General features: G+C 53.3%; 99 protein-coding genes and 1 riboswitch (1 of these 100 running past the window's edge). Of the genes, 51 read left to right on the top strand and 48 right to left on the bottom strand.

The window, feature by feature from the left end; translation table 11 throughout:
- Positions 1–286: 286 nt before the first annotated feature.
- The 7 genes from dapB (at position 287) to folA (ending at position 9,413) form a co-directional block, all read left to right on the top strand.
- A complete protein-coding gene (dapB, locus tag HED65_RS14275; protein WP_114979060.1) occupies positions 287–1,108 on the top strand; it encodes a 4-hydroxy-tetrahydrodipicolinate reductase in 822 nt (273 codons plus the stop codon).
- A gap of 454 nt (positions 1,109–1,562) precedes the next feature.
- Positions 1,563–2,711 (top strand): glutamine-hydrolyzing carbamoyl-phosphate synthase small subunit, encoded by a 1,149-nt coding sequence (gene carA, locus HED65_RS14280; RefSeq protein WP_114979061.1) that lies wholly within the window; start codon positions 1,563–1,565, stop codon positions 2,709–2,711.
- A gap of 18 nt (positions 2,712–2,729) precedes the next feature.
- Positions 2,730–5,954, top strand: coding sequence for a carbamoyl-phosphate synthase large subunit (gene carB / locus HED65_RS14285; protein ID WP_028016645.1), 3,225 nt, complete (start codon positions 2,730–2,732; stop codon positions 5,952–5,954).
- Positions 5,955–6,093: 139 nt separating this feature from the next.
- Positions 6,094–6,327, top strand: a complete 234-nt coding sequence (locus HED65_RS14290) for a YgdI/YgdR family lipoprotein (RefSeq protein WP_114979062.1) — start codon at positions 6,094–6,096, stop codon at positions 6,325–6,327.
- Between the two features lie 103 nt (positions 6,328–6,430).
- Positions 6,431–6,961, top strand: a complete 531-nt coding sequence (gene kefF / locus HED65_RS14295; protein WP_114979063.1) for a glutathione-regulated potassium-efflux system oxidoreductase KefF — start codon at positions 6,431–6,433, stop codon at positions 6,959–6,961.
- A complete protein-coding gene (kefC, locus tag HED65_RS14300) occupies positions 6,954–8,819 on the top strand; it encodes a glutathione-regulated potassium-efflux system protein KefC (RefSeq protein ID WP_114979064.1) in 1,866 nt (621 codons plus the stop codon). The genes kefF and kefC overlap by 8 nt, the downstream gene beginning before the upstream one ends.
- 114 nt (positions 8,820–8,933) lie before the next feature.
- Positions 8,934–9,413, top strand: a complete 480-nt coding sequence (gene folA, locus HED65_RS14305) for a type 3 dihydrofolate reductase (protein ID WP_008502023.1) — start codon at positions 8,934–8,936, stop codon at positions 9,411–9,413.
- A 38-nt stretch (positions 9,414–9,451) separates the two neighbouring features.
- On the opposite strand, the gene apaH is transcribed toward folA, so the two are convergent.
- The 6 genes from apaH to lptD are packed head-to-tail and all read right to left on the bottom strand — an operon-like array spanning position 9,452 to position 16,181.
- Positions 9,452–10,300: a bis(5'-nucleosyl)-tetraphosphatase (symmetrical) ApaH gene (apaH, locus tag HED65_RS14310; protein ID WP_114979066.1), complete on the bottom strand. Its 849-nt coding sequence runs from the start codon at positions 10,298–10,300 to the stop codon at positions 9,452–9,454.
- Positions 10,301–10,304: 4 nt separating this feature from the next.
- Positions 10,305–10,682: a Co2+/Mg2+ efflux facilitator ApaG/CorD gene (apaG, locus tag HED65_RS14315; RefSeq protein ID WP_028016649.1), complete on the bottom strand. Its 378-nt coding sequence runs from the start codon at positions 10,680–10,682 to the stop codon at positions 10,305–10,307.
- A gap of 3 nt (positions 10,683–10,685) precedes the next feature.
- The gene (rsmA, locus tag HED65_RS14320; protein WP_013095540.1) at positions 10,686–11,507 is read right to left on the bottom strand and encodes a 16S rRNA (adenine(1518)-N(6)/adenine(1519)-N(6))-dimethyltransferase RsmA; all 822 of its coding nucleotides are present in this window, start codon (positions 11,505–11,507) and stop codon (positions 10,686–10,688) included.
- A complete protein-coding gene (gene pdxA, locus HED65_RS14325) occupies positions 11,504–12,490 on the bottom strand; it encodes a 4-hydroxythreonine-4-phosphate dehydrogenase PdxA (protein ID WP_028016650.1) in 987 nt (328 codons plus the stop codon). The genes rsmA and pdxA overlap by 4 nt, the downstream gene beginning before the upstream one ends.
- A complete protein-coding gene (gene surA / locus HED65_RS14330; RefSeq protein WP_114979067.1) occupies positions 12,490–13,776 on the bottom strand; it encodes a peptidylprolyl isomerase SurA in 1,287 nt (428 codons plus the stop codon). Before surA ends, pdxA begins: the two co-directional genes overlap by 1 nt.
- Positions 13,777–13,829: 53 nt before the next feature.
- On the bottom strand, positions 13,830–16,181 hold the full coding sequence (gene lptD, locus HED65_RS14335) for an LPS assembly protein LptD (RefSeq protein ID WP_114979068.1): 2,352 nt from the start codon (positions 16,179–16,181) through the stop codon (positions 13,830–13,832).
- 238 nt (positions 16,182–16,419) lie between these two features.
- Here lptD and djlA point away from each other — a divergent pair, with 238 nt between their 5' ends.
- Positions 16,420–17,235: a co-chaperone DjlA gene (djlA, locus tag HED65_RS14340; protein WP_114979069.1), complete on the top strand. Its 816-nt coding sequence runs from the start codon at positions 16,420–16,422 to the stop codon at positions 17,233–17,235.
- A 30-nt stretch (positions 17,236–17,265) separates the two neighbouring features.
- On the opposite strand, the gene rluA is transcribed toward djlA, so the two are convergent.
- The 6 genes from rluA to araB form a co-directional block, all read right to left on the bottom strand.
- The gene (rluA, locus tag HED65_RS14345; protein ID WP_114979070.1) at positions 17,266–17,925 is read right to left on the bottom strand and encodes a bifunctional tRNA pseudouridine(32) synthase/23S rRNA pseudouridine(746) synthase RluA; all 660 of its coding nucleotides are present in this window, start codon (positions 17,923–17,925) and stop codon (positions 17,266–17,268) included.
- A gap of 12 nt (positions 17,926–17,937) precedes the next feature.
- Complete coding sequence (rapA, locus tag HED65_RS14350; RefSeq protein ID WP_114979071.1) at positions 17,938–20,844, bottom strand: RNA polymerase-associated protein RapA; 2,907 nt, start codon at positions 20,842–20,844, stop codon at positions 17,938–17,940.
- Positions 20,845–20,971: 127 nt separating this feature from the next.
- On the bottom strand, positions 20,972–23,359 hold the full coding sequence (polB, locus tag HED65_RS14355) for a DNA polymerase II (RefSeq protein WP_114979072.1): 2,388 nt from the start codon (positions 23,357–23,359) through the stop codon (positions 20,972–20,974).
- 44 nt (positions 23,360–23,403) lie between these two features.
- On the bottom strand, positions 23,404–24,099 hold the full coding sequence (araD, locus tag HED65_RS14360) for an L-ribulose-5-phosphate 4-epimerase (protein ID WP_114979073.1): 696 nt from the start codon (positions 24,097–24,099) through the stop codon (positions 23,404–23,406).
- A 52-nt stretch (positions 24,100–24,151) separates the two neighbouring features.
- The gene (araA, locus tag HED65_RS14365; protein ID WP_114979074.1) at positions 24,152–25,654 is read right to left on the bottom strand and encodes an L-arabinose isomerase; all 1,503 of its coding nucleotides are present in this window, start codon (positions 25,652–25,654) and stop codon (positions 24,152–24,154) included.
- 10 nt (positions 25,655–25,664) lie between these two features.
- Entirely contained in the window at positions 25,665–27,374 is a 1,710-nt protein-coding gene (gene araB, locus HED65_RS14370; protein WP_114979075.1) for a ribulokinase, read from the bottom strand.
- A gap of 337 nt (positions 27,375–27,711) precedes the next feature.
- Between araB and araC the strand changes: the two genes are divergently transcribed.
- Both araC and HED65_RS14380 read left to right on the top strand, forming a co-directional pair.
- The gene (gene araC, locus HED65_RS14375; protein WP_108089555.1) at positions 27,712–28,557 is read left to right on the top strand and encodes an arabinose operon transcriptional regulator AraC; all 846 of its coding nucleotides are present in this window, start codon (positions 27,712–27,714) and stop codon (positions 28,555–28,557) included.
- A 128-nt stretch (positions 28,558–28,685) separates the two neighbouring features.
- Complete coding sequence (locus HED65_RS14380) at positions 28,686–29,453, top strand: DedA family protein (protein ID WP_028016661.1); 768 nt, start codon at positions 28,686–28,688, stop codon at positions 29,451–29,453.
- Here HED65_RS14380 and thiQ read toward each other — a convergent pair.
- The 4 genes from thiQ to sgrR form a co-directional block, all read right to left on the bottom strand.
- Positions 29,450–30,145 carry a thiamine ABC transporter ATP-binding protein ThiQ gene (thiQ, locus tag HED65_RS14385; protein WP_114979076.1) on the bottom strand — a complete coding sequence of 232 codons (696 nt, stop codon included), beginning with the start codon at positions 30,143–30,145 and terminating at the stop codon, positions 29,450–29,452. The genes HED65_RS14380 and thiQ overlap by 4 nt on opposite strands.
- Positions 30,129–31,739, bottom strand: a complete 1,611-nt coding sequence (gene thiP / locus HED65_RS14390) for a thiamine/thiamine pyrophosphate ABC transporter permease ThiP (protein WP_114979077.1) — start codon at positions 31,737–31,739, stop codon at positions 30,129–30,131. Before thiP ends, thiQ begins: the two co-directional genes overlap by 17 nt.
- Complete coding sequence (thiB, locus tag HED65_RS14395) at positions 31,715–32,698, bottom strand: thiamine ABC transporter substrate binding subunit (protein ID WP_114979078.1); 984 nt, start codon at positions 32,696–32,698, stop codon at positions 31,715–31,717. The genes thiP and thiB overlap by 25 nt, the downstream gene beginning before the upstream one ends.
- Positions 32,699–32,729: 31 nt before the next feature.
- A riboswitch (TPP riboswitch) is annotated at positions 32,730–32,830 on the bottom strand.
- A 36-nt stretch (positions 32,831–32,866) separates the two neighbouring features.
- The gene (gene sgrR, locus HED65_RS14400; RefSeq protein ID WP_114979079.1) at positions 32,867–34,522 is read right to left on the bottom strand and encodes an HTH-type transcriptional regulator SgrR; all 1,656 of its coding nucleotides are present in this window, start codon (positions 34,520–34,522) and stop codon (positions 32,867–32,869) included.
- 88 nt (positions 34,523–34,610) lie between these two features.
- Here sgrR and sgrT point away from each other — a divergent pair, with 88 nt between their 5' ends.
- Both sgrT and HED65_RS14410 read left to right on the top strand, forming a co-directional pair.
- Positions 34,611–34,763, top strand: a complete 153-nt coding sequence (sgrT, locus tag HED65_RS14405; RefSeq protein WP_114979080.1) for a glucose uptake inhibitor SgrT — start codon at positions 34,611–34,613, stop codon at positions 34,761–34,763.
- A gap of 120 nt (positions 34,764–34,883) precedes the next feature.
- Complete coding sequence (locus HED65_RS14410) at positions 34,884–36,062, top strand: sugar efflux transporter (RefSeq protein ID WP_114979081.1); 1,179 nt, start codon at positions 34,884–34,886, stop codon at positions 36,060–36,062.
- Positions 36,063–36,108: 46 nt separating this feature from the next.
- Here HED65_RS14410 and HED65_RS14415 read toward each other — a convergent pair whose 3' ends face one another.
- The 7 genes from HED65_RS14415 to leuL form a co-directional block, all read right to left on the bottom strand.
- On the bottom strand, positions 36,109–36,690 hold the full coding sequence (locus tag HED65_RS14415; RefSeq protein WP_114979082.1) for a cytochrome b/b6 domain-containing protein: 582 nt from the start codon (positions 36,688–36,690) through the stop codon (positions 36,109–36,111).
- A gap of 111 nt (positions 36,691–36,801) precedes the next feature.
- Positions 36,802–37,692, bottom strand: a complete 891-nt coding sequence (locus tag HED65_RS14420) for a cation diffusion facilitator family transporter (RefSeq protein ID WP_114979083.1) — start codon at positions 37,690–37,692, stop codon at positions 36,802–36,804.
- Positions 37,693–37,856: 164 nt separating this feature from the next.
- Positions 37,857–38,462 carry a 3-isopropylmalate dehydratase small subunit gene (leuD, locus tag HED65_RS14425; protein ID WP_114979084.1) on the bottom strand — a complete coding sequence of 202 codons (606 nt, stop codon included), beginning with the start codon at positions 38,460–38,462 and terminating at the stop codon, positions 37,857–37,859.
- A gap of 10 nt (positions 38,463–38,472) precedes the next feature.
- Positions 38,473–39,873 (bottom strand): 3-isopropylmalate dehydratase large subunit, encoded by a 1,401-nt coding sequence (gene leuC / locus HED65_RS14430; RefSeq protein WP_114979085.1) that lies wholly within the window; start codon positions 39,871–39,873, stop codon positions 38,473–38,475.
- Between the two features lie 2 nt (positions 39,874–39,875).
- Complete coding sequence (gene leuB / locus HED65_RS14435; protein ID WP_028016671.1) at positions 39,876–40,967, bottom strand: 3-isopropylmalate dehydrogenase; 1,092 nt, start codon at positions 40,965–40,967, stop codon at positions 39,876–39,878.
- Positions 40,967–42,538 (bottom strand): 2-isopropylmalate synthase, encoded by a 1,572-nt coding sequence (gene leuA / locus HED65_RS14440; RefSeq protein WP_028016672.1) that lies wholly within the window; start codon positions 42,536–42,538, stop codon positions 40,967–40,969. Before leuA ends, leuB begins: the two co-directional genes overlap by 1 nt.
- Positions 42,539–42,629: 91 nt before the next feature.
- Positions 42,630–42,716, bottom strand: a complete 87-nt coding sequence (gene leuL / locus HED65_RS22930; protein ID WP_071530973.1) for a leu operon leader peptide — start codon at positions 42,714–42,716, stop codon at positions 42,630–42,632.
- A 593-nt stretch (positions 42,717–43,309) separates the two neighbouring features.
- Here leuL and leuO point away from each other — a divergent pair.
- From leuO to mutT, 23 genes are all read left to right on the top strand, one after another.
- Complete coding sequence (gene leuO / locus HED65_RS14450; protein ID WP_277986945.1) at positions 43,310–44,272, top strand: transcriptional regulator LeuO; 963 nt, start codon at positions 43,310–43,312, stop codon at positions 44,270–44,272.
- A gap of 380 nt (positions 44,273–44,652) precedes the next feature.
- On the top strand, positions 44,653–46,377 hold the full coding sequence (gene ilvI, locus HED65_RS14455) for an acetolactate synthase 3 large subunit (protein ID WP_114979086.1): 1,725 nt from the start codon (positions 44,653–44,655) through the stop codon (positions 46,375–46,377).
- A 1-nt stretch (position 46,378) separates the two neighbouring features.
- Positions 46,379–46,870, top strand: coding sequence for an acetolactate synthase small subunit (gene ilvN / locus HED65_RS14460; RefSeq protein WP_014882536.1), 492 nt, complete (start codon positions 46,379–46,381; stop codon positions 46,868–46,870).
- A 179-nt stretch (positions 46,871–47,049) separates the two neighbouring features.
- Positions 47,050–48,057 carry a catabolite repressor/activator gene (gene cra, locus HED65_RS14465; protein WP_114979087.1) on the top strand — a complete coding sequence of 336 codons (1,008 nt, stop codon included), beginning with the start codon at positions 47,050–47,052 and terminating at the stop codon, positions 48,055–48,057.
- A 599-nt stretch (positions 48,058–48,656) separates the two neighbouring features.
- Entirely contained in the window at positions 48,657–49,115 is a 459-nt protein-coding gene (gene mraZ, locus HED65_RS14470) for a division/cell wall cluster transcriptional repressor MraZ (RefSeq protein WP_021240528.1), read from the top strand.
- A gap of 2 nt (positions 49,116–49,117) precedes the next feature.
- Positions 49,118–50,059, top strand: coding sequence for a 16S rRNA (cytosine(1402)-N(4))-methyltransferase RsmH (rsmH, locus tag HED65_RS14475; protein ID WP_049005267.1), 942 nt, complete (start codon positions 49,118–49,120; stop codon positions 50,057–50,059).
- A complete protein-coding gene (gene ftsL, locus HED65_RS14480) occupies positions 50,056–50,421 on the top strand; it encodes a cell division protein FtsL (protein WP_014830643.1) in 366 nt (121 codons plus the stop codon). Before rsmH ends, ftsL begins: the two co-directional genes overlap by 4 nt.
- A 15-nt stretch (positions 50,422–50,436) precedes the next feature.
- Entirely contained in the window at positions 50,437–52,203 is a 1,767-nt protein-coding gene (gene ftsI, locus HED65_RS14485) for a peptidoglycan DD-transpeptidase PBP3 (protein ID WP_028016678.1), read from the top strand.
- Positions 52,190–53,677: a UDP-N-acetylmuramoyl-L-alanyl-D-glutamate--2,6-diaminopimelate ligase gene (gene murE, locus HED65_RS14490; protein ID WP_114979088.1), complete on the top strand. Its 1,488-nt coding sequence runs from the start codon at positions 52,190–52,192 to the stop codon at positions 53,675–53,677. Before ftsI ends, murE begins: the two co-directional genes overlap by 14 nt.
- Positions 53,674–55,032 (top strand): UDP-N-acetylmuramoyl-tripeptide--D-alanyl-D-alanine ligase, encoded by a 1,359-nt coding sequence (gene murF / locus HED65_RS14495; protein ID WP_114979089.1) that lies wholly within the window; start codon positions 53,674–53,676, stop codon positions 55,030–55,032. The genes murE and murF overlap by 4 nt, the downstream gene beginning before the upstream one ends.
- The gene (mraY, locus tag HED65_RS14500) at positions 55,026–56,108 is read left to right on the top strand and encodes a phospho-N-acetylmuramoyl-pentapeptide-transferase (protein WP_028016681.1); all 1,083 of its coding nucleotides are present in this window, start codon (positions 55,026–55,028) and stop codon (positions 56,106–56,108) included. The genes murF and mraY overlap by 7 nt, the downstream gene beginning before the upstream one ends.
- 2 nt (positions 56,109–56,110) lie before the next feature.
- Positions 56,111–57,427, top strand: a complete 1,317-nt coding sequence (murD, locus tag HED65_RS14505; RefSeq protein ID WP_114979090.1) for a UDP-N-acetylmuramoyl-L-alanine--D-glutamate ligase — start codon at positions 56,111–56,113, stop codon at positions 57,425–57,427.
- Positions 57,427–58,671, top strand: coding sequence for a cell division protein FtsW (gene ftsW / locus HED65_RS14510; protein WP_028016683.1), 1,245 nt, complete (start codon positions 57,427–57,429; stop codon positions 58,669–58,671). Before murD ends, ftsW begins: the two co-directional genes overlap by 1 nt.
- Positions 58,668–59,732, top strand: coding sequence for an undecaprenyldiphospho-muramoylpentapeptide beta-N-acetylglucosaminyltransferase (gene murG / locus HED65_RS14515; protein ID WP_114979091.1), 1,065 nt, complete (start codon positions 58,668–58,670; stop codon positions 59,730–59,732). Before ftsW ends, murG begins: the two co-directional genes overlap by 4 nt.
- A 56-nt stretch (positions 59,733–59,788) precedes the next feature.
- Entirely contained in the window at positions 59,789–61,264 is a 1,476-nt protein-coding gene (murC, locus tag HED65_RS14520) for a UDP-N-acetylmuramate--L-alanine ligase (protein ID WP_114979092.1), read from the top strand.
- Positions 61,257–62,177 carry a D-alanine--D-alanine ligase gene (locus HED65_RS14525; RefSeq protein WP_114979093.1) on the top strand — a complete coding sequence of 307 codons (921 nt, stop codon included), beginning with the start codon at positions 61,257–61,259 and terminating at the stop codon, positions 62,175–62,177. Before murC ends, HED65_RS14525 begins: the two co-directional genes overlap by 8 nt.
- A gap of 1 nt (position 62,178) precedes the next feature.
- Positions 62,179–63,021, top strand: a complete 843-nt coding sequence (gene ftsQ / locus HED65_RS14530; protein WP_008501979.1) for a cell division protein FtsQ — start codon at positions 62,179–62,181, stop codon at positions 63,019–63,021.
- Complete coding sequence (gene ftsA / locus HED65_RS14535) at positions 63,018–64,274, top strand: cell division protein FtsA (RefSeq protein WP_006173845.1); 1,257 nt, start codon at positions 63,018–63,020, stop codon at positions 64,272–64,274. Before ftsQ ends, ftsA begins: the two co-directional genes overlap by 4 nt.
- 63 nt (positions 64,275–64,337) lie before the next feature.
- On the top strand, positions 64,338–65,489 hold the full coding sequence (ftsZ, locus tag HED65_RS14540) for a cell division protein FtsZ (RefSeq protein ID WP_008501978.1): 1,152 nt from the start codon (positions 64,338–64,340) through the stop codon (positions 65,487–65,489).
- A gap of 101 nt (positions 65,490–65,590) precedes the next feature.
- Positions 65,591–66,508 (top strand): UDP-3-O-acyl-N-acetylglucosamine deacetylase, encoded by a 918-nt coding sequence (gene lpxC / locus HED65_RS14545; protein WP_008501977.1) that lies wholly within the window; start codon positions 65,591–65,593, stop codon positions 66,506–66,508.
- Between the two features lie 279 nt (positions 66,509–66,787).
- On the top strand, positions 66,788–67,291 hold the full coding sequence (gene secM / locus HED65_RS14550; protein WP_165383608.1) for a secA translation cis-regulator SecM: 504 nt from the start codon (positions 66,788–66,790) through the stop codon (positions 67,289–67,291).
- Positions 67,292–67,349: 58 nt separating this feature from the next.
- Positions 67,350–70,055 (top strand): preprotein translocase subunit SecA, encoded by a 2,706-nt coding sequence (gene secA / locus HED65_RS14555; protein WP_114979095.1) that lies wholly within the window; start codon positions 67,350–67,352, stop codon positions 70,053–70,055.
- Between the two features lie 57 nt (positions 70,056–70,112).
- Positions 70,113–70,505, top strand: coding sequence for an 8-oxo-dGTP diphosphatase MutT (mutT, locus tag HED65_RS14560; protein ID WP_114979096.1), 393 nt, complete (start codon positions 70,113–70,115; stop codon positions 70,503–70,505).
- Positions 70,506–70,539: 34 nt separating this feature from the next.
- Here the strand turns inward: mutT and yacG are convergent, their stop codons facing one another.
- The 3 genes from yacG to coaE are packed head-to-tail and all read right to left on the bottom strand — an operon-like array spanning position 70,540 to position 72,107.
- Entirely contained in the window at positions 70,540–70,734 is a 195-nt protein-coding gene (gene yacG, locus HED65_RS14565; protein ID WP_003856332.1) for a DNA gyrase inhibitor YacG, read from the bottom strand.
- 9 nt (positions 70,735–70,743) lie between these two features.
- Positions 70,744–71,487 (bottom strand): cell division protein ZapD, encoded by a 744-nt coding sequence (gene zapD / locus HED65_RS14570; RefSeq protein WP_114979097.1) that lies wholly within the window; start codon positions 71,485–71,487, stop codon positions 70,744–70,746.
- Positions 71,487–72,107, bottom strand: coding sequence for a dephospho-CoA kinase (coaE, locus tag HED65_RS14575; protein WP_114979098.1), 621 nt, complete (start codon positions 72,105–72,107; stop codon positions 71,487–71,489). The genes zapD and coaE overlap by 1 nt, the downstream gene beginning before the upstream one ends.
- 228 nt (positions 72,108–72,335) lie before the next feature.
- On the opposite strand from coaE, the gene HED65_RS14580 reads away from it, so the two are divergent.
- A complete protein-coding gene (locus HED65_RS14580; protein ID WP_114979099.1) occupies positions 72,336–73,379 on the top strand; it encodes a GMP reductase in 1,044 nt (347 codons plus the stop codon).
- Between the two features lie 33 nt (positions 73,380–73,412).
- Here the strand turns inward: HED65_RS14580 and hofC are convergent, their stop codons facing one another.
- From hofC to nadC, 4 genes are all read right to left on the bottom strand, one after another.
- The gene (gene hofC / locus HED65_RS14585; RefSeq protein ID WP_114979100.1) at positions 73,413–74,597 is read right to left on the bottom strand and encodes a protein transport protein HofC; all 1,185 of its coding nucleotides are present in this window, start codon (positions 74,595–74,597) and stop codon (positions 73,413–73,415) included.
- Positions 74,587–75,969 (bottom strand): type II secretion system protein GspE, encoded by a 1,383-nt coding sequence (gene gspE / locus HED65_RS14590; RefSeq protein ID WP_114979101.1) that lies wholly within the window; start codon positions 75,967–75,969, stop codon positions 74,587–74,589. Before gspE ends, hofC begins: the two co-directional genes overlap by 11 nt.
- Before the next feature lie 10 nt (positions 75,970–75,979).
- Complete coding sequence (ppdD, locus tag HED65_RS14595) at positions 75,980–76,417, bottom strand: prepilin peptidase-dependent pilin (RefSeq protein WP_114979102.1); 438 nt, start codon at positions 76,415–76,417, stop codon at positions 75,980–75,982.
- 174 nt (positions 76,418–76,591) lie between these two features.
- On the bottom strand, positions 76,592–77,485 hold the full coding sequence (gene nadC, locus HED65_RS14600) for a carboxylating nicotinate-nucleotide diphosphorylase (protein ID WP_114979103.1): 894 nt from the start codon (positions 77,483–77,485) through the stop codon (positions 76,592–76,594).
- 87 nt (positions 77,486–77,572) lie between these two features.
- Here nadC and ampD point away from each other — a divergent pair, with 87 nt between their 5' ends.
- Together ampD and ampE are read left to right on the top strand one after the other, a co-directional pair.
- Positions 77,573–78,124 carry a 1,6-anhydro-N-acetylmuramyl-L-alanine amidase AmpD gene (ampD, locus tag HED65_RS14605; RefSeq protein WP_028016699.1) on the top strand — a complete coding sequence of 184 codons (552 nt, stop codon included), beginning with the start codon at positions 77,573–77,575 and terminating at the stop codon, positions 78,122–78,124.
- Positions 78,125–78,133: 9 nt separating this feature from the next.
- Complete coding sequence (gene ampE, locus HED65_RS14610; protein WP_114979104.1) at positions 78,134–78,988, top strand: beta-lactamase regulator AmpE; 855 nt, start codon at positions 78,134–78,136, stop codon at positions 78,986–78,988.
- 18 nt (positions 78,989–79,006) lie between these two features.
- Here ampE and HED65_RS14615 read toward each other — a convergent pair whose 3' ends face one another.
- The 4 genes from HED65_RS14615 to HED65_RS22535 all read right to left on the bottom strand — a co-directional run bounded on the left by HED65_RS14615 (position 79,007) and on the right by HED65_RS22535 (position 83,176).
- Positions 79,007–79,957: a glycoside hydrolase family 43 protein gene (locus tag HED65_RS14615; protein ID WP_114979105.1), complete on the bottom strand. Its 951-nt coding sequence runs from the start codon at positions 79,955–79,957 to the stop codon at positions 79,007–79,009.
- Between the two features lie 10 nt (positions 79,958–79,967).
- Entirely contained in the window at positions 79,968–81,365 is a 1,398-nt protein-coding gene (locus HED65_RS14620; RefSeq protein ID WP_114979106.1) for a glycoside-pentoside-hexuronide (GPH):cation symporter, read from the bottom strand.
- 166 nt (positions 81,366–81,531) lie between these two features.
- Positions 81,532–82,902: an aromatic amino acid transporter AroP gene (aroP, locus tag HED65_RS14625; RefSeq protein WP_114979107.1), complete on the bottom strand. Its 1,371-nt coding sequence runs from the start codon at positions 82,900–82,902 to the stop codon at positions 81,532–81,534.
- 46 nt (positions 82,903–82,948) lie between these two features.
- Positions 82,949–83,176: a hypothetical protein gene (locus HED65_RS22535; RefSeq protein WP_129323925.1), complete on the bottom strand. Its 228-nt coding sequence runs from the start codon at positions 83,174–83,176 to the stop codon at positions 82,949–82,951.
- 263 nt (positions 83,177–83,439) lie between these two features.
- On the opposite strand from HED65_RS22535, the gene pdhR reads away from it, so the two are divergent.
- The 5 genes from pdhR (at position 83,440) to traT (ending at position 91,429) form a co-directional block, all read left to right on the top strand.
- Positions 83,440–84,204, top strand: coding sequence for a pyruvate dehydrogenase complex transcriptional repressor PdhR (pdhR, locus tag HED65_RS14630; protein WP_008501960.1), 765 nt, complete (start codon positions 83,440–83,442; stop codon positions 84,202–84,204).
- A gap of 123 nt (positions 84,205–84,327) precedes the next feature.
- Positions 84,328–86,991, top strand: coding sequence for a pyruvate dehydrogenase (acetyl-transferring), homodimeric type (aceE, locus tag HED65_RS14635; RefSeq protein WP_114979108.1), 2,664 nt, complete (start codon positions 84,328–84,330; stop codon positions 86,989–86,991).
- 14 nt (positions 86,992–87,005) lie between these two features.
- On the top strand, positions 87,006–88,901 hold the full coding sequence (gene aceF, locus HED65_RS14640; protein ID WP_114979109.1) for a pyruvate dehydrogenase complex dihydrolipoyllysine-residue acetyltransferase: 1,896 nt from the start codon (positions 87,006–87,008) through the stop codon (positions 88,899–88,901).
- Positions 88,902–89,076: 175 nt separating this feature from the next.
- Positions 89,077–90,501: a dihydrolipoyl dehydrogenase gene (gene lpdA, locus HED65_RS14645; protein WP_023332094.1), complete on the top strand. Its 1,425-nt coding sequence runs from the start codon at positions 89,077–89,079 to the stop codon at positions 90,499–90,501.
- Positions 90,502–90,697: 196 nt separating this feature from the next.
- Positions 90,698–91,429 (top strand): conjugal transfer complement resistance protein TraT, encoded by a 732-nt coding sequence (gene traT / locus HED65_RS14650; RefSeq protein ID WP_114979110.1) that lies wholly within the window; start codon positions 90,698–90,700, stop codon positions 91,427–91,429.
- 87 nt (positions 91,430–91,516) lie between these two features.
- On the opposite strand, the gene HED65_RS14655 is transcribed toward traT, so the two are convergent.
- The 3 genes from HED65_RS14655 to HED65_RS14665 form a co-directional block, all read right to left on the bottom strand.
- A complete protein-coding gene (locus tag HED65_RS14655) occupies positions 91,517–92,308 on the bottom strand; it encodes a DUF2950 family protein (protein ID WP_114979111.1) in 792 nt (263 codons plus the stop codon).
- A gap of 10 nt (positions 92,309–92,318) precedes the next feature.
- Entirely contained in the window at positions 92,319–93,872 is a 1,554-nt protein-coding gene (locus HED65_RS14660) for a DUF3300 domain-containing protein (protein WP_114979112.1), read from the bottom strand.
- Between the two features lie 491 nt (positions 93,873–94,363).
- Entirely contained in the window at positions 94,364–94,564 is a 201-nt protein-coding gene (locus HED65_RS14665) for a hypothetical protein (protein WP_147279800.1), read from the bottom strand.
- Between the two features lie 202 nt (positions 94,565–94,766).
- On the opposite strand from HED65_RS14665, the gene acnB reads away from it, so the two are divergent.
- Complete coding sequence (acnB, locus tag HED65_RS14670; protein ID WP_114979113.1) at positions 94,767–97,364, top strand: bifunctional aconitate hydratase 2/2-methylisocitrate dehydratase; 2,598 nt, start codon at positions 94,767–94,769, stop codon at positions 97,362–97,364.
- Positions 97,365–97,524: 160 nt separating this feature from the next.
- Positions 97,525–97,887, top strand: coding sequence for a protein YacL (yacL, locus tag HED65_RS14675; protein WP_032649783.1), 363 nt, complete (start codon positions 97,525–97,527; stop codon positions 97,885–97,887).
- A 32-nt stretch (positions 97,888–97,919) separates the two neighbouring features.
- On the opposite strand, the gene speD is transcribed toward yacL, so the two are convergent.
- The 3 genes from speD to HED65_RS14690 all read right to left on the bottom strand — a co-directional run bounded on the left by speD (position 97,920) and on the right by HED65_RS14690 (position 100,047).
- Positions 97,920–98,714 (bottom strand): adenosylmethionine decarboxylase, encoded by a 795-nt coding sequence (speD, locus tag HED65_RS14680; protein WP_028016711.1) that lies wholly within the window; start codon positions 98,712–98,714, stop codon positions 97,920–97,922.
- Positions 98,715–99,584, bottom strand: a complete 870-nt coding sequence (gene speE / locus HED65_RS14685; RefSeq protein ID WP_114979114.1) for a polyamine aminopropyltransferase — start codon at positions 99,582–99,584, stop codon at positions 98,715–98,717.
- 115 nt (positions 99,585–99,699) lie between these two features.
- Complete coding sequence (locus HED65_RS14690) at positions 99,700–100,047, bottom strand: YacC family pilotin-like protein (RefSeq protein WP_114979156.1); 348 nt, start codon at positions 100,045–100,047, stop codon at positions 99,700–99,702.
- A gap of 145 nt (positions 100,048–100,192) precedes the next feature.
- Between HED65_RS14690 and cueO the strand changes: the two genes are divergently transcribed.
- Entirely contained in the window at positions 100,193–101,770 is a 1,578-nt protein-coding gene (cueO, locus tag HED65_RS14695) for a multicopper oxidase CueO (RefSeq protein ID WP_114979115.1), read from the top strand.
- Between the two features lie 80 nt (positions 101,771–101,850).
- On the opposite strand, the gene HED65_RS14700 is transcribed toward cueO, so the two are convergent.
- Positions 101,851–104,241: a glucose/quinate/shikimate family membrane-bound PQQ-dependent dehydrogenase gene (locus HED65_RS14700; protein WP_114979116.1), complete on the bottom strand. Its 2,391-nt coding sequence runs from the start codon at positions 104,239–104,241 to the stop codon at positions 101,851–101,853.
- 206 nt (positions 104,242–104,447) lie between these two features.
- Here HED65_RS14700 and hpt point away from each other — a divergent pair, with 206 nt between their 5' ends.
- Positions 104,448–104,984 carry a hypoxanthine phosphoribosyltransferase gene (gene hpt / locus HED65_RS14705; protein ID WP_008501948.1) on the top strand — a complete coding sequence of 179 codons (537 nt, stop codon included), beginning with the start codon at positions 104,448–104,450 and terminating at the stop codon, positions 104,982–104,984.
- Between the two features lie 61 nt (positions 104,985–105,045).
- Here the strand turns inward: hpt and can are convergent, their stop codons facing one another.
- Complete coding sequence (can, locus tag HED65_RS14710; protein WP_013095615.1) at positions 105,046–105,708, bottom strand: carbonate dehydratase; 663 nt, start codon at positions 105,706–105,708, stop codon at positions 105,046–105,048.
- A gap of 107 nt (positions 105,709–105,815) precedes the next feature.
- On the opposite strand from can, the gene HED65_RS14715 reads away from it, so the two are divergent.
- The 4 genes from HED65_RS14715 to HED65_RS14730 all read left to right on the top strand — a co-directional run bounded on the left by HED65_RS14715 (position 105,816) and on the right by HED65_RS14730 (position 109,365).
- On the top strand, positions 105,816–106,742 hold the full coding sequence (locus HED65_RS14715; protein WP_114979117.1) for an ABC transporter ATP-binding protein: 927 nt from the start codon (positions 105,816–105,818) through the stop codon (positions 106,740–106,742).
- Complete coding sequence (locus tag HED65_RS14720; protein ID WP_028016718.1) at positions 106,739–107,509, top strand: ABC transporter permease; 771 nt, start codon at positions 106,739–106,741, stop codon at positions 107,507–107,509. Before HED65_RS14715 ends, HED65_RS14720 begins: the two co-directional genes overlap by 4 nt.
- A gap of 105 nt (positions 107,510–107,614) precedes the next feature.
- Complete coding sequence (locus tag HED65_RS14725) at positions 107,615–108,055, top strand: PTS sugar transporter subunit IIA (protein WP_114979118.1); 441 nt, start codon at positions 107,615–107,617, stop codon at positions 108,053–108,055.
- A 62-nt stretch (positions 108,056–108,117) separates the two neighbouring features.
- Positions 108,118–109,365 carry a polysaccharide deacetylase family protein gene (locus tag HED65_RS14730; protein ID WP_114979119.1) on the top strand — a complete coding sequence of 416 codons (1,248 nt, stop codon included), beginning with the start codon at positions 108,118–108,120 and terminating at the stop codon, positions 109,363–109,365.
- Here HED65_RS14730 and HED65_RS14735 read toward each other — a convergent pair whose 3' ends face one another.
- The 6 genes from HED65_RS14735 to HED65_RS14760 all read right to left on the bottom strand — a co-directional run.
- Positions 109,366–110,439 (bottom strand): fimbrial protein, encoded by a 1,074-nt coding sequence (locus HED65_RS14735; protein WP_114979120.1) that lies wholly within the window; start codon positions 110,437–110,439, stop codon positions 109,366–109,368. It abuts the gene before it with no gap.
- A 65-nt stretch (positions 110,440–110,504) separates the two neighbouring features.
- Positions 110,505–111,122, bottom strand: coding sequence for a fimbrial-like protein (locus tag HED65_RS14740; RefSeq protein WP_223256824.1), 618 nt, complete (start codon positions 111,120–111,122; stop codon positions 110,505–110,507).
- A 28-nt stretch (positions 111,123–111,150) separates the two neighbouring features.
- Complete coding sequence (locus HED65_RS14745; protein ID WP_114979121.1) at positions 111,151–111,702, bottom strand: fimbrial protein; 552 nt, start codon at positions 111,700–111,702, stop codon at positions 111,151–111,153.
- 25 nt (positions 111,703–111,727) lie between these two features.
- Positions 111,728–112,309, bottom strand: coding sequence for a fimbrial protein (locus tag HED65_RS14750; protein WP_114979122.1), 582 nt, complete (start codon positions 112,307–112,309; stop codon positions 111,728–111,730).
- Between the two features lie 27 nt (positions 112,310–112,336).
- Positions 112,337–114,925: an outer membrane usher protein gene (locus tag HED65_RS14755; RefSeq protein WP_114979123.1), complete on the bottom strand. Its 2,589-nt coding sequence runs from the start codon at positions 114,923–114,925 to the stop codon at positions 112,337–112,339.
- 62 nt (positions 114,926–114,987) lie between these two features.
- Positions 114,988–115,343, bottom strand: the final stretch of a protein-coding gene (locus tag HED65_RS14760) for a fimbrial chaperone (protein ID WP_114979124.1). It continues 388 nt past the right edge of the window; only the last 356 of its 744 coding nucleotides appear in the window; the start codon falls outside the window, past its right edge — the gene reads right to left on this strand; its stop codon occupies positions 114,988–114,990.

Genomic DNA, 115,343 nt, shown 5'->3' on the forward strand with positions numbered 1-115,343 from the left:
GTTTACGGGCCGTAAGTAATCCATAGATGCAAATGTCAGATTGCGATGCGCCTGGTAGGGCGCGGCTGGTAACAAAGCCTTACAGGCGCATATGAAAAACCTCCGGCTATGCCGGAGGATATTTATTTTGCCCCGTACATTATCGTGACGACAAAATCATGTCTTTTACTGATATTTAAGTCGGTTTCACGTTAAATTCTAATTATTGGTGTTTTCAGTTGGCAGCACAGAGCAAGGCTGGTTAATCTGAAAACGGTTTACATCATTTTAACGTAAGAGAATAACTATGCATGATGCACAGATCCGTGTCGCGATTGCGGGCGCGGGTGGACGTATGGGCCGTCAGCTGATTCAGGCGGCGCTACAGATGGATGGTGTGGCGCTGGGTGCGGCCCTGGAGCGTGAAGGTTCCTCACTTCTTGGTGCCGACGCAGGTGAGCTGGCAGGTGCGGGAAAGACGGGCGTTACCGTCCAGAGCAGTCTTGACGCGGTTAAAGATGACTTCGATGTATTCATCGACTTTACCCGTCCGGAAGGGACGCTGACGCATCTGGCGTTTTGCCGCGAGCACGGCAAGGGAATGGTCATCGGTACTACCGGTTTTGACGACGCAGGTAAGCAGGCTATTCAGGACGCATCAAAAGAAATTGCGATTGTTTTTGCTGCGAACTTTAGTGTGGGCGTAAACGTCATGCTCAAGCTGCTGGAGAAAGCGGCGAAGGTGATGGGCAACTATACCGACATTGAGATTGTTGAAGCGCACCACCGTTACAAAGTTGATGCGCCATCAGGTACGGCGCTGGCAATGGGCGAAGCGATTGCTCATGCACTTGATAAAGATTTAAAAGATTGCGCGGTCTATACCCGCGAAGGTTACACCGGCGAACGCGTGCCGGGAACCATTGGCTTCGCAACCGTGCGAGCGGGTGACATCGTCGGCGAACATACCGCGATGTTCGCCGATATTGGCGAGCGTGTTGAAATTACGCATAAAGCCTCCAGCCGTATGACATTTGCAAATGGTGCCGTACGTTCTGCTTTGTGGTTAAAAGGCAAGGAAAATGGTCTTTTTGATATGCGAGATGTGCTGGATCTTAACAATTTGTAAGGTTTATTACCCATCGTGATGTGGTTATTGCAGTCGTAATTACTTGATTGCATAGGGCAATAATTTATTGCCCTTTTATTTTTCTTATTTCGCCATTTATTTCGCTTATTACTTTTAAAAGTAAGTCTATTGCTCTATTTTTTCGTTGCTAAAATGTAAATTTTGACCATCTGGTCTACTTTTTATTACTCCCTTGCCAGATTTATCATTAAACTTGTCGCGCAAGCGTTTTCCGTGGTGATTTACCTGATCTTTTTGTCGGTTAAGCTATCTTCTGCGCACCAGGCTTGCAAAAGAACAAACAAAATATCCGTTTTAAGTTGACTTTTACCCACCAAATCTCCAGAATGCCGCCGTTTGCCAAAAATCCGCTGGCAACACATTTGCATTGATCCATGACATGGTTATGCATTAATATGCAAATAAAGTGAGTGAATATTCTCTGGAGGGTGTTTTGATTAAGTCAGCGCTATTGGTTCTGGAAGACGGAACCCAGTTTATCGGTCGGGCCATAGGGGCAACAGGTTCGGCGGTTGGGGAAGTCGTTTTCAATACTTCAATGACCGGTTATCAAGAAATCCTCACTGATCCTTCCTATTCTCGCCAAATCGTTACTCTTACTTATCCTCATATTGGCAATGTCGGCACCAATGCGGCTGACGAAGAATCCTCTCAGGTACATGCGCAAGGTCTGGTCATTCGTGACCTGCCGCTGATTGCCAGCAACTTCCGCAATACCGAAGACCTCTCTTCTTACCTGAAGCGCCATAACATTGTGGCGATTGCCGATATTGATACCCGTAAGTTAACGCGTCTGCTGCGCGAGAAAGGTGCACAAAACGGCTGCATCATTGCAGGTGATAACCTGGATGCGGCCCTGGCGCTGGAAAAAGCGAAAGCCTTCCCGGGCCTGAACGGCATGGACCTGGCGAAAGAAGTGACTACCGCTGAAGCCTACAGCTGGACGCAGGGTAGCTGGACGCTGGAAGGCGACCTGCCGGAAGCGAAAAAAGAGAGCGAGCTGCCGTTCCACGTGGTGGCCTACGATTTCGGCGCCAAGCGCAATATCCTGCGCATGCTGGTTGACCGCGGTTGCCGTCTGACCGTCGTGCCTGCACAAACCTCTGCGGAAGAGGTTCTGAAGATGAACCCGGACGGTATCTTCCTCTCGAACGGCCCGGGTGACCCGGCTCCGTGCGATTACGCTATCAACGCCATTAAATCTTTCCTGGAAACCGATATCCCGGTCTTCGGTATCTGCCTCGGACATCAGCTGTTGGCGCTGGCGAGCGGTGCGAACACCGTTAAGATGAAATTCGGTCACCACGGTGGTAACCACCCGGTGAAAGATATCGACAACAACACGGTGATGATCACCGCGCAGAACCACGGTTTTGCTGTCGATGAAGCGTCAATGCCGTCTAACCTGCGAGTGACGCATAAATCACTGTTCGATGGCACCCTGCAGGGTATCCACCGTACCGATAAGCCTGCATTCAGCTTCCAGGGCCACCCGGAAGCCAGCCCGGGCCCGCACGATGCCGCGCCGCTGTTCGATCACTTCATCGAACTTATCGAGCAATACCGTAAGACCGCTAAATAATCAGGAGCTGAGAAGACAATGCCAAAACGTACAGACATAAAAAGCATCCTGATCCTTGGTGCTGGCCCGATCGTGATCGGCCAGGCCTGCGAATTTGACTACTCCGGTGCGCAGGCGTGTAAAGCCCTGCGTGAAGAGGGCTACCGCGTCATTCTGGTGAACTCTAACCCGGCAACCATCATGACCGACCCGGAAATGGCTGATGCAACTTACATCGAGCCGATTCACTGGGAAGTGGTGCGTAAAATCATCGAGAAAGAGCGTCCGGACGCGGTGCTGCCAACTATGGGCGGCCAGACGGCGCTGAACTGTGCGCTGGAGCTGGAGCGTCAGGGTGTGCTTGCCGAGTTCGGCGTAACCATGATTGGTGCGACCGCCGACGCGATTGATAAAGCAGAAGACCGTCGTCGCTTCGACGTGGCGATGAAAAAAATCGGCCTCGACACCGCGCGTTCCGGTATTGCACACAACATGGAAGAAGCGCTGGCCGTGGCGGCCGACGTGGGTTATCCGTGTATCATTCGTCCTTCCTTCACCATGGGCGGCACCGGCGGCGGTATCGCGTACAACCGTGAAGAGTTCGAAGAGATTTGCGAACGCGGTCTGGACCTTTCCCCAACCAAAGAGTTGCTGATTGATGAATCGCTGATTGGCTGGAAAGAGTACGAGATGGAAGTGGTGCGTGATAAAAACGACAACTGCATCATCGTCTGCTCCATCGAAAACTTCGATGCGATGGGTATCCACACCGGTGACTCCATCACCGTGGCGCCTGCCCAGACCCTGACCGACAAAGAGTATCAAATCATGCGTAACGCCTCGATGGCGGTACTGCGTGAAATCGGCGTGGAAACCGGTGGTTCTAACGTGCAGTTCTCGGTGAACCCGAAAACCGGCCGCCTGATTGTTATCGAAATGAACCCGCGTGTATCCCGTTCCTCGGCGTTGGCTTCTAAAGCCACCGGCTTCCCGATTGCGAAAGTAGCGGCGAAACTGGCGGTGGGTTACACCCTCGACGAGCTGATGAACGACATCACCGGCGGCCGCACCCCTGCGTCCTTCGAACCGTCTATCGACTACGTTGTGACGAAAATTCCTCGCTTCAACTTCGAGAAATTCGCCGGCGCGAACGACCGTCTGACCACTCAGATGAAATCAGTCGGTGAAGTGATGGCGATTGGCCGCACCCAGCAGGAATCCCTGCAGAAAGCACTGCGTGGCCTGGAAGTGGGCGCGACCGGCTTTGACCCGAAAGTGAGCCTGGACGACCCGGAAGCACTGACAAAAATTCGCCGCGAGCTGAAAGACGCGGGCGCAGAGCGTATCTGGTATATCGCCGATGCTTTCCGCGCAGGCCTGTCTGTGGACGGCGTCTTCAACCTGACCAACATCGACCGCTGGTTCCTGGTGCAGATTGAAGAGCTGGTGCGTCTGGAAGAGAAAGTGGCGGATCTGGGCATCAACGGTCTGGACGCTGACTTCCTGCGCGTGCTGAAGCGTAAAGGCTTCGCCGATGCGCGTCTGGCTAAGCTGGCGGGCGTGCGCGAAGCGGAAATCCGTAAGCTGCGTGACCAGTTCAACCTGCACCCGGTTTACAAGCGTGTCGACACCTGTGCGGCAGAATTCTCTACCGATACTGCGTACATGTACTCCACGTATGAAGATGAGTGCGAAGCGAACCCGTCAGTCGACCGCGACAAAATTATGGTACTGGGCGGTGGCCCAAACCGTATCGGCCAGGGCATCGAGTTCGATTACTGCTGCGTTCACGCTTCTCTGGCGCTGCGTGAAGACGGTTACGAAACCATTATGGTTAACTGTAACCCGGAAACCGTATCGACTGACTACGACACCTCTGACCGTCTGTACTTTGAGCCGGTAACACTGGAAGACGTGCTGGAAATCGTGCGTATCGAGAAGCCAAAAGGCGTTATCGTGCAGTACGGCGGCCAGACCCCGCTGAAGCTGGCGCGCGCGCTGGAAGCAGCAGGTGTACCGGTTATCGGTACCAGCCCGGATGCGATTGACCGTGCCGAAGACCGTGAGCGTTTCCAGCAGGCGGTTGACCGTCTGAAACTGAAACAGCCGGCAAACGCCACTGTAACTGCGATTGAACAGGCCGTTGAGAAGGCGAAAGAGATTGGCTACCCACTGGTGGTGCGTCCTTCCTACGTACTGGGCGGCCGCGCGATGGAAATCGTTTATGACGAAGCTGACCTGCGTCGCTACTTCCAGACTGCGGTAAGCGTCTCTAACGATGCGCCAGTGCTGCTCGACCGCTTCCTGGACGATGCTGTAGAAGTGGACGTTGACGCTATCTGCGACGGCGAAATGGTGCTGATTGGCGGCATCATGGAGCATATCGAGCAGGCTGGCGTTCACTCTGGTGACTCCGCCTGTTCTCTGCCAGCGTACACCCTGAGCCAGGAGATTCAGGATGTAATGCGCCAGCAGGTACAGAAGCTGGCCTTCGAGCTGCAGGTTCGTGGTCTGATGAACGTCCAGTTCGCCGTAAAAGACAACGAAGTGTACCTGATTGAAGTGAACCCGCGTGCGGCACGTACCGTACCGTTCGTCTCCAAAGCGACCGGTGTTCCACTGGCGAAAGTGGCGGCGCGTGTGATGGCAGGCCAGACGCTGGCTCAGCAGGGCGTAACCAAAGAGATCATCCCACCTTACTACTCGGTGAAAGAAGTGGTGCTGCCGTTCAACAAATTCCCGGGCGTTGACCCGCTGTTAGGGCCAGAAATGCGCTCCACCGGGGAAGTGATGGGCGTAGGCCGCACTTTCGCAGAAGCGTTTGCGAAGGCACAGCTGGGCAGCAGCTCCACCATGAGAAAATCAGGCCGTGCGCTGCTCTCTGTTCGCGAAGGCGATAAAGAGCGCGTGGTTGACCTGGCTGCCAAGCTGCTGAAACAGGGCTTCGAGCTGGATGCGACCCACGGTACAGCGATTGTGCTGGGTGAAGCCGGTATCAACCCGCGTCTGGTGAACAAGGTACATGAAGGCCGTCCGCACATTCAGGACCGTATCAAGAATGGCGAATACACCTACATCATCAACACCACGGCGGGCCGTCAGGCGATTGAAGACTCCAAGCTGATTCGCCGCAGCGCGCTGCAGTACAAAGTGCACTACGACACCACCCTGAACGGCGGTTTCGCAACAGCCATGGCGCTGAACGCGGATGCCACCGAGAAGGTGATTTCGGTGCAGGAAATGCACGCGCAGATTAACAAGTAAGTAAAAATGCCCGGCAGCACTCTGTTGCCGGGCATTATCCCCACCTTCAGAACCTTCTGGTTTTCCATCCACATTCAGTCAGTTAGCCTAAAATAGTTAGGTCGATAATGAAATCCAACTGAATGCAGGGGAAAACACCATGCAAAATAAATTACTTATCACTTCTGTCTTTGCTGCCGCAGCGCTGTTCACCATAGCGGGCTGTTCATCTAATCAGGCAGTAAAAACCACCGATGGTCGTACTATTGTGACGGATGGTAAACCGCAGGTGGATGACGATACGGGCCTCGTTTCCTACAAAAATGCTGAGACCGGTAAAACGGAGCAGATCAACCGTGACCAGGTGAAATCGATGGGCGAACTGGATAACTAATTCAGAATTCTGACGTTAGCCCGTCAATAATATTCACTATTAGCCTGCTGAATTACTGACTACACTCTTTTGTTAAAAGAAAGCAGTAACAACAGGCTAATCAATGATTCTGATAATTTATGCACATCCCTATCCGCAGCACTCGCATGCGAATAAGCGGATGCTTGAGCAGGTAAGGACGCTTGATAACGTAGAGATACGTTCCCTCTATCAACTTTATCCCGATTTTAATATCGACATCGCCGCTGAGCAGGAAGCGGTTTCGCGCGCTGATCTGATTATCTGGCAGCACCCTATGCAGTGGTACAGCACCCCTCCGCTCCTGAAACTGTGGATTGATAAAGTCTTCTCCCATGGCTGGGCATATGGTCATAACGGCCATGCACTAAAGGGCAAAAACCTGATGTGGGCGGTCACGACCGGCGGTGGGGAAAGCCACTTTGATATTGGTTCCTTCCCGGGTTTTGACGTACTGGCACAGCCGCTGCAGGCCACCGCGCTCTATTGCGGGATGAACTGGCTTCCGCCTTTTGCGATGCACTGTACATTTGTATGCGACGATGAAACGTTGCAGGCGCAGGCTCGTCATTATAAACAACGCTTACTTGAGTGGCAGGAGGCGCACCATGGATAGCCATACGCTGATACAGGCGCTGATTTACCTCGGCGCGGCGGCGCTGATTGTGCCCGTGGCAGTACGTCTGGGGCTGGGGTCTGTCCTCGGCTATCTGATTGCGGGTTGCGTCATTGGGCCGTGGGGCTTTCGTCTGGTCACGGATGCTGAGGCGATTCTCCATTTCGCTGAAATTGGCGTCGTGCTGATGTTGTTTGTGATTGGCCTGGAGCTCGACCCACAACGATTGTGGAAACTTCGTGCCTCGGTATTTGGTGGTGGCGCGCTACAAATGGTGGCCTGCGGCCTGCTGCTGGGTGGGTTCTGCATCCTGTTGGGAATGGACTGGAAAGTGGCTGAGCTTATCGGTATGACGCTGGCGCTCTCCTCGACGGCCATTGCTATGCAGGCCATGAACGAGCGAAATCTGACCGTCTCTCAGATGGGGCGCAGTGCGTTTTCGGTGCTGCTGTTCCAGGATATTGCTGCTATCCCGCTGGTGGCAATGATCCCGCTGCTGGCGGCAAGTGGTTCCTCTACGACGCTGGGCGCTTTCGCATTGTCGGCATTGAAGGTGGTAGGGGCGCTGGCGCTGGTGGTCCTGCTTGGCCGCTACGTGACCCGTCCGCTGTTGCGGTTTGTTGCCCGCTCAGGACTGCGTGAAGTCTTCAGTGCGGTGGCACTGTTCCTGGTGTTCGGTTTTGGCCTGCTGCTGGAAGAGGCCGGTCTGTCGATGGCGATGGGAGCGTTCCTCGCGGGCGTTCTGCTGGCGAGTTCTGAATATCGTCACGCGCTGGAAAGCGATATAGAGCCGTTTAAAGGGCTACTGCTGGGACTGTTTTTCATCGGTGTGGGGATGTCAGTCGACTTTGGCACGCTGATTACACATCCGCTGCGGATCATCATCCTGCTGGTCGGTTTCCTGGTCATTAAAATGGCGATGTTGTGGTTGATTGCCCGTCCGCTGAAGGTGCCAAACAAACAACGGCGCTGGTTTGCTGTGTTGCTGGGGCAGGGAAGCGAATTTGCGTTTGTGGTCTTTGGCGCGGCGCAGATGGCAAACGTACTCGAGCCTGAGTGGGCGAAAGCGCTGACACTTGCCGTGGCGCTGTCGATGGCAGCGACGCCTGTTCTGCTGGTGGTGCTGACGCGTCTGGAAAAATCGGGCAGTGAGCAGGAGCGTGAAGCTGATGAAATTGACGAAGAACAGCCGCGCGTGATCATCGCCGGATTCGGGCGCTATGGGCAGATCGTTGGTCGTTTACTGCTGTCGAGCGGGGTAAAAATGGTTATCCTCGATCACGATCCTGACCATGTCGATACCCTGCGTAAATTTGATATGAAAGTCTTTTACGGGGATGCGACCCGTGTTGATCTGCTGGAGTCTGCCGGGGCGGCAAAAGCCGAGGTATTGATTAACGCCATCGACGATCCTGAGACCAGCATGCAGATGGTGGAACTGGTAAAAGAACATTTCCCGGAGCTAACCATTATCTCCCGTGCACGCGATGTGGATCATTATATCCGCTTGCGACAGGCGGGCGTCGAAGCACCTGAGCGTGAGACGTTTGAAGGTGCACTAAAGTCTGGTCGTATGGCGCTGGAAAATCTGGGGCTTGGCGCGTATGAAGCGCGAGAGCGTGCAGACCTGTTCCGCCGCTTCAATACCGATATGGTAGAAGAGATGGCAGCGATGGCGGGTAGTACAGCCACTGAGCGTGCAGCAGTGTTTAAACGTACCAGTGCGATGCTGACAGAGATCATCAATGAAGATCGTAATCATCTGTCGCTGATCCAGCGTCATGGCTGGCAGGGCACGGAAGAGGGCAAGCACACAGGTAACCCGGAAGACGAACCAGAGAGTAAACCTTCTGTGTGAAGTGGTGTTGCCAGCAATAATAAAAAATTTCTGTTTCTTTACCCTGCCGCCAGTCGACGAAAGATTAAGCTTTCCGTATAGTGGCGGCAATTTTTTGCATCCGGGAAATTTTCAATGATCAGTCTGATTGCAGCGCTGGCGGTGGACCGTGTTATCGGTATGGAAAATGCCATGCCGTGGAACCTGCCTGCCGATCTCGCATGGTTTAAACGTACGACGTTAAACAAGCCGGTAGTGATGGGCCGCCTGACCTGGGAGTCGATTGGTCGTCCATTGCCAGGCCGTAAGAATATTGTTATCAGTAGCCAGCCTGGCACTGATGATCGCGTCGAATGGGTGAAATCCGTGGACGAGGCGATTGCCGCATGCGGTAACGCCGAAGAGATCATGGTGATTGGTGGCGGTCGTGTGTACGAGCAGTTCCTGCCAAAAGCGCAGAAGCTGTATCTGACGCACATTGATGCAGAAGTGGAAGGGGATACCCATTTCCCGGATTACGATCCTGATGAATGGGAATCTGTCTTCAGTGAGTTTCACGATGCGGATGCGCAGAACTCCCATAGCTACTGCTTCGAGATTCTGGAACGTCGTTAAGTGATTTTCCCTCTCCCGGCCGGGAGAGGGAATAAAACTCAGGAGGCAACGGCCTCGTCTTCACCTAAGTCCAGCTGTCGGTTGGATGGCTGAACAAAGTAAGCCTTGTCTTCCCAGCGCAAGCAGGTTAACTCTCCACCCCAGCAGCATCCGGTATCAAGACCGTAGATACCTTCCGGTGTGCCTTTACCTTCAAGCGCAGCCCAGTGACCGAACACCACGCTGTACTCGTTTGTCACAGGCCCCGGAATGGCAAACCACGGCTTGAGCGGGGCAGGTGCACTTTCCGGTGTCTCTTTTGAATACATGTCCAGCTGCCCGTTCGGGAAGCAAAAACGCATCCGGGTAAAAGCGTTGGTGATAAAGCGCAGGCGGGCCAGACCGCTGAGATCTTCGCTCCAGTGGTTCGGCATATCGCCGTACATGGCATCGAGAAAGAATGGATATGAGTCGCTTGCCAGAACCGCTTCAACATCACGCGCACAGGCTTTCGCCGTTTCAAGATCCCATTGCGGTGTGATCCCGGCATGTGCCATCACCAGCTTTTTCTCTTCGTCGATCTGCAGCAAGGGCTGACGGCGTAGCCAGTTGATCAGATCGTCCGCGTCAGGCGCATCCAGCAATGGCGTGAGCCGGTCTTTGGGTTTGTTGCGACTGATCCCAGCAAAGACAGCCAGTAAATGCAGATCGTGATTGCCCAACACCATGCGCACGCTGTCTCCCAGCGATTTGACGAAACGTAAAACGTCAAGAGAGCCAGGGCCACGCGCAACTAAATCGCCCGTCAGCCAGAGTGTGTCCTGTTCGGGTGTAAAGTCGACCTGTTTTAATAATGCGATCAGTTCATCGTAGCAACCGTGAACGTCGCCAATCAGATATGTAGACATTAGATTAATGAATGAGTGTTGTAACGGCGAGACGGAACACAGGAATAGCAACGCGGAACACATTGCCATCAACGTCGACCATTTCGTAATGGCCTTGCATGGTACCCAGCGGCGTTTCAATCACCGCGCCGCTGGTATACTGATACTCTTCGCCAGGGTCGATATGGGGCTGTTCACCGACCACACCTTCACCCTGAACTTCGATTTCACGGCCATTACCGTTGGTGATAAGCCAGTAGCGCCCGCGCAGTTGCACAGGCATCCGCCCCAGATTGCGAATGGTCACGGTGTAAGCGAAGACATAGCGTTCTTCATCCGGTGAGGATTGAGATTCAACATAAACGCTTTGTACATGGACACAGACGCGGGGCGAATCAATCATGGCTTAACTCTCCTTCGGAGGCGCATTTTCACTGATGTAATTAGCCAGCTTGCAGTACTGCTCTACGGAAATGTTCTCTGCACGCATTGCCGGGTCGATTCCCAACTCAGCCAGCACGTCAACCGTAAACAGATTACCCAGGCTGTTACGGATCGTTTTACGGCGCTGATTAAAGGCTTCCGTAGTGATACGGCTCAGTACGCGCAGATCTTTGACCGGGTACGGCATGGTTTTATGCGGCACCAGGCGCACAACCGCAGAGTCTACTTTCGGTGGCGGCGTAAAGGCAGATGGCGGAACTTCGAGGACCGGGATCACGTTGCAGAAATATTGCGCCATCACACTTAAACGACCATACGCTTTACTGTTCGGCCCTGCAACCAGACGGTTAACAACCTCTTTTTGCAACATGAAATGCATGTCAGCAATGGCATCAGTATAGCTAAAGAGATGGAACATTAGCGGCGTGGAGATGTTATACGGCAGGTTGCCGAATACGCGCAGTGGCTGCCCCATTTTTTCCGACAGTTCGCCAAAGTTCATGGTCATGGCATCCTGCTGATAGATGGTCAGCTTTGGCCCCAGGAACGGGTGCGTTTGCAGGCGTGCGGCCAGATCGCGGTCCAGTTCGATAACGGTCAGTTCGTCGAGGCGTTCGCCTACTGGCTCGGTCAGTGCGGCAAGACCCGGGCCGATTTCGACCATAGCCTGACCTTTCTGCGGATTAATGGCAGAGACGATGCTGTCGATCACGAACTGATCGTTGAGGAAGTTTTGCCCGAAGCGTTTTCGGGCTAAGTGGCCCTGATGGACTCGATTAGTCATTGAGTATTAACAATCATTTTGATGGCGAGATTAAGCGCCGTAATAAAACTGCCGACATCCGCTTTCCCCTGGCCTGCCAGATCCAGCGCAGTACCGTGGTCAACGGACGTTCGAATAAAAGGTAAACCGAGGGTGATATTCACCCCGCGGCCAAAGCCCTGGTATTTTAGCACGGGCAGGCCCTGATCGTGGTACATCGCAAGTACGGCGTCGGCATTATCCAGGTATTTTGGCTGGAAAAGGGTATCAGCAGGCAGTGGCCCGCTTAAATTCATCCCTTTTGCACGCATTTCTTCAAGTACCGGAATAATGGTGTCGATCTCTTCGGTACCCATGTGCCCGCCTTCACCGGCGTGCGGATTCAGGCCGCAGACCAGAACGTGTGGCTGTTTGATGCCGAATTTGGTTTGCAGGTCATGATGCAGGATCCCGATGATTTCCCGCAGCAATTCCGGAGTGATGGCATCAGGGATGGCCTTAATGGGCAGGTGGGTTGTCACCAGAGCAACGCGCATCTCTTCCGTCGCCAGCATCATCACCACTTTCGGACTGTGCGAGCGTTCTTCAAAGAACTCGGTATGTCCTGTAAACGGGATACCCGCTTCGTTGATGACGCCTTTGTGCACGGGGCCGGTGATAAGCGCGGCAAATTCGCCCTTCAGACAACCGTCGCAGGCGCGTGCAAGGGTTTCAACGACATAGTGGCCGTTTTCCGTGCTGAGCTGGCCTGGGACAACAGGCGTACGGAGGGGAACAGAAAGCAGCGTGAGCGTACCGGCTTGTTGCGGTGCTGGCTGTTGACCTTCAACGTAAGGGATAAGCGTTAAAGGCAGACCGAGCAGTGTTGCCCGGTCTTGTAACAGTGTTGCATCTGCGCAGACAACCAGTTCTACCGGCCAGCTGCGCTGGGCAAGCTGGACAACGAGGTCAGGCCCAATCCCGGCGGGTTCGCCGGGAGTGATAACAACACGATGCTGTTTCATTAGTTACTCAGAATTTTCACGTAAGCACTGGCGCGTTGTTCCTGCATCCAGGTTGCCGCTTCTTCAGAGAACTTACGGTTAAACAGCATACGGTAGGCTCTGTCTTTCTGTGCCGCGTCGGTTTTATCAACGTTACGGGTGTCCATCAGCTCAATCAGATGCCAGCCAAACGAAGAGTGAACCGGAGCACTGATCTGGCCTTTATTCAGCTTCATCAGTGCATCGCGGAACGCAGGATCATAAATATCCGCAGCTGCCCAGCCCAGATCGCCGCCCTGGTTAGCAGAGCCTGGATCCTGAGAGAACTCTTTCGCAGCATTTGCGAAGGATGTTTTACCGCTCTTAATATCAGCAGCAATTTGTTCCAGCTTCGCACGTGCCTGATCATCATTCATGATCGGAGATACTTTCAACAGGATATGACGAGCATGGACTTCCGTAACGGAAATATTCTGGCTCTGTCCACGGAGATCGTTCACTTTCAGAATGTGGAAACCCACACCTGAACGGATTGGTCCGACGATATCGCCTTTCTTCGCCGTGCTCAGAGCCTGGGCAAAGATGGATGGCAACTCCTGAATACGTCCCCAACCCATCTGGCCGCCTTTCAGCGCCTGTTGGTCTGCGGAGTAGGTGATCGCCAGCTTGCCAAAGTCACCGCCATTACGCGCTTGTTCGACAATAGAACGTGCCTGGCTTTCTGCTTCCGCAGCCTGATCGGAGGTTGGGTTCTCTGGCAGCGGGATCAGAATGTGGCTCAGATTCAGCTCTGTGCTGGCATCATTCTGGTTACCGACCTGTTTTGCCAGCGCGTCCACTTCCTGAGGCAGGATCGTGACACGGCGACGCACTTCATTGTTACGCACTTCCGAAATCAGCATCTCTTTACGGATCTGGTTGCGGTAGGTGGCGTAGCTGATACCGTCGTAGGCCAGACGGCTGCGCATCTGATCCAGGGACATGTTGTTCTGCTTCGCGATGTTAGCGATCGCCTGATCAAGTTGCTCGTCAGTGACCTTCACACCCATTTTTTGACCCATCTGCAGAACGATCTGATCCATGATCAGACGCTCCAGGATCTGGTGGCGCAACGTTGCATCATCCGGAAGTTGCTGGCCTGCTTCGCCGGAATTGAGCTTCACAGATTTCATCAGACCGTCAACGTCACTTTCAAGCACGACGCCGTTGTTAACCACAGCAGCGACCTTATCAACAACCTGGGGGGCCGCGAAGCTGGTATTCGCAACCATAGCGACACCGAGCAGCAGCGTTTTCCAGTTCTTCATACTTTTTCCATTTCAATTAACCGCAAAGCGGATTACGTTGCAAATCAAGCACATTACAAGGAACTGCGGTAAGGCAGAATGTTCGAGCGCAGCATCTGCTGCGTGCCCAGGCCATAGTTGGAGCTCAGGCCGCGCAGTTCGACATTGAAGCCAATCACGTTATCGTATTTGCTCTGATTGTTGTCAGTATTCCAGCCGTTAAGCTTACGTTCGTAACCGACGCGCAGCGCGTAACAGCAGGAGTTATATTGCACACCGACCATCTGGTCGGCAGGCTTACTGGTGTTGGTGTCAAAGTAGTAAGCGCCTACGATTGACCAACGGTCGGCGATAGGCCAGCTTGCTGCGCCACCCACCTGAGAAATACCTTCTTTATACTGTTCGCTGTTGGCATAGTTTGGCAAAGTTGCCTGAATATATTCCGGACTGGCGTAACGGTACGTCAGTTGCACCATACGGTCTTCATCACGACGGTACTCAATTGCCGCACTGCTGGTTGCAATGTTGTCGAGACGCGTATCGTACTGCAGCCCACCGCGTAAACCCCAGCGATCTGTCATGCGCCAGTAAGTATCGCCCGCCCATACCAGGGAACCGGTCTTGTTGTCTTTCTCCCAGTTAATGTTGTCATCACCGGTACGAGACTCGGTGAAATAGTAGATTTGACCAACAGAAACGTTAAAACGTTCAACGGCTGACTCATCATATACGCGCGTTGTGACACCGGTCGTTAACTGGTTAGCGGAAGCAATACGGTCAAGACCGCCGTAGGTACGGTCACGGAACAGGCCGCTATAGTCAGACTGCAGGAAGGACGAGTCGTAGTTCTGGATTTTGCTCTGGTCGCGATACGGAACGTAGAGATACTGCATTCGCGGTTCCAGCGTTTGCGTATAGCCATCAGCCAGTAACCCCATATCACGTTCAAAGATCAGCTTACCGTCCATTTTAAATTGCGGAAGGGTACGGTTAACCGATTCCTGGAGATCTGTGTTGTTAGTGGCGTTGTAATCATCCACATTTTTCTGCTGATAGTGTGTCGCCATCAGCTTGGCTTCAGTATTCAGGCTTGCCCAGTCGTTAGACCACGGCAGGTTGATGGTTGGCTCCAGGTGAATACGCGTGGCTTCCGGCATATCCGAGTTGGTATTAACAAAATGTACCGCCTGCGCGTAAACGCGGGTGTCAAATGGCCCAACATCGTTCTGATACCAGTTCACATCTAGCTGCGGCTCTGCGCCGTAAGTGCTTCGCGTCTGGTTACTAAAGACCTGGAACTGTTTAGTCGACACCGTGGCGTTGAAGTTCTGAATGGCATAGCCAACGCTGAATTTCTGCGTGGCGTAGCCATCGGTACTGGAACCGTACTTGGAATCGAAGTCGTTGAAATAGTGCGGATCGCTGACTTTGGTGTAGTCGACGTTAAAACGCCAGACCTGATCCATTACGCCAGCGTGACGCCAGTAGTACATCCAACGGTGTTTATCACCTTCTGTTGGATACTCATCCTGGAAGACTTTATCCGATGGCAAATAATCCAGTTCCATCAAACCGGTACCCGCCTGGGTCAGATAGCGGAACTCGTTTTCCCACATGATGTTGCCGCGCTTATGGATATAGTGCGGCGTGATCGTGGCGTCCATGTTGGGCGCAATGTTCCAGTAATACGGCAGGTAGAACTCAAAGTAGTTCGTGGTGCTGTATTTGGCATTTGGGATCAGGAAGCCTGAGCGACGTTTGTCACCCACAGGAAGTTGCAGGTAAGGGCTGTAGAACACAGGTACCGGACCCAGCTTGAAGCGCGCGTTCCAGATCTCGGCAACTTGCTCTTCACGGTCATGGATAACTTCGCTCCCGACCACGCTCCAGGTATTCGAACCTGGCAGACATGAGGTAAACGTACCATTTTCCAGAATGGTATAGCGGTTTTCACCTCGCTGTTTCATCAGGTCAGCGTCACCGCGCCCCTGGCGACCCACCATCTGGTAATCACCTTTCCAGACGTTAGTATCTTTAGTATTCAGGTTTGACCAGGCTTTCGGACCTTTCAGGATGACCTGATTGTCGTCATAGTGCACATTACCCAGCGCATCCACCGTTCGTACCGGCTCGGCCGCACCTTCCGGCTGCTTCTGGTGCAACTGCACTTCATCTGCCTGCAGACGGCTGTTACCCTGGTTAATATCCACATTGCCCGTAAACGTGGCGTTGTCTGGATAGGTACCTTTGGAACTGTCGGCAGTAATGGTTACCGGTAAGTTATTTGTATCGCCACTCACCAGTGGGCGATTATAACTTGGGACGCCAAGCATACATTGCGAGGCGAGATCGGCCGCCAGCCCCTGTTGACTGTACAGGGCTGTGCCAATCATTGTGGCCAGGAGGGTGGGGATACGTTTTTTCATACGTTGTATTTTATTGTTCCGTCATCAGTGGCTACGGCTTACAAACGCTCAGAGACTATCTTACTCATCAGCGCAGTACCAGCGTTAATCCTGCCGTTTGCGTGCCAGAGTGTTAGGCTCGCTATCGAATGACGAGTATGATAAAGCAAATTATAGGCGATGTCCTTCAATTGACCGTGGCTTGAACACTGTGATGATGGCGTTGCGTCGTCCAGGAATATGACTATCCGGGGAGTATATGCAGTATTGGGGTAAAATAATCGGCGTTGTGTTCGCCATCATCATGGGTGCCGGGTTCTGGGGAATTGTGCTTGGGCTTATTATCGGCCATATGTTTGACAAGGCGCGCAGCCGCAAAATGGCCTGGTTTGCCAACCAGCGCGAGCGCCAGTCCCTCTTTTTCTCAACCACCTTTGAGGTCATGGGGCACTTAACCAAATCCAAAGGACGTGTGACAGAAGCCGATATTCAGATTGCCAGCGTCTTTATGGATCGCATGAATCTGCATGGTGACTCCCGTCTGGAGGCGCAAAATGCGTTCCGCATCGGTAAATCGGATAACTATCCACTGCGCGACAAAATGCGTCAGTTCCGCAGCGTCTGCTTCGGACGTTTCGATTTAATTCGGATGTTTCTGGAGATTCAAATTCAGGCGGCATTCGCCGACGGCTCACTTCATCCTAATGAACGTGATGTTTTATACGTCATTGCGGAGGAACTGGGGATTTCCCGTATGCAGTTCGATCAGTTCCTGCGGATGATGCAGGGCGGTGCGCAATTTGGCGGCGGCTATCACCAGCAGTCATCTGGCGGTGCCTGGCAGCAGGCGCAGCGTGGCCCGACGCTGGAGGACGCCTGCAATGTGCTTGGTGTGAAGTCAACGGACGACGCGACAACCATTAAACGCGCTTATCGCAAGTTGATGAGTGAACATCACCCCGACAAGCTGGTGGCAAAAGGTTTACCGCCAGAGATGATGGAGATGGCGAAGCAAAAAGCGCAGGAAATTCAGAAGGCTTATGAGCTCATTAAAGAGCAGAAAGGCTTTAAATAAGAATGGGCCCGACAGTGTCGGGCCTTATTTTTAGAAGTCTACCGGTGCTTTAAATGTCATCGCATTACCGAAAGCCGGATGGGTAATGGTCAGCGTCTGGGCATGCAGTTGCAGGCGTGGCGCTAATGCCAGCGCTTCTGGTGGCGCGTAGAATCGGTCTCCCAGAATCGGATGCCCTATGGCGAGCATATGTACGCGTAGCTGGTGAGAGCGTCCGGTAATCGGCTTTAATAATACGCGCGCGGTGTTATCCGGCGCGTACTCCAGCACTTCATACTCGGTTTGCGCCGCCTTGCCGGTTTCATAACACACTTTCTGCTTTGGCCGGTTCGGCCAGTCGCAAATCAGCGGTAAATCCACCAGCCCTTCCTCCTGCGCCGGGTGACCCCATACGCGTGCCACGTATTGTTTTTTCGGCTCGCGCTCGCGGAACTGGCGTTTAAGCTCCCGCTCCGCCGCTTTATTCAGAGCCACCACAATCACGCCGCTGGTTGCCATGTCCAGACGATGGACGGACTCGGCCTGCGGATAATCGCGCTGAATGCGCGTCATCACGCTGTCTTTGTGCTCATCCAGACGTCCTGGCACGGACAACAAGCCGCTTGGCTTGTTGACGACCATAATGTGCTCATCCTGATAAAGAATGACCAGCCAGGGATCCGTCGGTGGATTGTAGGGCTCCATTACCATTTCGCGCTCCGTTTACTGATGCGTCACAACGATGAGACGCAGGGCATCCAGACGCCAGCTAGCCTGGTTCAGGCTTTCCAGCACCTGCTGGCGGTTGCTTTCAATCGCCGTCAGCTCGTCGTCACGGATGTTCGGGTTCACCGCTTTCAGCGCTTCCAGACGGGAAAGTTCAGCAGACAACTTCTCGTCTGCTTCACTGCGCGCAGCATCAATCAGCGCCCTGGCCGCTTTTTCAACCTGGGTTTCACCCAGTTGCAGAATGGCATGCACGTCCTGCTGAACCGCGTTGACCAGCTTGCTGCCCGTATGACGGTTTACCGCACTTAACTGACGGTTGAAGCTCTCGAACTCGACCTGTGCAGCCAGGTTGGTGCCGTTTTTGTCCAGCAGCAGACGCACTGGGGTTGGCGGCAGGAAGCGGGTGAGCTGCAGCTGTTTCGGCGCCTGTGCTTCCACAACGTAGATCAGCTCGACCAGCAGGGTCCCGACTGGCAGCGCCTTGTTTTTCAACAGGGAGATGGTGCTGCTGCCGGTGTCACCGGAGAGGATCAGATCCAGACCGTTACGGATCAGCGGGTGCTCCCAGGTAATGAACTGGGCATCTTCGCGAGAGAGGGCCACATCACGCTCGAAAGTGATGGTGCAGCCATCTTCCGGCAGGCCCGGGAAATCCGGCACCAGCATATGATCGGACGGGGTCAGAACGATCATATTCTCACCGCGATCATCCTGGTTGATCCCGACGATGTCGAACAAGTTCATGGAGAAGCTGATCAGGCTGGTGTCGTCATCCTGCTCTTCAATGCTTTCAGCCAGCGCTTGTGCCTTTTCGCCACCGTTGGAGTGGATCTCCAGCAGGCGGTCGCGCCCCTGTTCCAGCTGTGCTTTCAGCGCGTCATGCTTCTCACGGCAGGATTTGATCAGCTCATCAAAACCGTCGGTTGTTTCTGGCGCTGCCAGGTAACCGATCAAGTCGCTATGAACCTGATCATAAATGGTGCGGCCGGTTGGGCAGGTATGTTCAAACGCATCCAGACCTTCGTGGAACCAGCGCACCAGAACGGACTGAGCGGTTTTTTCCAGATATGGAACATGGATCTGAATATCGTGGGCCTGACCGATACGATCCAGACGACCGATACGCTGCTCCAGCAGGTCCGGGTTAAACGGCAGATCGAACATCACGAGATTGCTGGCGAACTGGAAGTTACGACCTTCAGAGCCGATCTCAGAACACAGCAGAACTTGTGCGCCACTGTCTTCTTCACCAAACCAGGCTGCCGCACGGTCACGTTCAACAATAGACATGCCTTCGTGGAACACGGCGGCACGAATACCTTCACGTTCACGCAGAACCTGCTCCAGCTGCAGTGCAGTGGCGGCTTTGGCGCAGATCACCAGCACTTTCTGAGAACGGTGTGCGGTCAGGTAGCCCATCAGCCACTCAACGCGTGGGTCAAAGTTCCACCAGGTGCCGGTATCACCTTCGAATTCCTGGTAAATTTGTTCCGGGTAGAGCATGTCACGCGCACGTTCCTCGGCAGTTTTACGCGCCCCCATAATTCCGGATACTTTAATCGCCGTCTGGTACTGCGTTGGCAGTGGCAGTTTGATGGTGTGCAGTTCGCGTTTCGGGAAACCTTTCACGCCGTTACGGGTGTTACGGAACAGGACACGGCTGGTTCCGTGACGGTCCATCAGCATATCGATCAGTTCTTTACGTGCTGATTCCGCGTTGTCACCTTCGCTGTTGGCTGCCTGCAGCAGCGGCTCAATATCCTGCTCGCCAATCAGATCGCTCAGGGTGTTGAGTTCGTCATTGGACAGACGTTTACCCGCCAGTAAAAGGGCGACAGCGTCGGCAACCGGGCGGTAGTTTTTCTGCTCTTCAACAAACTGCTCAAAATCATGGAAACGGTTTGGATCGAGCAGGCGCAAACGCGCAAAGTGGCTTTCCAGCCCCAGCTGTTCCGGCGTTGCGGTCAGCAGAAGGACGCCAGGTACACGTTCGGCAAGCTGTTCGATCGCCATATATTCGCGGCTCGGCGCATCTTCACTCCAGACCAGATGGTGCGCTTCATCGACGACCATCAGATCCCATTCGGCATCGCACAGATGCTCAAGACGCTGCTTGCTGCGGCGCACGAAGTCCAGCGAGCAAATGACCAGTTGTTCAGTTTCAAACGGGTTGTCAGCATCGTGCTGGGCTTCTGCGTAGCGTTCGTCGTCAAACAGCGAGAAGCGCAGGTTAAAGCGGCGCAGCATTTCGACCAGCCACTGATGCTGCAGGGTTTCAGGAACCACAATCAGCACGCGTTCGGCTGCGCCAGAAAGCAGCTGTTGATGCAGGATCATACCGGCTTCAATAGTCTTACCCAGACCCACTTCGTCTGCCAGCAGTACGCGAGGTGCATGACGACGGCCGACGTCATGGGCGATATTCAACTGGTGAGGGATAAGGCTGGTGCGTTGACCACGCAGGCCGCTCCACGGCATACGGTACTGTTCACTCTGGAACTTACGTGCGCGATAGCGCAGAGAGAAACGATCCATGCGGTCAATTTGCCCGGCAAACAGGCGGTCCTGCGGCTTACTGAAAACCAGTTTGCTGTCGAGCAGCACTTCACGCAGGATGACATTGCTCTCGTCAGTGTCCAGGCGAGTACCAATGTAGGCGAGCAGTCCATTCTCTTCTTTTACGTCTTCAACCTTGAGCTGCCAGCCGTCATGGCTGGTCACGGTGTCACCCGGATTAAACATCACGCGGGTCACAGGGGAGTCATTGCGAGCGTACAGGCGGTTTTCACCAGTGGCAGGGAAGAGGAGGGTAACCATGCGCGCATCGACGGCAACGACAGTTCCTAATCCGAGTTCGCTTTCTGTATCGCTGATCCAGCGTTGACCAAGTGTAAAAGGCATAGTTGTTCGGCTCTAATCTTTAATTGCAGGCAATAGTTCGACCCCGTCAAAAAAGACGGTCATCGAAAAATGGGTCCGGGAATGGAAAGGGCGCTATGGTACTGGATGGCAGCCATTTCGTCACGTGTCAAAATAGGCCAAGTTGCCCTGTCACTAGTGTAGCAAAATCATCGTCGATGAAGGGTAAAATTCCCTCTGCAACGGGCTGGAGCTGACGCGTCAGGTAGTGATCGTAATCGAGTGGCGACTGTTGATAATCAACAGGTTCCGGGCCGCTGGTGGTCCAGACATATTTGATTGTCCCCCGGTTTTGATACTGCGGCGCGCGACCCCGGCGCACATTCTCTTCATCCGCCAGACGGGCGGCGCGCACGTGTGGCGGCACGTTGCGCTGGTATTCAGCCAGTGGACGGCGCAGGCGTTTACGGTACACCAGTTGATCGTCCAGCTCACCGGCCATCAGGCTGGCAATGGTTTCGCGTACGTAATCCTGATAAGGCTCATTGCGAAAGACCCGCAGATAGAGCGTTTGCTGGAACTGTTGCGCCAGCGGCGTCCAGTCGGTGCGTACCGTCTCCAGCCCTTTAAAAACCATCCGCTGCGCGTCACCTTCCTGAATCAACCCGGCATAACGCTTCTTACTGCCCTGATCGGTACCACGAATAGTGGGCATTAAAAAGCGGGCAAAATGGGTTTCATATTCCAGTTCTAATGCGCTGGTTAACCGCTCTTTTTGCAAATGTACCTGCCACCAGTCGTTTACGAAGGCCACCAGCGCTTTGCCGATTTGCGCGGCATCATCTTCCGAATGTGCCCCCTTGAGCCACACAAAGGTGGAGTCCGTATCGCCGTAGATGACGTCATAACCCCGGGACTCAATAAGCGCTTTGGTCTGGCGCATAATCTCGTGTCCGCGCATGGTGATTGAGGAGGCCAACCGTGGGTCGAAGAAACGGCAGGCGCTGGTACCCAGCACGCCATAAAAGGCATTCATGATGATTTTCAGTGCCTGCGAGAGCGGCTTGTTACCGTGACGCTTGGCCTCGTCGCGACCGTGCCAGATGCTTCCGACGATTTCCGGCAGGCAGTGTTTTTCGCGTGAGAAACGTGCCCCGAGGAAGCCTTCGGTGCTGTGTTCATCATCCGGTTGGGCCATGCCCTCAACCAGCCCCACGGGGTCGATCAGGAAGGTGCGGATTATCGACGGGTACAGGCTTTTGTAATCCAGCACCAGAACGGAGTCATACAACCCTGGCCGGGAATCCATAACATAGCCGCCAGGGCTGGCCTGCGGTGGAACCTCCCCGAGGTTGGGGGCGACGTATCCTGCCCGGTGCATCCGCGGAAAATAGAGGTGGCTAAAGGCCGCCACGGAGCCGCCGTGTCGATCGGCCGCGAGGCCGTTTACCGTCGCGCGCTCCAGCAGGAACGGCATAATTTCCGTCTTGTGGAAAATCTGCGTGACCAGCTCGCAATCTTTCAGGTTATAGGTGGCGAGCGCGGGTTTGTCTTCGTTAAAGCGGCGGTCTATTTCATCCATTCTGTCCCAGGGGTTGTCGATAGATTTACCCTCGCCGAGCAGCTCCTGCGCGACGGCTTCCAGAGAGAACGAAGAGAAGTTCCAGAAGGCGGATTTCAGTGCTTCAATGCCGTCGATAATCAGGCGGCCATTAGCCTGGGCGAAGAATACGCCGTTTTTAAATCCATGTTCGCGCCATTCTATTTCCGTGTTGCCACGCCCCAGCATCAGCGGGATTCGGTACCGCTCGGCGTGTTTTTGCAACACCCGCAGGTCAAACTGCACCACGTTCCAGCCGATCAGCACATCGGGGTCGTACTCAGCGAACCACTGATTCAGTTTTTCCAGTAACTGAGGACGGCTGTTGACATACTCAAGCCGGAAATCCAGTGCGGAGGCATCACCATTGGATGGCCCGAGCATATAGACAACCCGATCGCCGCAACCTTCCAGACCAATGCAGTAAAGTTCCCCATGGCGGGTGGTTTCGATATCCAGGGAGACCCATTTCAGCGGCGGGCGATAGTGCGGGTTGGGCTTCAGGCGTGCATCGACAATTCGACCGTTTTGCTCGGTGCCATCGACCCAAACAGGTGCGGTAATAAACCGCTCCATCAGAAAACGCTCCGGCGGACGGATATCCGCTTCATAAAGCGTGACGCCCGCTTCACGCAGCAGTTTTTCATAGCGCATTAATTGCCGGTGGGCGCGACAGTAAAGTCCGTAAACCGGCTGCCGGTGAAAATCCTTCAGTTCAAGCGGCGTGATGCGCCAGTTATTTTCGCCGCGTAGCAACTGCTTCGCTTTTTCGACGTGTGCTTCAGGAATAAAGGCCACGGATTCCTGCGGCGGAAGCGTAACGTTCAGCGGGCCGTTGTCCGTCGCCAGCCAGAATGCAACCTCAGTACCCTGTGGGGTATCCCGCCAGTGTCGTGTCAGTAAAAAGCCTTCTTGCGCCTGCGCCACGCCGTTATCCCATAAAACAAAACCAGGCATGATTATAGCCTGGTTGGATAGTTTATGCTGGGTATATATACAGTTTATTGCCCGTAATAGGCCTTCGCGCCGTGCTTGCGCAGATAATGTTTATCCAGCAGGGTTTGCTGCATATCCGGTAACTGCGGTGCCAGCTGGCGACAGAAGATCCCCATATAGGCAATTTCTTCGAGCACTATCGCGTTATGCACTGCATCTTCCGCGTTTTTCCCCCAGGCAAACGGGCCGTGGGAGTGCACCAGAACCCCTGGCATCTGAGCCGCGTCGATTCCCTGCTTTTCAAAGGTTTCGACAATCACATTACCGGTTTCCCACTCATATTCACCGTTGATCTCAGAATCGGTCATTAAACGGGTACAGGGAATAGTGCCGTAAAAGTAGTCCGCATGCGTGGTGCCAGTGGCCGGGATGGACTGTCCCGCCTGCGCCCAGATGGTCGCATGGCGTGAATGGGTATGGACAATGCCGCCGATCGTCGGGAATGACTGGTACAGCAGACGGTGAGTTGGCGTATCGGAGGAGGGCTTTTTCGTTCCTTCCACCACTTCGCCCGTGGCGATACTGACCACGACCATATCTTCCGCCGTCATTACGCTGTAATCGACGCCGGAAGGCTTGATCACAAACACGCCTTTTTCCCGATCAACGGCGCTAACGTTACCCCAGGTCAGGGTCACCAGATTATGTTTCGGCAGCGCCAGGTTGGCTTCGAGCACCTGACGTTTGAGATCTTCTAGCATGCAATCCTCCAGGAAAAGAGGCCCGCCCTGCGGCAGGCCAAAGATTCCCCTGTTAACGTTTTGAACCGTAATAGACTTCGTTCCAGCGCAGCGCGTCTTTGAAGGCTGGCAGGCGGGTATCGTTATCAATCACAGTCAGCTCAATATTGTGCAGTTCGGCGAACTGACGCATGTCGTTGAGATCCAGTGCGTGGCTGAAGACCGTGTGGTGCGCACCACCGGCCAGGATCCAGGCCTCTGACGCGGTTGGCAGGTCAGGCTGCGCTTTCCACAACGCGTTGGCGACCGGCAGTTTTGGCAAGGAGTGTGGTGTTTCAACCGCGTCGACGCAGTTGACCAGCAGGCGGAAACGATCGCCCAGATCGATCAGACTGGCGTTGATAGCCGGGCCAGTACGGGTGTTGAAGATCAGACGCGCCGGATCGGCTTTGCCGCCGATACCGAGGTATTGCACATCGAGGATCGGTTTCTCTTCGACGGCAATAGAAGGACACACTTCCAGCATGTGCGAGCCGAGCACCAGATCGTTGCCGTTCTCGAAGTGGTAGGTGTAATCCTCCATAAAGGAGGTGCCGCCCTGCAGACCGGTTGACATCACTTTCATGATGCGAAGCAGAGCGGCAGTTTTCCAGTCGCCTTCGCCCGCAAAGCCGTAGCCCTGCTGCATAAGACGTTGTACTGCCAGTCCAGGCAGTTGTTTCAGGCCGTGGAGATCTTCAAACGTGGTGGTGAAAGCGTGGAAGCCGCCCTGTTCCAGGAAACGCTTCATACCCAGCTCAATGCGCGCGGCATCCAGCACATTCTGACGTTTGTCGCCGTGGATCTGCGCGGCGGCGGTCAGCCGGTAGCTGCTTTCGTACTCATCCACCAGCGCGCTCACGTCACCATCGCTGATTTCATTCACCACCTGTACCAGGTCGCCCACGGCCCAGGTATTCACGGAGAAACCGAACTTGATCTGCGCGGCCACTTTGTCGCCGTCGGTTACCGCGACTTCACGCATGTTGTCGCCAAAACGCACCACTTTCAGGTGGCGGGTATCCTGTTTCGATACTGCCTGACGCATCCAGGAGCCAATACGGCTTTGCGCATGGTGATCCTGCCAGTGGCCAGTCACGACGGCGTGCTGCTGACGCATACGCGCGCCGATGAAGCCAAACTCGCGGCCGCCGTGCGCGGTCTGGTTCAGGTTCATAAAGTCCATGTCGATGCTGTCCCACGGCAGGGAGGCATTAAACTGGGTATGGAACTGCAGCAGCGGTTTATTGAGGATCGTCAGGCCATTGATCCACATTTTGGCGGGCGAGAAGGTATGCAGCCACACCACCATCCCGGCGCATTTATCGTCGTAGTTGGCGTCGCGGCAGATGTGAGTGATTTCATCCGGAGTGGTGCCCAGCGGTTTCAGCACCAGTTTGCACGGCAGTTTAGCTTCTGCATTCAGCGCGTTAACGACATGCTCCGCGTGTTTCGTCACCTGTTTCAGTGCTTCCGGCCCGTACAGATGCTGGCTGCCAATCACAAACCACACTTCATAATTATTAAAAATGGTCATCGTCGTGTCCTTAATGTGTCAGGGTTGCCGTAGTGTCCGCGGTACTTTTGGCCGGGGCGGCGACAGGGAGATAGTGGAGTTCGGCGCTTTTTGCCCATTGCTGGTAGCGCTGATAAAGCTGTTCAAAGCGCTGCGCCTGCGAAGCACGCGGCTGAAGCGTGTTTTCGACGGCGCTCGCCATATGCTGTTGTGCAGCCGGAATGTCCGCGTGAACACCCGCGGCGACGGCGGCGAAAATTGCCGCGCCTAGTGCGCAGCACTGATCGGAGGCCACAATCTGCAACGGACGGTTCAGCACGTCGCAGCAGGCCTGCATGATCACCGGGTTTTTACGGGCGATACCGCCCAGCGCCATCACGTTGTTCACGTCGATGCCCTGTTCGGTGAAGCACTCCATAATGGCGCGTGCGCCAAACGCGGTGGCGGCAATCAAACCGCCAAACAGCGCAGGGGCATCGGTGGCCAGGTTGAGATCGGTAATCACCCCTTTCAGGCGCTGGTTAGCAAACGGCGTACGGCGGCCGTTGAACCAGTCCAGCACTACCGGGAGATGATCGAGAGACGGATTTTTTGCCCAGGCGTCCGTGAGTTGTGGCAGGAGTTGTTTTTTGCTCTCGGCTATCTGGGTTTTCAGTTCAGGATGCGCTGCTGCCAGTTGATCCAGCGGCCAGCTCAGCACCCGGCCAAACCAGGCGTAGATATCACCAAAGGCGGACTGACCCGCTTCCAGACCGATGAAGTCCGGCACCACGCTACCGTCAACCTGGCCGCAGATGCCTTTTACTGCGCGGTTGCCAACGGTGGTTTTATCGGCCGTCAGAATGTCGCAGGTCGAGGTGCCGATCACTTTCACCAGCGTATTGGGTTGTGCACCCGCGCCGACAGCGCCCATATGGCAGTCAAACGCGCCGCCAGAGATGGCCACATTCTGTGGAAGCCCGAGCCGCTTCGCCCACTCTTCGCAGAGCGTGCCGACAGGGATATCAGCGGTGAAGGTGTCGGTAAACAGCGGATATGTCAGGCTCTTGTTGATGATCGGGTCGAGTTCATCGAAGAACGCAGCCGGAGGCAGGCCGCCCCAGCTTTCGTGCCACAGGGATTTATGCCCGGCGCTGCAGCGTCCGCGACGGATATCCTGCGGGCGAGTGGTGCCGGAGAGCAGAGCGGGAACCCAGTCGCACAGTTCAATCCAGGAGACGGCCGCCTGGGCAACCGATGCGTCTGCGCGGGTAACATGCAGGATCTTGGCCCAGAACCATTCGCTGGAGTAAATGCCGCCAATGTAACGCGAGTAATCAGTTTTACCTGCTTGATGGCACAAGCGGGTGATCGCTTCGGCCTCTTCCACGGCAGTATGGTCTTTCCACAGCACGAACATGGCGTTCGGGTTGTCCGCAAACTCAGGGCGCAGCGCCAGCACGCGGCCTTCCGCATCCACAGGGGCTGGCGTGGAGCCGGTGCTGTCGACGCCAATCCCGACAATCTCTGCCCGCTGAGCGTCAGTCAGTTCAGCGAGAACGGTTTTGATTGCCGCTTCCATTGACTCAATGTAGTCACGCGGGTGGTGACGGAACTGGTTATTTGGCGCATCGCAGTAGCGCCCCTCTTGCCAGCGCGGGTACCACTCAACGCTGGTTGCTATCTCCTGGCCGGACGTACAGTCCACTGCCAGCGCGCGAACCGAGTCGCTGCCAAAATCGAGGCCAATCGCAATTGCCATGGTGTTGCTCCATCAAAAAAACAGGTATGGAAGAACATTAGAGACTGGGGGCGAAAATCGTCAGGCAGGATCCGCTAATCTTATGGACTAAATTGCTGTTACAACGGAAAGTGTGACGCCGTGCAAATATTCAATGTGGACATTTCTGCCGCACTTATAGACACTTTTGTTACTGCTTATCTGCCTGCTCTGGCGGAGAAATCAGGGGGAAAGGCTGAAACATGGCGGACGTAAAAGCGGCGTGATGCTTTTTGGATCTTTTCGCGGGCCATTTTTAACCTGCTTTTTATGATATGGACAATTGGTTTCCTTCAGGACCCTTGGGAGAACTGAATCTATGGCCGAAACGCAAAACGATCCTTTGCTGCCGGGATACTCGTTTAACGCGCACCTTGTGGCGGGACTGACCCCTATCGAGGCTGAGGGATACCTCGACTTTTACGTCGACCGTCCGCTTGGGATGAAAGGGTATATCCTCAACCTGACCGTGCGTGGGGAAGGGATCATCAAGAACGGTGACCAGCAGTTTGTCTGCCGCCCCGGCGATATTCTGTTGTTTCCACCTGGGGAGATCCACCACTACGGACGTCACCCGGATGCAAAAGAGTGGTATCACCAGTGGGTCTACTTCCGTCCGCGCGCCTACTGGCAGGAGTGGCTTTCGTGGCCTGCGATTTTTGCACATACCGGTTTTTATCGACCGGATGATGTCCATCTGGCTCAGTTTCGCGAGCTTTTTGCCCAGATCATTGAAGCGGGGCAGGCAGGAGGACGTTATGCAGAACTGCTGGCGATTAACCTGCTTGAACAACTGCTGCTGCGGCGTATGGAGGCCATTAACGAATCGCTTAACCCTCCGCTGGATAACCGCGTGCGCGACGCCTGCCAGTACATCAGTGACCATCTGGCAGATAGTCAGTTTGATATCGCCAGCGTTGCTCAGCACGTCTGTCTGTCTCCGTCGCGGCTGTCGCATCTTTTTCGCCAGCAGCTTGGCGTCAGCGTGCTGAGCTGGCGTGAGGACCAGCGTATCAGTCAGGCGAAGCTGTTACTCAGCACCACCCGGATGCCGATTGCCACCGTGGGGCGTAACGTGGGCTTTGAAGATCAACTTTATTTCTCTCGTGTGTTCAAAAAATGCACGGGTGCCAGCCCCAGTGAATTCCGCGCGGGTTGTGAATAAACGGTAAAAAAAGATAAACAAACAGGTGAACTGTGGAAGCAACCTGTAAACTATTCAGACAATTGATGCCTTGACGCGGTGCGGGGCGCTAAGCAGAATCGCTGATTCGTTTTCTGACCGGAATAGTTATGCAGGCTTTGCTGGAACACTTTATTACCCAGTCCGTTATGTACTCGCTCATCGCCGTGGCGCTGGTAGCGTTTCTGGAATCACTGGCACTGGTCGGGTTAATTCTGCCCGGCACCGTGATGATGGCTGGGCTTGGCGCGCTGATTGGCAGCGGTGAGGTCAACTTCTGGCAGGCGTGGCTGGCCGGGATTATCGGCTGCCTGCTGGGCGACTGGATCTCCTTCTGGCTGGGCTGGCGCTTTAAGAAGCCGCTGCATCGCTGGTCGTTCATGAAAAAGAACAAAGCCTTGCTGGATAAAACCGAACATGCACTGCATCAGCACAGCATGTTTACCATCCTGGTGGGACGCTTTGTCGGGCCGACGCGTCCGCTGGTGCCAATGGTCGCCGGGATGCTGGATCTTCCAGTCACAAAATTTGTTGTGCCGAATATTATCGGCTGTGTCTTCTGGCCGCCGTTTTACTTCCTGCCGGGGATCCTCGCGGGGGCGGCTATTGATATTCCTGACGGTATGCAAAGCGGTGAGTTTAAGTGGCTATTGCTGGCGACTGCTCTGCTGCTGTGGATCGCCGCATGGCTGTGCTGGCGACTGTGGCGCAGCGCAAAAGCGAATATTGATCGTCTGACGCGCTACCTGCCTCGCTCACGCCTTTTGTGGCTTGCGCCGTTGACGCTCGGTATAGCCGTAGTGGCGCTGGTGGCGTTGATCCGCCACCCGCTGATGCCGGTGTATGGCGAGATTTTATTGAAGGTCGTCAGCCGTTAACTAATACCCAGAAGCTGTGATGCGCTCGCTTTACCACTTACCAGTGCTTCCGTTTCGCCATCCCATAAAATGCGACCCTCCGCGATCACCACCGATCGCGGAGCAATCCTCGCGGCATCCTCAATGCTGTGCGATACCATCAACATGGTGAGTTTCTGACGCTGGCAGACCTCCTGTACCAGAGCCAGCATCTCCTGGCGCAGCGCCGGGTCAAGCGCAGAGAATGGCTCATCCAGCAACAGAACAGGCTGCTCGCGTACCAGACAACGCGCCAGCGCGACACGCTGGCGCTGACCGCCGGAAAGCTCCCCTGGCAGACGGTCGATAAACCCGGTGATCCCCATCTGCCCGGCAATGAGCTCCAGCTTCTGGCGTTGGGTATCGTTCAGTTTTAAACCCGGATCCATCCCCAGGGCGATGTTCTGCCGTACGGTAAGATGGGTGAAAAGATTATTTTCCTGAAACAGCATCGACACCGGACGTCGGGCGGGGGGCGTGCGGGTGTGATCGTGGTTTTCAATCATTATTGACCCGCTTGCCGGTTGCAGAAACCCGGCTATCAGATTGAGCAACGTGCTTTTTCCTGCTCCACTTGGGCCCAGAACCGCAATCATCTCTCCCTGGCGGGCAGAAAGCGTGAAGCGCATTGGCAGGTGCTGGTAGAGCCAGGTTACATCAATCAGTTTTAACATCACGCCCCGGAAGTTTTTCGATAACAGTAAATAAGGCAAAGCAGAGTAGCAGCAGTAAGAGTGCCGTGACGGCGCCGTCCTGGCTACGGTAAGAGCCGATCTGCTGGTACAGCCAGTATGGCAGTGTGCGGAAATCTTCATTGCCGAAGAGCGCGACTACGCCAAAATCACCAATTGAGAGCACACAGGCGAAAGCCAGCGCCTGTGCCAGCGGGCGTTTTAGTGCCCGCAATTCGACCACTCTTAACCGTTGCCAGCCCTGAATGCCAAGTGACTGACACAGCAGAGCGTAGCGGCTATTAACGTCGCGCATCGGGTTTTCCAGTACCTTCAGGGCATAAGGGATCGCCATCAGGGCATTGGTAAATATCACAATGCCGTCGGCACTTTCCGGCAGACCCACGGTGCTGTTGAAAAGTAGAAAGAATCCTGTCGCCAGTACTATTCCTGGCATGGCCAGAATCAGCATACCTGTTAGCTCCAGCGCCTGTCCGGCTTTACGGGCATGGCAGGCATAAAGCTCGCGGCTACTCCACAGCAGCATCATGGTCAGTATGACGCACAGCAGCCCGGCGGCCAGCGCAATGCGCAGTGAAGTCCAGGTTGCTTGCCAGAGCACGGACTGCTGCAACACGGACAGGAGATTGAGGTTCAGGCCATCGACGATAACGGCCATCAGCGGCGGCAGCAACAGCAGCAGAGCCAGCGTAATAAGCAAAACATCGGTGATACGGCTACGCAGGCTGTCCTGGGGATCGCGCCAGCCTGCTATCTGGTTACTGCCCGGTGGAATGGCTTTACTCAGACGCTGGCTCAGCAGCACCAGTACCAGACAGCACACCATCTGAACTATCGCCAGCAGCGCGGCCCGACCAGGATCGTAGTCGTAACTTAGCGCCTGATAGATTGCCAGCTCAATGGTTGTTGCCTGCGGTCCGCCCCCCAGTGAAAGCACGGTAGCGAAACTGGCAAAACAGAGCATGAAGATCAGTGCGGCAACAGGCGGGATTTGGCGGCGCAACCACGGCCACTCAACAAAGCGGAAGAAAGACCAGCCGCGCATGCCCAGCTGTGCCGCAAGCTGGCGCTGTTCGCCGGGGATATTTTCCAGCGCCTGTAAAAAGAGCCGGGTCGCCATCGGCATATTGAAAAAGACATGCGCCAGCAAGATGCCTTTAAGCCCGTATGGCGAGAAATGCCACTCCAGACCGAGCAGGCCGAACAGTGAAGCCAACCAGCCCTGACGACCATAAACGCTCAGGATGCCAAACACGGCTACCAGCACGGGCAGGATCAGCGTCATGGCGCACAGGCGCAGCAGCGCCTGCCTGCCAGGGAAACGCCGGCGATAAAGCGCACGAGCAAGGAAAATGGCGGGGATCACCGACAGCAGGGCAGAGAGAAACGCCTGCCAGAAAGAAAAACGGATAACGTGCCAGAGATAGCTGTCGTGCCAGAGGGAGAGCAGGTCACTCTCTGGCGCGTTCAACCACAATGCAAGAAAAGCGCCCAGGCTGACCGCCACCATCAGCATGGCGGCGAGCAGCCCAGGAATTAACCAGCCGGGAATTAGCGGCTGACGGCGCGTTGCCATTCACTTACCCATGCTGCACGCTGCGAAGCGACCTGTTGCGGCGTAAACTCCAGAGACGTTTGCGGTTTGGTCAGCTGCTCGAAACCTGCTGGCAGTGCTACGTTGGTCACGGGATACATCCAGTTACCCGCTGGAATGGCATTCTGGAATGCCGGTGAAACCATAAATTTCAGGAACTTCTCGGCAAGTTCTGGCTGTTTGCTGGCCGCGGTACGCGCAGCCACTTCCACCTGCAGGTAATGGCCTTCAGCGAAATTGGCCGCGGCATAGTTGTCATTTTTCTCAGCGATGATGTGGTAAGCCGGGGAGGTGGTGTAACTCAGTACCAGGTCGCTTTCCCCTTTCAGGAACAGGCCGTAGGCTTCACTCCAGCCTTTCGTCACGGTGACGGTTTTGGCGGCCAGTTTCTGCCACGCTTCCGGTGCTTTATCACCGTAGACTTTCTGCATCCACAGCAGCAGACCCAGACCCGGAGTACTGGTGCGAGGGTCTTCATAAATGACGCGCCATTTCTGATCGCTTTCCACCAACTCCTTCAGGCTCTTCGGTGGGTTCTTCAGCTTGTTTTTATCGTAAACAAAGGCAAAGTAGCCGTAGTCGAACGGAACGAAAGTGTCATTTTTCCAGCCACCCGGAACGTTGACGGCATCTGCTGCTACGCCACTTTTGGCAAACAGTTTGGTCTGCGAGGCAGCTTCCAGCAGGTTGTTATCCAGCCCGAGCACCACATCAGCTTTACTGTTTTTCCCTTCCATACGCAGGCGGTTGAGCAGCGAGACGCCATCTTCCAGCGCCACGAATTTCAATTCGCATTTACAGTCCGCTTCAAAGGCTTTTTTCACCACCGGGCCTGGCCCCCAGTCAGCAGAGAAGGAGTCGTAGGTGTAGACCGTCAGAACGGGCTTCGCAATAGCAGGCAGCGCGAACAGCGCCAGCAGGGGGAGAACTTTTTTTAACACTTTGCACCTCAGGGTTGAGTGGCAAAGGATTTTGAGCAACAGCCTCAAATCCCTTCGCCGGCGTTATCCGGATCAGGTTCGACGGGTATTATCTCAGCGCACATCAGTGATGCAGCACCCCGTTGAGAACGGCGCTATTGTAATGATTTGGTGAATATTGCGAAAGCGTTATGGCTCCGGCGGGGCAAACCAGGCGGATTTAAAATCAAACCAGCCTAAGGTGTTCATCCGCAGTCCGCGCATACTGCGCTGACCCTGAATCATCAGCCAGTGGTGGATCAGCGGTACAATCGCCTGCTGCGCGAGCAGTTGCTGGCACCACGAGGCCAGGTTCATCTCACCTGCTCGCCACCGGGCGGCATCCTGCTGCCAGTCTCGTTCGATGCAGTGCTGGATCAGCGGTACCTCATACAGGTGAGAGAACAGTGAGAAATCGAGCGGAAGGGTGAAGTTGGCGCTGTTCAGCCAGATATCACTGACAATATCTCCGCGGTGCCATTCATCATAATCGACCTCCTGAATGTCGAGATGGACGCCTTCAGCCTCCAGCAGTTTGCTCATGATCCGGGCGATAAAGCGGTGTTCCACATGGTCACGGTAATAGGTCAATGTGATCGACTCCAGCCCGGCAGGCTTTTCACCGTGAACCGGTCGGGCGTGGTGCCAGCGCGGGAGCAGGCCGTAGGCCGGGAACCAGTATGTCTGGTATTGCTCTTCCGCCTGATAAATAAGGTTAGCCGGAGAGAGAACGTGGCTAACCCACCTGCGTACCTCGCGACTGGCACCGCGATGGCTACGGGCGTCAAACAGCAGGTAATAGCAGCCCTCTTCAAGACGGCTTTCAACCGCTTTTTCCCCTTCGGTTGGCCCTTCCAGCGTTAAGCCGCAGCTCAACTCTTCGCTGATGTCAGGCAGAACCCAGACGTTGACTTCGTCGATCAGCGCACGATAGCCAAAGTAGTCGTCAAAGGCGCGAATTTTAAGCTGGTTGCTGGTATTGCGCGTCACTGCGTAAGGACCCGTCCCTACGGGCTGGCTGGCAAAATGGGGCAGAGATGCCCATTCGCGTGGCAGGATCATCGACGGAACATAACCCATTAGCCACGGTAGCCACTGGTCGGGCTCGGACAGTTCGATGTCAACGGTCCATGCTGTCGGGGAGTGGATCCGCGAGACATGGGCATACAGAGGAAGGGCGCGTGCGCGCTGAAGAGAGTCAATGACGTCGCTCATCTCCAGCTCGCGGCCGTGGTGAAAGTGGATGCCGGGCCGTAAAAAAAAGCGCCAGTGAAGTGGGGAAAGTTGCTGCCAGTGGTGCGCAATATCTGCTTCCAGTTCCCCATTTTCCTCATTTATGCGTGTCAGGCCGCTGAATATTTGTCGGGCCATATGGGTTTCAGAGCGACGTAACGCGGTACCGGGTAACAGATTTTTCATTGGCCGATAGTAGAGCACCCGCAGGATGTGTCGGCCCTGACGAAAACTGCGTCCCAGGTGTGAAACCAGCATCTGGCGTACGGCCGCTTTGTCACCGACCAACTGCACCAGTTGATCGATTCGGTCCTGCTCCAGCAAATCTTCTGCACGCTGCTGCTGTAGTGCCAACCCGGTATAGAGAAAGGTCAGACGTGAGCGTTTACCGCGTCCCGCCTCTGCTTCCCAGCTCAACCAGCCCTGCTGTTGCATGGTGTTAAGCAGGGTACGCATATGGCGGCGAGAACAGCTGAGCAGATCAGCCAGCTCGTTCAGCGTGGTCTCCTTCGATTGCCCCTCACAGCACTGCCAGAGGCGGATAAATTGTTGTTGCAGTCGACCGGAAGGCATAAAAGAGGAACTCCTGATAAAAAATCAGCAATTTATTAATCCCTATATTAAGCCAATAATACTTCCCGATGAAGTGAGGAGGTAAATTATGAAGAGGTCTACCACACGTCAGTTTTATCAGCTCTATTTTTCAGCGACAAAAGGAACGTCCTGGCTGGCCCGTCAGTGTGCAGAGCAACGGCTGAAAATTCTGGAAGACCTGATGCAGTGGGACGTTACGAAAGCGGCCTCTTCTCGCTGACTCGCCTCGATCATGTGTGACTGAGTATTGGTGCTTATCACCCGCCAGCAAAATGTTTTTGCTGGCTTTTTTCGTTTATTCTTTCACCCGATTTTGATTCGCTTTCACAAGGATTTGCGCATGCTCTGGTTGATGACAATGGGGCGACGCCTGAATGGTGTCTACGCCGCTTTTATGCTGGTGTCCTTTATGATGGGCGTTGCGGGGGCGTTACAGGCGCCGACGCTGAGTCTGTTTCTCAGCCGGGAGGTAGGGGCGCAGCCGTTCTGGGTTGGCCTGTTTTATACCGTCAATGCTATTGCCGGGATTCTGGTCAGCCTGGGGCTGGCGAAACGATCGGACAGCAAGGGCGATCGCCGTAAACTGATCCTCTTTTGCTGCGCGATGGCCGTTGGTAACGCATTACTCTTTGCCTTTAATCGTCATTATCTGACGCTCATCACCTGCGGCGTGCTGCTGGCGTCACTGGCCAATACCGCCATGCCACAGCTGTTCGCACTGGCGCGTGAGTATGCCGACAATTCCGCGCGGGAAGTGGTGATGTTCAGCTCGGTGATGCGTGCTCAGCTTTCTCTGGCGTGGGTTATTGGCCCGCCTCTGGCCTTCATGCTGGCGTTGAACTACGGCTTCACCACTATGTTCTCCATCGCGGCAGGTATTTTTGCGATAAGCCTGGTGTTGATTGCTTTCGCGCTGCCGTCCGTGGCGCGCGTCGAGCAGACAACGGACAAACCCATCACTCAGGTGAGCGGCTGGCAGGACAAAAATGTCCGCATGCTGTTTATCGCCTCCACACTAATGTGGACCTGCAACACGATGTACATTATCGACATGCCGCTGTGGATCAGCAGCTCCCTGGGGCTGCCGGATAAGCTCGCAGGGATCTTAATGGGAACCGCGGCCGGGCTGGAAATTCCGGCGATGATTCTGGCGGGTTACTACGTTAAGCGTTTCGGAAAGCGTCGGATGATGATCGTAGCTGTGGCGGCTGGGGTGCTGTTTTACGCAGGGTTGATTCTTTTCCATTCGCGCGAAGCACTACTGGCGCTGCAACTATTTAACGCTGTGTTTATTGGGATTATTGCCGGAATAGGCATGCTCTGGTTCCAGGATTTAATGCCTGGCCGTGCGGGCTCGGCGACCACGCTTTTTACCAACAGTATTTCCACCGGGGTGATTCTGGCGGGGGTGATTCAGGGGGCGCTGTCGCAAAGCTATGGTCATGCGTCGGTCTACTGGATGATTGCGGCAATTTCGTTGGTTACGCTTGGGCTGACCTGCCGCGTAAAAGACGTATGATCGGATGAATGAACGGAGCCCGGGTCTCCGGGCTCAGCAAACCTGTCTATTCTGAATACTGATATTTACGCTGTGCGCGTAAAGTCAGGTACATATGCATGAGGCCCATAAAGCCGTGTGCCCAGAAGTAGGTCTCAATAAAGACCGTCAGGAATTTATGCAAATCTAAGACGGATTCCGTGACGGACGAAACCGGCCCAAGCGTGGCATTCAGCACGAACCAGGCCGCTCCGCAGAGTGCAACGCCGAGCAGCGCCAGTACACCTAAACCTTGCACCGTTGCCGCCATACCGCCAGCGTGAGCATCAGGAAGCTGACGTTGCATGAGGGTGCGAATATCATCAACGATTCCGCTGAAGTCCAGTGCCAGCCACGCGAAGTAATACTTGAATCCGCGCTGGGTTAACATCCACGCCATCATGGCAATACCGCAGAAAATTAAACCAAAGCCTGAAATAACATGAACCCAGGTGACAATCGCGTTCAGACCCGATTCGCCAAGTGCTTCACTTTCAGTAAAGTTGGAATTGATAATCTGGGCCAGCACCAGTACTGCAACAAGAATGTGCAGTATTCGAAGAAAAGGGGTTTCTTTATGGGGAAGCGTATTACGTAGCGTTGGATTCATCGCTTTTTACCTCAATGATGAGAGAGCTGATGCGATGCAGTGTGACGCAAATTAATTAACGAAACCTTAACGATAAATAAAGAGCATCACACCGTAATCATCCACACTATTTTAGTGTGCCGGATCAATATGCGTCATAACATTAAGCACATTAAATTTTTGCATCACGTTGTTTCTCGCATTCACGGCAATTTCATGTCCTTCTTTTACGCTTAATTCCCCGTCGACTTCAAGATGAACATCGACCAGGGCTAAGTCGCCCATTTTGCGGGTTTTTAAGTCATGTAACCCGGAGACACCTTCGGTTTCGAGCAAACATGTTTTGATGTCGTGCTCAAGGTCAGGTTCAAGCGAACGATCCATCAGGTCGTGCAGGGCGTCAGCAGAGAATTTGTACCCCATATGAGCGATGAACATCCCGACAATAAGGGCGGCAACCAGGTCCATAGAATGAAAGCCCATTAAGTTTCCGGCGATGCCAATGGCGACAACCACGGATGAAGCCGCGTCAGAACGGGCATGCCAGGCATTAGCTATCAGTAGCGAGGACTGGATGCGTTTTCCCGTCGCAAGCATGTATCTGAACAGACTTTCCTTAACCACCAAAGCCAGTAACGCCACCCATAGCGCGGTTCCTTTAACCAACTGATGCGTCTCAGGGTTGAGCAGTTTATTGCCCGCCGACCAGAGCATTCCGATGCCCACAAGCAGCAAAATAGCACCAATAATAAGTTTTGCTCCGTTTTCGAAGCGAAGATGGCCGTAATGATGATCGATATCTGAGGCTTTCTGACTTTTCTTGTTCGCAATCAGAACGACAAAATCAGAAGATAAATCGGAAAGAGAATGAATCCCATCAGCAATTAACCCTTGCGAGCCGGAAAATAGTCCTGCAACGATCTGAAAACCCGTGAGTAATATATTTATTATCACGCTAACTAATGTGCATTTTTGTATTTCTTGAGAACGGAGGTGAGACTGATTGCTATTTTGCTTTTCCATTTATATTTCCGCTGCAAACCGACTTTGGGGTTATCTTGCGCAGGTGTTATTAAATTGACATTAAATATAATGCCATTAGTGGATAATTTTTAGAAAAGTGTTTATCAGGAGGGATGGGTAAGGGAATAAAGCGAGGCCTGCAGAATAAACTGCAGGCCAGAGGTTTACTTCATAAACGCAGGCTGTTTGTGTTCGTAAGTTGCAATTGCCGCTTCGTGCTGGAGTGTTAAACCAATGCTGTCCAGACCGTTCAGCATGCAGTGACGACGGAACGCATCAATGCTGAAGCTGTAGGTCTTATCCCCGGCTTTCACGACTTCCGCTTCCAGATCCACCTCAAACGAAATACCAGGACTTGCCTGAACCAGAGCGAATAACTCGTCGACCTGCTCGTCCTTCAGTGTGACCGGCAAAAGCTGGTTGTTGAAACTGTTGCCGTAAAAGATATCCGCGAAACTTGGGGCGATAACCACTTTAAAACCGTAGTCGGTCAGGGCCCACGGAGCGTGCTCACGTGATGAGCCACAGCCAAAGTTTTCCCGCGCCAGCAGGATTGACGCGCCTTTATATTCCGGGAAGTTCAGAACGAATTCCGGGTTAGGGACTTCGCCTTTGTCATCCAGGAAACGCCAGTCGTTAAACAGGTGAGCACCAAAACCTGTGCGGGTGACCTTCTGCAAAAACTGCTTAGGAATGATCGCGTCGGTATCGACGTTAGCGGCGTCCAGAGGGACAACCAGGCCCGTATGTTGGGTAAATTTCTCTGCCATGATTGTCTCCTTATTTCAGGCTGCGAATGTCGGCGAAATGGCCGGTGACTGCCGCAGCGGCGGCCATTGCCGGGCTGACCAGATGGGTACGCCCACCACGGCCCTGACGGCCTTCAAAGTTACGGTTGCTGGTAGAGGCACAGCGCTCGCCTGGATTCAGGCGGTCATTGTTCATGGCCAGACACATGGAGCAACCCGGCAGGCGCCACTCGAAACCTGCTTCGATAAAGATCTTATCCAGACCTTCGGCTTCGGCCTGGGCTTTTACCGGGCCGGAACCCGGAACCACCAGTGCCTGTACGCCAGGGGCCACTTTACGACCTTTGGCAATCTCGGCAGCTGCGCGCAAGTCTTCGATACGGGAGTTGGTGCAGGAGCCAATAAATACTTTATCAATGGTTACGTCGGTCAACGGAACGCCAGGTTTCAGCCCCATGTAAGCCAGCGCTTTTTCCGCACTGGCGCGCTCGACCGGGTCAGCAAAAGAGGCCGGATCAGGAATGTTGTCGTTGACAGAAATCACCTGGCCCGGGTTGGTTCCCCAGGTCACCTGAGGGGCAATCTCCTCTGCCTGCAGCATGACAACCGTATCAAAGGTTGCCCCGTCGTCAGTTTTCAGGGTTTTCCAGTACGTGACAGCTTCGTCAAAATCATCCCCTTTCGGAGCATGCAGACGACCCTTCACATAGCTGAAGGTGGTTTCGTCTGGCGCAACCAGACCGGCTTTTGCACCCATCTCAATGGCCATGTTGCACAGGGTCATACGGCCTTCCATGCTCAGTGCCTGGATGGCCTCGCCGCAGAATTCCACTACGTGACCGGTGCCGCCTGCACTGCCGGTTTTGCCAATAATCGCCAGCACGATGTCTTTTGCCGTGATACCCGGCGCGGCTTTACCCTTCACTTCAATCTTCATGGTTTTGGCACGACCCTGTTTCAGGGTCTGCGTGGCCAGTACGTGTTCAACTTCAGATGTACCAATACCGAAGGCCAGTGCACCGAACGCGCCGTGGGTCGCGGTATGGGAGTCACCGCAGACGATGGTCATGCCCGGCAGGGTAATCCCTTGCTCCGGTCCCATCACGTGGACGATACCCTGGTACGGGTGGTTCAGGTCGTACAGCTCAACGCCAAACTCGTTGCAGTTCTTAATCAATTCCTGCATCTGGATACGTGCCATCTCACCTGACGCGTTGATGTCTTTGGTCTGGGTGGAGACGTTGTGATCCATGGTCGCGAAGGTTTTACCCGGCTGACGCACCGGACGCTTGTGCGCGCGCAGTCCGTCGAATGCCTGAGGAGAGGTCACTTCGTGCACCAGATGACGGTCGATGTACAGCAGCGGGGTTTCGTTTGGTGCTTCGTAAACAACGTGCGCATCAAACAACTTTTCATATAAGGTCTTCGCCATGATTACACCCCTTCAGCGACATAGCGGGCAATGATGTCGCCCATTTCATCGGTACTGACTGCCGCCGTGCCGCGTGCTAAATCACCGGTACGGACGCCTTCTTCTAACGCCCGGTTAATGGCGTTTTCAATTGCGGTTGCTGCATCGCCTGCATCCAGGCTGTAGCGCAGCAGCAGAGCCAGGGAGAGGATCTGCGCAATCGGGTTAGCAATATTTTTGCCTGCAATATCCGGTGCGGAACCGCCCGCCGGTTCGTACAGACCAAAACCTTCTTCGTTCAGGCTTGCGGATGGCAGCATCCCCATGGAGCCGGTGATCATCGCGCACTCGTCAGAGAGGATATCGCCGAACAGGTTGGAGCACAGCAGCACGTCAAACTGGGACGGATCTTTAATCAACTGCATGGTCGCGTTGTCGATATACATATGCGACAGCGCGACGTCAGGATACTGTTTAGCGACTTCACCGACGATCTCACGCCACAAAATGGATGACTGCAGCACGTTCGCTTTATCAATGGAGGTCACTTTATGGCGGCGTTTGCGCGCAGACTCAAAAGCGATGTGGGCGATACGTTCGATTTCAAAACGGTGATACACCTCGGTATCAAATGCTTTTTCATGCTGGCCGCTGCCTTCACGGCCTTTTGGCTGACCAAAATAGATGCCGCCGGTCAGTTCACGCACACACAGAATGTCGAAACCGTTAGCCGCGATATCGGCACGAAGCGGGCAGAACTCTTCCAGACCCTGATACAGCTTTGCCGGACGCAGGTTACTGAACAGCTTGAAATGTTTACGCAGCGGCAGCAGTGCGCCACGCTCTGGTTGCTCTGCCGGTGGCAGGTGTTCCCATTTTGGACCACCGACTGAACCAAACAGCACGGCATCGGCATTTTCGCAGCCTTCGACGGTCGCTTTTGGCAACGGCGTCCCGTGATTATCAATCGCAATGCCGCCTACATCGTAGTGGCTGGTGGTGATTTTCATCGCAAAACGCGAACGAACGGCTTCCAGTACTTTCAGCGCCTGTGCCATCACTTCCGGGCCAATACCGTCACCCGGCAACACAGCAATATGGTAATTCTTCGACATTACACGGTTTCCTTTTTGTTCTCTTTATTCTGAGCTTTGCGTTGCAACTCTTTTTCGACTTCAGCGGCGCGCCAGATGTTGTTCAGAACATGCACCATCGCTTTCGCGGAGGATTCAACAATATCGGTTGCCAGACCTACACCATGGAAACGGCGGCCATTGTGAGTGACAACAATGTCGACCTGGCCCAGCGCATCTTTTCCATGACCTTTTGCCGTCAGGTCATATTTCACCAGCTCAACGTCGTATTCAGTCACACGGTTAATCGCCTGATAGATGGCATCGACAGGACCATTGCCGTTCGCGGCTTCCGCTTTGATTTCATCACCACAGGCCAGTTTGACTGAGGCGGTTGCGATATCGCTGGAGCCTGACTGCACGTTGAAGTAATCCAGACGGAAGTGCTCTGGTTCTTCCTGCTGCTTGTTAATAAAGGCCAGCGCTTCCAGGTCATAGTCGAATACCTGACCTTTTTTGTCGGCCAGTTTCAGGAACGCGTCGTACAACTGATCCATGTTGTAATCGCTGTCCTGATAACCCATCTCTTCCATACGGTGTTTTACTGCGGCACGACCGGAACGCGAAGTCAGGTTCAACTGCACCTGGTTCAGACCGATCGATTCCGGAGTCATGATTTCGTAGTTTTCACGGTTCTTCAGGACGCCATCCTGGTGAATACCGGAGGAGTGCGCGAAGGCGCCAGTACCAACAATCGCTTTGTTGGCCGGAATAGGCATGTTGCAAATCTGGCTGACGGTCTGGCTGGTGCGCCAGATTTCGTTGTGATTGATGCGGGTGTGCACGTTCATAATGTCTTTGCGCACTTTAATCGCCATGATCACTTCTTCCAGTGAGCAGTTACCTGCGCGCTCGCCGATACCGTTCATCGCGCCTTCTACCTGGCGCGCACCGGCGTGGACAGCTGCGATAGCATTTCCTACGGCCAGGCCTAAATCATCGTGGGTGTGAACGGAGATAATGGCTTTATCAATATTCGGTACGCGTTCATACAGGCCAGTGATGATGTTGGAGAACTCAAAAGGCATGGTGTAACCGACGGTGTCCGGAATATTGATGGTTTTAGCACCGGCATTGATCGCAGCTTCAACCACACGCGCCAGGTCTTCAATTGGGGTACGACCGGCATCCTCACAGGAGAATTCAACGTCATCGGTATAGTTGCGAGCGCGCTTAACCATATACACTGCGCGTTCAATCACTTCATCCAGGGTGCTGCGCAATTTGGTTGCGATATGCATGGGTGAAGTAGCAATAAAGGTATGGATGCGGAAGGCTTCGGCAACTTTCAGTGACTCTGCCGCGACGTCGATATCTTTCTCTACACAGCGCGCCAGGCCACACACGCGGCTGTTTTTAATGGTACGGGCGATAGTCTGGACGGATTCGAAATCACCTGGAGACGAGACAGGGAAACCCACCTCCATCACGTCGACACCCATACGTTCGAGAGCCAACGCGATCTGCAGTTTCTCTTTTACACTCAGGCTTGCCTGCAATGCCTGTTCACCGTCACGTAATGTGGTATCGAAAATAATGACTTGCTGGCTCATGGGTTAGGTCCTTGTCAGTCTTAGGGCGCCTTGCTACGAGCATAAAAAAACCCGCGCAGTGGCGCGGGTTTTTAGTCTTACTGGTGACGATTCAACGCTGAATTTCGCCCGCCAGTCTACCGCGCACAGTGGATGCGTTTAGTAGTAGTAGACCGGTGAAACGAATGGTGCGAATCATGAATCGTGCTCCGTTAAATTCAATATGCTTTTAGTGGTACTGGATATGGCCTTTCATGTCAACCCCTGACGATAAAAACGCCCCCGACAAGCTGAACAGGCAGGATCTCTGTATTAGCGAATTGTGCTGGTTTTTAGTTTTATCACCGGTTTAATTGTCTAATTTTGGACGTGAAAAAAGATTGCAGAAACAAATAAATATAATTGGTATAAATTGAGTAAAACACGGTGTAGTGAACACATCATGCTTAAACTATTTCAATATCATTAAGTTATGGGTTTGGTGAATGTTTTTGAGGCCATTGAAGAACAAAATGAGATAACAGGTTGTTAACTAACTATAGGGAGGTTGTGTTAACAGTTTAATAATACTTAAGTCATCATTAACTTTATGGTGATTGTATATTGGTCTGGTTTATGGTTTCATTTCTGGTATAAAGTTAAGTGTATCATTTTTGCTACCTTTTGTTTTTTTGGTTTTTGCATCATCTTTATATATTCCGAATTTTAAATAATTCTCTTTTGCTAATTGTATTTGCGTGATAAATCATATTTTTCGAGATTGTTACCGTACGTTGGCAAAGGGAGTGTAGCGTGACAGTGGAGTCTGAAGTGCCAGAAAATAATATTAAACAACCTCAAACTACTGATGGGATTAAACCACAATTACGCACGGTGGATCTTAATCTTCTGACGGTGTTTGATGCTGTCATGCAGGAACAGAATATCACCCGCGCGGCCCAAACGTTGGGGATGTCGCAACCTGCCGTGAGTAATGCTGTTGCCAGGCTTAAGCTTATGTTTAACGACGAATTATTTGTTCGTTATGGCCGTGGAATCCAACCCACCGCGCGCGCATTCCAGCTATTCGGCTCTATCCGACAAGCACTACAGTTGGTACAAAATGAGTTGCCGGGATCCGGCTTTGAACCCTTAAGCAGTGAACGAGTATTCCATCTTTGTGTCTGCAGCCCATTAGATAATTATTTAACGTCGATTATTTATAATAAAGTTGAAGAGATTGCACCTAATATCAGTCTTGTTTTTAAATCATCCTTAAATCAAAACACAGAACATCAGTTACGCTATCAGGAGACGGAGTTCGTTCTGGGATATGAGGAATTTCGCCGTCCAGAATTTTCCTGCGTACCGCTGTTTAAGGATGAAATGGTTTTAGTCGCCAGTAAAAAACACCCACGGCTAAATTCTCCGCTACGAGAAAACGACGTATATAGTGAGCAGCACGCCGTTGTAGCGCTCGACAGATATGCTTCATTTAGCCTGCCGTGGTATGACACCGTGGACAAACAGGCGAGCGTGGCTTATCAGGGGATGGCAATGGTCAGCGTATTAAACGTCGTTTCCCAGACACAACTGGTCGCTATTGCACCGCGTTGGCTAGCGGAAGAGTTTTCCGACCAGTTAAATCTGCAAATTTTGCCACTGCCGCTTAAGCTCAATAGCCGTACTTGCTATCTTTCCTGGCATGAAGCTGCGGGTCGGGACAAAGGACACCAGTGGATGGAAGAGTTGCTTATTAGCATTTGCCAGAGGTAAACACATCAGGGTAAATTGCAGCGATACATGCGATTTATCCTGAGTTTTTTTTGATTACTGCTATTTTATTCTGCCGTGTTTTTTTTCGGGCTGCTATCAGGCTCGCAAAAATAGATGAATTACTGAATCGCCGAGCTTTTTAGCGATGATTTATTATCTCATCCTCTAATGCCAGATGAATTGACCACATCATCTCCCAATGTCTGTTTTTTCTGCTTTAAGTACCTCTTCTCTCTGCCAGTTTGCTAATTGCCTGCCTCATAACGAGCGGTTAAGGTAAGGATCACTCTGCAAAATATAAGATTGGTTCATCCCAATCGTAAGACGGTGCGGAAATGAATTCGGCAGTCCGTCTATAACAAAATGCCTGGAGGCAAAGCATGGAGATGTTGTCTGGCGCGGAAATGGTCGTGCGATCGCTTATCGATCAGGGCGTGAAGCAAGTGTTCGGCTACCCTGGCGGCGCAGTCCTTGATATCTATGATGCGCTTCATACGGTTGGTGGCATTGACCATATTCTGGTACGCCACGAGCAGGCGGCAGTACATATGGCTGATGGCCTGGCACGTGCAACGGGTGAAGTGGGCGTGGTCTTAGTCACGTCAGGCCCCGGTGCAACTAACGCCATTACTGGCATTGCAACGGCGTATATGGACTCTATCCCGCTGGTGATCCTCTCCGGGCAGGTGGCGACCTCACTGATTGGCTACGATGCGTTTCAGGAGTGCGACATGGTGGGGATTTCGCGTCCCGTTGTGAAGCACAGCTTCCTGGTCAAGCAAACCGAAGACATTCCTGGTGTCCTGAAAAAGGCCTTCTGGCTGGCGGCAAGCGGGCGTCCGGGACCGGTGGTGGTCGATCTGCCTAAAGATATCCTGAACCCGGCAAACAAGCTGCCTTATGTCTGGCCGGAATCAGTGAGCATGCGCTCTTACAACCCAACAACGCAGGGCCATAAAGGTCAGATTAAGCGGGCTTTACAAACGCTTCTGGCAGCCAAAAAACCGGTGGTTTATGTCGGCGGTGGGGCGATCAATTCTGCATGTGAAGTGCAGCTCCGTGAACTGATTGAGAAGCTTAATCTTCCTGTTGCGTCGTCGCTGATGGGGCTCGGGGCGTTTCCGGCCACTCACCCTCAGGCGCTGGGTATGCTGGGTATGCACGGTACCTATGAAGCCAACATGACGATGCATCATTCTGATGTGATCTTTGCCGTCGGTGTGCGCTTTGACGATCGTACAACCAACAATCTGGCGAAGTATTGTCCGAACGCTACTGTGCTGCATATCGATATCGATCCAACATCAATTTCAAAAACGGTGTCGGCGGATGTGCCGATTGTGGGTGATGCGCGTCAGGTTCTGGAACAAATGCTGGAACTGTTGGCACAGGAGAGTGCTACCCAGCCGCTGGATGAGATCCGTGACTGGTGGCAGCAGATTGATCAGTGGCGTGCACGCCAGTGTCTGAAATATGACACGCAAAGCGAAAACATTAAGCCGCAGGCGGTTATCGAAGCGGTGTGGCGACTGACGAAAGGTGAGGCGTATGTGACCTCAGACGTGGGTCAGCACCAGATGTTTGCTGCACTTTATTACCCGTTCGACAAACCGCGACACTGGATCAACTCAGGTGGCTTAGGGACGATGGGTTTTGGTCTACCTGCGGCGCTGGGCGTGAAGCTGGCACTGCCGAATGAAACCGTCGTCTGCGTAACCGGGGACGGCAGTATTCAGATGAACATTCAGGAGTTGTCTACCGCGCTGCAGTATGAACTGCCGGTTCTCGTGTTGAACCTGAATAACGGCTACCTCGGTATGGTCAAACAGTGGCAGGATATGATCTATTCAGGCCGCCATTCACAGTCATATATGAAATCGCTGCCGGATTTCGTTCGTCTTGCTGAAGCTTACGGTCACGTTGGCATGCGGGTGACAGATCCAGCTGAGCTGGAAACGAAGCTCGCTGAAGCGCTTGAGCACGTTAAAAACAACCGCCTCGTCTTTATGGATGTGATTGTTGATGGGACCGAGCACGTTTATCCGATGCATATTCGTGGTGGTGGTATGGATGAAATGTGGTTAAGCAAAACGGAGAGAACCTGATATGCGCCGGATATTATCTGTTTTACTGGAAAACGAGTCTGGCGCACTGTCGCGCGTCATTGGGCTTTTTGCACAGCGCGGCTATAACATTGAAAGTCTGACCGTTGCGCCGACGGACGATCCGACGCTGTCGCGAATGACCATTCAAACCGTCGGCGATGCTAAAGTGCTTGAGCAGATCGAGAAGCAGCTACATAAGCTTGTCGACGTACTGCGCGTGAGCGAGTTGGGGCAGGGGGCTTACGTTGAACGTGAGGTCATGCTGGTGAAAATTCAGGCCAGCGGCTACGGACGTGAAGAAGTCAAACGCAATGCGGATATTTTCCGCGGACAGATTATCGACGTCACACCTTCTCTCTATACGGTTCAACTGGTCGGGACCAGCGACAAGCTGGATGCTTTCCTGGCATCCGTGCGGGATGTAGCAAAAATTGTTGAGGTCGCGAGATCGGGCGTAGTTGGCCTGTCACGCGGTGAGAAAATCATGCGTTAGTTATCAAAAAGGTTCGCCTCTTTCTGCCCGGTCACCAAAGCCGGGCTTTTTTTTGCGTAATCAGCCGACAACGCAGATAAAAGCGGTTGCCGCGAAGGCTTTTCTGCGTTTAGATGTTAAAAGATTTAACCATAACCTTGACAGGGCCATGGACTCTTTTCTTTTTTTAAGGGGCAATTGTGAAACTGGATGAAATCGCCCGGCTAGCCGGCGTGTCACGAACAACGGCCAGCTATGTGATTAACGGTAAAGCAAAGCAGTACCGTGTCAGCGATAAGACCGTTGAAAAAGTTATGGCGGTGGTTCGTGAACATAACTACCATCCGAATGCTGTCGCAGCCGGCCTGCGTGCCGGGCGCACCCGCTCTATTGGTCTGGTGATCCCGGATCTGGAAAACACCAGCTATACCCGTATCGCTAACTATCTTGAACGTCAGGCTCGCCAGCGTGGTTATCAATTGTTGATTGCCTGCTCGGAAGACCAGCCCGACAACGAGATGCGCTGCATTGAGCACCTGCTCCAGCGTCAGGTGGATGCCATCATCGTTTCGACCTCTCTGCCACCAGAGCATCCGTTTTATCAGCGTTGGGCTAACGATTCGTTCCCGATCGTTGCGCTGGATCGTGCCCTGGACCGCGAACATTTCACCAGTGTTGTGGGAGCCGATCAGGATGATGCGGAAATGCTGGCTGCAGAGCTGAGAACCTTTCCGGCTGAAACCGTGCTTTATCTGGGCGCGCTGCCGGAACTGTCTGTAAGTTTCTTGCGTGAACAGGGATTCAGAACCGCCTGGAAAGACGATCCGCGTGAAGTTCACTATCTCTATGCTAACAGCTATGAACGTGAAGCTGCTGCGCAGCTGTTCGAGAAATGGCTGGAGACGCACCCAATGCCTCAGGCACTGTTCACCACCTCGTTTGCTCTTCTACAAGGTGTAATGGATGTGACCTTACGTCGGGAAGGTAAGCTGCCATCAGACCTGGCCATTGCCACTTTCGGTGACAACGAGCTGCTCGATTTCCTCCAGTGCCCGGTGCTGGCGGTGGCGCAACGTCACCGTGATGTGGCTGAACGTGTCCTGGAGATTGTGCTGGCGAGCCTGGATGAGCCACGGAAACCGAAGCCGGGCCTGACACGTATCAAACGTAATCTCTACCGTCGCGGAATTTTAAACCGCCAAAAATGAAATGACTGGGGCGGCGAAATCTGCCCCATTTTGTTGCGATAATTCGCAGAGATAATTCCCTGACAGAAATTAGGATAATTCCTTAGGGATCATAATTGGTTATTTCTCTTAATTCATTTTGACTTTTAAATTGATCTTCAAAGAACGTTTAAGCGGGTTTAGGCGTCTATTTTTGTATTGTTTTGTTACAAACCCTATTCGACCGATGAATATTCAGACGTTTTTCCTTCTCCTGTGACAGCTTAGATGGCAACCGCCTTGCTTATTGGGCACGGTGGTGAATCTGGCGCTGTTATCCCCTGAGAATCTGTCATAAAATGCTGCCCGCGTCGCAAACTGACACTTTATATTTATCTGCGATGATATTGAGTGAGTCTTAACGCTCGTGTGCATATTCGGTTTTTTTCTTACAAATATTCATAACGTTAATTTTGCCTCGCCAGTTGTGCAGTTATTAACCAGGACTGTTTAACTCTGTAAATAGAGGGCATTTGAGTCCTTACAGGGAGAGTCCTGGCTTGACAAGCTTTTCCCTCGCTCCGTAAACTCCTTTAGGTGGGAATTTGTGGGTTAAAGTGGTGAGGAGGGGTGAGACTGGCATGTTCCGTGGAGCTACGTTAGTCAATCTCGACAGCAAAGGGCGTTTATCGGTACCAACCCGATACCGCGACCAGCTGATTGAGAACGCTGCGGGTCAAATGGTTTGCACCATTGACATTAACTCCCCCTGCCTGCTGCTTTACCCCTTGCCTGAATGGGAAATTATTGAGCAAAAGCTGTCGCGACTCTCGAGCATGAACCCGCAAGAACGCCGCGTGCAGCGGTTGTTATTGGGACATGCCAGTGAGTGTCAGATGGATAACGCAGGGCGTTTACTGATTGCACCTGTGTTGCGGCAACATGCCGGTCTGACCAAAGAAGTGATGCTGGTCGGGCAGTTCAACAAGTTTGAACTGTGGGACGAAACGACCTGGTATCAACAGGTCAAGGAAGATATCGACGCTGAGCAGTCTGATTCTGCAACATTATCGGAACGGCTGCAGGACTTGTCTCTATAAATATGATGGAAAATTATAAACATACAACGGTGTTACTGGACGAGGCCGTTAACGGTCTGAATATTCGTCCGGATGGCATCTACATTGATGGCACTTTTGGTCGCGGTGGTCACTCGCGTTTGATCCTCTCCCAACTTGGAGCGGAAGGACGTCTGCTGGCAATCGATCGCGATCCGCAGGCGATTGCCGTGGCGCAAACCATCAATGACCCACGCTTTTCCATCGTGCATGGACCTTTCTCTGCGCTCGCGGAATATGTTGCTGAGCGCGGCCTGACGGGCAAGATCGACGGGATTCTTCTCGATCTTGGCGTCTCTTCACCACAGCTAGATGATGCTGAACGTGGCTTCTCCTTTATGCGTGATGGTCCGCTGGACATGCGTATGGACCCGACTCGCGGCCAGTCTGCCGCTGAGTGGTTACAGACTGCTGACGAAGCAGATATTGCATGGGTAATCAAAACCTTCGGCGAAGAGCGTTTTGGCAAGCGTATTGCGCGCGCCATTGTTGAGCGCAACCGCATTGAGCCAATGACCCGCACGAAAGAGCTGGCCGAGGTGATCGCGGCGGCGACACCGGTGAAGGATAAACACAAACATCCCGCGACCCGTACCTTCCAGGCGGTTCGCATCTGGGTAAACAGTGAACTGGAGGAAATAGAGCTGGCGCTAAAAAGCTCGCTCGACGTGCTGGCCCCAGGTGGGCGGTTATCTATCATCAGCTTCCATTCGCTGGAAGACCGTATTGTGAAACGCTTCATGCGTGAACAAAGCCGCGGTCCACAAGTCCCAGCGGGGCTGCCGATGACGGAAGAACAACTCAGGAAGCTGGGTGGCCGTCAGTTGCGAGCATTAGGCAAGTTGATGCCGGGCGAAGAAGAGGTGGCAGAGAATCCACGTGCCCGTAGTTCAGTGCTGCGTGTTGCAGAGAGGACGAACGCATGATCAGCAGAGTGACAGAGACCCTAAGCAAAGTTAAGGATTCGTTAGGAAGCAACGAGCGCCATGCCTTGCCTGGCGTGATCGGCGACGATCTTTTGCGGTTCGGGAAGCTGCCACTCTGCTTGTTCATTTGCATCATTGTGACGGCAGTAACGGTGGTCACCACAGCCCACCACACTCGTTTATTAACTGCGCAGCGCGAGCAGATGGTACTGGAACGCGATGCGCTGGATATTGAATGGCGAAATCTGATCCTTGAAGAAAACGCGCTCGGCGATCACAGCCGGGTTGAACGGATCGCAACGGAAAAGCTGCAACTGCAGCATGTTGATCCTTCGCAGGAAAATATCGTAGTACAAAAATAAGGGAAAACGCGACGCATGAAAGCAGCGGCAAAAACGCTAAAACCAAAACGTCAGGAAGAACAGGCCAACTTTGTCAGTTGGCGTTTTGCGTTGCTTTGCGGCTGCATTTTACTGGCACTGGGTTTCCTGCTGGGACGCGTGGCATGGTTACAAATTGTCGCGCCTGACATGCTGGTCCGTCAGGGCGATATGCGCTCTCTGCGCGTCCAGGAGGTTTCCACTTCCCGCGGGATGATCACGGACCGCTCTGGCCGCCCGTTGGCGGTGAGTGTGCCGGTCAAAGCGATCTGGGCTGATCCGAAAGAGCTGCACGATGCCGGGGGGATTACCCTCGATAACCGCTGGAAAGCGCTCTCCGATGCTCTGAAAATGCCGCTGGACCAGCTTGCCTCCCGCGTCAACGCTAACCCGAAAGGACGTTTTATCTATCTGGCGCGTCAGGTCAACCCTGACATGGCTGACTACATTCGCAAACTGAAATTGCCGGGTATTCATCTTCGTGAGGAATCCCGTCGTTATTATCCTTCCGGCGAAGTAACTGCTCACCTCATTGGCTTCACTAACGTCGATAGCCAGGGGATTGAGGGCGTTGAAAAAAGCTTCGATAAGTGGCTCACCGGCCAACCGGGCGAGCGAATTGTGCGTAAAGACCGCTACGGTCGCGTGATCGAAGATATCTCGTCCACGGACAGCCAGGCTGCACACAACCTGGCGCTGAGTATTGATGAGCGCTTGCAGGCGCTGGTCTACCGCGAGCTGAACAATGCCGTTGCTTTCAACAAAGCGGAGTCAGGCAGTGCTGTGCTGGTGGATGTCAGCACGGGCGAAGTGCTGGCAATGGCCAACAGCCCATCCTACAACCCGAACAACTTTACTGGCACCGCAAAAGACGCGATGCGTAACCGGGCGATCACCGACGTGTTTGAGCCTGGCTCAACGGTGAAACCGATGGTGGTGATGACGGCGCTGCAGCGCGGCATCGTCAATGAAAACACGGTCCTGAACACGATCCCTTACCGTATTAACGGCCACGAGATTAAAGACGTGGCGCGCTACAGCGAATTGACCCTGACCGGGGTGTTACAGAAGTCGAGTAACGTCGGTGTTTCAAAGCTGGCGTTAGCGATGCCGTCCTCAGCGTTAGTAGAGACTTACTCACGTTTTGGACTAGGAAAGGCGACCAATTTGGGGTTGGTCGGAGAACGCAGTGGCTTATATCCTCAAAAACAACGGTGGTCTGACATAGAGAGGGCCACCTTCTCTTTCGGCTACGGGCTAATGGTAACCCCGTTACAGTTAGCGCGAGTCTACGCAACGATTGGCAGCTATGGCGTCTATCGTCCGCTGTCGATTACCAAAGTTGATCCACCGGTTCCGGGAGAGCGTATCTTCCCGGAATCTATCGTTCGTACCGTTGTGCATATGATGGAAAGCGTGGCACTGCCTGGTGGTGGTGGCGTGAAAGCGGCGATCAAAGGCTACCGCATCGCCATTAAAACCGGTACAGCGAAAAAAGTGGGGCCAGACGGCCGCTATATCAACAAATACATTGCCTATACCGCAGGCGTTGCGCCTGCAAGCAATCCGCGTTTTGCGCTGGTGGTCGTCATTAACGATCCACAGGCGGGTAAATACTACGGCGGCGCCGTCTCCGCGCCTGTGTTCGGGGCTATTATGGGCGGCGTATTGCGCACCATGAATATCGAACCGGATGCGCTGGCGACGGGCGAAAAAAGTGAATTTGTAATTAATCAAGGCGAGGGTACAGGTGGCAGATCGTAATTTGCGCGACCTTCTCGCTCCGTGGGTGCCAAATGCACCGGAGCGAGCACTGCGAGAGATGGTACTGGACAGCCGCGTGGCTGCATCTGGCGATCTTTTTGTGGCGGTGGTCGGTCATCAGGCGGACGGGCGTCGTTATATCCCGCAGGCGATTGCGCAAGGTGTTGCTGCCATTATTGCTGAGGCCAAAGATGAGGCAACCGACGGTGAGATCCGTGAGATGCACGGGGTGCCGGTTATCTATCTCAGCCAGTTAAATGAGCGTCTTTCCGCGCTGGCGGGGCGTTTCTACCACGAACCTTCCGACCAATTACGTCTGGTTGGCGTGACGGGAACAAACGGAAAAACCACCACCACACAACTCATGGCGCAATGGGCGCAACTGCTGGGTGAAACCGGTGCGGTGATGGGTACCGTAGGCAATGGCCTGCTGGGTAAAGTGAGCCCGACAGAAAATACCACCGGATCAGCGGTTGATGTACAGCATGTCCTTGCTGGTCTGGCGGAGCAGGGGGCAACCTTTGCTGCAATGGAAGTTTCTTCGCATGGACTGGTACAGCACCGTGTGGCGGCGTTGAAATTTGCAGCCTCTGTGTTCACTAACCTGAGCCGCGATCACCTCGACTATCACGGGGATATGGAGCATTACGAAGCTGCAAAATGGCTGCTCTACTCCACGCATCATTGCGGACAAGCCATCATCAACGCCGACGACGAAGTAGGTCGTCGCTGGCTGGCGAAGCTGCCGGATGCGGTTGCGGTGTCGATGGAAGACCATATTAACCCGAACTGCCATGGTCGCTGGCTGAAAGCTGTTGAGGTGAACTACCACGATAGCGGTGCCACCATTCGCTTTACCTCTTCATGGGGTGAAGGGGAAATTGAAAGCCGTCTGATGGGGGCGTTTAACGTCAGCAACCTGCTGCTGGCCCTGGCAACATTACTGGCGCTGGGCTATCCGATGGCGGAATTACTGAAAACTGCTGAACGTCTGCAACCGGTTTGTGGCCGCATGGAAGTGTTTAGCGCGCCAGGTAAACCTACCGTGGTCGTTGATTACGCTCATACGCCAGATGCGCTCGAAAAAGCGCTGGAAGCGGCACGTCTGCACTGTGCCGGTAAACTCTGGTGTGTCTTTGGTTGTGGCGGCGATCGCGACAAAGGCAAACGCCCGTTGATGGGCGCTATTGCGGAACAGTTCGCGGATATTCCCGTGGTAACCGATGACAACCCGCGTACCGAAGAGCCGCGCGCCATTATCAACGACATTCTGGCAGGTATGCTGGACGCAGGTCGTGCGCGTGTTGTTGAAGGTCGTGCCGAAGCGGTAACGAACACCATCATGCAGGCGCAGGAAAATGATGTGGTGCTGCTGGCTGGTAAAGGCCATGAAGATTATCAGATTGTCGGCAATCGTCGTCTGGACTACTCGGACCGCGTAACAGCAGCACGTCTGCTGGGAGTGGTGGCATGATTAGCATCACGTTAAGTCAGGCTGCCGCGGTACTGCACGGCGAATTGCTGGGGCAGGATCTGACCATTGACGCCGTGACGACGGATACCCGTAAAGTGACTGCGGGTTGTCTGTTTGTGGCGCTAAAAGGTGAGCGTTTTGACGCGCATGATTTTGCACAGCAGGCCAAAGAAAATGGCGCTGGTGCGCTGCTGGTTAGCCGCAAACTGGCGGTCGATCTGCCGCAGATTGTGGTGAAGGATACGCGTCTCGCTTTTGGCGAGCTGGCGGCATGGGTTCGTCAGCAAGTCCCCACTCGCGTCGTGGCCCTGACCGGTTCCTCTGGCAAAACGTCCGTGAAAGAAATGACCGCAGCCATTCTGAGTCAGTGCGGAAATACGCTTTATACCGCAGGCAACCTCAATAATGACATCGGCGTGCCGATGACATTACTTCGCCTGACCAAAGAGCACGAATTTGCCGTTATCGAGTTGGGGGCAAACCACCAGGGTGAGATCGCCTGGACTGTGAGTTTGACTCGCCCGGAAGCTGCGCTGGTGAATAACCTGGCGGCTGCGCATCTGGAAGGATTTGGCTCGCTGGAAGGTGTGGCGAAAGCGAAAGGTGAGATCTATACCGGTCTGCCTGTCGACGGCATTGCCATTATGAATGCTGACAACAATGACTGGCTGAACTGGCAGAGCATTATTGGCTCGCGTAAAACCTGGCGCTTCTCTCCGAATGCCGCCAACAGTGATTTTACGGCAACCAATATTCATGTGACGTCTCATGGTACGGAGTTCACACTCACTACCCCAACGGGTGGCGTAGATGTGCTGCTGCCGCTGTCGGGTCGCCATAATATCGCCAATGCGCTTGCGGCGGCGGCATTGTCGACAGCGGTAGGTGCATCGCATGAAGCGATTAAAACTGGGCTGGCACATTTAAAAGCTGTGCCGGGACGCTTGTTCCCGATCCAGCTTGCTGAAAACAAACTGTTGCTGGATGACTCCTACAACGCGAACGTCGGTTCGATGACGGCGGCGGTGCAGGTGCTGTCTGAGATGCCGGGTTACCGCATCATGGTAGTTGGTGATATGGCTGAGTTGGGCGACGAAAGCGAAGCCTGCCATACCCAGGTCGGTGAAGCGGCGAAAGCAGCGGGACTGGACTGCGTATTGAGCGCAGGAAAACTGAGCCAGGCCATTAGCCACGCCAGCGGCGTTGGCGAACATTTTGCCGATAAAGCTGCGTTGGTTAAGCGTTTAAACGCGTTGATTACAGAAAAACAAATTGTGACTGTGTTAGTGAAAGGTTCACGTAGTGCCGCCATGGAAGAGGTTGTGCACGCATTACAGGAGAACGGGACATGTTAGTTTGGCTGGCCGAACATTTGGTCAAATATTATTCAGGCTTTAACGTCTTTTCCTATCTGACGTTTCGCGCCATCGTCAGCCTGCTGACTGCGCTGTTCATCTCGTTGTGGATGGGCCCGCGCATGATTGCCCGTCTGCAAAAGCTCTCTTTTGGCCAGGTCGTGCGTAACGATGGTCCGGAGTCGCACTTCAGCAAACGTGGTACCCCAACCATGGGTGGGATCATGATCCTGACTGCCATTGTGGTGTCAGTGCTGCTGTGGGCGTACCCGTCAAACCCGTACGTCTGGTGCGTGCTGACTGTCCTGATTGGCTACGGCATTATTGGCTTTGTCGATGACTACCGCAAAGTCGTGCGCAAAGACACGAAAGGTCTGATTGCCCGCTGGAAGTATTTCTGGATGTCGGTGATTGCGCTGGGCGTGGCCTTCGCGCTGTACCTGGCAGGAAAAGACACTCCGGCCACTGAGCTGGTGGTGCCGTTCTTTAAAGACGTTATGCCGCAACTGGGTCTGTTCTACATCCTGCTGGCGTACTTCGTCATTGTTGGCACTGGTAACGCCGTCAACCTGACCGATGGGCTGGATGGTCTGGCGATTATGCCAACCGTCTTTGTGGCCGCGGGTTTTGCACTGGTAGCGTGGGCAACCGGTAACATGAACTTTGCCAACTATTTGCACATTCCTTATCTGCGACACGCGGGTGAGCTGGTAATCGTCTGTACGGCGATTGTCGGTGCGGGACTGGGCTTCCTGTGGTTCAACACTTACCCGGCGCAGGTCTTTATGGGTGATGTTGGTTCCCTGGCTTTGGGCGGTGCGCTCGGCATTATTGCCGTTCTGCTGCGTCAGGAGTTCCTGCTGGTGATCATGGGCGGTGTGTTTGTGGTCGAAACCTTGTCCGTGATTTTGCAGGTCGGTTCCTTCAAGTTGCGCGGCCAGCGCATCTTCCGTATGGCACCGATCCACCACCACTATGAACTGAAAGGCTGGCCAGAACCGCGCGTCATTGTGCGCTTCTGGATTATTTCGCTGATGCTGGTGCTGATTGGCCTGGCAACGCTGAAGGTACGTTAATCATGGCAGATTACCAGGGCAAAAAAGTCGTTATCATCGGGTTGGGCCTTACCGGCCTTTCCTGCGTGGACTTTTTCCTCGCGCGTGGAGTGACACCACGGGTGATGGATACGCGTGTCTCACCGCCGGGTCTGGACAAGCTGCCGGAACAGGTTGAACGCCACCTTGGTGGTCTGAATGATGACTGGTTGCTGGCGGCCGATCTGATTGTCGCAAGCCCCGGTATTGCACTTGCGCATCCGTCACTGAGCGCTGCTGCTGATGCGGGCGTTGAGATTGTCGGCGATATCGAGCTGTTCTGCCGCGAAGTGCAGGCACCGGTAGTTGCAATTACGGGTTCTAACGGTAAAAGCACCGTGACCACGCTGGTAGGTGAGATGGCGAAAGCCGCGGGCATGAACGCCGGAGTTGGTGGCAATATCGGCCTGCCCGCGCTGATGCTGCTGGATAAAGGCTGTGAACTGTATGTCCTCGAGCTTTCCAGCTTCCAGCTGGAAACGACCTCCAGCCTGCATGCCGCCGCTGCGACGATCCTTAACGTGACCGAAGATCATATGGACAGATATCCATTTGGTCTGCAGCAGTACCGTGCTGCCAAGCTGCGCGTGTATGAAAATGCCAAAGTCTGTGTGGTCAATGCAGATGACGCTCTGACCATGCCGGTGCGTGGTGCTGACGAGCGCTGCATCAGCTTCGGTATTACCATGGGTGATTACCACCTGAACCGTCAGCAAGGTGAAACCTGGCTACGGGTAAAAGGTGAGAAAGTGCTGAACGTCAAAGAGATGAAACTCTCTGGTCAGCATAACTACACCAATGCTCTGGCGGCGCTTGCGCTGGCGGATGCAGTAGGTTTACCGCGCTCTTCCAGCCTGAAGGCGTTGACCACGTTTTCCGGTCTGGCGCATCGTTTCCAGCTGGCGCTGGAGCATAACGGCGTTCGCTGGATTAACGACTCCAAAGCGACCAATGTGGGAAGCACTGAGGCGGCCTTGAATGGCCTGCACGTTGACGGCACGCTGCATCTGCTGTTGGGTGGCGACGGTAAATCGGCCGATTTCTCCTCCCTCAAACAGTATCTTTCTGGCGATAACATCCGTCTCTACTGCTTTGGTCGTGACGGCAGTGAACTGGCTGAACTGCGCCCTGAGGTCGCCGAGCAAACCGAAACCATGGAACAGGCAATGCGCCTGATTGCTCCACGAGTGAAGCCTGGCGATATGGTACTGCTCTCTCCGGCGTGCGCTAGTCTCGACCAATTCAAGAATTTCGAACAGCGTGGTGATGTCTTTACCCGCCTGGCGAAGGAGTTAGGCTGATGCGTTTATCTCTCCCTCGCCTGAGAATGCCGCGCCTGCCAGGATTTGGGATCCTGGTGTGGTTGTTTGCGGCACTGAAAGGCTGGGTGATGGGCTCTCGTCAAAAAGATAACGACAGCCTGATCATGTACGATCGCACGCTCTTCTGGCTCACGCTGGGGCTGGCGGCGGTCGGTTTTATTATGGTGACATCGGCCTCAATGCCTGTTGGACAGCGTCTGGCGAACGATCCTTTCCTGTTTGCCAAGCGTGATGGTCTGTACATCATCCTGGCATTCTGCCTGGCGCTGGTAACTTTACGCCTGCCGATGGAGTTCTGGCAGCGGCACAGTACGGCAATGTTGATTGCTTCAATCATCATGCTGCTGATCGTTCTGGTGGTGGGGAGCTCCGTAAACGGGGCATCGCGTTGGATTGCCTTTGGCCCACTGCGTATTCAGCCTGCGGAATTTACCAAACTGTCCCTGTTCTGCTACCTGGCTAACTACCTGGTACGTAAAGTGGATGAAGTGCGTAACAACCTGCGCGGCTTCTTAAAACCGATGGGTGTGATTTTGGTACTGGCGGTGTTACTGCTGGCGCAGCCTGACCTGGGTACCGTAGTTGTACTGTTTGTTACCACCCTCGCCATGCTGTTCCTGGCGGGTGCGAAGCTGTGGCAGTTCATCGCTATCATCGGAATGGGTATCTCAGCGGTAGTGCTGCTGATCCTCGCCGAGCCTTACCGTATCCGCCGTGTGACATCCTTCTGGAACCCGTGGGAAGACCCGTTCGGCAGTGGTTATCAGCTGACGCAGTCGTTGATGGCCTTTGGACGTGGTGAGGTCTGGGGACAGGGCCTGGGTAATTCCGTTCAAAAGCTGGAGTATTTACCGGAAGCGCATACTGACTTCATCTTCTCCATTATTGCGGAAGAACTGGGTTATATCGGTGTGGTATTAGCGTTATTAATGGTATTCTTCGTCGCTTTCCGCGCCATGTCTATTGGCCGGAAAGCGCTGGAAATCGATCACCGTTTCTCAGGTTTCTTAGCCTGCTCAATTGGTATCTGGTTTAGTTTCCAGGCTTTGGTTAACGTCGGGGCCGCAGCAGGTATGCTGCCGACCAAAGGCCTGACGTTGCCGTTGATCAGTTATGGTGGTTCGAGTCTGTTGATCATGTCGACAGCCATCATGTTTTTGTTACGCATAGATTATGAGACGCGTCTGGAGAAAGCCCAGGCGTTTACACGAGGTTCACGATGAATCAACCGAAGCGGTTAATGGTGATGGCAGGCGGTACCGGGGGACATGTGTTCCCGGGGCTGGCGGTTGCGCACCATTTAATGGATCAGGGCTGGCAGGTTCGCTGGCTTGGAACCGCAGACCGCATGGAAGCCGATCTGGTGCCGAAGCACGGGATCGAGATCGACTTTATTCGTATTTCCGGCCTGCGTGGCAAGGGTATCAAGGCGCTCCTCCTGGCGCCGGTGCGGATTTTTAACGCCTGGCGTCAGGCGCGCACCATCATGAAGCGCTTTAAGCCGGATGTGGTACTCGGCATGGGTGGTTATGTGTCTGGCCCGGGTGGGCTGGCTGCATGGTCGTTAGGCATCCCTGTCGTATTGCATGAGCAGAACGGTATTGCCGGTCTGACCAATAAATGGCTGGCGAAAATCGCCACCAAAGTCATGCAGGCGTTTCCTGGCGCGTTCCCGAAAGCGGACGTCGTGGGTAACCCGGTTCGTGTAGATGTGCTGGCACTGCCGCTGCCGGATGCTCGCCTGATGGGCCGTGAAGGGCCGGTTCGTGTGCTGGTCGTCGGCGGTTCTCAGGGCGCGCGCATCTTAAACCAGACGATGCCGCAGGTTGCTGCAAAGTTGGGGGATGCCGTTACCATCTGGCACCAGAGTGGAAAAGGTGCTCAGCAGAGCGTTGAGCAAGCTTATGCCGAGGCGGGGCAGTCGCAGCATAACGTTACAGAGTTTATTGATGACATGGCAGCAGCATACGCCTGGGCCGATGTCGTCGTTTGTCGCTCAGGCGCGCTGACAGTGAGCGAGATCGCCGCCGCTGGTTTACCCGCGCTGTTTGTGCCGTTCCAGCACAAAGACAGACAGCAGTACTGGAATGCGTTGCCGCTTGAGAAAGCGGGTGCCGCGAAAATATTTGAGCAGCCACAATTTACCGCTGACGCGGTCGCCACCACCCTGGCGGGCTGGAACAGAGACGTATTGCTGGAGATGGCAGAACGCGCGCGCGCGACCGCCATTCCTGATGCGACGGAACGGGTGGCAAAAGAAGTGAGCCTGGCAGCCCAGGCTTAACCCTCGCAGCGCGTGTTGCGCTGCACGAATTTTAAGTAGTCGATGGCGTTTAGAGAATGAATACACAACAACTGGCAAAACTGCGTTCAATCGTGCCCGAGATGCGTCGCGTCCGGCACATTCACTTTGTTGGCATCGGTGGTGCTGGCATGGGCGGTATTGCCGAAGTGTTAGCTAACGAAGGTTATCAGATCAGCGGGTCTGACCTCGCGCCAAACCCTGTTACGCAGCAACTGGCGTCGCTTGGGGCGACTATCTATTTCAACCATCGCCCGGAAAACGTGCGCGATGCGAGCGTGGTGGTGGTATCGAGCGCCATCTCCTCTGACAACCCGGAAATTGTTGCCGCGCATGAAGCGCGCATTCCGGTGATCCGCCGTGCAGAAATGCTGGCGGAACTGATGCGTTTCCGCCACGGTATCGCGATTGCCGGTACCCACGGTAAAACCACGACCACGGCGATGGTCTCCAGTATTTATGCGGAAGCGGGTCTCGACCCAACCTTCGTCAATGGCGGTCTGGTCAAAGCCGCAGGCGTACATGCGCGTCTGGGACACAGTCGTTATTTGATTGCGGAAGCAGATGAGAGCGACGCGTCGTTCCTGCACCTGCAGCCGATGGTGGCGATTGTCACTAACATCGAAGCTGACCATATGGATACCTACCAGGGTGACTTCGAGAACTTAAAACAGACTTTCATCAACTTCCTGCATAACCTGCCGTTCTATGGACGCGCGGTGATGTGCGTAGACGATCCGGTGATCCGCGAGCTGCTGCCGCGTGTCGGGCGTCAAATCACCACTTATGGTTTCAGCGAAGATGCTGATGTCCGTGTGGAAGATTACAAACAGATTGGTGCGCAGGGGCATTTCACCCTCGCGCGTCAGGACAAAGAACTGCTGCACGTGACGCTGAATGCGCCAGGACGTCATAACGCCCTGAATGCGGCAGCGGCAGTTGCTGTTGCAACGGAAGAGGGCATTGATGACGATGCGATCCTGCGGGCGCTGGAGAGCTTCCAGGGTACTGGCCGTCGTTTCGACTTCCTCGGTGAATTCCCGCTGGACGCCGTGAACGGTAAATCCGGCACCGCGATGCTGGTGGACGACTACGGTCATCATCCAACTGAAGTGGACGCGACCATCAAAGCTGCGCGCGCTGGCTGGCCTGACAAGAATCTGGTCATGATCTTCCAGCCGCACCGCTTCACGCGTACCCGCGATCTGTATGATGACTTCGCCAGCGTGCTGTCACAGGTAGATACGCTGCTCATGCTGGATGTGTACTCTGCAGGCGAAACCGCGATTCCAGGTGCAGACAGCCGTTCATTATGCCGCACCATTCGTGGCCGCGGTAAAGTTGACCCTATTCTGGTTTCTGACCCGGTACAGGTGGCAGAAATTCTGGCTCCGGTACTGACAGGTAACGATTTGATTCTGATTCAGGGTGCGGGAAATATCGGCAAAATCGCCCGTACCTTAGCCGAAATCAAACTGAAGCCGCAAACCCAGGAGGATGAGCATCATGGCTGATAAGATTGCTGTCCTGTCTGGTGGTACCTCCGCAGAGCGTGAGGTTTCCCTGAATTCCGGCGCGGCTGTACTGGCGGGCCTGCGTGAAGGTGGTGTCAATGCCCATCCGGTCGATCCGAAAGAGACGGATGTAACACAACTGAAAGCGATGGGCTTCGATAAGGTCTTTATCGCGCTGCACGGTCGTGGTGGCGAAGACGGTACCCTGCAGGGGCTGCTGGATTTAATCGGCATGCCTTACACCGGCAGTGGCGTGATGGCTTCCGCGATCTCTATGGATAAACTGCGCAGCAAACTGCTGTGGCAGGGCGCTGGCTTGCCTGTCGCGCCATGGGTTGCACTGACGAGCCGTGAATTTGAATTGGGCCTGAAGGACAGCGTTAATTCACGCATTGCGGCGCTGGGCTTACCGGTTATTGTTAAGCCGAGCCGGGAAGGTTCAAGTGTAGGGATGTCTAAAGTTGATAAAGCTGAAGATTTATCAGCCGCTTTAGAACTTGCATTTCAACATGATGAAGAAGTTCTGATTGAAAAATGGCTCAGCGGACCGGAATTTACCGTTGCGATGCTTGGCGAAGAAATTTTACCGTCAATTCGTATCCAACCCGCTGGAGTCTTCTATGATTATGAGGCGAAGTATCTCTCTGATGAGACGCAATATTTCTGCCCAAGTGGTCTTGAAGCAGAACGTGAAGCCGATTTACAGTCCCTGGTGCTTAAAGCCTGGAATGTTCTTGGATGTCGCGGCTGGGGACGCATTGATGTCATGCTCGACAGTGATGGCCAATTTTACTTGCTGGAAGCCAATACTTCGCCAGGCATGACCAGCCACAGCCTTGTGCCGATGGCTGCACGTCAGGCGGGAATGAGTTTCTCGCAGTTAGTCGTACGTATTCTGGACCAGGCGGGCTGATATGTCTCAGGCTGCATTGAACACACGCAACCGCGATGACGAAGAAGAATACACTTCTTCACGCCGGAGTAATGGAACGCGTCTTGCAGGGATTATTTTCCTGCTCGGGGTGCTGTGCACCGTGTTTATCAGCGGCTGGATGGTTCTGGGCTGGATGGAAGACGCACAACGGTTACCGCTTTCTAAGCTGGTGGTAACGGGTGAACGTCACTACACGCGAAACGATGATATTCGCCAGTCAATTCTGGCGCTGGGATCGCCTGGCACCTTTATGACTCAGGACGTCAATATTATCCAGAGCCAGATTGAACGTCTGCCGTGGATAAAACAGGCGAGTGTAAGAAAGCAATGGCCTGATGAATTGAAGATTCATCTGGTTGAATATGTGCCCATTGCGCGTTGGAATGATCAGCACATGGTTGACGTAGACGGAAATTCCTTCAGCGTCCCGACCGATCGTGTCAACAAGCAAAATTTACCGATGTTGTATGGCCCTGAAGGCAGCGAAAATGAAGTGTTACAGGGTTTTCGCGAAATGGGGCAGGTGCTGGCGAAAGACAGGTTTACGTTAAAAGATGCTGCCATGACGGCACGCCGCTCCTGGCAGTTGACGTTAACGAACGGCATTAAGCTTAACCTGGGTCGCGGCGACACCATGAAGCGTCTGGCGCGTTTTGTAGAACTTTACCCGGTTTTACAGCAGCAGGCACAGACTGACGGCAAACGGATAAGCTACGTTGATTTGCGCTATGACTCAGGCGCAGCAGTCGGTTGGGTACCGGCTCCGGTCGAGGAACCTAATCAGCAACAGAATCAGGCACAGGTACAGGCAGAACAACAATGATCAAGGCGACGGACAGAAAACTGGTAGTTGGACTGGAGATTGGCACTGCGAAAGTTGCCGCTTTAGTAGGGGAAGTTCTGCCCGACGGTATGGTCAATATCATTGGCGTGGGCAGTTGCCCGTCCCGTGGTATGGATAAAGGTGGGGTAAATGATCTTGAATCGGTGGTGAAGTGCGTACAGCGCGCCATCGATCAGGCTGAATTAATGGCAGATTGCCAGATTTCTTCTGTCTATCTGGCCCTTTCTGGTAAGCATATTAGCTGCCAGAACGAAATCGGTATGGTGCCGATTTCTGAAGAAGAAGTAACACAGGAAGACGTTGAAAACGTTGTGCATACGGCGAAATCCGTGCGTGTCCGCGATGAGCATCGCGTTCTGCATGTGATCCCGCAGGAATATGCCATCGACTACCAGGAAGGGATCAAGAACCCGGTAGGCCTTTCTGGCGTGCGTATGCAGGCAAAAGTGCACCTGATCACATGTCACAACGATATGGCGAAGAACATTGTAAAAGCTGTTGAACGTTGTGGCCTGAAAGTTGACCAACTTATTTTCGCCGGTCTGGCGGCAAGTTATTCCGTGCTGACCGAAGATGAACGTGAACTGGGCGTCTGTGTGGTCGATATTGGTGGTGGTACAATGGACATGGCCGTATATACCGGCGGTGCTCTGCGCCACACCAAAGTGATCCCTTACGCAGGGAATGTTGTGACCAGCGATATTGCTTACGCTTTTGGTACGCCACCGAGCGATGCAGAAGCGATTAAAGTGCGCCATGGTTGTGCGCTGGGGTCTATCGTTGGGAAAGATGAGAGCGTTGAAGTGCCAAGCGTAGGTGGTCGTCCACCGCGCAGTCTGCAACGCCAGACGCTGGCAGAGGTGATTGAGCCGCGCTATACCGAGTTGCTCAATCTTGTCAACGAAGAGATTTTACAGTTACAGGAACAGCTTCGTCAGCAGGGTGTTAAACATCATCTCGCGGCGGGGATTGTATTAACCGGCGGTGCAGCGCAAATTGAAGGTCTTGCGGCCTGTGCTCAGCGCGTGTTCCATACGCAGGTGCGTATTGGTGCGCCACTGAATATCACCGGTTTAACGGATTATGCTCAGGAGCCGTATTATTCAACGGCTGTGGGCCTGCTCCACTACGGGAAGGAATCTCATCTCAGTGGTGAAGCAGAAGTGGAAAAACGCGTCTCAGTGGGGTCGTGGGTCAAACGACTGAACAACTGGTTGCGAAAAGAGTTTTAATTTTTTTAAGAGACCGGAGAGAATTAGCGGTCTCGGGCGACAGGCACAACGGAGAGAGAAATTATGTTTGAACCTATGGAACTGACCAACGACGCGGTGATTAAAGTCATCGGCGTCGGTGGTGGCGGCGGTAACGCCGTAGAGCATATGGTGCGTGAACGCATTGAAGGTGTTGAATTCTTCGCAGTTAACACCGATGCCCAGGCACTGCGTAAAACGGCTGTTGGCCAGACAATCCAGATCGGCGGTGGTATCACCAAAGGGCTGGGCGCTGGGGCTAACCCGGAAGTCGGTCGCAATGCGGCTGAAGAAGATCGTGAAGCCCTGCGTGCTGCACTGGAAGGTGCGGACATGGTCTTCATCGCAGCAGGCATGGGTGGCGGTACCGGTACTGGTGCAGCACCTGTTGTGGCTGAAGTCGCTAAAGATTTAGGTATCCTGACCGTTGCTGTCGTTACCAAGCCTTTCAATTTTGAAGGCAAGAAGCGTATGGCCTTCGCGGAGCAGGGTATCACCGAGCTGTCCAAACATGTGGACTCTCTGATCACCATCCCGAACGACAAGCTGTTGAAAGTTCTGGGTCGCGGTATCTCCCTGCTGGACGCCTTTGGCGCAGCAAACGACGTGCTGAAAGGCGCGGTTCAGGGTATCGCCGAACTGATTACCCGTCCTGGCCTGATGAACGTTGACTTTGCAGACGTTCGCACCGTGATGTCCGAAATGGGCTACGCAATGATGGGCTCTGGCGTGGCGAGCGGTGAAGACCGTGCAGAAGAAGCGGCTGAAATGGCTATCTCTTCTCCACTGCTGGAAGATATCGATCTGTCTGGTGCGCGCGGCGTGCTGGTCAACATTACCGCTGGCTTTGACCTGCGTCTGGATGAGTTCGAAACCGTGGGTAACACCATCCGTGCGTTCGCCTCTGATAACGCGACCGTGGTAATCGGTACATCCCTTGACCCGGAAATGAACGACGAACTGCGCGTGACTGTGGTTGCTACCGGTATTGGTATGGACAAGCGTCCTGAAATCACGCTGGTGACTAACAAACAGACTCAGCAACCGGTAATGGACCGTTACCAGCAGCACGGTATGTCTCCTTTGACTCAGGAGCAGAAGCCGGCCGCGAAAGTGGTTAATGACCCAACACCGCAAACTGCGAAAGAGCCAGATTATCTGGATATCCCGGCGTTCCTGCGTAAGCAAGCTGACTAAGAATTGGCTGGAATTTGGGGATTTGCGCTCTTTGTGCTAAACTGGCCCACCGTTAGTGATATACACTCTCGGTTGGATAGTTAATTTGGCGAGATTATACGATGATCAAACAAAGGACACTTAAACGTATCGTTCAGGCGACTGGCGTCGGTTTACATACCGGCAAAAAAGTCACACTGACGTTGCGCCCTGCGCCGGCCAATACCGGGGTCATCTATCGTCGCACCGACTTGAATCCACCGGTAGATTTTCCGGCCGATGCCAAATCTGTGCGTGATACTATGCTCTGTACTTGTCTGGTGAACGAGCATGACGTGCGGATTTCTACCGTAGAGCACCTGAACGCCGCCCTGGCGGGTCTGGGTATCGATAACATTATTGTTGAAGTCGATGCGCCAGAAATCCCGATTATGGATGGTAGTGCTGCTCCGTTCGTTTATCTGTTGCTGGATGCTGGCATCGAAGAACTGAACTGCGCGAAGAAATTTGTTCGCATCAAAGAGACCGTTCGTGTCGAAGATGGCGACAAGTGGGCTGAATTCAAACCGTACAATGGTTTCTCGTTGGACTTCACCATCGACTTTAACCATCCGGCGATTGATTCCAGCACCCAACGCTATGCGATGAACTTCTCTGCTGATGCATTTATGCGCCAGATCAGCCGTGCCCGTACATTTGGCTTCATGCGTGATATCGAATATCTGCAGTCCCGCGGCCTGTGCCTGGGCGGCAGCTTCGATTGTGCCATCGTTGTTGACGATTATCGCGTACTGAACGAAGACGGCCTGCGTTTCGAAGATGAATTCGTTCGTCATAAAATGCTGGACGCTATCGGCGACCTGTTCATGTGTGGTCACAACATCATTGGTGCATTTACCGCGTTCAAATCCGGTCATGCACTGAACAACAAACTGTTGCAGGCGGTCCTGGCAAAACAGGAAGCCTGGGAATATGTGACCTTCGAAGACGAAGCAGAGCTGCCTCTGGCGTTCAAAGCACCAAGCATGGTTCTGGCGTAACGGTTCAAGCCGTTTCGTAAAAAATCGACTGGTTAACCTGGTACTCTCTCCGACCAGGGAGACCAGTCGTTTTTATTTATACCTATCTTCATTTTTGCCCTCAGTCCCCCAATCCGTTGCCATACGTTGAAAATCTGTGCGTTAGCTGCATTCTTGACCGTTTTTCCCCGCAGTAGTACGTCATTCCTGCTGCTGTGTATTGGCTTTAGTGGTAATATCTGGGCGCTTAAAAGAATAACTGACTTCAGCCTGTAAAGGCTGACTTATGTGGTGGAGCAAGTGAGCGGAATACTGACGCGCTGGCGACAATTTGGCAGACGTTACTTCTGGCCGCATCTCTTATTAGGGATGGTCGCGGCGAGTCTCGGCTTGCCTGCGCTCAGTAACAGTGCTGAAGCGGCAACACCGCCGAAAACCTCCACAACCAAACACGATCTCAATACGCGGGTTAACTTCACTAACCTCGCGTGGCTTGAAGCCAGTCGCCGCCCTAATTTCTCAGTAGATTACTGGCACCAGCACGCCATTCGCACGGTTATCCGCCATTTGTCATTTGCGATGGCCCCGCAGGCAATGCCTGTTGCTGAAACGGCGCGGCCGGAGCAGGCTCAGCATCTTGCCCTGCTCGACACACTCAATGCGCTGCTCACCCAGGATAGCCAGCCACCGGTCATGGTTCGTCAGACGGCGCAATTCGCGTTCGTTTCTCCTGCCTCATTCTCTGTTTCAACATGGATTAGCCAGGTTCACGGCATTCGCGCCGGGCCTCAACGCCTCAGTTAAATTAACTTTTTCAATACCTTAATTTATCTGCCCACGACAGGGCGTTTGAGAATTTATTATGCTAATCAAATTATTAACAAAAGTTTTTGGTAGTCGTAACGATCGTACCCTGCGCCGTATGCGCAAAGCTGTCGCTGTCATCAATGGCATGGAACCGGCGATGGAGAAGCTCTCTGATGACGAGCTGAAAGCCAAAACGGCGGAATTCCGTGCGCGTCTGGAAAAAGGTGAAACCTTAGAAAGCCTGATCCCGGAAGCTTTCGCCGTGGTCCGTGAAGCGAGTAAGCGTGTGTTCGGCATGCGTCACTTCGATGTTCAGCTGCTGGGTGGTATGGTGCTCAACGAACGTTGCATCGCGGAAATGCGTACCGGTGAAGGTAAAACCCTGACCGCAACGCTGCCGGCATACCTGAACGCGCTGACCGGTAAAGGCGTTCACGTCGTCACCGTCAACGACTATCTGGCACAGCGTGACGCCGAAAACAACCGTCCACTGTTTGAATTCCTCGGTATGACTGTCGGCATCAACATGTCTGGTCTGCCTGCGCCAGCCAAGCGTGAAGCGTATAACGCGGATATTACCTACGGCACCAACAACGAATACGGATTCGACTACCTGCGTGACAACATGGCGTTCAGCCCGGAAGAGCGCGTACAGCGTAAGCTGCACTATGCGCTGGTGGATGAGGTGGACTCCATCCTGATCGATGAAGCGCGTACTCCGCTGATTATCTCCGGCCCGGCTGAAGACAGCTCTGAGATGTACCGTAAAGTCGACAAAATCATTCCACACCTGCTGCGTCAGGAGAAAGAAGACTCCGATACCTTCCAGGGTGAAGGCCACTTCTCCGTTGATGAAAAAGCGCGCCAGGTGAACCTGACCGAGCGTGGTCTGGTGAAAATTGAAGAGCTGTTGGTCGCTGAAGGCATCATGGAAGAGGGCGAGTCTCTGTACTCTCCGAGCAACATCATGCTGATGCACCACGTGACCGCCGCCCTGCGTGCCCACGCGCTGTTCACCCGCGATGTCGACTACATCGTAAAAGACGGCGAAGTGATCATCGTCGATGAACACACCGGCCGTACCATGCAGGGCCGCCGCTGGTCTGATGGTCTGCACCAGGCTGTGGAAGCCAAAGAAGGTGTGGATATTCAGAATGAAAACCAGACGCTGGCCTCTATCACCTTCCAGAACTACTTCCGTCTGTACGAGAAGCTGGCGGGCATGACCGGTACTGCCGATACCGAAGCGTTTGAATTTAGTTCCATCTATAAGCTGGATACCGTAGTCGTTCCAACCAACCGTCCAATGATCCGTAAGGATATGCCGGACCTGGTGTACATGACCGAAGCGGAAAAAATTCAGGCGATCATCGAAGATATTCGCGATCGTACTGCGAATGGTCAGCCGGTTCTGGTAGGGACCATCTCTATCGAGAAATCTGAAGTGGTTTCTCACGAGCTGACTAAAGCGGGTATCAAACACAACGTTCTGAACGCCAAATTCCACGCCAAAGAAGCTGATATCGTTGCGCAGGCAGGTTATCCGGCTGCAGTGACCATCGCCACCAACATGGCGGGTCGTGGTACTGATATTATGCTGGGCGGTAGCTGGCAGGCTGAAATTGCAGAGCTGGAAAACCCAACGCCTGAACAGATTGCGCAGATCAAAGCTGACTGGCAGGTACGTCATGACGCGGTTCTGGCGTCCGGTGGTCTGCATATTATTGGTACCGAGCGTCACGAATCTCGTCGTATTGATAACCAGCTGCGTGGTCGTGCGGGTCGTCAGGGTGATGCCGGTTCTTCCCGTTTCTACTTGTCTATGGAAGATGCGCTGATGCGTATTTTCGCCTCTGACCGTGTTTCCGGCATGATGCGTAAGCTTGGCATGAAGCCAGGCGAAGCCATTGAGCACCCGTGGGTCACTAAAGCGATTGCTAACGCACAGCGTAAAGTGGAAAGCCGCAACTTCGATATTCGTAAGCAACTGCTGGAATATGATGACGTTGCTAACGATCAGCGTCGTGCAATCTACACCCAGCGTAACGAACTGCTGGATGTGTCTGACGTGAGCGAAACCATTAACAGCATTCGCGAAGACGTATTCAAAGCGACTATCGACGCGCATATCCCACCGCAATCTCTGGAAGAGATGTGGGATATCGAAGGTCTGCAGGAACGTCTGAAAAACGACTTTGACCTCGAGCTGCCAATCAAAGAGTGGCTGGACAAAGAACCTGAGCTGCATGAAGAAACCCTGCGCGAACGTATCTTCGAAACCGCGCTGGATGTGTACAAGCGTAAGGAAGAAGTCGTTGGCGCTGAGATGATGCGTCACTTCGAAAAAGGTGTGATGCTGCAGACCCTGGACTCACTGTGGAAAGAGCACCTGGCGGCGATGGACTACCTGCGTCAGGGTATCCACCTGCGTGGCTATGCGCAGAAAGATCCGAAGCAGGAATATAAGCGTGAATCCTTCTCGATGTTTGCGTCGATGCTGGAGTCACTGAAATATGAAGTGATCAGCACCCTGAGCAAGGTTCAGGTGCGCTTGCCGGAAGAAGTGGAAGCGATGGAGCAGCAGCGTCGCGAAGAAGCTGAGCGTCTGGCACAGATGCAACAACTGAGCCACCAGACTGACGACAGCGAAGCCGCAGCGGCGATCGCGGCGCAGACAGGCGATCGTAAAGTGGGTCGTAACGATCCGTGCCCATGTGGTTCCGGTAAAAAATACAAGGCGTGCCACGGCCGTCTGAACTAAGTTCATATAAAAGCAAAAAGGCGCAGATATCTGCGCCTTTTTTATGGAAGTGACACTATGAAAATACTGCAAATTGCCGTCGGGATTATTCGCAACCCGCAAAACCAAATCTTCATCACCCAGCGCGCGGCTGACGCCCATATGGCGAACAAATGGGAGTTCCCGGGTGGGAAAATTGAATCAGGTGAAACGCCGGAAGAGGCGCTGGTTCGCGAACTGCAGGAAGAGGTGGGGATTACTCCACTTGGTGCAACGCTGTTTGATAAGCTCGAATACCAGTTTCCGGACAGGCACATCACGCTGTGGTTCTGGCTGGTAGAAAGCTGGGAAGGTGACCCCTGGGGGAAAGAGGGACAACCGGGTAATTGGGTTGAACTTCAGGTAAGTGATGCCGAAAAATTCCCACCGGCTAATGAACCTGTGATCCGCCGATTAGTGGCAAACAGGTAGGCCTGCTAAGCGAAGCGCCAGCAGGCTTTATACGTTACTGCTGGTTCTCGCTCCAGTCATCGCTATCCGAGAGATCGCCTTCACTCGGAATGCGTTTCTCCTCCGCTGCCCATTCTCCCAGATCAATCAACTGACAGCGTTTACAGCAGAATGGGCGGAACGGGCTCACTTCGCCCCAGACAACGGTTTTGCCACAGGTTGGGCAGTTTACGGTGGTTACGTCAGACATCAGTACTCCTCAACAACAGGCCAGTTCAAAATCGAGACGTTCTGGCACGGTACCATTTTCACTGTCCAGCGGCATAAAGCGAATGGCAAAACGACTTTTATGTCCGGAAATTTGTGGGTAAAGCTGTTCGCCAAGCGATAAATTCAGGCGCAGAAGATCGGCATCATCACCGTTATCCTGATAGAAACCGTTCAGGCTGGTTTGCTTACGGAATGGGGCTGAGTTACGGATCAGATCGAGGATAAGCGACAGCGTCTGGTGCATCGGCTCCAGACTTGCCAGCCAGCAGTTCACCTGTGCGTCACGTTGAGCTTGCGGCATATGCAGCCACATATGAAGCGTCGGGAGATCGAAACTACAGCAACCTCCTGGGATGCTCAGACGTTGGCGTACCAGGCCAATCAGGCGGTCTTCACGCAAAAATTGTCCAACACGTGGCGCAGCCATCAGAATGGTACTGCTGGCTTTCAACTGCTGGCGGAGATCGTCGATACGGCTTTGATCAACACCGGGGACCTCAGTCCAGGCCTGCAATTTACGCTGCTGGCGCTCCAGCTCTTTGAGCAATTCTGTGCGGACATCCCCGCGTTCAATCACATCCAGCAGATCGCCCACGTTACGGAAGAAGTGTAACGCTGTGGCATGATCGTTGACAGGCAGATGTTGTGAAAGCTGTTGAATGAGAAATTCGATGCGTAACCAGGTACGCATTTTTTCGTTGAGCGGATGCTCAAAAAGGATGTGAGTCGACATTATGGTTTTTCCTGTGCAACGGTCTGCGCGGCAAACGTCAGATACTGCGCGTGCAGACGGGCAACATCCGATGCAATGGCATCTGGTGCGCCGTTATTATCAATAACATCATCCGCAACGGCAAGGCGCTGAGCGCGAGTGGCCTGAGCGGCAAGAATTTGTTCAGCATGTTCACGCGAGACGTGGTCGCGCATCATGGTACGCTGGATTTGCGTTTCGGGATAAACATCAATAACCAGCACCCGGTCGGCTTTTTTCTGCAACTGATTTTCCACCAGTAACGGAACCACCCACAATACATAGGGTGAGCTGGCTGCGGCAATCTGACGCTGGGTTTCCTGGTGGATAATGGGGTGGAGCAAGGCATTAAGCCAGATCTTTTCTGCAGAATCAGAAAAAATGCATTCACGAAGCTGGCGGCGATTGAGCGTACCATCCGCATTGATGATTGTCTGACCAAAATGTTCTTTGATGGCCTTTAATGCGGGTGTATTAGGTGCTACCACCTGACGGGCAATGATATCGGCATCAATAATCGTGATACCCAGACGAGAAAAAGCGTCCGCAACGGTACTTTTGCCACTACCGATGCCGCCGGTTAATGCGACGATATACCCCATTAAATCAAATCCTGGGAATTATTCATTATTAAAATCAGTTGATTAAAATTCCTGCGTGCGCCAACAACTGTTTAGCCCTCTTTACCTGCTTTTTACCAGGTAAATTTATAGGATTGTAGCGTAAAAAAAGAGAATTTCGCAGTCTTGCGGAGCAGGTATTAGTGCGTATGATAGCGTCACTGGAGTTGTGCTTTTAATATATTTGCCTCTAACCCCAGGAATCCGCACATGCGTATTGAAGAAGATCTGAAGTTAGGTTTCAAAGACGTTCTTATCCGCCCTAAACGCTCTACACTGAAAAGTCGCTCAGACGTTGAACTCGAACGTCAATTCACCTTTAAACATTCCGGTCAGACCTGGTCTGGTGTGCCAATTATTGCTGCCAACATGGACACAGTGGGCACATTCGAAATGGCAACGGCGCTGGCAAAATTTGATGTTCTCACCGCTGTGCATAAGCATTACAGCCCTGAAGAGTGGAATGCATTTGTTGCGTCATCCTCTGATGATGTCGTTAAGCATGTCATGGTTTCTACCGGCACATCCGATGCGGATTTTGAGAAGACCAAACAGATCCTGAATGCAAATCCAGCACTAAACTTCGTCTGTATTGATGTGGCTAACGGTTATTCCGAGCACTTCGTGCAGTTTGTCAGCAAGGCTCGCGAAGCCTGGCCGACCAAAACCATCATCGCGGGTAACGTGGTGACTGGCGAAATGTGTGAAGAACTGATCCTTTCCGGTGCCGATATTGTGAAAGTGGGCATTGGCCCGGGGTCCGTATGCACCACGCGCGTCAAAACCGGTGTCGGTTATCCGCAACTTTCCGCTGTGATTGAGTGCGCTGATGCTGCGCATGGACTGGGCGGTCAGATCATCAGCGACGGTGGTTGCACCATGCCGGGTGATGTTGCGAAGGCCTTTGGCGGCGGCGCAGACTTTGTGATGCTCGGCGGTATGCTGGCAGGCCACGAAGAGAGTGGTGGCACCGTGGTTGAAGAGAATGGCGAGAAATTCATGCTGTTCTACGGGATGAGCTCTGAATCTGCGATGACCCGTCATGTCGGTGGTGTAGCAAAATACCGCGCGGCTGAAGGTAAAACCGTGAAGCTGCCACTGCGTGGCCCGGTCGAAAACACTGCGCGCGATATCCTTGGCGGTTTACGCTCAGCCTGCACCTATGTTGGGGCATCTCGTCTGAAAGAGCTGACGAAACGTACTACGTTTATCCGCGTTCAGGAGCAGGAAAACCGCGTATTCAATAGCCTGTAATAGCTTCAGCTGGCGCATGCCTGTGCGCCAGCATTATCCTGCGCTCATCGCATCCCCCAGATGGAAAATAGGCAGGTACATTGCCACCACCAGTGTGCCGATGATGACTCCCGTCACAATCAGAAGCAAAGGCTCCAGAAGTGCCGCCAGGTTATCTGCCTGCTGGAAGGTTTGCTCCGTGTGATGGTGGGCAAGGTTCTTCAGCATGACGTCCAACGCCCCTGACATTTCACCGGTTCGTAAAAGCTGAATACACAGCGGGGTAAAGATTGCCGTCTTCTGGAAGGATGACCAGATGGGGAGACCTTTTTCAATGTCCTCCCGCACATTGCGGAGAACTCCTTGCCAGTACTGATTTTCAACGGTTTCCTCCGCGCTCTCCAGCCCCTGTAAAAAGGGAATGCCCGCCTGTTGTGTGAGCGACAGCACGGTAAAGATCTGTCCCAGTTTTTGGCCCTTTGCCAGTGCGCCCATGACGGGAGTATGCAGCAAAATACGTTGCCAGCGAGGGTCATTCCGCAGAATCCAGGCGGCAGCCACAGGTACAAGCAGTACAGCGAACAGTGCGAGGGAATATGACTGCATAAAAGCGGCCATCCCCATGACAATCTGTGTCAGTAGCGGGAGCGGAGTATTAAACGTCCTGTAGATAGCGGCAAATTCGGGCAAGACCAGAGTGATCATCGCCAGCACGACAAGTACGGCCAGCATCAGGATTATCATCGGATAGCGCAGTGCCTTTTTCACTTTTGCACTGAGCTGCTGCTGCGACTTTTGTTGCTGTGCTAGCTGGCGGCAACACTCTTCCAGTTTTCCTGTTAGCTCACCGGTTTTCACCATCGAGACATGCAATGGACTAAAGACCGCAGGCCATCGCTTTAGTGCCTCTGAAAAAGGGCATCCTTCACTAAGTTCATCGGCAATGCTTTGCAGGAGTGCCTGCCAGGGCTTTAATGGATGCTGGTCCGCCAGCATTTGCAGACTATGGGATAATGTCAGCCCAGCCTGCAGAAGAGTCGCGAGCTGGCGAAACATCTCGTAGCAGTGATGTGGCCGCCAGCGGTATCGCTGTGAGCATCGGGTCACTGTCAGCGGATGCAACTCGTTACGCATCAGCCTGGTGAAAGCCGCATTACGGTCTGTCGCCCAGAGTGTTCCACTCCGGGGCTCTCCTTCAATGGAAAGCGCTCGCCAGCGCCAGAGTTGATTAGCAACCATCGGGCATTCCCAGGACGCGCAACAACTCTTCGAGTGTAGTCAGACCCTGTTCAACCGCGATACAGCCGTGTTCGAACAGGGAGAGCATTCCTGCCTGTCGGGCACTTGCTTCTATCACTTCGGTTCCTGCCCCGCTGGCAATGGCCTGACGCAGGAAATTATCGATCACAAGAACTTCAAAAATGGCCACGCGGCCATAGAAACCGTGATAGCAGCGATCGCAACCTGTGGGTTGCCAGCGTGGAAGCGGTCTGCACCAGACTGAGCGAGGTAATTCAGCGTTTTCGTTGGCTTCCCGGCGACAATGTGGGCAAAGACGACGAACCAGGCGCTGAGCAATCACCATCGAGAGTGCGGAAGATATCATCCAGCGCGCCACGCCCATCTGCTCCAGGCGAGTCAGGGCTTCTGTTGTTGAGTTAGTGTGCAGCGTCGATAACACCAGATGCCCGGTCTGGGCGGCATTAATGGCAATCTCAGCCGTTTCACCATCACGAATTTCGCCGACCATAATGATGTCAGGATCCTGACGTAGCAGCGCTCTCAGCACGCTCTGAAATGTTAAACCCGCGCGGGGATTAATTTGTGTCTGATTTAATCCCACAAGCGGGATCTCAATGGGATCCTCCACGCTACAGATGTTGACATCCGGCGTGTTGCGCGCTTGCAACGCACTGTAAAGCGTCACCGTTTTTCCACTGCCAGTGGGACCCGTGACCAGAATCAGCCCCTGTGGCTGATGGAGAACGTCGGTAAAGCAGGTCAGTTGTTCAGTACTCATACCGAGTGCTTTCGCCTCAAGAGCCTGCTGAACCTGATGCAACAAGCGCAGAACAATCTTTTCGCCACCGCTGCAGGGAAGTGTGGCGATTCGAAATGAGACAGGCTCATTTGCCAGCTCAATCGTAAACTGACCGTCCTGCGGTAAACGGCGTTCAGCAATATCCAGGTTACCTAACACTTTTAAACGCGCGCTGAACTGGGTTGCCATTGCTGCAGAAATCGGAGGTTGCGGGCACAGTACGCCGTCAATACGTAAGCGGATCTGGCATGCGTGCTCCATCGGTTCGATATGAATGTCGGAAGCGCGTTGATTTATCGCCTGTTGCAGCGTGTGGTTGAGGATATCCACTGCTGAATGTGATGGAGAAACGACAGGCAGATGCGATTGTGACGTTAACTGCCGGTGTTTTTCCATACGCTCAGTACTCCAGCATTCGATATCAATCCGTTTCTGGGTCGCGAAACGCAGCGCTTCCATTAGCTCACTACCTGGGTTTCCCACGACGGCGATGCTAATCATGTCACTATCGCTGGTTAGCAGCAGAGCGTGATGGCGCAGACAGAGTGCCACGAGTTGATCCGTATTCATTCTCTGCTCCTCAGTTAGTGTCGAAGCGGAAAACATCTTCGCAAGCCTGTTTAAGGGCACTGTCAGCACTGATGTTGCAGTCACGCATCCAGCCCGTCATACCGTTGCCGTCGTTCCACTGTGGCGTCATGACCACCTCCAGCCCATTGAGACTCTCCTGGCCTGTTAAGGTCACGATCCCTTTCGCCACGCTCATTCCTGAGACGTAACGCGTCGTGGTGGGGGAAGGAATGCCGTTACTGCCCGCGTCACAGCGTTCCACACCACCATGATCCAGTGCGCAAAGTTCAATGGCGGTACGGTAGGGAATGAAGGTTTGTAGCATATCGGTCAGTGCCGCTTTTCGCAGGTAGTTCTGGTAGGCGGGTACGCCGATGGCACTCAGAATTGCAATAATGCCAATGACTACCATCAGCTCAATGAGTGTGAATCCCTGTTGTCTGTCCATGTCTGCTCCTTATGTCGAATGGCGCTACTCTGGCAGCGCAAAAGAGCAGGGGCGAGGGACAAAAAAGGGAACGGGAAGGGGTCTTCAGAGAATTCATTTGGTGTTGCAGGGAAGGACAACGGATTTGCGAGCGGGGCTGAAATTCCCCTCTCCGGGCGGAGAGGGGAGAAGACACTATTTAAAGCGCATCGAGAGGTCGAGGGCTCGCACGTGTTTGGTCAGCGCCCCGACGGAGATGTAATCAACCCCGGTCTCGGCGAATTCACGGATAGTATCGAACGTCACGTTACCGGATACCTCAAGCTGAGCCTGGCCGTTAGTCAGTTTTACTGCTTCGCGCATCTGCTCTGTTTCGAAGTTATCGAGCATGATGATATCGGCCCCGGCCTTTATCGCCTGCACCAGTTCTTCCAGGTTTTCGACTTCCACTTCAACAGGGACATCCGGGTGTAGCCAGAAGGCTTTTTCAACCGCCTGACGTACCGAACCCGAGGCGATAATATGGTTCTCTTTAATCAGGAACGCGTCTGATAACCCCAGCCGGTGGTTTGCACCACCAGCACAGAGCACCGCGTATTTCAGCGCCGTACGCAGGCCCGGCAGTGTTTTACGGGTATCCAGTAACTGTGTACGGGTGCCGACAAGCAGGTCAACGTAGCGGCGTACTTCACTTGCCACCCCGGATAAGGTCTGGACGAAGTTAAGCGCGGTTCGTTCACCGGTGAGCAAAACGCGGGACGGACCATTCAGCTCAAACAGCGGCTGGTTTGCCGTAATCACATCGCCGTCTTCAACATGCCAGGTGATCTGCACATCATCACCTGCCAGTTGGGTAAAGACCTCTTCAACCCAGCGCTTACCGCAAAAAACGCCATCTTCACGGGTGATAATGACGGCGTGCGAACGTGCTTCTTTTGGCAATAATTGGGCAGTAATATCCTTTTCGGCATTGATGTCACCGCCCAGATCTTCTTTCAAAGCATGGGCAACGCTTGCCGGAATATCCATATTAATACGTTCCAGAAGCGCTTCACGTCGGTGGTCGGGGTTGTAGCGGCGAGGCGGCATGATAAAACTCCAAATTGGTAACGAATCATAATATTGAAACATGCTACTCTGAACCGAGTAACAGCACCATACATAAGGAGTTCCAGCATGTTGTTAGAAAACGGATGGCTGGTGGATGCGCGGCATGTGCCCTCGCCGCACCACGACTGCCGCCCGGAGGATGAAAAGCCCACACTGCTGGTTGTTCATAATATTAGTCTCCCGCCGGGTGAGTTTGGCGGCCCGTGGATCGATGCGTTATTCACAGGAACGATAGATCCTGATGCACATCCTTTCTTTGCTGAGATTGCACATCTGCGCGTGTCGGCTCATTGTCTGATTCGTCGCGATGGTGAAGTCGTTCAGTATGTTCCCTTTGATAAACGCGCCTGGCATGCCGGGGTGTCGATGTACCAGGGGCGTGAACGATGCAACGATTTTTCTATCGGAATCGAACTGGAAGGCACTGACACCGTGCCCTATACCGATTCACAGTATCAACAACTCGTGGCTGTAACCAAAACGCTTATTGGACTCTACCCGGCCATTGCCGAAAATATCACGGGACACAGTGATATCGCTCCGGCGAGAAAAACCGATCCCGGCCCAGCCTTTGACTGGTCCCGGTTTCGCGCCATGCTTACTGCGCCGTCAGAATAAGGAGATAACATGACGTTGTTTACCATGCTGCTGGTCATCATCGCTGAACGCCTGTTCAAACTCGGCGAGCACTGGCATCTGGATCACCGGCTGGAGGTGCTTTTCCGCCGGATTAAGCACTTCTCCATGCTGCGCACGCTGCTGATGCTGGCAGGGGTGATGGTGATTACGTTTCTGCTGCTGCGCTCGCTGCACGGACTCTTTTTCAACGTACCGTTACTGGTCGTGTGGATCCTGCTTGGAGTGTTGTGCATTGGTGCGGGTAAGGTGCGTTTGCATTATCACGCTTATCTTAAAGCGGCATCTCATGATGATGCCCATGCACGCAGTGCGATGGCGAGCGAACTGACCATGATCCATGGGGTACCACCGGATTGCGATGAACGTGAGTTTTTACGTGAACTGCAAAACGCACTGCTGTGGATTAACTTTCGTTACTACCTGGCACCGCTGTTCTGGTTTGTGGTGGGGGGCCCGTGGGGACCGGTATTGCTGATGGGGTATGCTTTTCTTCGTGCCTGGCAGACCTGGCTTGCCCGCTATCTGACACCGCATGAACGCTTGCAGTCCGGGATTGATGCCATTTTGCATGTGCTTGACTGGCTCCCGGTGCGGTTCGTGGGTGTGGTATATGCGTTGATTGGTCACGGCGAAAAAGCGCTGCCCGCGTGGTTCGCTTCTCTTGCCGATCGTCATACGTCGCAGTACCAGGTGTTAACGCGTCTGGCGCAGTTCTCTCTGGCGCTCGAGCCGCATACCGATAAGATTGAAACGCCAAAAGCCGCTGTGTCGATGGCGAAGAAAACGTCATTTGTGGTGGTGGTTGTGGTGGCGCTGCTGACCATTTACGGCACGCTGGTGTAGGCCAGCGCGCCATAAACACTAAAGTGTATCCGCAGGCGGGATGCCGAAATCAGGCATCCCGTTTTCTTTCCAACGGACAAGCTTCAGGCGGGTATGACGGTTCGGATCGTAAAGCGGATCACCCTCAATTTCGGTGTAGTTACGTGCGTGATACACCAGCACATCTTCCCCATCCGGCGTCTGCGTAAAACTGTTGTGCCCGGGCCCATACTGGCGATTTTCATCGCTGGTGGTGAATACCGGGCGCGGAGATTTCTGCCAGTTCGCCGGGTTTTGCGGATCGGCGGTCATATCGATCCACAATAAACCCATGCAGTAGTTCTCATCGGTCGCGCTGGCGGAATAGCTGATGAAGAGTTTGTCGCCGTGAAACAGTACTGCCGGGCCTTCGTTAACCCAGAATCCGCGGCACTCCCAGTCATACTCTGGCTTACTGAGCATCACCGGCTCGCCTTTCAGTGTCCATGGATTGTCCATTTCACACAGATAGAGGTTGGAGTTACCGGAGATATCCGGGGCTTTTTGCGCCCACAGATACCAGCGTTTCCCCTGGTGCACAAACGTGGTGGCATCCAGTGCAAAGGTGTCAAATGGCGTGATGACCTGACCTTTCTTCTCCCATGTGCCCGCGAGCGGATCGCGGTCAGTACATTCCAGCACAAACATGCGGTGCTGGAACATGCCGAGCCTGTCGAGCGCCTGAGTGTGTGCCGCCGCAAAGTAGATGTACCACTTACCGTCAATATGATGCAGCTCCGGCGCCCATATTAACTCGCTCATAGGACCGGAGTCGGGTTTACGCCACACCACCACTTCGTCGGCGCTGCGCAGCCCTTCCAGCGAATCTGCGCGGCGGATTGCCAGCCTGTCATACTGCGGTACGGAGGCAATAAAATAGTATTGCCCCTCGTGGTACAAAATGTACGGATCGGCGCGTTGCTCAATAAACGGGTTTGGCCAGGTTTGCATTCGGCTTTCCTTATTTTGTCTCAGCGGCTTTGAGTTCCGGATAATCGTTCAGCTCGCGATAGTTGTTACGACGTTTTTGCAGATCGGACTGGATCTGCTTCATGGTTTCGCGGTCCACTTTCAGCAGACGCACCACTCCCGCAGTAATCAGATATCCCACGCCCGGAATAACCGTGAACAGCAGCACAATACCGTTGATGGCGTCCGCGCTCTGCGCTTTCGCACCGGCGTCGTAACCGTACCAGGAGAGCAGGAAGCCTACCATTGCACCGGCAACAGCCAGCCCCAGTTTGAGGAAGAAGATGTTGCCGGAGAAACTGATACCTGTGATGCGTTTTCCGGTTTTCCACTCGCCGTAATCGTCCACATCGGCCATCAGCGACCAGTGCAACGGAGACGGGATTTGGTGCAGGATATTCAGCAGGAAGTAGAGCACGACGATGGTGACGGTGGCTTTCGGGTCGAAGAAATAGAATGCGCAGGAGAAAATTGCCAGCGCGATGTTGGTCCAGAAAAACACCTTCAGCTTACACCAGCGGTCAGTTAATACTTTCGCCAGCATACTGCCGAGCATCATGCCGACCACCCCGAGGCTGATAAACAGCGTGGCGAAGTGGGTGCTCTGGCCCATCACCCAGGTGACGTAATACATGGTCGCCGCCATGCGGATAAAACCCGGGCAGACGTTGCACAGGGTTAATAGCAGAATGCGCACCCATTGATCGTTCTTCCACACGTCTTTCAGGTCGTTTTTCAATTCGTCATGCGTCTGTACCGCCGGGCGCACACGCTCGCGAACGGTGGCGAAGCAGAACAGGAACATACAGGTACCAATCAGCGCCAGTACGGTCATCGCCATCTGGTAACCTTTCGCTTTGTTATCCCCACCAAACCAGTCGGCCATCGGCAGCAAAGTGAGTGACAGCAGCAGTGTCGCGATACCGACCATCACGAAGCGATAAGACTGACAGGCGACGCGCTCTTTAGGATCGTTAGTAATCACGCCACCCAGCGAGCAGTACGGAATGTTGATGGCGGTGTAGGTCAGCGACAGCAGGAAGTAGGTGACAAAGGCATAGATAACTTTGCTGTTATAGCTCCACTCTGGCGTGGTAAACATCAGGATGCTGAACAGTGCATAGGGGACGGCGATCCACAGCAGCCATGGACGAAACCGCCCATATTTACTGCGGGTACGGTCAGCGATAGCACCCATAATAGGGTCTGTTACGGCATCAATGACACGAACAGACAACAGCAATACGCCGACTAATGCAGGTGCCAGACCAAAAATATCCGTATAGAAATAGTTAACAAACAACATGATGGTGCCGAAGATGATGTTGCATCCTGCGTCTCCCATCCCATAGCCGATCTTTTCTTTTACTGACAGTTTGTTGTTATCCATTAACTGCTCTCCAGGTTGCGGTATGGAGAGAATTATTTGCTGGCAAAGGAATTTTTGCGTTGCAGTATCGCGTCGGGGATATGGATAAAATTGCTGTTGGCGGGAATTTGTGAGGAAGGTAACAACACTCTGCACACCGGAAAGGCGTGCAGAGTGGAAGGGCAGATTAGTGTGCTTTCACCGCGTTGCCGTTTTTCTGTTTAACCAGATAACCCACGCCGAGGATCGCAATCCAGACCGGGATCAGGTACACAGAAATCGCCATCCCCGGGGTCATCAGCATGATGACCAGCACAGCGGCCATGAACAGCAGACACACCCAGTTACCCAGCGGATAAAGCAGAGCCGGGAAACGCGTAGTCACACCTTGCTGCTGTTTGGCGCGGCGGAACTTGATGTGCGCCAGACTGATCATCGCCCAGTTGATAACCAGAGCCGAAACCACCAGTGCCATCAGCAGTCCGAAGGCGGATTCCGGGGCCAGATAGTTAATCAGTACGCACAGCGCCGTCACAATGGCCGATACGATAATGGTGTTTACCGGCACACCACGTTTGTCGACGTTGAGCAGGGCTTTCGGGGCGTTACCTTGCTGAGCCAGACCAAACAGCATACGGCTGTTGCAGTATACGCAGCTGTTGTAAACAGACAGAGCAGCGGTCAGCACCACGATATTCAGGGCGTTTGCCACGAAGGTATCGCCCAACTCGTGGAAGATCAGCACAAACGGGCTGGTATCCGCGGTCACGCGCGTCCATGGCAGCAGAGAGAGCAGCACGGCCAGTGAACCCACATAGAAGATCAGAATACGGTAGATAACCTGGTTAGTGGCTTTCGGGATGCTCTGCTCCGGGTTGTCGGCTTCAGCGGCGGTGATACCGACCAGTTCCAGCCCCCCAAAGGAGAACATAATGATAGCCATCATCATCACCAGCCCACTCATCCCGTGTGGCAGGAATCCGCCCTGTTCCCACAGGTTACGTACCGTTGCCTGCGGGCCACCGTTACCGCTGAACAGCAGCCAGCCACCGAAGATGATCATTGCCACAACGGCGATGACTTTGATGATGGCGAACCAGAACTCCATCTCTCCGAACACTTTTACGTTGGTCAGGTTAATGGCGTTGATAATAACGAAGAAGGCTGCAGCAGAGGCCCAGGTTGGGATCTCCGGGTACCAGAACTGAATGTACTTACCGACAGCGGTAAGTTCAGCCATGGCAACCAGTACGTACAGCACCCAGTAGTTCCAGCCAGAGGCGAAGCCCGCGAAGCTTCCCCAGTACTTATAGGCAAAGTGACTGAAAGAACCAGCAACGGGTTCTTCAACGACCATTTCACCTAACTGACGCATAATCAGAAAAGCAATAAAACCTGCGATAGCGTAACCCAAAATAATGCCAGGACCGGCTGACTGGATAACGGATGCGCTTCCCAGGAACAGGCCAGTGCCGATAGCACCACCCAATGCGATGAGCTGTATATGGCGGTTTTTCAGGCCGCGCTTTAGCTGATCGCCGTGCTGTTGAGCTTCCATTTGAAACCTCGTGTGTGGTTGTTATGTTCACGCTGGGCGTGTGTAATTATGAATGTCCGTTTTCTGTATTTATTTCTTTACGGTTAATGATACCGAAAAAATCGTAGATGACTTCCGTAAGCGCCAGAATAGTGGTAAGTGCCTGCGAATGCACCTGCTTTATGAAGGGCTGATGACGAGTTGAATAAAAAGAAAGCATTTGTAAATCACTCCGCGAACCTTTCTTACCCCAACCTATAGAATAGAAATGCGCCATAAGTGGGCTAATTTTCATTATTTGCTTTGTTGAATCGCTTCAGATTGCAAAAACCCTCGTTTCAATATGGTTAAAACTCCCTCTTTGTGAGTAATCAACTCATTTGTGCAAAGTTACATTTCTGAAACGTTATTTCTGTAAGGTTGTTAAAATGTGCAGCGTTTACTGATTTCAATCAAAACCAATATGGACAGAAGGTGAATACTTTGTTACTTTAGCGATACGAAATAGAAATTGGTAAGACCAATTGACTCCGGGCAAAAAGGCGTAAGACAGGGAATATGGCCTACAGCAAAATTCGCCAACCAAAACTATCTGATGTGATTGAGCAGCAGCTGGAGTTTTTAATCCTCGAAGGGACTCTGCGCCCGGGTGAGAAACTTCCGCCAGAACGCGAGCTGGCAAAACAGTTCGACGTTTCACGTCCCTCTCTGCGTGAGGCGATTCAACGTCTCGAAGCAAAGGGTTTGCTGCTTCGTCGCCAGGGCGGCGGAACCTTTGTGCAAAACAGCCTGTGGCAGAGCTTCAGCGATCCGCTGGTAGAACTTCTCTCTGACCACCCAGAATCCCAGTTTGACCTGCTTGAGACCCGTCACGCGCTTGAAGGTATTGCGGCCTATTACGCCGCCCTTCGCAGCACTGATGAAGATCGCGTGCGTATCCGTGAACTGCATCAGGCCATTGAACGGGCACAGCAGTCCGGCGATTTAGACGCCGAGTCCAGCGCCGTCGTCCAGTATCAAATCGCCGTCACCGAAGCGGCCCACAACGTGGTGCTTCTCCATCTGCTACGCTGCATGGAGCCCATGCTGGCCCAGAACGTTCGTCAGAATTTTGAATTGTTGTATGCCCGTCGGGACATGCTCCCACTGGTAAGCAACCATCGCACCCGAGTATTCGAGGCGATAATGGCCGGGGAACCGGAGCAGGCGCGCGAAGCGTCGCACCGGCATCTGGCTTTCATTGAGGAAATCTTGCTGGACCGCAGCCGTGAACAATCGCGTCGCGAACGTTCATTACGCCGCATACAGCAACGAAAGGATTAAGCGCCAGGTACTTTTAGAGCGCGGCAACTAAACGCAGAACCTGTCTTATTGTGTTCTTGCCCGAGAGCACAATGGGACAGGTTCCAGACAAATCAACGTATTAGATAGATAAGGAATACCCCCATGTCAGAACGTCTCCAAAATGACGTGGATCCGATCGAAACTCGCGACTGGCTACAGGCGATCGAATCGGTCATCCGTGAAGAAGGTGTTGAGCGCGCTCAGTATCTGATTGATCAGCTGCTTTCTGAAGCCCGCAAAGGCGGTGTGAAGGTTGCTTCAGGTGCAGGGGCTAGCAACTACGTAAACACGATTGCCGTCGAAGACGAACCGGAATACCCGGGCAATCTGGATCTGGAACGTCGTATCCGTTCTGCAATTCGCTGGAACGCCATCATGACCGTTCTGCGCGCATCCAAGAAAGACCTGGAACTGGGTGGCCACATGGCTTCCTTCCAGTCTTCTGCCACTGTTTACGAAGTGTGCTTCAACCACTTCTTCCGTGCAGCGAACGAGAAAGACGGCGGCGATCTGGTGTACTTCCAGGGCCACATCTCTCCGGGCATCTATGCACGTGCATTCCTGGAAGGTCGTCTGACTGAAGAGCAGATGAACAACTTCCGTCAGGAAGTTCACGGTAAAGGTCTGTCTTCTTATCCGCACCCTAAACTGATGCCAACCTTCTGGCAGTTCCCGACCGTTTCTATGGGGCTGGGCCCAATCGGTGCGATCTACCAGGCTAAGTTCCTGAAATACCTGGAACACCGTGGTCTGAAAGACACCTCTGAGCAGACCGTATACGCCTTCCTGGGCGACGGTGAAATGGATGAGCCAGAATCTAAAGGTGCGATCACCATCGCGACCCGTGAGAAGCTGGACAACCTGTGCTTCATCATCAACTGTAACCTGCAGCGTCTGGATGGTCCGGTAACCGGTAACGGTAAGATCATCAACGAACTGGAAGGCATCTTCGCAGGTGCTGGCTGGAACGTGGTTAAAGTCATGTGGGGCGGTCGTTGGGATGAGCTGCTGCGTAAAGACACCAGCGGTAAACTGATCCAGCTGATGAACGAAACCGTTGACGGTGACTACCAGACCTTCAAATCCAAAGACGGTGCCTACGTTCGTGAGCACTTCTTCGGTAAATATCCTGAAACCGCAGCACTGGTTGCAGACTGGACTGATGAGCAGATCTGGGCCCTGAACCGTGGTGGTCACGATCCGAAGAAAGTCTACGCCGCACTGAAAAAAGCGCAGGAAACCAAAGGTAAAGCGACTGTAATCCTGGCCCACACCATCAAAGGTTACGGCATGGGTGATACCGCAGAAGGTAAAAACATCGCTCACCAGGTTAAGAAAATGAACATGGACGGCGTGCGTTATATCCGCGACCGTTTCAACGTTCCAGTGACTGATGAGCAGGTAGAAAACCTGTCTTACATCACCTTCCCGGAAGGCTCTGAAGAGCACAAGTACCTGCACGAACGTCGTCAGGCGCTGAAAGGCTACCTGCCTGCTCGTCAGCCTAACTTCACCGAGAAACTGGAACTGCCAGCGCTGGAAGACTTCTCTCAGCTGCTTGAAGAGCAGAACAAAGAGATCTCTACCACCATCGCTTTCGTTCGTGCCCTGAATGTGATGCTGAAGAACAAGTCGATCAAAGATCGTCTGGTTCCAATCATCGCCGACGAAGCGCGTACTTTCGGTATGGAAGGTCTGTTCCGTCAGATCGGTATCTACAGCCCGAACGGCCAGCAGTACACCCCGCAGGACCGTGAGCAGGTTGCATACTACAAAGAAGACGAGAAAGGTCAGATCCTGCAGGAAGGTATCAACGAACTGGGTGCTGGCGCATCCTGGCTGGCTGCTGCGACCTCTTACAGCACCAACAACCTGCCAATGATCCCGTTCTACATCTACTACTCCATGTTCGGGTTCCAGCGTATCGGTGACCTGTGCTGGCAGGCTGGCGACCAACAGGCTCGCGGCTTCCTGGTAGGCGGTACTTCCGGTCGTACGACCCTGAACGGTGAAGGTCTGCAGCACGAAGATGGTCACAGCCACATTCAGTCTCTGACCATCCCTAACTGTATCTCTTACGACCCGTCTTATGCGTACGAAGTGGCAGTCATCATGCATGACGGTCTGCAGCGCATGTACGGTGAAGCACAAGAGAACGTTTACTACTACATCACCACCCTGAACGAAAACTACCACATGCCGGCAATGCCAGCAGGTGCCGAGGAAGGTATCCGTAAAGGTATCTACAAACTCGAAACCATCGAAGGTAGCAAAGGTAAAGTTCAGCTGCTGGGCTCCGGTTCTATCCTGCGTCACGTACGTGAAGCAGCACAGATCCTGGCGAAGGACTACGGCGTAGGTTCCGATGTGTACTCTGTTACTTCCTTCACTGAACTGGCGCGTGATGGCCAGGATTGTGAGCGCTGGAACATGCTGCACCCAATGGAAACCCCACGCGTTCCGTACATCGCTCAGGTGATGAACGATGCACCAGCGGTGGCGTCTACTGACTATATGAAACTGTTCGCTGAGCAGGTTCGTACTTACGTACCAGCTGATGATTATCGCGTACTGGGTACTGACGGCTTCGGTCGTTCTGACAGCCGCGAAAACCTGCGTCACCACTTCGAAGTTGATGCTTCTTACGTGGTTGTAGCAGCACTGGGCGAACTGGCTAAACGTGGCGAAATCGATAAGAAAGTGGTTGCGGAAGCAATTACCAAATTCAACATCGATGCAGAAAAAGTTAACCCGCGTCTGGCGTAAGAGGTAAAAGAATAATGGCTATCGAAATCAATGTACCGGACATCGGGGCTGATGAAGTTGAAATCACCGAGATCCTGGTCAAAGTTGGCGACAAAGTTGAAGCTGAACAGTCGCTGATCACCGTAGAAGGCGACAAAGCCTCTATGGAAGTCCCGTCTCCTCAGGCTGGCATCGTTAAAGAGATCAAAGTCTCTGTTGGCGATAAAACCGAGACTGGCAAACTGATCATGATTTTCGATTCCGCCGACGGTGCAGCAGCAGCTGCACCTGCGCAGGAAGAGAAGAAAGCCGCCCCGGCTGCCGCTGCTCCAGCAGCTGCCGCGAGCGCGAAAGAAGTAAACGTGCCTGACATCGGCGGTGACGAAGTTGAAGTCACTGAGATCCTGGTGAAAGTGGGCGACACCGTTGCGGCTGAGCAGTCACTGATCACCGTAGAAGGCGACAAAGCCTCTATGGAAGTGCCGGCTCCGTTCGCGGGTACCGTTAAAGAGATCAAGATCAACACCGGTGACAAAGTGTCTACTGGCTCCCTGATCATGGTCTTCGAAGTGGCGGGTGCTGCACCTGCTTCTGCGCCAGCACAGGCAGCTGCTCCGGCGGCTGCGGCTCCAGCGGTTGCTGGCGGCGCGAAAGACGTTAACGTACCAGACATCGGCGGTGACGAAGTTGAAGTGACCGAAGTGATGGTTAAAGTGGGCGACAAAGTTGCCGCTGAACAGTCACTGATCACCGTTGAAGGCGACAAGGCTTCCATGGAAGTCCCTGCGCCATTCGCGGGTACCGTTAAAGAGATCAAAATCAGCACTGGCGACAAAGTGTCTACCGGCTCTCTGATCATGGTCTTCGAAGTAGAAGGCGCTGCGCCTGCTGCTGCTCCGGCGGCTGCGGCTGCTCCAGCACCGGCTGCTGCACCGGCTCAGGCGGCTAAACCAGCTGCTGCCCCTGTTGCTAAAGCGGAAGGCAAATCTGAGTTCGCTGAAAACGACGCTTACGTCCACGCGACTCCGCTGATTCGTCGCCTGGCGCGCGAATTCGGTGTTAACCTGGCGAAAGTGAAAGGGACTGGCCGTAAAGGTCGTATCCTGCGCGAAGACGTTCAGACTTACGTGAAAGACGCGGTGAAACGCGCTGAAGCTGCACCAGCTGCAGCGGCAGGCGGCGGTATCCCGGGCATGCTGCCATGGCCGAAAGTGGACTTCAGCAAGTTCGGCGAAATCGAAGAAGTGGAACTGGGCCGTATCCAGAAAATCTCTGGTGCTAACCTGAGCCGTAACTGGGTGATGATCCCGCACGTTACGCACTTCGACAAAACCGATATCACCGATCTGGAAGCGTTCCGTAAACAGCAGAACGCCGAAGCTGAGAAGCGTAAACTGGACGTGAAATTCACCCCAGTGGTCTTCATCATGAAAGCCGTTGCCGCCGCTCTTGAGCAGATGCCACGCTTCAACAGCTCCCTGTCCGAAGACGGTCAGAAGCTGACGCTGAAGAAATACATCAACATCGGTGTTGCGGTTGATACGCCAAATGGTCTGGTTGTTCCGGTCTTCAAAGACGTGAACAAGAAGAGCATCACTGAGCTGTCCCGTGAACTGACCGTGATCTCCAAAAAAGCGCGTGATGGTAAGCTGACGGCTGGCGAAATGCAGGGCGGTTGCTTCACTATCTCCAGCATCGGTGGCCTGGGTACAACCCACTTCGCACCGATTGTGAACGCGCCTGAAGTTGCGATCCTTGGTGTGTCCAAGTCCGCGATGGAGCCGGTGTGGAATGGCAAAGAGTTCGTACCGCGTCTGATGATGCCAATCTCTCTGTCCTTCGACCACCGCGTGATCGACGGTGCTGATGGTGCGCGTTTCATCACCATCATCAACAACACCCTGAGCGACATTCGCCGCCTGGTGATGTAATCGAAAAGCCGGCCTGACGGCCGGCTTTTTTCTGATAATCTCATGCTGTTTGTGAGGTTATTGGCGAAAGCGATAATTCGTGAGCCGTTTGTTGTTTCAAAATTGTTAACAATTTTGTAAACTGCGGGCGGATAGAACGACCCGGTGGACGACGGGTATAAATTAAGAGGTCATGATGAGCACAGAAATCAAAACTCAGGTCGTAGTACTTGGGGCAGGCCCGGCAGGTTACTCCGCAGCATTCCGCGCCGCGGATTTAGGTCTGGAAACCGTCATCGTAGAACGTTACAGCACCCTCGGTGGTGTTTGTCTTAACGTCGGCTGTATCCCTTCTAAAGCGCTGCTGCACGTAGCCAAAGTTATCGAAGAAGCCAAAGCACTGGCTGAACACGGTATCGTCTTCGGCGAGCCGAAAACCGATATCGACAAAATTCGTACCTGGAAAGAGAAAGTTATCACTCAGCTGACCGGTGGTCTGGCGGGTATGGCCAAAGGCCGTAAAGTGAAAGTGGTAAACGGTCTGGGTAAATTCACCGGTGCGAACACCCTGGAAGTGGAAGGCGAAAACGGCAAAACCGTGATCAACTTCGACAACGCGATCATCGCGGCAGGCTCTCGCCCAATCGAACTGCCATTCATTCCGCATGAAGATCCACGCGTGTGGGATTCCACCGATGCGCTGGAACTGAAAACCGTTCCAAAACGCCTGCTGGTTATGGGTGGCGGTATCATCGGTCTGGAAATGGGTACCGTGTACCATGCGCTGGGTTCAGATATTGACGTGGTTGAAATGTTCGACCAGGTTATCCCGGCTGCTGACAAAGACATCGTTAAAGTCTTCACCAAACGCATCAGCAAGAAATTCAACCTGATGCTGGAAACCAAAGTCACTGCCGTTGAAGCGAAAGAAGACGGTATTTACGTTTCCATGGAAGGCAAAAAAGCCCCATCCGAACCACAGCGTTACGACGCCGTGCTGGTGGCTATCGGCCGTGTGCCGAACGGTAAAAACCTCGACGCGGGCAAAGCTGGCGTGGAAGTGGACGATCGTGGCTTCATCCGTGTTGACAAACAGCTGCGCACCAACGTGCCGCACATCTTTGCTATCGGCGATATCGTCGGTCAGCCAATGCTGGCGCACAAAGGTGTTCACGAAGGTCATGTTGCCGCTGAAGTTATCGCCGGCATGAAACACTACTTCGATCCGAAAGTGATCCCATCTATCGCGTACACCGAGCCAGAAGTTGCATGGGTTGGTCTGACTGAGAAAGAAGCGAAAGAGAAAGGCATCAGCTACGAAACCGCCACCTTCCCGTGGGCTGCTTCTGGCCGTGCTATCGCTTCCGACTGCGCTGATGGTATGACCAAACTGATCTTCGACAAAGAGACTCACCGTGTGATCGGTGGTGCGATTGTCGGCACCAACGGCGGCGAGCTGCTGGGTGAAATCGGTCTGGCTATCGAAATGGGTTGTGACGCTGAAGACATCGCGCTGACCATCCACGCTCACCCAACTCTGCATGAGTCTGTGGGCCTGGCGGCAGAAGTGTTTGAAGGCAGCATCACCGACCTGCCAAACGCGAAAGCGAAGAAGAAATAAGTTTCTTCATGATCGCTAAACGCCTCTTCGGAGGCGTTTTTTTTTGTCTAAAACCTACCCATTATGGTAGGTATCTTATTGATATTTCCGCTAAAAACTTTCTCTCATCTGCCGATACCTTTTTCACCATTGTGTAGCTACTGGCCGCACGGTTTAGGGGTTCTGGACTTTTGATTACACGAAAAAAGGAAATAACATGTCTTTGAAGAAAGTTGCGGTGATTGGCTTAGTGGCAGCAGCGATGACGCTGACCGGGTGTGGTGCGATGACCACAGCGGTGAAAAAACGTAATCTGGAAGTGAAAACTCAGATGAGCGAAACCATCTGGCTGGAGCCATCTAACGAAAAAACAGTCTACATTCAGGTTAAAAACACCTCTGATAAAGACATGAGCAACCTGCAAACCCTGCTGGCTAACGACCTTGTTGCGAAAGGTTATAAGGTGACCAGTTCTCCTGACGGGGCCTACTATTGGGTGCAGGCTAACGTTCTGAAAGCCGATAAAATGGATCTGCGAGAATCTCAGGGCTATCTGAAGACTGGCTACGAAGGTGCTGCAATGGGAGCGGCGCTGGGCGCAGGTATTACCGCCTATAACAGCAGCTCTTCTGGTGCGGCGTTGGGTGTGGGCCTGGCGGCGGGTCTGATCGGTATGGCGGCGGATGCGATGGTAGAAGATGTGAACTATACCATGGTGACCGACCTGCAGATCTCCGAGCGTAGCAAAGCAAAAGTCACCACCGATAACATCGCGGCACTGCGTCAGGGCACATCGGGCGTGAAACTGCAGACCAGCTCCGAGCAGGGCGATCGCGCTAAATATCAGACACGTGTCGTGTCTAATGCTAATAAAGTGAACCTGAAATTCGAAGAAGCGAAACCGGTTCTGGAAGCGCAACTGGCAAAATCGGTCGCAAATATTCTGTAAGTTAAAAAGCCGGGTGGCGACTTCGCCTGACCCGGCCTACAAAACCTTCAGAGCATAGGCCCGCGCAAGCGAAGCGCCGTAGGGCAGTCAGGGGACAACGGGCACCCATGATTTATCCGGGTTGTACGCTGATAATGCCTGGGCTTTATGCTGTGAATCCTTCCCCAGATCGCGCTGGTAAACGGTATCATCCTGGTTTATCACAAAACTCATTACGCCTGTCTGACCGTAGCTGACCGGCCAGGCAACCATTGCGAAACCATTGTTATCCGGCAAAATTCTGAAGCGATAGCCGTGATAGCCAGTCCCCGGTTCTTTTGGACTGAATGCCGGGCCGAGCGGGCTGGGCGCTTCACCGGGTGATGCAGGCCAGTACAAACCGTCTTTTTTCCCAGTGGTGCTGACGATCTTCTGGGCATACTTCTGGTTCATCGCATAATAGTTCTGCTGTGCATCCACGTAAGCATGTAAGGCTTCAATCGCTGCGAGCTCGTTACGCCCAATTTCGCGGGTCAGGATCTCCTCAGCACCTTCTTTGATGTCAAATTGCCAGCCGGAAGTGGTCTTGATTACCGGGATAGGAAGTTGCCAGTCGGTCTCTCCGACAACAAGATGTGCTGTGTCACCTTCAACAACAGTGTTATGACGGACTTTCCAGTCGCGCAGGAAGCGATCGACGGCATCAGGATCGACGCCTTCAGGGGGCAGGAAATCGCGCCAGTTTTCTCCAAGCAGGTTGTTCATTGCACTTTCATTCTGCTCACGAATAGCATTTGCCAGTGCATCGGTCGCCTGGTCAGGCGTGCTAAAGGATTGCTGCGCCATCGCCGAGGCCGAAAGCATGAACAACACCATTCCACTGAGTAGTTTACTTTTCATGTCGGCTCCCTTAACGATGTCGAATTTCACGGCGTTCAGCGCGTCCGCCAGCTGCCTGGCGCGGTTGTTGTTGGCGAGCCGCGAGCTGTCGGCTTTGTGCCCCTCTCTGCTGCTGTGCCTGCCAGTTGGCGGAGCGGCTGTCGTTGCCACTCAGAGCATTGGCCCGGTGCTGACTGATTCGCTGCTGGCTCGTGCGTTGCTGCGCAGTTTGCGAAACCCGTTTTTCAGTTCTTTGCGCCGTCTGGTGATTATCTCGCTGCTGCGTGGTCGTCCGCTTTGTCGTCTGCGGTTTTGTGTCATAGCCACGGTAGTTATTGCGCTGGGAAATCTGCTTCAGCTGTTCATTTGAGGCCTTGCGCTGGGCATCTCTGGTTCCCGTGCGAGCCGTTTGAGGGAAAGTTTTGCCCGTTGATTTCTCCATCTGGCTGAGGGCGGCCTGACGCTGGCTATCGCGATTAACCGGTTTTTGCTGCGTTGAACTTAACCCTGTGGACGTGTTGGTGGAGTGGAAGCGGTTGTTGAGCTGGTTCGTCGGATAGGGTACGCCTTCGCGATAAGCCGGGTTGTGCTGCCAGGTGCGGTTGGCATCCGTCAGGCGCTGCCCGCTGATTTTATTAAAGTTCTCAACGTTGATATTGATGTTGTTATCACCGTTGCGGTTATAGCCGCCGTGATTATCCCAGTCGTCATGGTGATGATCCCAGTCATCGTCATCATCCCAGTCGATGCTGCTGAAGATGGCATAGGTTGTCGCGATACCCAGGCTGAAGCCTAAACCGTTAACGAAGCTGTTGCCAAACTGCTCGCCGGGTGAAGGCGGGAGATAGGTGGGGGGATAGGCGGTGTTTGGCCAGGTTCCATAAACCGTATTAGGGTTGTAGGTGGGAACGTACACGACTTGTGGATCGGCAGATTCAATTTTGATCACCGTTGGGGCAGGTGCGGACGTTGTTGTTGTCGTGGTTGACTCGCTGGTGCTCGTTTTAGACGGTGCCGCTTTTGTCACTGTGGTGACTGTTTGTTGAGGTGTCGACTGTAAGGCTCCGGTCTTCTGCGCCAGCACGCGCAGGCGTTGAACGGAATCCATCACATCTTTGGGTTGCGCGAGAAACGCATCACCCAGATTTTGTACCCATGGAGGGTTCTCTCCCATCAGTGACATTAACTGAGGAAAGGCGACCAGCGATTTTACACTGGGATCCCAGGGTTGGCTGGCAACGGCCTGAATAGCGGCGTCACCTTCCATTTTAGGGTTGTCTTTCGACCACTGAGCAGCCTGGATAACGTTGGCCGGGTAGGTTGATGCCATCAAAATTTGCGACAGCAATGCATCCGGGTAGAGCGCGATAGGGGCAACCCACTGATCGATTTGCGCGGCAGAGTACGTAGGTGCCGCGGCAGGAGCAGGGGCTGGTTGGGCTACCGGTGCGACGGGTTGCTGTACGGCCGGTGCCGGAGCAGCAGGCTCCGTTGCACGACTGTTGACGAACATGACGCCAGAGGCAGCAAGCAGCCCGGTACTGCAAAGAAGAACAAGCAGATGTGGCTTAAAAGACAACTTCATAAAATGACTCCAACGAGACAAGCGCTGTGCCGTGAGGCGTTACGGTTGGCGTGAGTATTATTCACCCGTCTTTTACTGTTTTGACTTTTCTTGGGAAACCATCCGGGGTATCCGGATAAAGAGTGTGAGCATTTATTACACAATTATATGTGATGCTGGAAAAATCGCTGGAATTTCAGAAGGCCGCTCTTGCGAGCGGCCAGCAGCTAATTGCCGAGGTTGACAACAAACAGCACCGTGATGTCGGATATGTTCCAGCCACCGTGCAGCGCGGTAAGCAGTAAACCAATTACAACGATCAGCGCAGTGATTCGCATCTCCATTGCGTGCGTTCCTGTAAAGGCTACGCGGGTTCATTCTCCACCGGGAAAGGCAGAACCAGGCAAATGAGTACATTGCCGCGTAGGTTACGGAACTGCTCCCGGGCCCGGTGACTGGTTGCTACACCAGCGAAGCAGGCCGGGAGCAACAGTATTACAGTCAGTCAGAGCTTAGAAGAGGTGAAATGCAGTTACACCCTTTTTCATTCGAAACTGGATGGCGACTCGTAAAAACCAAATAGGTACTTGCAGATCTTCTGACTCAGGAGCATTATTCACGCTGAGTGCATTGCCGCAAATCTGCCCGCCCGGTGTGCTACCACCGCAAGGCAACAAATTAACCGCTGTGAGGCGGTTTTTTTGTACCTTCAAATCATCTCCTCTCCCCGCTACACCATGCTTAACGATTCAGCAAATTTTTTAATGTTGCTTTTTTGTAAACGGATTAACACTGTGCAGAAATCCTGCTATGCTGCCCGACGCGGTATCGGGCATTTACCCTACAAACTGCTGTCTCACAGGAGCGTGAAGAGAACGCCCGCCGCATATGACAATGAGAGCGAGGAGAACCGTCGTGCTAGAAGAATACCGTAAGCACGTAGCAGAACGTGCCGCCGAGGGAATTGTACCCAAACCTTTAGATGCAACCCAAATGGCCGCGCTCGTCGAGCTGCTGAAGAACCCGCCTAAGGGCGAAGAAGAATTCCTGTTAGATCTGTTGATCAACCGCGTACCGCCTGGCGTAGATGAAGCTGCCTACGTAAAAGCCGGATTCCTTGCTGCTATCGCCAAAGGCGATGCCACCTCCCCACTGGTTACTCCTGAAAAAGCGATTGAACTGCTCGGCACCATGCAGGGTGGTTACAACATTCATCCGCTGATTGACGCGCTGGATAACGACAAGCTGGCTCCGATTGCCGCAAAAGCGCTCTCTTCAACGCTGCTGATGTTCGATAACTTCTACGATGTGGAAGAAAAAGCGAAAGCGGGCAATGTCTATGCGAAGCAGGTGATGCAATCCTGGGCTGATGCCGAATGGTTCCTGAACCGTCCTGCTCTGGCTGAAAAAATTACCGTTACCGTCTTTAAAGTGACCGGCGAAACCAACACCGATGACCTCTCTCCGGCACCGGATGCGTGGTCTCGTCCTGATATTCCTCTGCATGCCCTGGCGATGCTGAAAAACGCCCGCGAAGGCATTGAGCCGGATCAGCCGGGCAGCGTCGGGCCGATCAAACAGATCGAAGCCCTGCAGAAAAAAGGTTTCCCGCTGGCCTATGTGGGTGACGTTGTGGGTACCGGTTCTTCCCGTAAGTCTGCAACCAACTCTGTGCTGTGGTTCATGGGTGACGACATTCCACACGTGCCGAATAAGCGCGGTGGTGGTCTGTGCCTCGGCGGAAAAATTGCTCCAATCTTCTTCAACACCATGGAAGATGCGGGCGCACTGCCGATCGAAGTGGATGTTTCTAACCTGAACATGGGCGACGTGATTGACGTTTACCCGTTCAAAGGCGAAGTACGTAACCACGAAACCAACGAACTGCTGGCAAGCTTCGAGCTGAAAACCGACGTGCTGATCGACGAAGTGCGTGCAGGTGGCCGTATTCCTCTGATTATTGGCCGTGGCCTGACGACCAAAGCGCGTGAAGCGCTGGGTCTGCCACACAGCGATGTATTCCGTCACGCGAAAGACGTTGCGGAAAGCAATCGCGGTTACTCACTGGCGCAGAAAATGGTGGGTCGTGCATGCGGCGTCGCCGGTATCCGTCCAGGTGCGTACTGCGAGCCGAAGATGACCTCAGTGGGCTCCCAGGATACCACTGGCCCAATGACCCGTGACGAATTGAAAGACCTGGCGTGCCTGGGCTTCTCTTCTGACCTGGTGATGCAGTCCTTCTGCCACACTGCGGCGTATCCGAAGCCGGTTGATGTGACCACACACCACACGCTGCCTGACTTCATCATGAACCGTGGCGGGGTTTCCCTGCGTCCGGGTGACGGTGTTATCCACTCCTGGCTGAACCGTATGCTGCTGCCAGATACCGTGGGTACCGGCGGTGACTCCCATACCCGTTTCCCGATTGGTATCTCCTTCCCGGCGGGCTCTGGTCTGGTGGCGTTTGCTGCGGCGACTGGCGTGATGCCGCTGGATATGCCGGAATCCGTTCTGGTGCGCTTTAAAGGCAAAATGCAGCCGGGTATCACCCTGCGTGACCTGGTTCACGCGATCCCGCTGTATGCGATTAAACAGGGCCTGCTGACCGTTGAGAAGAAAGGTAAGAAAAACATCTTCTCTGGCCGTATCCTGGAAATTGAAGGTCTGCCAGATCTGAAAGTTGAGCAGGCATTCGAACTGACGGATGCTTCCGCTGAACGTTCTGCTGCGGGCTGTACCATTAAGCTGAACAAAGAGCCGATTATTGAGTATCTGAACTCTAACATCGTGCTGCTGAAGTGGATGATTGCAGAAGGCTACGGCGACCGTCGTACGCTAGAGCGTCGTATCCAGGGTATGGAAAAATGGCTGGCCGATCCACAGCTGCTGGAAGCCGATGCTGACGCAGAATACGCGGCAGTGATCGACATCGATCTGGCGGATATCAAAGAGCCAATTCTGTGTGCACCGAACGATCCGGACGATGCGCGTCTGCTCTCTGATGTTCAGGGCGAGAAGATCGACGAAGTGTTCATCGGTTCCTGTATGACCAACATTGGCCACTTCCGCGCGGCAGGTAAATTACTGGATACCCATAAAGGCCAGTTGCCAACCCGTCTGTGGGTGGCGCCACCAACCCGTATGGACGCGGCTCAACTGACCGAAGAGGGCTACTACAGCGTATTTGGTAAGAGCGGGGCGCGTATTGAAATCCCTGGCTGTTCCCTGTGTATGGGTAACCAGGCGCGCGTGGCTGACGGTGCGACGGTAGTGTCTACCTCTACCCGTAACTTCCCGAACCGTTTAGGTACTGGTGCGAACGTGTATCTGGCCTCTGCGGAACTGGCGGCAGTTGCGGCGTTGATTGGTAAACTGCCTACACCAGAAGAGTATCAGACCTTTGTCGCTCAGGTTGATAAGACAGCGGTGGATACCTATCGCTATCTGAACTTCGATCAGCTGTCCCAGTACACTGAGAAAGCTGACGGCGTTATCTTCCAGACGGCAGTGTAATAAATGCTCCCCTCTCCTGTGGGAGAGGGGCTGAAGGTGAGGGCATCAGGCTGCAGGGCCTTGCTCTCACCTTTTTATTTTCATTCCTCCAGCCTCTCACGCTTTTTTTCTGCCTCTCTGCTGCGATAATTACCCTAATGGCTTTGCAGAGGAAAATACTATGGATTACGAATTTCTGCGCGACATCACCGGAGTGGTGAAAGTGCGTATGTCGATGGGCCACGAAGCCGTTGGACACTGGTTTAACGAAGAGGTGAAAGAAAATCTCGCACTTCTTGATGAGGTTGAACAGGCGGCGAATACGGTGAAAGGCAGTGAACGCTCCTGGCAACGTGCCGGACACGAATACACGCTGTGGATGGATGGCGAAGAGGTGATGGTGCGAGCCAATCAGCTTGAATTCTCGGGTGACGAGATGGAAGAGGGGATGAGCTACTACGACGAAGAAAGTCTGTCGATGTGTGGTGTAGAAGACTTCCTTCAGGTGGTGAATGCATACCGCGAGTTTATGAAACAGAGGTAACTTCCCCGAAGCATCCTTGCTCCGGGTAACATTTACACGGCCGGAATATTGCGGCCGTAGTAGATTTCGCGCATCTCTTTCCAGAGCAGGTCAGTAATTGCCTTACGCTCTTCTTCGCTCAGATCTTCCGGCTTCGTGTGGAACATGTAGTGCTTAAGGTCGAATTCCTTCAGTAACATCTTGGTATGGAAGATGTTCTCCTGATACACGTTCACATCCATCATGTCGTACAGCGCCTTCATATCCTCAGACATAAAGTTCTGAATGGAGTTGATCTCGTGATCAATAAAGTGCTTCATGCCGTTGATATCCCGCGTGAAACCACGCACGCGGTAATCAATGGTAACGATGTCGGATTCCAGCTGGTGGATTAAATAGTTCAGCGCGTTGAGCGGGGAGATCACGCCGCAAGTCGACACTTCAATATCGGCGCGGAACGTACACAGCCCACCTTCAGGGTGGCTTTCCGGGTAGGTATGAACGCAGATATGGCTTTTATCAAGATGTGCGACGACCACTTCCGGCAGCGGGCCAGGATGTTCCGTTTTGTCGATAAGTTTAGGATCGACCGGCTCTTCACTGACCAGTATGGTTACGCTGGCACCCTGAGGCTCATAATCCTGTCGGGCGATATTCAGGATATTTGCGCCGATAATCGAGCAGGTTTCTGACAGGATCTCGGTCAGACGGTTGGCGTTGTAGAGTTCATCGATATAGGCGATGTAACCATCGCGTTCTTCCGCTGTTTTGGCATAGCAGATATCGTAAATACAAAAACTCAGGCTTTTGGTCAGGTTGTTAAAGCCATGTAGTTTAAGCTTTTTCAATTAGCTCACCCCCTTAGTGGATAAGGCGTCCTGAAGATACTGTGGCAGCGCAAACGCTGCGGTATGAATGGCCGGATTGTAGTATCGGCACTGAAGACCTGCCTGATGGAAACGGGCCTGGATAATTTCGGTGGAGAGATGGCGCAACACGTCGTTATCCGTCGCCCAGGCAAAGGTCATGATCCCGCCGTAGTAGGTCGGAATGGCTGCCTGGTAGAAGCTGACGTCGCCAAAGTAGGTGCTCAGTTTGCGATGGCTATCGAGAGCTTCATCTTGCTGCAGGAAGCAGACGCCGTTTTGCGCGACGAAGATCCCACCAGGATTCAGGCAGCGCTTGCAACCTTCGTAGAAGGATGAGGTAAACAGCGATGCACCTGGGCCGATGGGGTCGGTACAGTCAGAGATAATGACATCAAAGGTCTGCGTGGTCTGATTAACGAAATTAACACCGTCGTCAATCACCAGTTTAAAACGTGGATCGTCATAGCTACCAGCATTGTGATTGGGCAGGTACTGACGGCAGAAAGAGACCACGCCCGCATCGATCTCCACCATGGTGATGGTTTCAATAGAGTGATGGCGGGAAACTTCACGCAGCATAGCCCCGTCGCCACCGCCGATAATCAGGACATGCTTCGCATGCCCGTGCGCCAGCAGCGGGACGTGGGTCATCATTTCATGATAGATAAACTCATCTCGCTCGGTCGTTTGCACGACGCCGTCCAGTGCCATCACACGGCCAAAGGCGGCATTCTCAAAGATGATCAGATCCTGGTGATCGGTTTTCTCATGATAGAGCACGTTATCAACGGCAAAGTACTGACCAAACTGGTCATGCAGTGTTTCATGCCACAACGTGTGGTCGGCCATACGCAGACTCCTCCTTTGTTAACATCCGTTACATTCACAAAAAGTGAGCGAAACATGATAGCTAACTCTCACCGTGGTTGCACGGCTACAGGCTCAACAAGGGGCGTCGGGAAGCTTATTTCACGTAGGCGAGCAGGCTGAGTGAATCGCGAGCCAGCGCTTTGCATTTTTTGGCAGTAGGGATACCAATACCGCTCAGGTCACGGTAGCTGTCTTCACCAAGTGTCTTCATGTCGAAGCTGTCGTAGTTGCTGAGATCCCATTGGTTCTGCTGAGCAAAAAAGACCAGCGCGCGGCGAATTTGCCCGTTGGGTAAATTCTGGTAGCCACAATCATTTTTCAGGAATACAAAAACCGCCGTCAGATCGGCCATATCTTCCGCTTCATTTTCACTTAGCGCATAGCTGTTCGCACACATTGCCATCAGGCTGGTGAACAAAATTGTCCTGAAAAACGTCTTCATTGCTTCTACCACTGCATCACGGAAAATCAACGTTAGCATACTTGATACCAGTGCGACGATCTTTATTATTGCCGCTTTACTTGACCTTCCGGTAAGGGGAGGGTTTATGCTCAAAAGATCGCCGGCTGGAAATAAGGAAATGAACATGCAACGTCGTGATTTTTTAAAATATTCCGTTGCGCTGGGGGTTGCCAGCGCATTACCACTGTGGAGCCGCACGGTTTTAGCGGCTGACAGACCTGCCTTGCCCATCCCTGACTTACTGACTGCTGACGCCCGTAGTCGTATCCAGCTTGTTGTTCAGTCCGGTAAAACGACCTTCGGTGGGCACAACGCTACAACGTGGGGTTATAACGGGAATCTGCTTGGTCCGGCGCTTCAGCTGCCCAGAGGGAAAGCCGTCACCGTTGATATTCACAACACGCTGGCAGAAGAGACGACGCTGCACTGGCACGGACTGGAAGTGCCGGGCGAAGTTGATGGCGGTCCGCAAGGGATTATTAAAGCGGGCGGGAAGCGCACCGTGACCTTTACTCCCGATCAGCGGGCGGCGACCTGCTGGTTCCACCCGCATCAGCACGGCAAAACGGGCCATCAGGTGGCAATGGGGCTGGCAGGCCTGGTGCTGATTGAAGATGACGAAAGCCGCTTGCTACGTCTGCCCAAACAGTGGGGAATCGACGATGTGCCGGTGATTGTGCAGGACAAAAAATTCACCGCAGACGGTCAGATTGATTATCAGTTGGATGTGATGACCGCGGCGGTTGGTTGGTTCGGCGACACGCTGCTGACCAATGGCGCGATCTACCCCCAGCACGCCGCGCCAAAAGGCTGGCTGCGGTTACGTCTGCTCAACGGATGTAATGCGCGCTCGCTGAATTTCGCCACCAGCGATAAACGTCCTCTTTACGTGGTGGCAAGCGACGGTGGATTGCTGCCTGAGCCGGTCAAACTGAATGAACTTCCTATGCTTATGGGTGAGCGCTTTGAGGTACTGGTGGATATCAGCGACGGTAAGCCGTTTGACCTGGTGACGCTCCCGGTCAGCCAGATGGGCATGACCGTTGCGCCCTTTGACAAGCCGCACCCGGTGCTGCGGATCCAGCCACTGCAGGTTACAGCGTCGGGCACGCTGCAGGATACGCTGACGTCGCTCCCGGCGTTACCTTCCCTTGGAGGTTTAACCCAACGTAAGCTGCAGCTTTCCATGAACCCGATGCTCGATATGATGGGTATGCAGGCGCTGATGGCGAAATATGGCGATCAGGCGATGGCGGGGATGCACCACGGGCAGATGATGGGACATATGAATATGGACCACGGCAAAATGGGCGGCATGGGGAACATGGGCAACATGAATCATGGTGACCATGGCTTTGACTTCCACAACGCCAACATGATTAATGGCCAGGCGTTCGACATGAACACGCCAATGTTTGCTGCCACAAAAGGGCAGTTTGAGCGTTGGGTGATTTCTGGCGAAGGCGATATGATGCTGCATCCATTCCATATTCACGGCACCCAGTTCCGCATTCTTTCAGAGAACGGCAAAGCGCCGGATGCGCATCGTGCGGGCTGGAAAGATACCGTCAGGGTTGAAGGAGGGGTCAGCGAGGTGCTGGTGAAATTTGATCATGCCGCGCCGAAAGAATCTGCCTATATGGCGCACTGTCATCTGCTGGAGCATGAAGATACGGGGATGATGTTGGGGTTCACCGTATAAAAAAAGCCGGGTGGCTCGCCTTACCTGGCCTGCATCTCGAACCGTAAGCCCGGTAGGCGCAGCGCCCCCGGGCTTTTCAGTTACTTACTGTCGTCCGGCAGTGCATACGCGACAATATAGTCGCCCATCTTCGTGCCAAACGAACCGTGACCACCTGCAGAGATGACAACGTACTGCTTGCCATTCACTTCATAGGTCATCGGCGTTGCCTGTCCACCGGCTGGCAGACGGCCTTGCCACAGTTTCTCACCGTTGGTCATGTTGTACGCGCGCAGGTAGTTATCTGCGGTCGCCGCGATGAACAGCACGTTACCGGCGGTGGAGATCGGCCCGCCCAGCATTGGCATACCCATATTGAACGGTACCGGAACTGGCATCGGGAACGGCATGCTGTCCTGTGGTGTACCAATACGTTTTTTCCACACAATCTGGTTCGTTTTCAGATCCAGACCGGAGATATAACCCCAGGCAGGCTGTTTACACGGCAGACCAAACGGAGACAGGAACGGGTTCAGTGTCACACCAAACGGTACGCCGTACTGCGGCTGGATACCGGCTTCGGTACCGCTGCCTTTCGCGTCTTTTGGCTGCTCCATTGGGTTGCCCGGACCACGTGGGATCAGACGGGAAACGAACGGTAGCGCCATTGGGTTGGCAATCGCCACCTGACGGTTCGGGTCAACGGAGATCCCGCCCCATTCGAACATCCCCAGGTTACCCGGGAAGACCAGCGTGCCCTGCTCAGAAGGTGGGGTGAAGATACCTTCGTAGCGCAGCTGGTGGAACATCACGCGGCAGACCAGCTGGTCAAACATGGTGGCACCCCACATGTCTGCACCGCTCAGATCTTTCTTCGGACGGAAGCTCAGGTCAGAGAATGGCTGTGTCTTGCTGACGTAATCGCCTTTTGCTGCGCCCTGCGGAACCGGTTTTTCCGGCGCAGGCACAACCAGTTTACCGTTGCTGCGATCCAGTACGAAGATGTTCCCGGTTTTTGCTGGCGCATAAATCACCGGAACGGTTTTGCCGTTAACGGTGATGTCCGCCAGTGTCGGCTGGGATGGCATGTCCATATCCCACAGATCGTGATGAACGGTCTGGTAGCTCCATGCCAGTTTACCGGTGGTCGCATTCAGCGCCACGATAGCGCTCGCGTAACGTTCCTGCTCCGGCGTACGGTTACCGCCCCAAATATCCGGCGTGGTCACACCCATTGGCAGGTAGACCAGGTCCAGCTTCGCGTCATACGCCGCTGGCGCCCAGGAGTTTGGCGAGTTAAAGGTAAAGGTGTGTTCATCTGACGGGATCGCATTGGGATCTTTCGCGCCCGGGTCGAAGGCCCACAGCAGTTTACCGGTATTCACGTCAAAGCCACGGATAACACCAGAGGTTTCACGCGTGGAGAAGTTATCCGTTACCGAACCGGCAATCACGATAGTTTTATCGGTGATGATCGGTGGAGAGGTTGGCTCATACAGACCCGGCGTGGTATCCGGCATGTTGGTCTGCAGGTTCAGAATACCTTTGTTGGCAAAGGTTTCGCACAGCTTGCCCGTTTCGGCGTTGATAGCGAACAGGCGGCCATCGTTTACCGGCAGCATAATGCGACGAGGGCAGTCGGCAATGACTTCCGGGCTGGCATTATCGGCACGTGCTTCGTGGTAAGAGACGCCACGGCAGGTGACATGCTGGAACGACGGGTTGGAATTGAGCTGTGGATCGAAGTGCCATTTCTCTTTACCGGTGGCCGCATCGAGCGCGAACAGACGCTGGTGCGCAGTACACAGATAAAGCATATCGCCCACTTTAATTGGCGTCACTTCGTTGGTCAGTTCACCTGGATCGTTCGGCATCTTCAGATCGCCAGTACGGAATACCCAGGCTTCTTTCAGGTTTTTAACGTTATCCGCGTTGATCTGCTTCAGCGGGGAGTAGCGTTGACCTTCCTGGTTACGGCCATAGGCCGGCCAGTCGCTATCCGCAACCTGAGAGATAGCCGCCGCAGGTGTGGATTCCGTGTTCAGCGTGCCTTTGATCTCCTGCGGGTCGTTAAAACCAGCCCAGGTCAGGATGCCACCGCTGATTAACAGGGCTACCACCAGCGCTGCAACGGCACCACTGGAAGGTACAATCAGGCGACGCCAGACGAACGGCAGAATCAACCAGATACCAAAGAAGACCAGAATGTCACTGCGCGGCGTCAGTGCCCAGAAGTCGAAGCCGACTTCCCAGACGCCCCAGATCATGGTGGCGAGGAGTAATGCAGCATACAGCCACAGTGCGGATTGTTTTTTACGCCAGAGCAGGACAGTTACGCCAAGCATAACCAGGCCCGCAATCGGGTAGTACCAGGAACCGCCAATCGCGACCAGCCAGGCGCCACCGATTAACAGGTACAGGCCGCAGAAGGCGGCGAATAGCGCTGTTAGTGTCACCAGTAGACGCGGCTGTTGAGTTTTTGTTTCAGCCATAGAAAAGTACTCGTCAGTTTTGTTAATTATTTGCTAGCAATTAATTATAGGCATTAACAAATGTGATCGGAATCACAATATTTGCTTTTTACAACTCATACGCCAGGGTTATCCATTTGCTGATATAATGGCTGGCTTGCGTATCGATGCCGGAGATTAATTCATCCGCATTGAGAGATTTTCATTAAAATCATATGGTTAGTAATATGAAACATACTGTTGAAGTGATGATCCCGGAAGCCGAGATCAAAGCGCGTATCGCCGAATTGGGTCGTCAAATCACCGAACATTACAAGGACAGCGGCAGCGAAATGGTGCTGGTCGGTCTGTTGCGTGGCTCTTTCATGTTCATGGCAGACCTGTGCCGTGAAGTGCATGTGCCACATGAGGTCGATTTTATGACCGCCTCCAGCTACGGCAGCGGCATGTCCACAACCCGTGATGTGAAAATCCTGAAAGATCTGGATGAAGATATTCGTGGCAAAGATGTGTTGATCGTTGAGGACATCATCGACTCCGGCAACACGCTTTCTAAAGTGCGCGAGATCCTGAGCCTGCGTGAACCAAAATCACTGGCGATTTGTACGCTGCTGGATAAACCTGACCGCCGTGAAGTGCAGGTGCCAGTGGAGTTCGTCGGTTTCTCTATTCCTGATGAATTTGTTGTCGGCTACGGCATTGACTACGCGCAGCGTTACCGTCATCTGCCGTATGTTGGGAAGGTGGTATTGCTGGACGAGTAACTGCGGGCTGATGCCCTCACCCCGGCCCTCTCCCGTTGGGAGAGGGAGAAAATCCCCGGCTTTATTTATGGTTCACATGCTTCAGCTTGAGGTTCGCAATTCCCGAACGGTAACGCTGTTCCAGCGTTTCGCGGTTTGTTGCAGTCACTTCCAGATTGCGTAACAGACCATCATGGATACCGTACGCCCACCCGTGGATAGAGACCTTCTGCCCGCGTTTCCACGCCGATTGCATAATCGTTGAGTGGCCCAGGTTATAGACCTGCTCCATCACGTTGAGTTCGCAAAGGGTGTCCATGCGACGCTCCTGCGGCATTTCGCCGAGCAGTGAGCTATGTTTGAACCAGATATCGCGGATGTGCAGCAGCCAGTTATCAATGAGCCCCAGCTCCGGGTTCTCAACCGCCGCCTGTACACCGCCGCAGCCATAGTGGCCGCAAATAATGATGTGCTCGACTTCCAGAACGTCAACGGCATACTGAACCACAGAAAGGCAATTGAGGTCGGTATGGATCACCAGGTTGGCGACATTACGGTGAACAAACAGTTCGCCGGGCTCGAGGCCGGTCAGGCGTTCGGCCGGGACGCGGCTGTCGGAACACCCAATCCACAGAAAGCGTGGGTTCTGGGCTTGCGCGAGTTTTCCAAAAAATCCGGGGTCTTCCTCCACCAGCATTTTTGACCATAGTGCATTGTTGCTAATGAGTGTATCAATGTTGTTCATGGAGGTTAGCGACCTGTAACCAAGTAATTGCGTTGCGCTACTATAGGGTAACCCGACTTTTAATGAAACCACACAACGTGTGTAAGAACTGAAGGTAAGTTAAATTCATGGCTATTGCACTGGAGCTTGAGCAGCTTAAAAAAACCTATCCGGGTGGCGTTCAGGCGCTACGCGGGATAGATCTAAAAGTAGAAGCAGGTGATTTCTATGCGCTTCTGGGGCCGAATGGTGCGGGGAAATCCACCACGATCGGTATTATCAGTTCGCTGGTCAATAAAACCTCTGGCCGGGTCAGTGTCTTTGGTTACGACCTGCAAAAAGATGTGGTGAATGCCAAGCGCCAGCTGGGGTTAGTACCGCAGGAGTTCAACTTCAACCCGTTTGAGACGGTGCAACAAATTGTCGTTAACCAGGCCGGTTATTACGGCGTTGAGCGTAAAGAGGCACTTGAGCGTAGCGAAAAGTATCTCAAACAGCTCGATCTGTGGGAAAAACGTAACGAACGTGCGCGTATGTTGTCCGGTGGTATGAAGCGCCGTCTGATGATTGCCCGTGCGCTGATGCATGAGCCAAAACTGCTGATCCTCGACGAACCCACTGCCGGTGTAGACATTGAACTTCGTCGTTCCATGTGGGGCTTCCTGAAAGATCTTAACGACAAAGGCACCACCATTATTCTGACAACCCACTACCTCGAAGAAGCCGAAATGCTCTGCCGCAACATCGGTATCATTCAGAATGGTGAGTTGGTGGAAAACACCTCGATGAAAGATCTGCTCTCTAAGCTGAAATCAGAAACCTTTATCCTCGACCTGGCGCCGAAAAGCCCACTGCCAAAACTGGAAGGGTATCAGTATCGCCTGGTGGATACCTCAACGCTGGAAGTGGAAGTGTTGCGTGAGCAGGGGATTAACAGTGTGTTCTCCCAGTTGAGTGCTCAGGGGGTGCAGGTCTTAAGTATGCGTAACAAAGCGAACCGACTGGAAGAGCTGTTTGTCTCTCTGGTGCAGGATAAACAAGGAGACAAGGCATGACGCATCTTTACTGGGTCGCGCTGAAAAGTATCTGGGCGAAAGAGATTAACCGCTTTATGCGTATCTGGGTGCAAACCCTGGTGCCGCCGGTGATCACCATGACGCTCTATTTCATCATCTTCGGCAACCTGATTGGCTCCCGTATTGGTGAGATGCACGGCTTTACCTATATGCAGTTTATTGTGCCGGGTCTGATCATGATGGCGGTGATCACCAACGCCTATGCCAACGTGGCATCGTCATTCTTTAGCGCCAAGTTCCAGCGTAATATTGAAGAGCTGCTGGTTGCGCCTGTGCCAACGCACGTGATTATCGCCGGTTACGTCGGTGGCGGCGTGGCGCGTGGTCTCTGCGTGGGGATCCTGGTCACGGCGATTTCACTGTTCTTTGTGCCGTTCCAGGTACATTCATGGCTGTTTGTCGCGCTGACGTTATTGCTGACGGCAATCCTGTTCTCGCTGGCTGGCCTGCTAAACGCCGTGTTCGCCAAAACGTTCGACGACATCAGCCTGATCCCGACCTTTGTGCTGACGCCACTGACTTATCTGGGTGGGGTGTTCTACTCCCTGACGCTGCTGCCTCCGTTCTGGCAGGCACTGTCGCACCTGAACCCGATTGTCTACATGATCAGCGGCTTCCGCTTTGGTTTCCTTGGCATTACCGATGTGCCGCTGTTTACCACGGTGGCAGTGCTGGTGGTGTTTATCCTCTTCTTCTATCTGCTGTGCTGGTATCTGATCCAGCGCGGGCGCGGTCTGCGCAGCTAACTGTCTGCCCGGCGACATTCTGGTTGCCGGGTATTTTTCTTTGACAGTTATCACCGAAAGCGAACCTTCACTCCGCTAAACTACTTGCCTGCTAAGGAGAGGTTTATGCTGGGATGGGTGATCACCTGCCATGATGAGCAGACGCAGAATATGCTGGATAAGCTTGAAGCCAGATTTGGCCCACTGGTGCAATGCCGGGCGGTAAATTACTGGCGTGGGTTGAGCACCAACATGCTTAGCCGCATGATGTGCGATGCCCTGCATGAAACCGACACCGGTGATGGCGTGATTTTTCTTACCGATAAATCGGGTGCGGCACCGTATCGCTCAGCCGCTTTGTTGAGTCATAAGCATGAGTGCTGTGAAGTTATCTCCGGTATAAACCTTTCCCTGCTGACGTTAATGTATCCACAGCGTGAATCATTAAGCAGCGCCGAGTTTCGCAATGCAATCGTGGCGCAGGGGGGACCGGGCGTCAGCAGCTTATGGCACCAACAGCAAAAAAATCCTCCCTTTGTTCTGCTCCATGACCTGTATAAGAATTAAACATTGGTATTGATGCCTCATTTGTTACAATGGCAGCTGTTTTCCGTACCGAATAAGACACCATGCTATCGCGTATCCTTTTCTTGTTTTTGATGCTTATTTCTGGCGTCAGCTCAGCCAGTTTGCTCAGCCAGCAAAGCCTGCCTGCTCAATATATGCAAACCACCGAAGATGCGGCGATCTGGGCGCAGGTGGGAAACCGCGTCATTAATGTTGGCAATGTGCGCGCGGGGCAGATCCTGGCCGTCGTACCTGCGGCGGCGGATTACTATGAATTTCGCTTCGGTTTTGGTACGGGTTTTATCGACAAGGGGCACCTTGAGCCGGTTCAGGGGAAACAGCGTGTTGAAGACAGCCTTGGTGATCTGAATAAACCGCTGAGCAATCAGAACCTCATTACCTGGAAAGACACGCCGGTCTATAACGCGCCCTCCAGCGGTAGCGCGCCGTTCGGGACGTTAAGCGCCAATCTCCGCTACCCTATACTGAACAAACTCAAGGACCGTCTGAACCAGACCTGGTTCCAGATCCGCATCGGCAACCGTCTGGCATGGGTCAGCAGCCTGGATGCACAGGAAGACAACGGTATTCCGGTTATTACTTACCACCATATTTTGCGTGATGAAGAGAACACCCGTTTTCGTCATACCTCCACAACCACCAGCGTACGTGCCTTTAACAACCAGATGACCTGGCTTCGCGACCAGGGCTATACCACCCTGACCATGTATCAGCTGGAAGGGTACGTCCGAAATAAAATGAACCTGCCTGCAAAGGCTGTGGTGATCACCTTCGATGACGGGCTGAAGTCCGTGAACCGTTACGCTTACCCCATTCTGAAAGAGTATGGATTTAAGGCGACGGCGTTTATCATTTCGTCACGCATTAAACGCCACCCGCAGAAGTGGGCACCAAAGTCCTTGCAGTTTATGAGTGTTTCTGAGCTTGAACAGATCCAGGATGTGTTTGATATCCAGTCCCATACACACTTTTTACACCGTGTGGATGATCACCGTCAGCCCATTTTACTCAGCCGTAGCTACCACGTTATTTTGTTCGACTTTAAACGTTCCCGGCGCAGTCTGGCGCAGTTTAATCCGCATGTGCTGTATCTCTCATATCCGTTTGGGGGATACGACGAGAAAGCGATAAAAGCGGCGAACGATGCCGGGTTCCACCTGGCAGTGACGACGGTGCGGGGAAAGGTGAAGCCGGGGGATAATCCGTTCTTACTGAAACGCCTGTACATCTTAAGAACGGATTCACTGGAGACGATGTCGCGGCTGATCAGTAACCAGCCGCAGGGGTGATTATTCGTACGTCAGGGTGAACGTACCCACAGCACTGAACGCACCGGATTTAATGGCATTCCCGTCTGCTTCCAGTCTGGCGATAAAATCAAAATTTCTTACCGCAGGTAAGTTAGCATCTGTCTGTACAAAAGCTGAATTCGTATCATTAGGAATAAGCTGTTGGTTATTCGCGTCGATAATTTTCACGCCTGCCCCTGCCGCAGCATTACTGGCCAATGTATTGGCAAGCAGTTTTTTTGCACCACCAGTGATTTTTGATGTCGTTAGCTTAGTCGTGAATTTCGCTACGCTGGTGCAGTTACTCACTTGCACGGCAAACGGTACATCGCGTGTCTGGTTTTTTTGAATATCGGAAACAAAATAGTCACCCAGTTCGACGGTATTCCCTCCATCCGCAAGAGTGACGACATCACAAGTCGGTAGAACTAGCGGGATCTGAAAAGTATCTTCGGTGACTTTAAAATACCATGGACGGTTATTAGAGTCGTTTGGATCCCCGAGCCCCATTAGCCCTAATGTTCCGGCAACAGGTTTGATGACGCTAACTTTATTCGGGTTGCCGTGGTAATTAGATGTTTGCCACAGTTGAATTTTGGCGTTAACCCATTTGCCACTCCAGTTACTGGGGACGTTATTCACATAGAGTTCTTTATAGGCCGTTGTATTGGTGCCAAAAGTGTGGCCAATGCCATCCACTGTTTCGATATTCACCGTGTAGACAATGCCTGGGATATTAGTTTGAAACGTTCCGTCCTGATACAGAGAACCAGCATAGACGGAAGGATCGGTCATCCCCCATTCACTGGTACCATCGTTACCTAAACTGCAGCCAATCTGGATACCTGGTGAAATATCTGTGGTAAATTGCATTAAAACTGTCCCCCCAGAGCTTGGGCGTGGGGCCGCGCGAGCAGGGCCACTGGTCGGGCCATTTACTAATGTTGTTGTCCCACCATAGCCATTTCCAAAACGACATTCGGTGGCTCCCCACACAGAGGAAACTGAAAACAGTCCTCCTGTGAGCGCTATCGCTATTATTGATTTTTTATTTAAACATCCTGTCATTGTCATAAACCTGAATATTCTCTTCCTGTGATGGGTATTACCAAAAATATGCTGTTTAGCTAGCCGGGGGATTATTCATAAATCACACTCACCAGCACATTGCTGGTAACGCGTCCTGACATCACCTGGCCGATATTCTGGTAACGAGCATAAAAGGCGTAATCGGTTAAATACGCGAAATTATTTTGCTTTGAGGTCACGTCATAGATGACATCGGAATGGCCATCCTGACTTAAAACATTCTGATGGAATGCGTCTGAAAAGATGACAATACCGACATTTTTCGCACCATCACTCTCTTGCTCTTTATCATTAGCAAATACCTGTTTATTCCCCACAGCCAGAGAACCTGATTGCGGTGAAAAACTGAAATGTAATTTGCTTGCTGCGCCACTGGCAATATCGTCACAATCCGTCACTTGCACAGTAAAGCGCGTTCCGCCCGCATCCTGGTTTGCACTGTATTTATTACTGCCATCGGTATTGAAAAACCAGTTGCGGGGAACCACTGGCAACTGAACCTGGCCGCCGTCAGACACGTTAATTTTGCAGGTATTGGCGACAATATTGGCTCTGATATTAACGTCCATCCATGCCCCATCCGCATGGGATGAGGCAGGGAACAGAGAAACTGAAATAACGGCCAGCAGCAGCCTGTATTTTTTTATAAATAACGGTGTATTTCGCATCGTCAAGCTACCGCCTGTTCTTTATGACTTATTGATAGGTGACCAGAAACGTGACAGGCGAAGTAACCGACCCTGTAGTGACATCGGCAATGGTCTTACCGTCAGCTACCACAATGCGCGAACTCAAATTATAGGTCGCTGTGCCAGACGAAATAGTCACGGTTTCGGTTTGAGGTGATTTACAGCTCAGTTGGGTACCTGCTGCTGAATCCCCTTTCCACAGTTCAAATGCCGTATTGTTATTTGCGCCAAAGTTCAGGCTGGACGCGGAAGAACAACTGCCACCCGCGCCAGTGGTTGCTCTGATTGCTGCAGAGCTCACACCCGCACAGCCGGTGAAGGCAATTTTGAACGCCTCTTCGCGGGTTTTATTGGCCAGGTCGGATTTGAAGACGTCACCAAAACTAATCTGGGATGTTGGTGAGCCAGAGGCATTCTGTACCTGTGCGATACAGGTTCCCGCTTCAATGGTGGTGTTAAAGGTGGCTGAGACACTGCTCGTCCCGGTAATGGTTGCAGACGCGGCAGTGGATACTAATCCCAGAACAGAGAGGGCAAAGATCGTAGGTTTAAATTCCATTATAGGTTCTCCGTTTTCTGTCTGGTTATTCGTAGTAGAAGTTAAAAGTGGCGACGGCGCTAAACGCACCTGTCGTTGCACTGCTTGCCTGGGTTTCCACCAGTTTGGCGGTTAAAGGCACTTCTTTTGCCGTGATTTCACCCGGGGTCCAGACAATACGTTTACTGTCATCTGTCGAGTTGATCTCAAAAGGCGTTGTTGGTGCCGAACTGCGTGCAATCGACACCCCAACATAACTGGCTCCGCCAGAAGCCGAGGCAATGTTGTTGGCAATGGCCGTATTCATTAGATTTGATACCGAACCACTTACGGTCGTTTTCAGTGAAGTAAGGCTGGATGGGCACTCCGTCAGGACCAGTTTGAAATCGGTTGTTGCTGTACCTGTTGCAATCGTATCGATACGGGTTTTCCCGCTGGTTCCGAGCGTAATGGTGTTGTTTGTACCATTACCTGTACCACCACTGATGGCCATATCGCAGGTGGTTTCCCGGATGTTGGCAGTGAAGGTTACGTCGAGATTATCTGCAGCCTGGGTGTGGCCGCAGGTAACAGACAAGAGCGTTGCTGCGTAAATACAGCGAACGAAATGATTCAAAGTGAACGTCATGAGTAAAAACTCCCTGTTATATATGAATTACATCCGGCAAAGTTGATGAGTTAAAAGCGTGGTCAGACCCGCTTTCTGTGCATTGGGTTGAATCTGATAATGCACATTACAGGCACTTTGCTGCCCATTTCCCCAGACAACCCTGAGCGTGCCTTCGTCTTCGATACCGCGAACATAGGCTTGTCCTGCCTGGCCCACGCTGCCGACGATCTCTCCTTTCTCGTTCAGCACGTCGGCACCGAGAGGGATGAAGCCGTTATCAGTACGCTGGAGCTCAAGTATTGCCGAACGACCTTCGTTGGTTTCGAAATTCACCAGCACTACGGCACCGCTACGCGGTACGGCAACCGTACTGGTATTTTTCACTTCGACGTCAGCACTCATGGTACTGGTGTCGAGACCGATACGGTTTTCACGGTAAGCGGAAAGATAAGGCATGATGGCGTAGCCGGAATTGCCGATTTCACCTTCGCCGTTGCTCAGACGTGCCCCTTTTGCGCCACTGGCTTTAATCAGTGCCAGCGAGTCGGTATCACTGATACTGCCTGGTGCCAGCGTGATCCCACCGGAATGCAGCAGCATGCCGCCGCTGTAGCTGGCGGAATATTGTTGCTGGTTGTCATCACTCGCTGAGGCGGAAAGGCTTAGCGGGCCATAAGGACTGTTATAACTGCCATAGCCGCTGAGCTGATTGAGCGTATTATCATCAGCGCGGCTATTGCTGCTCGTCACGCTGTAGTTGAAGCGGTTGTCCTCGGTACTGCCGTTTGCGGTGGTATTGAGACTCGTACTGCCTTTGAAATCAGAGTTCAGACCTACGTTAACGCTGTTGAAACCGGCTGGGTGTTTACCCGCGCCAAACAGCGAATCGAAAGGCAGGCTGACGTTGAGATAAACGCTGTCTTCCTGTTCACCAAACTCGTCGTAGGTACGTTGCAGCGAAACGCTGTAACTGCCATAGGTAAAGGCGTTGCTATAGCCCACGGTATAGTTGGCGCTTGAACGACTGCCATCCCAGTAATCCTGCCAGCTTCCGTTGACGTACATCGAACCATAATCCACTTCACCATGGCGTAATGGCTGGCTAATGTTGACCTGAATCTGGTTCTTCATACGCTGGAAGGTGTTATACACATCCTGGCTGTCACTGCCCGGTTTCAGCGCCTGATCGCGATACTTCACGCGATCGGCCAGTGAGGCCGCATCGTGCAAGCTGAGGTAGTCCTCTGTGGAGAAGCGGTAGGCTGCCACGTTTAACGATGTATCGGTTGCCGAGAGCATCTTACTGAAGGAGAGTCGATAACTCTGGCCTGTCAGCGTGCGAAGCCCATCGATATCTGCGCTGGAGTGAGTGACATCCAGCGCAAATGCACCGAGCTCTGTGTTCATGGCAAGACCCGCGAGACCCGCGTAAAAACCAGTGTCCATATATTGCAGGCCGGTATACCCGGTGAAGGTATTGTTCAGCCCATAATAGAGGGTGGCATACGCCACTTTTGGTGAGTCATGCAGTGAATCGTCATGCAACTCGCCAGCCCCAACATCCCAGCGAGCGAAGCCCGGACGTAACATTTGAGTCACGGATGAATACGGGACTGAGAAGGAGCGCTTGCTGCCATCGGCTTCCTCGATAGTCACCAGCAGGTCGTTGCCGTAGCCCGTAGTGCTGAGATCGGAAATCTCAAACGCACCCGGTGGCACGGTCGTTTCATAAATCTTATTCCCGCTTTGCGTCACAGAGACACGGGCGTTGCTGTTAGCAACACCGCGGATGACTGGTGCATAGTTAGATAGCCCGTTCGGCAGCATGCGATCATCGTTATAAAGACGTAAACCGCGCAGGCCGATCGAGTCGAATGCGTCACCGCGAGTGTAAGAGTCGCCAATCAGCATTTGAGCTTTAAGCGGAGTGATATCTCGTTGCAGATAAATATCCTGGTTTGAGTAATCACTGCCGTCTTTTTCATTCCAGTTCAGACTCCCGCGCGAGCGGAAACGCCATGGACCTAAATTGGCGCCATAACGTAAACCCGCATAGGCACTGTCACTGTTGCTGCCCGTACCTTCACTGTGCCAGGCGTTGAGGTCGTAAGATGCCATCGCGACAGGAATACCTTCTTCCCAGAGTGAAGGATCGACATACCCCTGAGGAAGTTTAAGCACGTACAGCTGGGGAACGGTCAGATCCAGCTCTTGTGTTGACGTGTTAAAATTCGCCGTCGCACCAGGGAAGGCTTTCGCAATATCAATACACGTTGCCGCATCACCCGAATCATTTTTTTCAAGCGATTCAGTATTAATACCGATCTGTTTCAGTATTGTTAATGTCATGCACGGCGTAGCGCGCGGTGTACCGTTATCTTTAAACTCGACTTCTGCAGTTATTTTTTCTTTGCCATTAACCGTTATTTTGGTCTGATATTTCCCGGGTAAAATAGGGTTGCCTCGTGAGAAACGACCCACGTCAATTTTGCTGCCCGTATTAAACAAAAACTGATCGTTAAACTCGACATCATCCGCTGCAGAACTGACAGTGGATTGAATATCATCCGCTATGGCATTCAGAGGTATTGCCGCACTAATAGAAAGGCAAAGAAATGAACGTCGAAAAAACATTATTATCCCGATCCGTGAGTTGCCGATAACGTGCTCGGCATAGCCATGTAATATGATTATTATTAGTTGAGTGCTGCTTCGTGCTCTTGCATGCCACCAAAGTCATTAATGGATGCATAGTTAACTTTGCCGTTGCTAATGCCAGTCAGCCCTTTCACTTTCATTGTTTCGCTGGAGAACGGTTTCACAGAGCTACTCTCCACGTCATACTTTTTGCCATTAACCGTCAGAGAAGCGGAGGCAATTGATACGTTGTAGGCAGAATCATTCTTTGCCACCAGAACGACATCGTTAGCTTCTTTTTTCTGCGACCATATCAGCTGCTTTGCTGATTCATCGGGCGAACCTTTGAGTCCATTTGGACGGAAAAAGAGTTTGATACGAGTACGGAATGCCAGTTGCAGCATATTCTGATCGC

Origin of the sequence: Pantoea sp. LS15 (assembly GCF_012241585.1) — a bacterium.
Classification (GTDB): Bacteria; Pseudomonadota; Gammaproteobacteria; order Enterobacterales; family Enterobacteriaceae; genus Enterobacter.

Coding starts and splice junctions, on each gene's coding strand:
- sgrR (WP_114979079.1), bottom strand. CDS start 34,522: ATGCCTTCCGGTCGACTGCAACAACAATTTATCCGCCTCTGGCAGTGC.
- rluA (WP_114979070.1), bottom strand. CDS start 17,925: ATGGTAATGGAGCCCTACAATCCACCGACGGATCCCTGGCTGGTCATT.
- mraY (WP_028016681.1), top strand. CDS start 55,026: ATGTTAGTTTGGCTGGCCGAACATTTGGTCAAATATTATTCAGGCTTT.
- pdhR (WP_008501960.1), top strand. CDS start 83,440: ATGGCCTACAGCAAAATTCGCCAACCAAAACTATCTGATGTGATTGAG.
- HED65_RS14715 (WP_114979117.1), top strand. CDS start 105,816: ATGGCTATTGCACTGGAGCTTGAGCAGCTTAAAAAAACCTATCCGGGT.
- murC (WP_114979092.1), top strand. CDS start 59,789: ATGAATACACAACAACTGGCAAAACTGCGTTCAATCGTGCCCGAGATG.
- aceF (WP_114979109.1), top strand. CDS start 87,006: ATGGCTATCGAAATCAATGTACCGGACATCGGGGCTGATGAAGTTGAA.
- kefF (WP_114979063.1), top strand. CDS start 6,431: ATGATTCTGATAATTTATGCACATCCCTATCCGCAGCACTCGCATGCG.
- HED65_RS14655 (WP_114979111.1), bottom strand. CDS start 92,308: ATGAAAAGTAAACTACTCAGTGGAATGGTGTTGTTCATGCTTTCGGCC.
- aceE (WP_114979108.1), top strand. CDS start 84,328: ATGTCAGAACGTCTCCAAAATGACGTGGATCCGATCGAAACTCGCGAC.
- carB (WP_028016645.1), top strand. CDS start 2,730: ATGCCAAAACGTACAGACATAAAAAGCATCCTGATCCTTGGTGCTGGC.
- ftsA (WP_006173845.1), top strand. CDS start 63,018: ATGATCAAGGCGACGGACAGAAAACTGGTAGTTGGACTGGAGATTGGC.
- murF (WP_114979089.1), top strand. CDS start 53,674: ATGATTAGCATCACGTTAAGTCAGGCTGCCGCGGTACTGCACGGCGAA.
- leuC (WP_114979085.1), bottom strand. CDS start 39,873: ATGGCGAAGACCTTATATGAAAAGTTGTTTGATGCGCACGTTGTTTAC.
- mutT (WP_114979096.1), top strand. CDS start 70,113: ATGAAAATACTGCAAATTGCCGTCGGGATTATTCGCAACCCGCAAAAC.
- HED65_RS14410 (WP_114979081.1), top strand. CDS start 34,884: ATGCTCTGGTTGATGACAATGGGGCGACGCCTGAATGGTGTCTACGCC.
- zapD (WP_114979097.1), bottom strand. CDS start 71,487: ATGTCGACTCACATCCTTTTTGAGCATCCGCTCAACGAAAAAATGCGT.
- traT (WP_114979110.1), top strand. CDS start 90,698: ATGTCTTTGAAGAAAGTTGCGGTGATTGGCTTAGTGGCAGCAGCGATG.
- araB (WP_114979075.1), bottom strand. CDS start 27,374: ATGGCAATTGCGATTGGCCTCGATTTTGGCAGCGACTCGGTTCGCGCG.
- apaG (WP_028016649.1), bottom strand. CDS start 10,682: ATGATTGATTCGCCCCGCGTCTGTGTCCATGTACAAAGCGTTTATGTT.
- HED65_RS14290 (WP_114979062.1), top strand. CDS start 6,094: ATGCAAAATAAATTACTTATCACTTCTGTCTTTGCTGCCGCAGCGCTG.
- coaE (WP_114979098.1), bottom strand. CDS start 72,107: ATGGGGTATATCGTCGCATTAACCGGCGGCATCGGTAGTGGCAAAAGT.
- araC (WP_108089555.1), top strand. CDS start 27,712: ATGGCCGAAACGCAAAACGATCCTTTGCTGCCGGGATACTCGTTTAAC.
- HED65_RS14735 (WP_114979120.1), bottom strand. CDS start 110,439: ATGACAATGACAGGATGTTTAAATAAAAAATCAATAATAGCGATAGCG.
- folA (WP_008502023.1), top strand. CDS start 8,934: ATGATCAGTCTGATTGCAGCGCTGGCGGTGGACCGTGTTATCGGTATG.
- HED65_RS14420 (WP_114979083.1), bottom strand. CDS start 37,692: ATGGAAAAGCAAAATAGCAATCAGTCTCACCTCCGTTCTCAAGAAATA.
- secA (WP_114979095.1), top strand. CDS start 67,350: ATGCTAATCAAATTATTAACAAAAGTTTTTGGTAGTCGTAACGATCGT.
- hpt (WP_008501948.1), top strand. CDS start 104,448: ATGAAACATACTGTTGAAGTGATGATCCCGGAAGCCGAGATCAAAGCG.
- HED65_RS14620 (WP_114979106.1), bottom strand. CDS start 81,365: ATGGATAACAACAAACTGTCAGTAAAAGAAAAGATCGGCTATGGGATG.
- ftsQ (WP_008501979.1), top strand. CDS start 62,179: ATGTCTCAGGCTGCATTGAACACACGCAACCGCGATGACGAAGAAGAA.
- can (WP_013095615.1), bottom strand. CDS start 105,708: ATGAACAACATTGATACACTCATTAGCAACAATGCACTATGGTCAAAA.
- murG (WP_114979091.1), top strand. CDS start 58,668: ATGAATCAACCGAAGCGGTTAATGGTGATGGCAGGCGGTACCGGGGGA.
- rsmA (WP_013095540.1), bottom strand. CDS start 11,507: ATGACTAATCGAGTCCATCAGGGCCACTTAGCCCGAAAACGCTTCGGG.
- araA (WP_114979074.1), bottom strand. CDS start 25,654: ATGACCATTTTTAATAATTATGAAGTGTGGTTTGTGATTGGCAGCCAG.
- araD (WP_114979073.1), bottom strand. CDS start 24,099: ATGCTAGAAGATCTCAAACGTCAGGTGCTCGAAGCCAACCTGGCGCTG.
- dapB (WP_114979060.1), top strand. CDS start 287: ATGCATGATGCACAGATCCGTGTCGCGATTGCGGGCGCGGGTGGACGT.
- ampD (WP_028016699.1), top strand. CDS start 77,573: ATGTTGTTAGAAAACGGATGGCTGGTGGATGCGCGGCATGTGCCCTCG.
- apaH (WP_114979066.1), bottom strand. CDS start 10,300: ATGTCTACATATCTGATTGGCGACGTTCACGGTTGCTACGATGAACTG.
- HED65_RS14730 (WP_114979119.1), top strand. CDS start 108,118: ATGCTATCGCGTATCCTTTTCTTGTTTTTGATGCTTATTTCTGGCGTC.
- leuB (WP_028016671.1), bottom strand. CDS start 40,967: ATGTCGAAGAATTACCATATTGCTGTGTTGCCGGGTGACGGTATTGGC.
- yacG (WP_003856332.1), bottom strand. CDS start 70,734: ATGTCTGACGTAACCACCGTAAACTGCCCAACCTGTGGCAAAACCGTT.
- rsmH (WP_049005267.1), top strand. CDS start 49,118: ATGATGGAAAATTATAAACATACAACGGTGTTACTGGACGAGGCCGTT.
- HED65_RS14660 (WP_114979112.1), bottom strand. CDS start 93,872: ATGAAGTTGTCTTTTAAGCCACATCTGCTTGTTCTTCTTTGCAGTACC.
- thiQ (WP_114979076.1), bottom strand. CDS start 30,145: ATGTTAAAACTGATTGATGTAACCTGGCTCTACCAGCACCTGCCAATG.
- HED65_RS14740 (WP_223256824.1), bottom strand. CDS start 111,122: ATGCGAAATACACCGTTATTTATAAAAAAATACAGGCTGCTGCTGGCC.
- speE (WP_114979114.1), bottom strand. CDS start 99,584: ATGGCCGACCACACGTTGTGGCATGAAACACTGCATGACCAGTTTGGT.
- djlA (WP_114979069.1), top strand. CDS start 16,420: ATGCAGTATTGGGGTAAAATAATCGGCGTTGTGTTCGCCATCATCATG.
- lpdA (WP_023332094.1), top strand. CDS start 89,077: ATGAGCACAGAAATCAAAACTCAGGTCGTAGTACTTGGGGCAGGCCCG.
- ppdD (WP_114979102.1), bottom strand. CDS start 76,417: ATGGACAGACAACAGGGATTCACACTCATTGAGCTGATGGTAGTCATT.
- lptD (WP_114979068.1), bottom strand. CDS start 16,181: ATGAAAAAACGTATCCCCACCCTCCTGGCCACAATGATTGGCACAGCC.
- HED65_RS14700 (WP_114979116.1), bottom strand. CDS start 104,241: ATGGCTGAAACAAAAACTCAACAGCCGCGTCTACTGGTGACACTAACA.
- mraZ (WP_021240528.1), top strand. CDS start 48,657: ATGTTCCGTGGAGCTACGTTAGTCAATCTCGACAGCAAAGGGCGTTTA.
- HED65_RS14745 (WP_114979121.1), bottom strand. CDS start 111,702: ATGGAATTTAAACCTACGATCTTTGCCCTCTCTGTTCTGGGATTAGTA.
- cueO (WP_114979115.1), top strand. CDS start 100,193: ATGCAACGTCGTGATTTTTTAAAATATTCCGTTGCGCTGGGGGTTGCC.
- hofC (WP_114979100.1), bottom strand. CDS start 74,597: ATGGTTGCTAATCAACTCTGGCGCTGGCGAGCGCTTTCCATTGAAGGA.
- HED65_RS14525 (WP_114979093.1), top strand. CDS start 61,257: ATGGCTGATAAGATTGCTGTCCTGTCTGGTGGTACCTCCGCAGAGCGT.
- HED65_RS14750 (WP_114979122.1), bottom strand. CDS start 112,309: ATGACGTTCACTTTGAATCATTTCGTTCGCTGTATTTACGCAGCAACG.
- rapA (WP_114979071.1), bottom strand. CDS start 20,844: ATGCCTTTTACACTTGGTCAACGCTGGATCAGCGATACAGAAAGCGAA.
- ftsL (WP_014830643.1), top strand. CDS start 50,056: ATGATCAGCAGAGTGACAGAGACCCTAAGCAAAGTTAAGGATTCGTTA.
- ampE (WP_114979104.1), top strand. CDS start 78,134: ATGACGTTGTTTACCATGCTGCTGGTCATCATCGCTGAACGCCTGTTC.
- ftsI (WP_028016678.1), top strand. CDS start 50,437: ATGAAAGCAGCGGCAAAAACGCTAAAACCAAAACGTCAGGAAGAACAG.
- sgrT (WP_114979080.1), top strand. CDS start 34,611: ATGAAGAGGTCTACCACACGTCAGTTTTATCAGCTCTATTTTTCAGCG.
- ftsZ (WP_008501978.1), top strand. CDS start 64,338: ATGTTTGAACCTATGGAACTGACCAACGACGCGGTGATTAAAGTCATC.
- HED65_RS14415 (WP_114979082.1), bottom strand. CDS start 36,690: ATGAATCCAACGCTACGTAATACGCTTCCCCATAAAGAAACCCCTTTT.
- HED65_RS14720 (WP_028016718.1), top strand. CDS start 106,739: ATGACGCATCTTTACTGGGTCGCGCTGAAAAGTATCTGGGCGAAAGAG.
- ftsW (WP_028016683.1), top strand. CDS start 57,427: ATGCGTTTATCTCTCCCTCGCCTGAGAATGCCGCGCCTGCCAGGATTT.
- HED65_RS14380 (WP_028016661.1), top strand. CDS start 28,686: ATGCAGGCTTTGCTGGAACACTTTATTACCCAGTCCGTTATGTACTCG.
- thiP (WP_114979077.1), bottom strand. CDS start 31,739: ATGGCAACGCGCCGTCAGCCGCTAATTCCCGGCTGGTTAATTCCTGGG.
- HED65_RS14755 (WP_114979123.1), bottom strand. CDS start 114,925: ATGTTTTTTCGACGTTCATTTCTTTGCCTTTCTATTAGTGCGGCAATA.
- leuA (WP_028016672.1), bottom strand. CDS start 42,538: ATGAGCCAGCAAGTCATTATTTTCGATACCACATTACGTGACGGTGAA.
- pdxA (WP_028016650.1), bottom strand. CDS start 12,490: ATGAAACAGCATCGTGTTGTTATCACTCCCGGCGAACCCGCCGGGATT.
- leuL (WP_071530973.1), bottom strand. CDS start 42,716: ATGATTCGCACCATTCGTTTCACCGGTCTACTACTACTAAACGCATCC.
- HED65_RS22535 (WP_129323925.1), bottom strand. CDS start 83,176: ATGAAAATTAGCCCACTTATGGCGCATTTCTATTCTATAGGTTGGGGT.
- HED65_RS14690 (WP_114979156.1), bottom strand. CDS start 100,047: ATGAAGACGTTTTTCAGGACAATTTTGTTCACCAGCCTGATGGCAATG.
- HED65_RS14615 (WP_114979105.1), bottom strand. CDS start 79,957: ATGCAAACCTGGCCAAACCCGTTTATTGAGCAACGCGCCGATCCGTAC.
- ilvI (WP_114979086.1), top strand. CDS start 44,653: ATGGAGATGTTGTCTGGCGCGGAAATGGTCGTGCGATCGCTTATCGAT.
- polB (WP_114979072.1), bottom strand. CDS start 23,359: ATGCCTGGTTTTGTTTTATGGGATAACGGCGTGGCGCAGGCGCAAGAA.
- kefC (WP_114979064.1), top strand. CDS start 6,954: ATGGATAGCCATACGCTGATACAGGCGCTGATTTACCTCGGCGCGGCG.
- surA (WP_114979067.1), bottom strand. CDS start 13,776: ATGAAGAACTGGAAAACGCTGCTGCTCGGTGTCGCTATGGTTGCGAAT.
- HED65_RS14580 (WP_114979099.1), top strand. CDS start 72,336: ATGCGTATTGAAGAAGATCTGAAGTTAGGTTTCAAAGACGTTCTTATC.
- HED65_RS14725 (WP_114979118.1), top strand. CDS start 107,615: ATGCTGGGATGGGTGATCACCTGCCATGATGAGCAGACGCAGAATATG.
- aroP (WP_114979107.1), bottom strand. CDS start 82,902: ATGGAAGCTCAACAGCACGGCGATCAGCTAAAGCGCGGCCTGAAAAAC.
- leuD (WP_114979084.1), bottom strand. CDS start 38,462: ATGGCAGAGAAATTTACCCAACATACGGGCCTGGTTGTCCCTCTGGAC.
- ilvN (WP_014882536.1), top strand. CDS start 46,379: ATGCGCCGGATATTATCTGTTTTACTGGAAAACGAGTCTGGCGCACTG.
- nadC (WP_114979103.1), bottom strand. CDS start 77,485: ATGCCGCCTCGCCGCTACAACCCCGACCACCGACGTGAAGCGCTTCTG.
- lpxC (WP_008501977.1), top strand. CDS start 65,591: ATGATCAAACAAAGGACACTTAAACGTATCGTTCAGGCGACTGGCGTC.
- gspE (WP_114979101.1), bottom strand. CDS start 75,969: ATGAATACGGATCAACTCGTGGCACTCTGTCTGCGCCATCACGCTCTG.
- yacL (WP_032649783.1), top strand. CDS start 97,525: ATGGATTACGAATTTCTGCGCGACATCACCGGAGTGGTGAAAGTGCGT.
- murD (WP_114979090.1), top strand. CDS start 56,111: ATGGCAGATTACCAGGGCAAAAAAGTCGTTATCATCGGGTTGGGCCTT.